Origin of the sequence: Paraburkholderia sp. (assembly GCF_049581445.1) — a bacterium.
In the GTDB taxonomy this organism is placed as follows: Bacteria; Pseudomonadota; Gammaproteobacteria; order Burkholderiales; family Burkholderiaceae; genus Paraburkholderia.
This window is the reverse complement of the sequence record NZ_JBAURZ010000199.1, coordinates 1-112,981: the sequence shown is the minus strand read 5'-3', so window position 1 is coordinate 112,981 and position 112,981 is coordinate 1. Positions and strand designations below refer to the sequence as shown.

The 112,981-nt window shown below is 59.6% G+C and carries 111 protein-coding genes, 1 rRNA gene and 1 pseudogene; 37 read left to right on the top strand and 76 right to left on the bottom strand.

Annotation, left to right across the window (positions count from 1 at the left end):
• Window positions 1-113: 113 nt before the first annotated feature.
• From WCA85_RS17885 to WCA85_RS17865, 5 genes are all read right to left on the bottom strand, one after another.
• Window positions 114-707, bottom strand: coding sequence for a lipocalin family protein (locus WCA85_RS17885; protein WP_424066090.1), 594 nt, complete (start codon window positions 705-707; stop codon window positions 114-116).
• Window positions 708-938: 231 nt separating this feature from the next.
• A complete protein-coding gene (locus WCA85_RS17880; RefSeq protein ID WP_424066089.1) occupies window positions 939-1,550 on the bottom strand; it encodes a MerR family transcriptional regulator in 612 nt (203 codons plus the stop codon).
• A gap of 406 nt (window positions 1,551-1,956) precedes the next feature.
• Window positions 1,957-2,145 (bottom strand): hypothetical protein, encoded by a 189-nt coding sequence (locus WCA85_RS17875; protein WP_424066087.1) that lies wholly within the window; start codon window positions 2,143-2,145, stop codon window positions 1,957-1,959.
• 170 nt (window positions 2,146-2,315) lie between these two features.
• On the bottom strand, window positions 2,316-2,699 hold the full coding sequence (locus WCA85_RS17870; RefSeq protein ID WP_424066085.1) for a DUF4148 domain-containing protein: 384 nt from the start codon (window positions 2,697-2,699) through the stop codon (window positions 2,316-2,318).
• Between the two features lie 63 nt (window positions 2,700-2,762).
• On the bottom strand, window positions 2,763-3,104 hold the full coding sequence (locus tag WCA85_RS17865; RefSeq protein ID WP_424066083.1) for a DUF4148 domain-containing protein: 342 nt from the start codon (window positions 3,102-3,104) through the stop codon (window positions 2,763-2,765).
• A gap of 581 nt (window positions 3,105-3,685) precedes the next feature.
• Here WCA85_RS17865 and WCA85_RS17860 point away from each other — a divergent pair.
• Window positions 3,686-5,287, top strand: coding sequence for an MFS transporter (locus WCA85_RS17860; RefSeq protein ID WP_424066081.1), 1,602 nt, complete (start codon window positions 3,686-3,688; stop codon window positions 5,285-5,287).
• 86 nt (window positions 5,288-5,373) lie between these two features.
• Here WCA85_RS17860 and WCA85_RS17855 read toward each other — a convergent pair whose 3' ends face one another.
• The gene (locus tag WCA85_RS17855) at window positions 5,374-6,336 is read right to left on the bottom strand and encodes a hypothetical protein (protein WP_424066080.1); all 963 of its coding nucleotides are present in this window, start codon (window positions 6,334-6,336) and stop codon (window positions 5,374-5,376) included.
• A gap of 351 nt (window positions 6,337-6,687) precedes the next feature.
• The gene (locus tag WCA85_RS17850) at window positions 6,688-7,053 is read right to left on the bottom strand and encodes a glyoxalase (RefSeq protein ID WP_424066078.1); all 366 of its coding nucleotides are present in this window, start codon (window positions 7,051-7,053) and stop codon (window positions 6,688-6,690) included.
• Between the two features lie 229 nt (window positions 7,054-7,282).
• Between WCA85_RS17850 and WCA85_RS17845 the strand changes: the two genes are divergently transcribed.
• The gene (locus WCA85_RS17845; protein WP_424066077.1) at window positions 7,283-8,161 is read left to right on the top strand and encodes an NAD(P)-dependent oxidoreductase; all 879 of its coding nucleotides are present in this window, start codon (window positions 7,283-7,285) and stop codon (window positions 8,159-8,161) included.
• A 4-nt stretch (window positions 8,162-8,165) separates the two neighbouring features.
• Here the strand turns inward: WCA85_RS17845 and WCA85_RS17840 are convergent, their stop codons facing one another.
• A complete protein-coding gene (locus WCA85_RS17840; RefSeq protein WP_424066130.1) occupies window positions 8,166-8,969 on the bottom strand; it encodes an alpha/beta fold hydrolase in 804 nt (267 codons plus the stop codon).
• 421 nt (window positions 8,970-9,390) lie between these two features.
• On the opposite strand from WCA85_RS17840, the gene WCA85_RS17835 reads away from it, so the two are divergent.
• Window positions 9,391-9,624, top strand: a complete 234-nt coding sequence (locus WCA85_RS17835; protein WP_424066075.1) for a hypothetical protein — start codon at window positions 9,391-9,393, stop codon at window positions 9,622-9,624.
• 181 nt (window positions 9,625-9,805) lie between these two features.
• Here the strand turns inward: WCA85_RS17835 and WCA85_RS17830 are convergent, their stop codons facing one another.
• From WCA85_RS17830 to WCA85_RS17810, 5 genes are all read right to left on the bottom strand, one after another.
• Window positions 9,806-10,354, bottom strand: a complete 549-nt coding sequence (locus WCA85_RS17830) for a glutathione peroxidase (protein WP_424066073.1) — start codon at window positions 10,352-10,354, stop codon at window positions 9,806-9,808.
• A gap of 128 nt (window positions 10,355-10,482) precedes the next feature.
• Window positions 10,483-11,946 carry a glucose-6-phosphate dehydrogenase gene (zwf, locus tag WCA85_RS17825; protein WP_424066071.1) on the bottom strand — a complete coding sequence of 488 codons (1,464 nt, stop codon included), beginning with the start codon at window positions 11,944-11,946 and terminating at the stop codon, window positions 10,483-10,485.
• A gap of 557 nt (window positions 11,947-12,503) precedes the next feature.
• Complete coding sequence (locus WCA85_RS17820; RefSeq protein ID WP_424066070.1) at window positions 12,504-12,854, bottom strand: DUF4148 domain-containing protein; 351 nt, start codon at window positions 12,852-12,854, stop codon at window positions 12,504-12,506.
• Window positions 12,855-12,906: 52 nt separating this feature from the next.
• Window positions 12,907-13,194, bottom strand: coding sequence for a hypothetical protein (locus WCA85_RS17815; protein ID WP_424066068.1), 288 nt, complete (start codon window positions 13,192-13,194; stop codon window positions 12,907-12,909).
• A gap of 511 nt (window positions 13,195-13,705) precedes the next feature.
• Entirely contained in the window at window positions 13,706-14,017 is a 312-nt protein-coding gene (locus WCA85_RS17810) for a hypothetical protein (protein WP_424066066.1), read from the bottom strand.
• Window positions 14,018-14,403: 386 nt separating this feature from the next.
• Between WCA85_RS17810 and WCA85_RS17805 the strand changes: the two genes are divergently transcribed.
• Window positions 14,404-14,994, top strand: a complete 591-nt coding sequence (locus WCA85_RS17805) for an IMPACT family protein (RefSeq protein ID WP_424066064.1) — start codon at window positions 14,404-14,406, stop codon at window positions 14,992-14,994.
• Between the two features lie 46 nt (window positions 14,995-15,040).
• On the opposite strand, the gene WCA85_RS17800 is transcribed toward WCA85_RS17805, so the two are convergent.
• The 5 genes from WCA85_RS17800 to WCA85_RS17780 form a co-directional block, all read right to left on the bottom strand.
• A complete protein-coding gene (locus tag WCA85_RS17800) occupies window positions 15,041-16,702 on the bottom strand; it encodes a GMC family oxidoreductase (protein WP_424066062.1) in 1,662 nt (553 codons plus the stop codon).
• A 65-nt stretch (window positions 16,703-16,767) separates the two neighbouring features.
• On the bottom strand, window positions 16,768-17,985 hold the full coding sequence (locus WCA85_RS17795) for a mandelate racemase/muconate lactonizing enzyme family protein (RefSeq protein ID WP_424066060.1): 1,218 nt from the start codon (window positions 17,983-17,985) through the stop codon (window positions 16,768-16,770).
• Window positions 17,986-19,305, bottom strand: a complete 1,320-nt coding sequence (locus tag WCA85_RS17790) for an MFS transporter (RefSeq protein WP_424066058.1) — start codon at window positions 19,303-19,305, stop codon at window positions 17,986-17,988. It lies immediately after the preceding gene.
• A gap of 161 nt (window positions 19,306-19,466) precedes the next feature.
• Window positions 19,467-20,891: an aldehyde dehydrogenase gene (aldA, locus tag WCA85_RS17785; protein ID WP_424066056.1), complete on the bottom strand. Its 1,425-nt coding sequence runs from the start codon at window positions 20,889-20,891 to the stop codon at window positions 19,467-19,469.
• Window positions 20,892-21,101: 210 nt separating this feature from the next.
• Window positions 21,102-21,350, bottom strand: a complete 249-nt coding sequence (locus WCA85_RS17780; RefSeq protein ID WP_424066055.1) for a hypothetical protein — start codon at window positions 21,348-21,350, stop codon at window positions 21,102-21,104.
• Window positions 21,351-21,699: 349 nt separating this feature from the next.
• Here WCA85_RS17780 and WCA85_RS17775 point away from each other — a divergent pair, with 349 nt between their 5' ends.
• On the top strand, window positions 21,700-21,978 hold the full coding sequence (locus tag WCA85_RS17775) for a hypothetical protein (protein WP_424066053.1): 279 nt from the start codon (window positions 21,700-21,702) through the stop codon (window positions 21,976-21,978).
• Window positions 21,979-22,136: 158 nt separating this feature from the next.
• On the opposite strand, the gene WCA85_RS17770 is transcribed toward WCA85_RS17775, so the two are convergent.
• The 3 genes from WCA85_RS17770 to WCA85_RS17760 all read right to left on the bottom strand — a co-directional run bounded on the left by WCA85_RS17770 (window position 22,137) and on the right by WCA85_RS17760 (window position 25,521).
• On the bottom strand, window positions 22,137-24,527 hold the full coding sequence (locus tag WCA85_RS17770; RefSeq protein WP_424066051.1) for a putative bifunctional diguanylate cyclase/phosphodiesterase: 2,391 nt from the start codon (window positions 24,525-24,527) through the stop codon (window positions 22,137-22,139).
• A 340-nt stretch (window positions 24,528-24,867) separates the two neighbouring features.
• Window positions 24,868-25,128: a DUF6723 family protein gene (locus WCA85_RS17765; RefSeq protein WP_424066049.1), complete on the bottom strand. Its 261-nt coding sequence runs from the start codon at window positions 25,126-25,128 to the stop codon at window positions 24,868-24,870.
• A gap of 87 nt (window positions 25,129-25,215) precedes the next feature.
• On the bottom strand, window positions 25,216-25,521 hold the full coding sequence (locus WCA85_RS17760; RefSeq protein WP_424066047.1) for a hypothetical protein: 306 nt from the start codon (window positions 25,519-25,521) through the stop codon (window positions 25,216-25,218).
• A gap of 214 nt (window positions 25,522-25,735) precedes the next feature.
• Here WCA85_RS17760 and WCA85_RS17755 point away from each other — a divergent pair, with 214 nt between their 5' ends.
• On the top strand, window positions 25,736-25,939 hold the full coding sequence (locus tag WCA85_RS17755) for a cold-shock protein (RefSeq protein ID WP_074266313.1): 204 nt from the start codon (window positions 25,736-25,738) through the stop codon (window positions 25,937-25,939).
• Between the two features lie 183 nt (window positions 25,940-26,122).
• On the opposite strand, the gene WCA85_RS17750 is transcribed toward WCA85_RS17755, so the two are convergent.
• Both WCA85_RS17750 and WCA85_RS17745 read right to left on the bottom strand, forming a co-directional pair.
• Window positions 26,123-26,833 carry a lysophospholipid acyltransferase family protein gene (locus WCA85_RS17750; protein WP_424066045.1) on the bottom strand — a complete coding sequence of 237 codons (711 nt, stop codon included), beginning with the start codon at window positions 26,831-26,833 and terminating at the stop codon, window positions 26,123-26,125.
• A 255-nt stretch (window positions 26,834-27,088) separates the two neighbouring features.
• A complete protein-coding gene (locus WCA85_RS17745; RefSeq protein ID WP_424066043.1) occupies window positions 27,089-28,360 on the bottom strand; it encodes a porin in 1,272 nt (423 codons plus the stop codon).
• A gap of 641 nt (window positions 28,361-29,001) precedes the next feature.
• On the opposite strand from WCA85_RS17745, the gene WCA85_RS17740 reads away from it, so the two are divergent.
• Window positions 29,002-29,271, top strand: coding sequence for a DUF4148 domain-containing protein (locus tag WCA85_RS17740; protein ID WP_424066042.1), 270 nt, complete (start codon window positions 29,002-29,004; stop codon window positions 29,269-29,271).
• Window positions 29,272-29,347: 76 nt separating this feature from the next.
• Window positions 29,348-29,611, top strand: a complete 264-nt coding sequence (locus WCA85_RS17735; protein WP_424066040.1) for a DUF4148 domain-containing protein — start codon at window positions 29,348-29,350, stop codon at window positions 29,609-29,611.
• Here the strand turns inward: WCA85_RS17735 and WCA85_RS17730 are convergent.
• From WCA85_RS17730 to WCA85_RS17710, 5 genes are all read right to left on the bottom strand, one after another.
• On the bottom strand, window positions 29,605-29,829 hold the full coding sequence (locus WCA85_RS17730) for a hypothetical protein (RefSeq protein ID WP_424066039.1): 225 nt from the start codon (window positions 29,827-29,829) through the stop codon (window positions 29,605-29,607). The genes WCA85_RS17735 and WCA85_RS17730 overlap by 7 nt on opposite strands.
• 265 nt (window positions 29,830-30,094) lie before the next feature.
• Window positions 30,095-30,775 (bottom strand): response regulator transcription factor, encoded by a 681-nt coding sequence (locus tag WCA85_RS17725; protein ID WP_424066037.1) that lies wholly within the window; start codon window positions 30,773-30,775, stop codon window positions 30,095-30,097.
• 13 nt (window positions 30,776-30,788) lie between these two features.
• Window positions 30,789-32,237: a sensor histidine kinase gene (locus tag WCA85_RS17720; protein WP_424066128.1), complete on the bottom strand. Its 1,449-nt coding sequence runs from the start codon at window positions 32,235-32,237 to the stop codon at window positions 30,789-30,791.
• 574 nt (window positions 32,238-32,811) lie between these two features.
• Window positions 32,812-33,954 (bottom strand): porin, encoded by a 1,143-nt coding sequence (locus WCA85_RS17715; RefSeq protein ID WP_424066035.1) that lies wholly within the window; start codon window positions 33,952-33,954, stop codon window positions 32,812-32,814.
• A gap of 481 nt (window positions 33,955-34,435) precedes the next feature.
• Window positions 34,436-34,747, bottom strand: a complete 312-nt coding sequence (locus WCA85_RS17710; RefSeq protein WP_424066033.1) for a hypothetical protein — start codon at window positions 34,745-34,747, stop codon at window positions 34,436-34,438.
• 560 nt (window positions 34,748-35,307) lie between these two features.
• Between WCA85_RS17710 and WCA85_RS17705 the strand changes: the two genes are divergently transcribed.
• The 3 genes from WCA85_RS17705 to WCA85_RS17695 all read left to right on the top strand — a co-directional run bounded on the left by WCA85_RS17705 (window position 35,308) and on the right by WCA85_RS17695 (window position 38,884).
• The gene (locus WCA85_RS17705; RefSeq protein ID WP_424066031.1) at window positions 35,308-37,323 is read left to right on the top strand and encodes a VTT domain-containing protein; all 2,016 of its coding nucleotides are present in this window, start codon (window positions 35,308-35,310) and stop codon (window positions 37,321-37,323) included.
• An 81-nt stretch (window positions 37,324-37,404) separates the two neighbouring features.
• Window positions 37,405-38,511, top strand: a complete 1,107-nt coding sequence (locus tag WCA85_RS17700) for a VTT domain-containing protein (protein ID WP_424066029.1) — start codon at window positions 37,405-37,407, stop codon at window positions 38,509-38,511.
• 169 nt (window positions 38,512-38,680) lie between these two features.
• On the top strand, window positions 38,681-38,884 hold the full coding sequence (locus WCA85_RS17695; protein WP_074266324.1) for a cold-shock protein: 204 nt from the start codon (window positions 38,681-38,683) through the stop codon (window positions 38,882-38,884).
• Window positions 38,885-39,105: 221 nt separating this feature from the next.
• On the opposite strand, the gene WCA85_RS17690 is transcribed toward WCA85_RS17695, so the two are convergent.
• A complete protein-coding gene (locus WCA85_RS17690) occupies window positions 39,106-39,765 on the bottom strand; it encodes an H-NS histone family protein (protein WP_424066026.1) in 660 nt (219 codons plus the stop codon).
• 591 nt (window positions 39,766-40,356) lie between these two features.
• Between WCA85_RS17690 and WCA85_RS17685 the strand changes: the two genes are divergently transcribed.
• The gene (locus tag WCA85_RS17685; RefSeq protein WP_424066025.1) at window positions 40,357-41,646 is read left to right on the top strand and encodes an Nramp family divalent metal transporter; all 1,290 of its coding nucleotides are present in this window, start codon (window positions 40,357-40,359) and stop codon (window positions 41,644-41,646) included.
• A gap of 20 nt (window positions 41,647-41,666) precedes the next feature.
• Here WCA85_RS17685 and WCA85_RS17680 read toward each other — a convergent pair whose 3' ends face one another.
• Window positions 41,667-42,608: a LysR substrate-binding domain-containing protein gene (locus WCA85_RS17680; RefSeq protein ID WP_424066127.1), complete on the bottom strand. Its 942-nt coding sequence runs from the start codon at window positions 42,606-42,608 to the stop codon at window positions 41,667-41,669.
• A gap of 377 nt (window positions 42,609-42,985) precedes the next feature.
• Between WCA85_RS17680 and WCA85_RS17675 the strand changes: the two genes are divergently transcribed.
• Window positions 42,986-44,572: an inorganic phosphate transporter gene (locus tag WCA85_RS17675; protein ID WP_424066023.1), complete on the top strand. Its 1,587-nt coding sequence runs from the start codon at window positions 42,986-42,988 to the stop codon at window positions 44,570-44,572.
• A 117-nt stretch (window positions 44,573-44,689) separates the two neighbouring features.
• Here the strand turns inward: WCA85_RS17675 and ppk2 are convergent, their stop codons facing one another.
• A complete protein-coding gene (ppk2, locus tag WCA85_RS17670; protein WP_424066021.1) occupies window positions 44,690-45,616 on the bottom strand; it encodes a polyphosphate kinase 2 in 927 nt (308 codons plus the stop codon).
• Between the two features lie 184 nt (window positions 45,617-45,800).
• Window positions 45,801-46,181: a VOC family protein gene (locus tag WCA85_RS17665; RefSeq protein ID WP_424066020.1), complete on the bottom strand. Its 381-nt coding sequence runs from the start codon at window positions 46,179-46,181 to the stop codon at window positions 45,801-45,803.
• 346 nt (window positions 46,182-46,527) lie between these two features.
• On the opposite strand from WCA85_RS17665, the gene WCA85_RS17660 reads away from it, so the two are divergent.
• Window positions 46,528-47,214 carry a gamma-glutamylcyclotransferase gene (locus tag WCA85_RS17660; protein ID WP_424066018.1) on the top strand — a complete coding sequence of 229 codons (687 nt, stop codon included), beginning with the start codon at window positions 46,528-46,530 and terminating at the stop codon, window positions 47,212-47,214.
• Window positions 47,215-47,462: 248 nt separating this feature from the next.
• On the opposite strand, the gene WCA85_RS17655 is transcribed toward WCA85_RS17660, so the two are convergent.
• A complete protein-coding gene (locus WCA85_RS17655) occupies window positions 47,463-47,921 on the bottom strand; it encodes a hypothetical protein (RefSeq protein ID WP_424066017.1) in 459 nt (152 codons plus the stop codon).
• A 3-nt stretch (window positions 47,922-47,924) separates the two neighbouring features.
• Here WCA85_RS17655 and WCA85_RS17650 point away from each other — a divergent pair, with 3 nt between their 5' ends.
• The 3 genes from WCA85_RS17650 to WCA85_RS17640 all read left to right on the top strand — a co-directional run bounded on the left by WCA85_RS17650 (window position 47,925) and on the right by WCA85_RS17640 (window position 50,692).
• Complete coding sequence (locus WCA85_RS17650; protein WP_424066015.1) at window positions 47,925-48,356, top strand: hypothetical protein; 432 nt, start codon at window positions 47,925-47,927, stop codon at window positions 48,354-48,356.
• A gap of 184 nt (window positions 48,357-48,540) precedes the next feature.
• Window positions 48,541-49,554, top strand: a complete 1,014-nt coding sequence (locus tag WCA85_RS17645) for a D-cysteine desulfhydrase family protein (RefSeq protein WP_424066013.1) — start codon at window positions 48,541-48,543, stop codon at window positions 49,552-49,554.
• Between the two features lie 94 nt (window positions 49,555-49,648).
• On the top strand, window positions 49,649-50,692 hold the full coding sequence (locus WCA85_RS17640) for a S1C family serine protease (protein ID WP_424066011.1): 1,044 nt from the start codon (window positions 49,649-49,651) through the stop codon (window positions 50,690-50,692).
• Window positions 50,693-50,786: 94 nt separating this feature from the next.
• Here WCA85_RS17640 and ggt read toward each other — a convergent pair whose 3' ends face one another.
• From ggt to WCA85_RS17610, 6 genes are all read right to left on the bottom strand, one after another.
• Window positions 50,787-52,514: a gamma-glutamyltransferase gene (ggt, locus tag WCA85_RS17635; protein ID WP_424066009.1), complete on the bottom strand. Its 1,728-nt coding sequence runs from the start codon at window positions 52,512-52,514 to the stop codon at window positions 50,787-50,789.
• Between the two features lie 116 nt (window positions 52,515-52,630).
• Window positions 52,631-54,034 carry an MFS transporter gene (locus WCA85_RS17630; RefSeq protein WP_424066007.1) on the bottom strand — a complete coding sequence of 468 codons (1,404 nt, stop codon included), beginning with the start codon at window positions 54,032-54,034 and terminating at the stop codon, window positions 52,631-52,633.
• Window positions 54,035-54,236: 202 nt separating this feature from the next.
• Window positions 54,237-55,001: an NTP transferase domain-containing protein gene (locus tag WCA85_RS17625; protein ID WP_424066005.1), complete on the bottom strand. Its 765-nt coding sequence runs from the start codon at window positions 54,999-55,001 to the stop codon at window positions 54,237-54,239.
• Between the two features lie 24 nt (window positions 55,002-55,025).
• A complete protein-coding gene (locus tag WCA85_RS17620) occupies window positions 55,026-56,030 on the bottom strand; it encodes a flippase-like domain-containing protein (RefSeq protein WP_424066003.1) in 1,005 nt (334 codons plus the stop codon).
• Window positions 56,027-56,860 carry a HalD/BesD family halogenase gene (locus WCA85_RS17615; protein WP_424066001.1) on the bottom strand — a complete coding sequence of 278 codons (834 nt, stop codon included), beginning with the start codon at window positions 56,858-56,860 and terminating at the stop codon, window positions 56,027-56,029. Before WCA85_RS17615 ends, WCA85_RS17620 begins: the two co-directional genes overlap by 4 nt.
• A 3-nt stretch (window positions 56,861-56,863) precedes the next feature.
• Window positions 56,864-57,541 (bottom strand): CDP-alcohol phosphatidyltransferase family protein, encoded by a 678-nt coding sequence (locus WCA85_RS17610; RefSeq protein WP_424065999.1) that lies wholly within the window; start codon window positions 57,539-57,541, stop codon window positions 56,864-56,866.
• A gap of 250 nt (window positions 57,542-57,791) precedes the next feature.
• Between WCA85_RS17610 and WCA85_RS17605 the strand changes: the two genes are divergently transcribed.
• Window positions 57,792-58,226: a hypothetical protein gene (locus tag WCA85_RS17605; RefSeq protein WP_424065997.1), complete on the top strand. Its 435-nt coding sequence runs from the start codon at window positions 57,792-57,794 to the stop codon at window positions 58,224-58,226.
• A gap of 28 nt (window positions 58,227-58,254) precedes the next feature.
• On the opposite strand, the gene WCA85_RS17600 is transcribed toward WCA85_RS17605, so the two are convergent.
• Window positions 58,255-58,812, bottom strand: a complete 558-nt coding sequence (locus WCA85_RS17600; protein ID WP_424065996.1) for a hypothetical protein — start codon at window positions 58,810-58,812, stop codon at window positions 58,255-58,257.
• A gap of 612 nt (window positions 58,813-59,424) precedes the next feature.
• Here WCA85_RS17600 and WCA85_RS17595 point away from each other — a divergent pair.
• The 3 genes from WCA85_RS17595 to WCA85_RS17585 all read left to right on the top strand — a co-directional run bounded on the left by WCA85_RS17595 (window position 59,425) and on the right by WCA85_RS17585 (window position 61,784).
• A complete protein-coding gene (locus tag WCA85_RS17595) occupies window positions 59,425-60,582 on the top strand; it encodes a porin (RefSeq protein ID WP_424065994.1) in 1,158 nt (385 codons plus the stop codon).
• A 258-nt stretch (window positions 60,583-60,840) separates the two neighbouring features.
• Window positions 60,841-61,182 (top strand): sugar ABC transporter ATPase, encoded by a 342-nt coding sequence (locus WCA85_RS17590; RefSeq protein ID WP_424065992.1) that lies wholly within the window; start codon window positions 60,841-60,843, stop codon window positions 61,180-61,182.
• Between the two features lie 83 nt (window positions 61,183-61,265).
• A complete protein-coding gene (locus WCA85_RS17585) occupies window positions 61,266-61,784 on the top strand; it encodes a metal-dependent hydrolase (RefSeq protein ID WP_424065990.1) in 519 nt (172 codons plus the stop codon).
• 27 nt (window positions 61,785-61,811) lie between these two features.
• Here the strand turns inward: WCA85_RS17585 and WCA85_RS17580 are convergent, their stop codons facing one another.
• The 4 genes from WCA85_RS17580 to WCA85_RS17565 all read right to left on the bottom strand — a co-directional run bounded on the left by WCA85_RS17580 (window position 61,812) and on the right by WCA85_RS17565 (window position 64,329).
• Window positions 61,812-62,099: a YciI family protein gene (locus tag WCA85_RS17580; protein WP_424065988.1), complete on the bottom strand. Its 288-nt coding sequence runs from the start codon at window positions 62,097-62,099 to the stop codon at window positions 61,812-61,814.
• A gap of 16 nt (window positions 62,100-62,115) precedes the next feature.
• Entirely contained in the window at window positions 62,116-62,955 is an 840-nt protein-coding gene (locus WCA85_RS17575) for an alpha/beta fold hydrolase (protein WP_424065987.1), read from the bottom strand.
• A gap of 81 nt (window positions 62,956-63,036) precedes the next feature.
• Window positions 63,037-63,489, bottom strand: a complete 453-nt coding sequence (locus tag WCA85_RS17570) for an ester cyclase (RefSeq protein ID WP_424065985.1) — start codon at window positions 63,487-63,489, stop codon at window positions 63,037-63,039.
• A 123-nt stretch (window positions 63,490-63,612) separates the two neighbouring features.
• Entirely contained in the window at window positions 63,613-64,329 is a 717-nt protein-coding gene (locus tag WCA85_RS17565) for a peroxiredoxin-like family protein (RefSeq protein WP_424065983.1), read from the bottom strand.
• Between the two features lie 391 nt (window positions 64,330-64,720).
• On the opposite strand from WCA85_RS17565, the pseudogene WCA85_RS17560 reads away from it, so the two are divergent.
• Window positions 64,721-65,262 (top strand): annotated as a pseudogene (locus tag WCA85_RS17560) (cytochrome P460 family protein).
• Window positions 65,263-65,416: 154 nt separating this feature from the next.
• On the opposite strand, the gene WCA85_RS17555 reads toward WCA85_RS17560, so the two are convergent.
• The 5 genes from WCA85_RS17555 to WCA85_RS17535 form a co-directional block, all read right to left on the bottom strand.
• Entirely contained in the window at window positions 65,417-65,761 is a 345-nt protein-coding gene (locus WCA85_RS17555) for a hypothetical protein (protein ID WP_424065981.1), read from the bottom strand.
• Between the two features lie 91 nt (window positions 65,762-65,852).
• Complete coding sequence (locus WCA85_RS17550) at window positions 65,853-66,191, bottom strand: hypothetical protein (RefSeq protein ID WP_424065979.1); 339 nt, start codon at window positions 66,189-66,191, stop codon at window positions 65,853-65,855.
• Between the two features lie 390 nt (window positions 66,192-66,581).
• A complete protein-coding gene (locus tag WCA85_RS17545) occupies window positions 66,582-67,739 on the bottom strand; it encodes an NAD(P)/FAD-dependent oxidoreductase (RefSeq protein ID WP_424066125.1) in 1,158 nt (385 codons plus the stop codon).
• 291 nt (window positions 67,740-68,030) lie between these two features.
• Window positions 68,031-69,530 carry an aldehyde dehydrogenase family protein gene (locus WCA85_RS17540; RefSeq protein ID WP_424065978.1) on the bottom strand — a complete coding sequence of 500 codons (1,500 nt, stop codon included), beginning with the start codon at window positions 69,528-69,530 and terminating at the stop codon, window positions 68,031-68,033.
• Window positions 69,531-69,912: 382 nt separating this feature from the next.
• Window positions 69,913-70,755: an FAS1-like dehydratase domain-containing protein gene (locus WCA85_RS17535; RefSeq protein WP_424065976.1), complete on the bottom strand. Its 843-nt coding sequence runs from the start codon at window positions 70,753-70,755 to the stop codon at window positions 69,913-69,915.
• A gap of 278 nt (window positions 70,756-71,033) precedes the next feature.
• Here WCA85_RS17535 and WCA85_RS17530 point away from each other — a divergent pair, with 278 nt between their 5' ends.
• A complete protein-coding gene (locus tag WCA85_RS17530) occupies window positions 71,034-71,771 on the top strand; it encodes a 2OG-Fe(II) oxygenase (RefSeq protein ID WP_424066124.1) in 738 nt (245 codons plus the stop codon).
• A gap of 140 nt (window positions 71,772-71,911) precedes the next feature.
• Here WCA85_RS17530 and WCA85_RS17525 read toward each other — a convergent pair whose 3' ends face one another.
• Complete coding sequence (locus WCA85_RS17525) at window positions 71,912-73,060, bottom strand: porin (protein ID WP_424065974.1); 1,149 nt, start codon at window positions 73,058-73,060, stop codon at window positions 71,912-71,914.
• Between the two features lie 30 nt (window positions 73,061-73,090).
• Window positions 73,091-73,513: a hypothetical protein gene (locus tag WCA85_RS17520; RefSeq protein ID WP_424065972.1), complete on the bottom strand. Its 423-nt coding sequence runs from the start codon at window positions 73,511-73,513 to the stop codon at window positions 73,091-73,093.
• Between the two features lie 308 nt (window positions 73,514-73,821).
• Here WCA85_RS17520 and WCA85_RS17515 point away from each other — a divergent pair, with 308 nt between their 5' ends.
• The 3 genes from WCA85_RS17515 (at window position 73,822) to WCA85_RS17505 (ending at window position 77,947) form a co-directional block, all read left to right on the top strand.
• Complete coding sequence (locus WCA85_RS17515; protein WP_424065970.1) at window positions 73,822-75,783, top strand: FUSC family protein; 1,962 nt, start codon at window positions 73,822-73,824, stop codon at window positions 75,781-75,783.
• Between the two features lie 294 nt (window positions 75,784-76,077).
• Window positions 76,078-77,154: a Dyp-type peroxidase gene (locus WCA85_RS17510; protein WP_424065969.1), complete on the top strand. Its 1,077-nt coding sequence runs from the start codon at window positions 76,078-76,080 to the stop codon at window positions 77,152-77,154.
• A complete protein-coding gene (locus WCA85_RS17505) occupies window positions 77,147-77,947 on the top strand; it encodes a family 1 encapsulin nanocompartment shell protein (RefSeq protein ID WP_424065967.1) in 801 nt (266 codons plus the stop codon). The genes WCA85_RS17510 and WCA85_RS17505 overlap by 8 nt, the downstream gene beginning before the upstream one ends.
• 179 nt (window positions 77,948-78,126) lie before the next feature.
• Here WCA85_RS17505 and WCA85_RS17500 read toward each other — a convergent pair whose 3' ends face one another.
• The 5 genes from WCA85_RS17500 to WCA85_RS17480 all read right to left on the bottom strand — a co-directional run bounded on the left by WCA85_RS17500 (window position 78,127) and on the right by WCA85_RS17480 (window position 82,136).
• Window positions 78,127-78,582 carry a hypothetical protein gene (locus WCA85_RS17500; protein WP_424065965.1) on the bottom strand — a complete coding sequence of 152 codons (456 nt, stop codon included), beginning with the start codon at window positions 78,580-78,582 and terminating at the stop codon, window positions 78,127-78,129.
• A gap of 187 nt (window positions 78,583-78,769) precedes the next feature.
• Entirely contained in the window at window positions 78,770-79,180 is a 411-nt protein-coding gene (locus WCA85_RS17495; RefSeq protein ID WP_424065963.1) for a hypothetical protein, read from the bottom strand.
• Window positions 79,177-79,989, bottom strand: a complete 813-nt coding sequence (locus WCA85_RS17490; RefSeq protein WP_424065961.1) for a GNAT family N-acetyltransferase — start codon at window positions 79,987-79,989, stop codon at window positions 79,177-79,179. Before WCA85_RS17490 ends, WCA85_RS17495 begins: the two co-directional genes overlap by 4 nt.
• A 45-nt stretch (window positions 79,990-80,034) precedes the next feature.
• A complete protein-coding gene (locus tag WCA85_RS17485) occupies window positions 80,035-80,724 on the bottom strand; it encodes a response regulator transcription factor (protein WP_424065959.1) in 690 nt (229 codons plus the stop codon).
• Entirely contained in the window at window positions 80,721-82,136 is a 1,416-nt protein-coding gene (locus WCA85_RS17480) for a sensor histidine kinase (protein WP_424065957.1), read from the bottom strand. The genes WCA85_RS17485 and WCA85_RS17480 overlap by 4 nt, the downstream gene beginning before the upstream one ends.
• Window positions 82,137-82,326: 190 nt before the next feature.
• Here WCA85_RS17480 and WCA85_RS17475 point away from each other — a divergent pair, with 190 nt between their 5' ends.
• A complete protein-coding gene (locus WCA85_RS17475; protein ID WP_424065955.1) occupies window positions 82,327-82,515 on the top strand; it encodes a hypothetical protein in 189 nt (62 codons plus the stop codon).
• A 99-nt stretch (window positions 82,516-82,614) separates the two neighbouring features.
• A complete protein-coding gene (locus WCA85_RS17470; RefSeq protein WP_424065953.1) occupies window positions 82,615-83,094 on the top strand; it encodes a universal stress protein in 480 nt (159 codons plus the stop codon).
• A gap of 70 nt (window positions 83,095-83,164) precedes the next feature.
• On the opposite strand, the gene WCA85_RS17465 is transcribed toward WCA85_RS17470, so the two are convergent.
• The 3 genes from WCA85_RS17465 to WCA85_RS17455 all read right to left on the bottom strand — a co-directional run bounded on the left by WCA85_RS17465 (window position 83,165) and on the right by WCA85_RS17455 (window position 85,279).
• Window positions 83,165-83,827 carry a MarC family protein gene (locus tag WCA85_RS17465; protein WP_424065952.1) on the bottom strand — a complete coding sequence of 221 codons (663 nt, stop codon included), beginning with the start codon at window positions 83,825-83,827 and terminating at the stop codon, window positions 83,165-83,167.
• A gap of 21 nt (window positions 83,828-83,848) precedes the next feature.
• Entirely contained in the window at window positions 83,849-84,889 is a 1,041-nt protein-coding gene (locus tag WCA85_RS17460; RefSeq protein ID WP_424065950.1) for an alpha/beta hydrolase, read from the bottom strand.
• A gap of 111 nt (window positions 84,890-85,000) precedes the next feature.
• Window positions 85,001-85,279 (bottom strand): hypothetical protein, encoded by a 279-nt coding sequence (locus WCA85_RS17455; RefSeq protein WP_424065948.1) that lies wholly within the window; start codon window positions 85,277-85,279, stop codon window positions 85,001-85,003.
• Between the two features lie 294 nt (window positions 85,280-85,573).
• Here WCA85_RS17455 and WCA85_RS17450 point away from each other — a divergent pair, with 294 nt between their 5' ends.
• The 7 genes from WCA85_RS17450 to WCA85_RS17420 all read left to right on the top strand — a co-directional run bounded on the left by WCA85_RS17450 (window position 85,574) and on the right by WCA85_RS17420 (window position 91,088).
• Window positions 85,574-85,759, top strand: a complete 186-nt coding sequence (locus tag WCA85_RS17450) for a DUF3563 family protein (protein WP_424065946.1) — start codon at window positions 85,574-85,576, stop codon at window positions 85,757-85,759.
• Window positions 85,760-86,035: 276 nt separating this feature from the next.
• Window positions 86,036-86,272 (top strand): hypothetical protein, encoded by a 237-nt coding sequence (locus tag WCA85_RS17445; protein WP_424065945.1) that lies wholly within the window; start codon window positions 86,036-86,038, stop codon window positions 86,270-86,272.
• 87 nt (window positions 86,273-86,359) lie between these two features.
• Window positions 86,360-87,496 carry an FUSC family protein gene (locus tag WCA85_RS17440; RefSeq protein WP_424065944.1) on the top strand — a complete coding sequence of 379 codons (1,137 nt, stop codon included), beginning with the start codon at window positions 86,360-86,362 and terminating at the stop codon, window positions 87,494-87,496.
• Window positions 87,497-87,598: 102 nt separating this feature from the next.
• Window positions 87,599-88,006, top strand: coding sequence for a PPC domain-containing DNA-binding protein (locus WCA85_RS17435; protein WP_424065943.1), 408 nt, complete (start codon window positions 87,599-87,601; stop codon window positions 88,004-88,006).
• Between the two features lie 188 nt (window positions 88,007-88,194).
• On the top strand, window positions 88,195-88,638 hold the full coding sequence (locus WCA85_RS17430; RefSeq protein ID WP_424065941.1) for an NUDIX hydrolase: 444 nt from the start codon (window positions 88,195-88,197) through the stop codon (window positions 88,636-88,638).
• Between the two features lie 527 nt (window positions 88,639-89,165).
• A complete protein-coding gene (locus WCA85_RS17425) occupies window positions 89,166-89,390 on the top strand; it encodes a hypothetical protein (protein WP_424065939.1) in 225 nt (74 codons plus the stop codon).
• 261 nt (window positions 89,391-89,651) lie between these two features.
• The gene (locus WCA85_RS17420; RefSeq protein WP_424065937.1) at window positions 89,652-91,088 is read left to right on the top strand and encodes an alkaline phosphatase family protein; all 1,437 of its coding nucleotides are present in this window, start codon (window positions 89,652-89,654) and stop codon (window positions 91,086-91,088) included.
• Between the two features lie 58 nt (window positions 91,089-91,146).
• Here WCA85_RS17420 and WCA85_RS17415 read toward each other — a convergent pair whose 3' ends face one another.
• Entirely contained in the window at window positions 91,147-91,545 is a 399-nt protein-coding gene (locus WCA85_RS17415; protein ID WP_424065935.1) for a PaaI family thioesterase, read from the bottom strand.
• 463 nt (window positions 91,546-92,008) lie between these two features.
• On the opposite strand from WCA85_RS17415, the gene WCA85_RS17410 reads away from it, so the two are divergent.
• Window positions 92,009-93,451: a purine-cytosine permease family protein gene (locus WCA85_RS17410; RefSeq protein ID WP_424065934.1), complete on the top strand. Its 1,443-nt coding sequence runs from the start codon at window positions 92,009-92,011 to the stop codon at window positions 93,449-93,451.
• 125 nt (window positions 93,452-93,576) lie between these two features.
• Here WCA85_RS17410 and WCA85_RS17405 read toward each other — a convergent pair whose 3' ends face one another.
• From WCA85_RS17405 to WCA85_RS17360, 10 genes are all read right to left on the bottom strand, one after another.
• Complete coding sequence (locus WCA85_RS17405) at window positions 93,577-95,028, bottom strand: MFS transporter (protein WP_424065932.1); 1,452 nt, start codon at window positions 95,026-95,028, stop codon at window positions 93,577-93,579.
• Window positions 95,029-95,076: 48 nt separating this feature from the next.
• Window positions 95,077-95,685: a TetR/AcrR family transcriptional regulator gene (locus tag WCA85_RS17400; RefSeq protein WP_424065931.1), complete on the bottom strand. Its 609-nt coding sequence runs from the start codon at window positions 95,683-95,685 to the stop codon at window positions 95,077-95,079.
• Between the two features lie 85 nt (window positions 95,686-95,770).
• Window positions 95,771-96,181, bottom strand: coding sequence for a DUF2000 family protein (locus tag WCA85_RS17395; RefSeq protein WP_424065929.1), 411 nt, complete (start codon window positions 96,179-96,181; stop codon window positions 95,771-95,773).
• 139 nt (window positions 96,182-96,320) lie between these two features.
• Window positions 96,321-97,175, bottom strand: a complete 855-nt coding sequence (locus WCA85_RS17390) for an AraC family transcriptional regulator (RefSeq protein ID WP_424065927.1) — start codon at window positions 97,173-97,175, stop codon at window positions 96,321-96,323.
• A gap of 18 nt (window positions 97,176-97,193) precedes the next feature.
• A complete protein-coding gene (locus WCA85_RS17385; RefSeq protein ID WP_424065926.1) occupies window positions 97,194-98,486 on the bottom strand; it encodes a sugar efflux transporter in 1,293 nt (430 codons plus the stop codon).
• Window positions 98,487-98,664: 178 nt separating this feature from the next.
• Window positions 98,665-100,638, bottom strand: coding sequence for a beta-galactosidase (locus WCA85_RS17380; RefSeq protein ID WP_424065924.1), 1,974 nt, complete (start codon window positions 100,636-100,638; stop codon window positions 98,665-98,667).
• Window positions 100,639-100,810: 172 nt separating this feature from the next.
• The gene (locus WCA85_RS17375; RefSeq protein ID WP_424065922.1) at window positions 100,811-101,662 is read right to left on the bottom strand and encodes a carbohydrate ABC transporter permease; all 852 of its coding nucleotides are present in this window, start codon (window positions 101,660-101,662) and stop codon (window positions 100,811-100,813) included.
• Window positions 101,663-101,671: 9 nt separating this feature from the next.
• Entirely contained in the window at window positions 101,672-102,574 is a 903-nt protein-coding gene (locus tag WCA85_RS17370; protein ID WP_424066121.1) for a carbohydrate ABC transporter permease, read from the bottom strand.
• A gap of 97 nt (window positions 102,575-102,671) precedes the next feature.
• Window positions 102,672-103,913, bottom strand: a complete 1,242-nt coding sequence (locus WCA85_RS17365; RefSeq protein WP_424065920.1) for an ABC transporter substrate-binding protein — start codon at window positions 103,911-103,913, stop codon at window positions 102,672-102,674.
• A gap of 68 nt (window positions 103,914-103,981) precedes the next feature.
• Entirely contained in the window at window positions 103,982-105,139 is a 1,158-nt protein-coding gene (locus tag WCA85_RS17360) for an ABC transporter ATP-binding protein (protein ID WP_424065918.1), read from the bottom strand.
• A gap of 250 nt (window positions 105,140-105,389) precedes the next feature.
• Between WCA85_RS17360 and WCA85_RS17355 the strand changes: the two genes are divergently transcribed.
• Complete coding sequence (locus WCA85_RS17355) at window positions 105,390-106,418, top strand: LacI family DNA-binding transcriptional regulator (RefSeq protein ID WP_424065916.1); 1,029 nt, start codon at window positions 105,390-105,392, stop codon at window positions 106,416-106,418.
• A gap of 135 nt (window positions 106,419-106,553) precedes the next feature.
• Here the strand turns inward: WCA85_RS17355 and cyoD are convergent, their stop codons facing one another.
• The 6 genes from cyoD to rrf form a co-directional block, all read right to left on the bottom strand.
• Window positions 106,554-106,886, bottom strand: coding sequence for a cytochrome o ubiquinol oxidase subunit IV (gene cyoD, locus WCA85_RS17350; protein WP_424065914.1), 333 nt, complete (start codon window positions 106,884-106,886; stop codon window positions 106,554-106,556).
• On the bottom strand, window positions 106,887-107,492 hold the full coding sequence (cyoC, locus tag WCA85_RS17345; protein WP_424065913.1) for a cytochrome o ubiquinol oxidase subunit III: 606 nt from the start codon (window positions 107,490-107,492) through the stop codon (window positions 106,887-106,889).
• Window positions 107,492-109,492: a cytochrome o ubiquinol oxidase subunit I gene (cyoB, locus tag WCA85_RS17340; RefSeq protein WP_424065911.1), complete on the bottom strand. Its 2,001-nt coding sequence runs from the start codon at window positions 109,490-109,492 to the stop codon at window positions 107,492-107,494. The genes cyoC and cyoB overlap by 1 nt, the downstream gene beginning before the upstream one ends.
• Before the next feature lie 3 nt (window positions 109,493-109,495).
• Complete coding sequence (gene cyoA, locus WCA85_RS17335) at window positions 109,496-110,386, bottom strand: ubiquinol oxidase subunit II (protein ID WP_424065910.1); 891 nt, start codon at window positions 110,384-110,386, stop codon at window positions 109,496-109,498.
• Window positions 110,387-110,735: 349 nt separating this feature from the next.
• Complete coding sequence (locus WCA85_RS17330) at window positions 110,736-112,292, bottom strand: complex I subunit 4 family protein (RefSeq protein ID WP_424065908.1); 1,557 nt, start codon at window positions 112,290-112,292, stop codon at window positions 110,736-110,738.
• A gap of 588 nt (window positions 112,293-112,880) precedes the next feature.
• Window positions 112,881-112,981, bottom strand: a 5S ribosomal RNA gene (gene rrf / locus WCA85_RS17325); the annotation flags it as partial.

The following is a 112,981-nucleotide window of genomic DNA, read 5'->3' as shown; positions in this document are numbered from 1 at the left end:
CACGCGAGAAACAAGTGCGCAGCGAGCGATGCGCACGACAGGGAAAAACGACATCCGGACGGTACGTCTTACTCGTCGTTTGCATGTGTCCCACAGATCGGGTCCCGCGTCGTCTATTGCCGCGTCTGCCGCAACATTGACGTGTCGTATCCCAGCGCGGCAACCCGGCTCACGAGTTCAGCACGAAGCGTCGCATCGGGCAGCGCAGTCCGCGTCAGAATCCAGAGGTACCGTCCGCTCGGTTCGCCGACAATCGACCAACTGTAGTCGGCGGCGTGATCAAGCACCCAGTAGCTGCCCACATAGAATGGTCCGAAGAAGGACACCTTGAGTTTGGCATTATTCGAATCCGCCACAACCTTGGCGCGTCCTTCCGACACACGCACCGCTCCATCCGGGCCGCCCTCGTGGCAGCTGTTCGTCACGGCAATGAGGCCGTCGGGACGCTTTACATAGTCTGCGGTGACGCCTTCGCAACCTCTCTCGAAGCGATTCTCATAGCGCGCGAATTCGTACCAGCGGCCCGCATAGCGGTCCAGATCCACCGGCTTGGCTGGCTCGGGAACTTGCGAGTTTCCACGCTTGCTTCCGCTTAGAGCAGCGCACGCGGCCAGTAATCCAAACGCGGAAATAGCAAGCACCGCTGTTGCAAGGCCTACCGGGCGACGCGAGCGGGGTGTCTTGATTGGAGTCTGCAAATCTGTCATGGGCTTGTCTCGGGTCGAATGATGGAAACATGGAAAAGCTGACAGTTATGCACACCGTGATCGGCGTTGCAATCCAGCAGCCGTTGCCTGTCTCATGTGTAGCCAGTTCCGGACCTGAGCCATTTAAAGCGGCATGCGTTCCGCTTTAAAGCCTTCCAGCCAGAGCCTACATTGCGAACATTCCAAAATCCGCGGCTCTTCATAAATTGATCAGGTATCCATAGTTATTATCTACGCCACCCTTGATACTCCACCATTGACACCAGCTGCTTCATACCTCGCGGCGCGAATCGGCGATGCCTTCCTCGCGCACGATACGGGGCAACGTGCGCTCGTCGTAACGGCGCGCAGCTCGCGACCACATGCCCTCCAGCACCACCGCGCCGAGACCTTGGCATGCGCTGTTGCATCATCCAGACTGGCAAACTCCGCCATGCTCGCGATGCCAGCTTCGAGCAAGCCGCAGTCTTCCGCCTCCAGACGTTGGACGAGCGCCGTCCCTGCCACCGCCAGTGCAATGTCCGTCATCTGAGTTGCCGCGCCTGCTGCCAACTGCGCCAACTCCTTGTCAGTACGGTTCAGGGCAAGGCGTTCAAGTTGTGCACTATCGATCTTCGCAATCGTGGCAATGGGGTGGCCGCGCTTGACCAACCCTTTCAGCAAGGTCAGCCTGCGCACGTCATCTTCCGAGTAAAGCCGCTGGACGGATTCACTCTTTGGAGGTGCGACGACGCCGTAGCGACGCTCCCAGATCCGCAGCGTGGTGACCGGCATCTTTGCCAGACGCGCCGCGTCGCCGCTCCTGTAGCGCTGCTGCGTCTTGTCATCTTTTGCGGAAGTCACGGCCCCTCCTCATTGCGGTTTCACTGGCGATCATAATTCGAACGCGGGGCACGATGAAACGCTCTTTCGATTCCATCGAACACTTTGAAACACTATATTCACCAGATTATCGTCTGCGCCTGGATTTATCCAACTCCATTCCGAGTCGATCGATCACACGAGCGCCGACTGGAGCGAAACGCATCCGAGGAACCGCCTAGGGTGACGAACATCGTATGGGATCGTGCCGCGGCTGGCTGAGCGGCTGGCTACACGGCGGGCAGATGGCAGGCACCTGGCAGAGCGGCAAGGCGCTGGAAGAGGAAATCTCGCGGTCGCGGGGGACGCGCTAGCGACTCATTGCGTAGTCGTTGGTCGCGCACCAGGGAAATAGGCCCTCGTCGGCCAAGCGCCCGCAGCCTGGACGCTAACGGGACGAACGGGCCGCTGCGCGACGGTTCTTCCAGGCTTGCACCATTAGCGCGAGCAGGCCGCCCAGCGCAATCGTCGCCACGTAGCCTGCCAGGCGCACCACCCCTTCCCCGTAAGAACCTGCATACAGGATGACCACGATCGAGGCGATCAGGAGCACGAGCAATCCGAACATCAGTTTCATCCGAGGTTCCTCTGTCCGTCATGTTGAGAACCGGTTCCCGGCGGCTATGCGTAGTCATACGCCACCCGCGCGCTCAATGCCGCCGGAGCAACCCAGCATCACACCCCACATGAGATGCGCGATGAATATAACGCGCAAGTGCGGCAAACCCGACAACATGCTGACACGATTTAACCACCGAAGAAAGGCGTACAGAAGCTGACCGGGCCGACACACGCAGCATCCTTCGTCTTGCCTGTCATCGGCTGACGCGTGCCGCTTGCGCTGGAGCCCGACGTCATCGCGCCCACCGCAGTCGTTTCGACACCAGGAGTAGCGGAAGCGTTAGGCATCTGCGCGCCCTCTTGCTCGGCCACTTTGGCTTCAGCGGCTTGAATCTGCGCAGGGTACGTGGCGTCCTCGCCGTTGGACGGGCTATAACCGGCCTGCTCGACGCGTACGAGGTCGGCGCGTACTTCGGCACGCGTGACCGGCTGGTTGCTTGCTTGAGCAAAGGAAAGCGCCGGGGTAACGAGCGCACTGACAACCAGGCCAAGACCAATAAGCGTTTTCATGATGCCAATCTCCTTCATGGATGAACAACGGTAGCGAACGAAAGCGAACACCAGGTTGCAGACTTAGCTGCCGAAATATGGCGTGCAAAAGCTGACCGGACCCACGCACGACTCGCCACCGGTCTTGCCAGGCATGGCGATACGTTCACCACTGCCGCTGGTTCCGGACATCGCTGCGCCGACACCTGCGTCGGTTTGCTGCTTGAGCTGAGCGGCCTGCTGCGCGAAGATCGGATTGATTTCCGGGTACGACGTATCGGTCACGAAACGCTGTCCGTTGTTCTCTGCCTGCACCAGTTCCTGCTGAACTTCCGCACGGGTCTTTTGCTGGGCGAAGGCATTCGAGAAAACACTGGTCGATGCGAATACAGCGACTGACATGGTGAGCAACGAAAGCTTGTTCATTTCCAACTCCTAACTGATTGTATTTTAGGTGACGCATTCATCAAGGTGAACATCCGGACTACGCCTTCTATTCCGCGATCCTTGCAAAAATATTGATTCGCCAGGGTCGATGTTTCTTAACGTTATTTCGGTGTACTACTTTAATTATCTAAACCCATACACTTTTCGCGATCGCCCGGCTGACCCGTCACAGCCACTGACAACCTCACGCCGGCGACCTTGTTTCTCACGCACTGCTCAAATCTGGATCAGCCTACGTAAAGGAGAACCCAGGTACGCCATGGTTTATTCCCGCGGAATGGAAAAAAGACCGGTCGGACGCCCAACGGGAGATGCCAACCAAAATGATTTCGTCGAATGGGAATAAATGAGCGAGACGGTGTGTTTGCGGTAGGTACAGCCATCTCTCTGCGCGCAACGGATCAACAGCGCAATGACGAAATGGCTTGCTACCTCGGCCCGGCAGTGCAACAGTCCGAAGACGGCGCGGACGCTTGCCCCGCGTGACGGCCGGGCAGAAACGCCGCCGACCCAGCCGCACCACGACGGTCCACCCGCTTTGATACCTCGCAGGGCGCCCCATGACTCCCGACATCACGGCATATGACCCAGGCAGGCAATTGCTGCCGTTTCGCGCATCCCTGATGGCGATGGTCGGTGTCGCCTTCGTTGCCATGCTGGTCGCGCTTGATCAGACGATTGTTGGAACCGCCCTGCCGCGCATCGTGATGGAGTTGAAAGGGTTCGATCTTTACGCCTGGGTTGCCACGGCGTACATGCTGGCCTCGGTCATTACGATTCCCATCTTCGGCCGTCTGGGGGATCTGTACGGCCGCAAACCGTTCCTGTTCGCCGCGATTATCGTGTTCACGCTCGCTTCAGTCTTGTGCGGCATTGCCACCAGCATGCTGTTCCTTGTGGTCGCGCGAGGCCTGCAGGGCGTGGGTGGCGGCATCCTGATCGGCACGATGTTCGCGACCGTCGCCGACCTGTTCCCCGATCCCAAACTGCGCCTGCGCTGGCTGGTTTTCGTCACGTCGGCGTTCGGTATTGCGAACGTCGTTGGACCGACACTCGGTGGCATCCTGACCCAATACGGCGGCTGGCGGCTCGTGTTCTTCGTGAATGTCCCAGTGGGAATCGTCTCGCTGCTGTTCGTGCACTACTACCTGCCACATCTGCGGCAGCCGCGGCAAAGCGGTCCAGTGAGGCTCGACTGGGTCGGCGCCGCCGTGCTCGCTATCACCTTTGGCGCGCTGCAGCTATTGATCGAATTTTTCCCTAAACAAGGGCTGAGCAATGTGACGATCGTGCTTGGCGCCATCACCTCCGTTTGCGCACTGACGCTCTGGTTCTGGGAAAAAAGGATGTATTACCCCATTGTGCCGGTCGACATGCTGCTGGACCGCAAACTCGCCGCGCTCTTTGCAATGTCCGCGCTGGGCGGATTTGCCTTGTTTTCGCTGGTGTTTTACGTGCCGCTGCTGTTCCAGGGCGGCTATGCGATGTCGCCTCATGCTTCAGGGATGCTGATCACCCCGCTACTTCTGGGGACCACCGTCGGCAGCGTGTTGAACAACCGCATCGTCACCCGCCTACGGCGAGCCAATGCGCTGATGTATGTCGGATTTGCGCTATCCGCTCTGGCTTCGCTGAGTGTCGTCGCGCTCAAGGGCAACGAACCACATCTGGTGTGGATGTCGTGCATGGGGATCAGCGGACTCGGTCTTGGCCTGGTAGGCACCAGCCTCACGATTTGCTCGCAGCAAATCGTCTCACGCGATCATCTCGGTGCAGCAACGGCGCTTCTGCAGTCGCTTCGAACCTTTGGCGGAATGCTGGGGACAGTCATGACCGGTGCCCTGCTTGGCCATTTATATTCCCGCGGCGTGCATCGGTCACTAGACACGTATCAGGCCACGCAGTGGTTCAAGTCGTTTTCGAGTCCTGAATTGCTGGTCGACCGCGCGGAGCAGGCTGCGCTGATCAGTCGCCTCGTCAACGCGGGGCAAGCTGGCGACGCCATGGCCATGATGAACTCGGCGCGCGGCGCGCTAGTGGAGTCGATGCACGTAGGCCTCGTCGTCACCGCGGTGGCTGCGCTCGCCGGGCTGGCGCTTGCATGGTTCGTGCCGCCGGTGCGCGTGAGCCATCATGCGGAAGCAGAAGCGCATAGCGGATAGCGGATACAACTGGTTTTGCCGGTACACGCTGCAGTCGGCGGCTCTCATCGCCCATCGGCGCGGTTTGCATGGCTGCGAACCGCGCCCTAGTGGGACATTGCGCCCGGATTCACCGTCATGCTCATCGCGCCACCCGGGCCTGCTGGGTCAGGGTTGCCAAAGCGCGGCAGATCGCCGTCGGAGCGCGCCCGTTCCAGTTCCATCCGCACCTCGGCACGCGTCTTGGGTACCTGATTCGATTGCGTGAGTGTCGTCTCTGGCTGTACCGCTGGCGGCGCGGGTTCGACTGGCGGTGCGGATTGGGCAACCGGTGCGGCTTGCGGGGCAACGGGAGTTTGATGAACCGGTAGCGACTCCACCGGCGGCGCAACCGCGGCCATCATAGGTACTGCCGCGGGAGAAGCCGGTGCCACCGACGATGTCGTCGTTTCCGCACTCGGCGGATGCGGGCGGTCTGCTTCGACTCTCTGGGCAGGTCGCAGCTCCACGGTCGTCTGCGCCGCATACCGCGTGCGCGCGTTGCGCGCTGGGTTCGCCGCGTGTTCTTTCTGCGGCAACTCCGCATAACGCGAATGTTCAGGCCGGCTTGCAGGGCTCTCCGCGACCCAAGGAGGCAGCGGCACGGTTGTTGGCGGGTTGCCCGCGAGCGCAACCGGCGGCGCGTGCCCTACACGGGCCTCACGCATCTGAACCTCGTGTTGAAGGGCCATCACACGCGGATCGTCTTTGTGAAGCACCACCTCGGCTTGCAACAAGACCTTGGCGGAATCGAGATCATTGCGGTCAAGACAGAACCGAACCGCGTCGAGCACCTGTGATATGGCGGCGTCACCACCGGTGACGACGCCGCCCGATGCCACCGCGCCGGGCGGCGGCGCCCTATCCTGACTCACTGACGCAGGCGCTGGGCGACTCTCGACACCAGGCTGGTCGTTGGAAAGTTCGCTGCCGTCTGGCCGCAACTCTAGCGCGGCAATTGTCAGCACCCCTCCCATTAGCAAGCTGGCGACGATTGCGATCTTGGGATTGCTAATCGGCTTGGCACTCATGACATCCGTTTCCTAAAGGTGTGCATCTGCCGCACGGGCATACGGCAGATAACGCAGGCGTAATCGTATGCTTACGTTTCGTACGCAGTGATGCGTCGATTGGATGCGCCAACCTTTAGAAATTTTTCTGTCGTGGCCTTTTGCTGGCTTCGTGGCTTGAACGCAGCACTCTGCGAACTTCGATGAGCCGAAACAAACTCCGCACCAGTTCCGACAATAGCACTAACAAAACACGGAGATTGTTCAGATGAAAAGGCTCCGCCCACGCGTGTGAACGTCGTGACGGCCTGTCGAATTGCCTTGGTGTCGCGAGCCGCGCGCATTGATAAAGCACAGCCAGCAACGTTGCTGCTAGAACGGCACCTCGGCCACGTGCCAAAGCACGCCAGAGGGATCGAAGAGAAACCCGACTTTCATGCCCCAGGTTTGCATAACAGGTGTACGCGGCGGTTTAACAGAAAACTCGCTAACCAGTGCTTCCGGCTTTGACTCTTTCCACCAGGCGTCGACATTGCGAACGAGTAATTGCAGCATGCAGTTCTCTGCGAATTCTTTTACGTAGAACTGCTGCAGGATGAAACTGAAGCTCTCCAGCTTGAGGATGGCGATGCTCTCCTCCTCGAGAGTCATCCTGAATCCCAACGCCTGGTAATAGCGCTTTGAGAGTTCGAAGTCTTTGGCAGGTACAAAAGGGCGAAGCGCCAGAATCTCACTCATATTCTTCGTCTCCATTCGGATGTGAGTTTGCCCAGCTACGGTTGAATATCGACGAAAGGGCCGGTGTGCTCCCGTAGGCAATGTGTCCGCACAATCGTACAAGACGACGTATGACAATTTGGCCCAAGCTTTCAAGCGGATGCCGCCGGTATGGCTTGCCGCGCTCATTGGCGGCTCACCGCCGGAGCAGCTTATCAAAAGCAGTGACCGCCTTGGGACAGGAGTGGATATGGACATCGGATTCATCGGCCTCGGCGTCATGGGACAGCCCATGGCGCTCAATCTGGCTCGTGCTGGCACGCGGCTCGTAGTCTGGAATCGCTCGGCCGAACGCAGCGAGGCTTTACGTGCGGCAGGCGCCGTTGTCGCGGCAAGCCCGTCTGATGTCTTCAGACAAACCCGCGTTGTGATCGTCATGCTGGCCGACGGCGATGCGATCGACACGATCCTCGCGCGCGGCACGCCGCAATTCAGTGAAAACGTCGCAGAACACACGATTGTCCATATGGGCACGACATCGCCGGATTATTCGCGCGGCCTCGACGCTGACATTCGGCGTATGGGCGGTCATTATGTGGAGTGTCCCGTCTCCGGCTCTCGCAAACCTGCGGAAGCGGGCGAACTCGTGGCCATGCTCGCGGGCGAAGAGGCGGCCATCGCGCAGATGCGCCCTTTGCTCGAACCCATGTGCCTTCAGACGGTAGTGTGCGGCCCGGTTCCGAGCGGCTTGCTGATGAAGCTCGCTATCAACATCTTTCTGATCACCACGGTCACTGGCCTGGCAGAGGCCACGCATTTTGCCGAGCGCCTGGGCCTCGACATGCAACAGTTTCGCGCCATCGTCGATGCCGGCCAGATGGCAAGCAGCATTTCCCGCGTCAAACTTCTCAAACTGGTCACGCGCGACTTTGATGTCCAGGCGTCGATCACCGATGTGCTGAAAAACAATCGCCTGATCGCAGAGGCGGCTCGTGAAGCCGGTGTTGCGTCGCCGCTCCTCGACGTCTGTTATGCGCTGTTCGGCGAAACGTTGGCGTTGGGGCACGGCAAGCTCGATATGGCGGCCGTGGTCCGTGCATTCGAAGCGAGAACCGACGCCACGTCCTGAGCGATCAGACGGCCAGATCCTGCAGAAACTCCAGCATCACGTCGTTGAATAGCGGCGGCCTTTGCAGCGGCGCGAAATGACTGACCCCTGGTATCACAACCAGTTTTGCGTGACGAATACTGCGGGCGAGATATTGCGCGTGTTCCGGCTTGATGAACTCGTCGTGTTCGCTCTGCACGATCACAACCGGCACACGCACCTGATCGAGATCGTCCGCCGAGTAATTGGGCTGCGTTTTCATCATCTCGCTGACCGCGTCGACAAACGCTTCGAACGCATCCGGCGTGGCGGACAACTGCGCATAGTCCTTCGCGTGCCGGCTAAAGCACCGGTTGATAACAGGCGTAGGCACGAACTCCTTCGTACCGCTCGGATCCATATTGCAGCCGAAGAAAAACACACCTGTCACGCGTTGCGGCGCTTGCATGCCGAGAATCACCGCGGTGCACGCGCCATCGCTCCAGCCGATGATAGCTGCCCGCTCAAGTTGCAGCGCATCCATGACGGCGAGAACGTCGGCCGCCATCAACTCATACCTGTAAGGACGCGAATCGCGCGTGCTGCGTCCATGGCCACGGCTGTCAATGAGCACAACCCTATGGCCCGCGTCGATCAATGCCGGTACCTGGTAGGCCCAGTTGCCACTGTGACCCAAGCCGCCGTGCAGCAAAATAACGGGGGAGCCGCTGCCATGTGTTGCGTACCAGATGCGCGCGCCGTCATGGTCCACGTAACCCTGATTCTCCAGCTCCGGCAGCGAGGCGCCGTGTGCTTCGAAAAGTTTCAGTTCGTCGTCGTACGGTTCCATATCGACCCCATCAAGACGAGCCACCCCGTTGCCGACCGGGACCGCCTGATCGTGACGTGACGGCAGGTTTCCGGAAAACGTAGCCTTATAAGTTAACACTGAAACGCTCAAGTTAACAGCCCCGGGTGAAATTTCACAACATTCCCCTGGCGCGTCTGCCGAGTTCCTGGCAAGCTATGGAAATCAGTCGTTATTGCACGGTTTTCGTCGAGCAGGGCGTTAGCGGAGATTCGCGCAACGTGTACGTGAGGTGAGTTACCTGGGACTGCCACGCGCTTCATTGCGTTGCAACGACATGTCAGTCAAACAGAGGCATGTTGTTCTTCCCTGGCAATCCTGTCTTTTAAGCTCATTCGAAGCCAATCGTAACGTAACGACGCCGCTATCAACTAACTTTTCATTTGAAGACTGGAGGTACACCATGTCGACTCATGCTCACTCGCGTGAAGCAAGTGCCGCCGAACGCTTCGTCCGGGCGACCCGGCAGGTAGACATCGCGTTTCGGGTTGTCCGTGGCGAGATCGTGCCGCAGAGCTGCCCAATCGAACACTCTCTTGCCGTCCGTCAACTCGAACAGGCGCTGGACGAACTTGCTGAGGCACAGGATTTCTTTGACTCCGCTGTCGGCAAGATTTCGCCGAAGCAGACCAACTGAGCACAGACGTCGGGGACCTGCCCGAGTGGCTGCAGCGCGCAGTGGCGGCTGGTCAAAGCATTGAGCATTTTCGCAGCGGTGACGGCGCATAGCCCGCGCGCCGCGCCCTCGCCTCATACGTTTGACAACCGCTGTCTCCGACGCGCGGCGGCTAGTCAAACGCCATTTGCGTATAGGTGAATCAGGCTTTTGTTAATTCGGTTTCAATGGCCTCGATGAGACGCGGATCATCCGCGGTCACATCGGGCGCAAAACGCCCCACCACTTCGCCATCACGGCTAATCAGGAATTTTTCGAAATTCCATAGCACGTCCGCCTGATTCTCGGCGTGCACGCCATAGCCCTTCAGGCGCTCGCGGAACGGCCCGTCACCCGTTGCGACCGGCTGCTTTTCTGTCAGTGCCGCGTAGAGCGGATGCTGGTCTTCACCCAAAACGGAAATCTTCGAAAAAAGCGGAAAGTGCACGTTGTACTCGGTCGAGCAAAACGAGGCGATCTCGCTGTCGCTGCCCGGCTCCTGACCTTTGAAGTTGTTAGCGGGGAAGCCGAGCACTTCAAGACCCTCGGCGCGCTTTGCCTGGTACAGGTTTTCCAGCGCGCTGTACTGAGGCGTCAAGCCACACTTGGACGCGACGTTGACCACCAGCAGCACCTTGCCACGATAGTTTGCAAGGCTGCTGTCCTGACCGTCGATCTCTTTGAGGGGAATGTCGTGCAATGCAAGCGTCATAAAAACTCCATGAGAGGTAGATGCGAGGCAACGTGGCCACAGCGAAGACTACCGGAGTTCCGCACAGGCTGCAGAACGATGCCAAGCCCCCTACACGGTGCGCCATGCACGACGCAGCATTCGCCAGGTCAGCTGCCCAGGTTGTTTGGATCGCGCCAGGCCCGCTCAAACGGCAGCCGCCAGGCGCGAGGCGCAACGAGTTGATGAATCGCGTTTGGCCCCCACGAACCAGGCGCATAGAAGCGCACGGGCGGCGGCGATTCGAGCAAGGCCGTCGAGACGTCCCAGAGCCGCTCGATACCCTCTGCCGTCGTGAATAACGTGCGGTCTCCGCGCATGGCGTCGAGGATCAGCCGCTCGTACGCTTCGAGCACGTCACCGATCAATCCCGTGTCCCGCATCGCGAACTGCAGGCTCAACTTGTCGAGACGCATACCAGGGCCCGGACGTTTGCCATAAAACGAGAGCGACATTTTCGAAGCGTCCGCAAGATCGAAGGTCAGATGGTCCGGACCCTGCGAGCCGACACCCGATCCGGCTGGAAACATGCTCTTGGGTGGCTCGCGAAATGCGATGGAAATGATCCGCTGACCTTCGGCCAGCCGCTTGCCGGTGCGCAGATAGAACGGCACGCCGGCCCAGCGCCAGTTGTCGATGGTGCACTTCAAGGCGATAAATGTTTCAGTTTCCGACTCCGGGCTCACCCCTTCTTCAGTCCGATAACCGGTGTACTGCCCACGCACGACGTCGCCTGGCTGGATCGGCAACATGCTTCGAAATACCTTGTTCTTTTCTTCGCTGATTGGCGATGGTTCGAGCGAGGTGGGCGGCTCCATCGCCATGAACGCGAGAATCTGGAAAAGATGCGTCACCACCATGTCGCGAAACGCGCCGGTCTGCTCGTAAAAGCCGGCCCGTTTGCCCAAGCCCAACGTCTCCGGAACGTCGATCTGCACATGGTCGATAAAGTTGCGGTTCCAGATTGGTTCGAACAGACCGTTCGCAAACCGGAAAGCCAGAATGTTCTGCGCCGGCTCTTTGCCGAGGAAGTGATCGATGCGGAAAATCTGCTCTTCTTCGAACACCTCGTGAAGCTTGGCATTCAACGATACCGAGCTCGCCAGGTCGGTGCCGAAGGGTTTTTCCATGATGATGCGGGAGCGCTCAACGAGTTCCGCTTCGCTCAACATGCGTACTGCGGACAATGCGGCGTTCGGCGGGACGCTCAGATAATGCAACCGCCTGCACTCGCCCTCGAAAGCCTGTTCGGCCCGTTCGACCGCAACCCTGAGCGCATTGGCGCCGGCCGAAAGCGGCACGTAGTCGAGGTTGGCAGCGAAGATGTCCCACTCCGCCGCTACGATCTTGCGGCTAGAAAACTCGTCAAGCGCTTCGCGCGCGGTGCGGCGGAAGTCGTCGAGCTGAATGTCGTCAAGCGCCACCGCGATGATGCGGCAACCGGGGATAAAGCCCGCATTCGACAGATGGAACAAGCCGGGCAACAGCTTGCGACGCGCGAGATCGCCGGTAGCGCCGAACAGCACGACGACCTGTGGAAACCGCGGACCTACGCCTGGAGAAATCTTCGCCATCGTACCAATCCTCTTGGGGAGCCAACGTCAAACCAGCTAGTGTTCAACGGAAGGGATGCGGACTGAGCGTATTTCCATGAGCAACCGCGGGCCGCAACCACCAGGGCGGAGCCCGTGCGGCTCCGCAAGCGTACAGGTCTGAAGACAACGCGCACTTTCCGGCGAAACGGATAGCGCGCGGTCTAGTGTAGCCTTAAGTGAGCATCCGGACCTGCGCATGCTGCTGATCGCAAGCGCGGACTACCCTGGGCTCACGAATCCTGCGAGAGTTGGTCTGGTGCTGGACTGGCGGGAGAAGAAGCGAAGAACACGTTGAATCGCACGCGTCAGTACCCGGTCAGAACGACGTGGTCTCGCGTGCGAAAAACAAAAAACGCCCAGACACACGTCTGGGCGAAGCTACCAGGCACCTGGCAGCGGAGGAGTCTTTAGCAAACTGACCTCGACGATTACAACGAAGGTCAGTTCTACAAAAGAGGGCGCGCAGAAGTGCCGCGCGCTCAGGTAGCGATGCTCAGCGACCGGATAGGACGCCGGCGGTTCGCCAGACTGACTGGTTAGTGATGTCCCGCAAAAACCGTAACCTTGCCGCCTCTGTCAGCCGGATGAATCGCTGACAGATGGAATGCTGTAAGGTGCAGACCTGCTCGTGCGCCAGATGCTGACGACCCGCTCTCTACCCCACCAAAGCCGCTTGCGGAGTCATCCCCATGCACGCGCGCTTCCGCAGCCTGAATATCTACCGGGTAGTCATTATGGTCGCCACCAGGGTTGTAACCTGCTTTCTCCAGTTGCACTAGTTCAGAGCGCACTTGAGCGCGGGTGACCGGCTGGCTCGACTGCGCGAATGATGCAACCGGAGCGGCGAGAAGAGCGGCGATGGCAACAGCTTGAACGAACGATTTCATGATCCTTTACCTCCAGATATTGTTTTGTGGATTGCTACAGGCAGCCTGATTCTCAGCTAGCGTTCGTGGATTCATGACCGCGGAACAGTGACTTGAAGCCAGCGACCAGTTTGTGCGCGCCCGTTTCCGACGAGCCGTTGCTCACGCCACCGTAAGCCGTATCGCCGTTTGCCTGGGCGCGCTCAGCAGCAACCGTCTGTACGCTCTGGCCTTGTTGCGAAGCAGGTGCACCTACAGTCGGACGATAGAACGGTGCAGGGCCATAACCGCTGGCGAAAGCCGGAGCGGCGAGAGTGGCGGAAGCGGCAACCAGCAAAGCGGCGATAATCTTGGTCTTCATGATGGACTCCAATAACGTTTCGACTTCAGTTCGGGAAGGCAACGTGACAGGGGCTGGGGGGCTTGTGTCTGCAACGTCGATGGAGGCAGTGTATATCCTGGCTATCGAATATTTGTATCGATAGCCGAGCATGACTTTTCGGGATTTTCTGCCAATTCCCGCGACGCAGAAATGGACCCTTGGGATTTGCGGTGGCCTGCCCCAACCCACATTTATCGCGCGCGTTGATCGCTACGCCCATGGCGGGACGGTTGCTTAACGTGTGGGAATTCACGGCGCTACTTCAACGAATGCAGCATTCGAGAGGACGGCGCTGGCAGCAGAAAAGGAGATTCGCGGAAGAGGCGATGCGCTGAATGCGTGCTGTCGGAACGGTCCGAGACGTAGCAGCAGCAGCCGGCAGTTTTGGGCAACCGCGAGATTCGCTGACGCCGCGCCATGCGCGGTGCATCAGCTTCAGGTTCAACCTGATTCAAACCTCGCGCACCTGTCAAACGCACCTGAATACAAATCAATGACCGCTGTCTACCGACTTCATTCGCGTCGTCAGCGGTTCACCTGCGTCAGAGTGCATGGCTGTAGGATTTGCAGCACTGTATGAGCCCGATTGCGATGCGGCGCCGCTTACGCCGCCATACGAGCTGTTATCACCTTCGTTCATGCGATCGGCTGCGAGGGTTTGCTCATTCTGACCTTGTTGTGAAGCAGGCGCGCCAACGGTGGGATTAAGAAACGGCGCTGGCCCGTAACCGCTCGCGAAAGCAGGAACAACTACCGCAGTGGACGCGACAGCCAGTAAAACGCGAAGAATTCTGGTTTTCATGATAGCTCCAGCAACGTTAATACTTCGGTTCGGAAAGGTCTCGCCAAATGGATTCAATCACATTTGAAGCGCCTACTGAACTAGTGTATGTCGTGGGCACCAATCAAACAGACGATATTATGAAATTGCTTGTTGCCGATTTTGCATGGATTAGTCGGTATTCCAGATTCTTCGAATCAGTCATTGCCGCAACGAGCATGCCCGAGTTAACGTCAATTGATTACTCTTCTGACACATGCCGCTATGAGCCTTTGCTTTCCCCTCGCGCCCATGCAGGCATCGTAGGCATAATACGTCGTAGCCGAAGCGTTGGGGGTCAACACAAATTCGGCAACAAAATTCTCTCAAGCAATCAAATTTAATTGCTCTAATCAGCGCACATTAACGTGAGTTACACCCTTTCAACCGCCGTATCTTCAGAACTCGAAATCCGCAAAAGCCGCTTTATCGCCCACGCGATTCCCGTCGCGGACCGTGATGCGGCGATGGTCGAGTTGCGGCGCCTGCGCGAAGCGCATCCCACCGCCACCCATGTGTGCTGGGCGTTGCTGGCGGGCGGGCAGTCGGGCATGTCCGATGACGGCGAACCGTCCGGCACTGCTGGGCGGCCCATTCTCGAAATGCTGCGGCATCACGATCTGGACGGCGTGCTGGCCGCAGTGGTCCGCTATTACGGCGGCGTGAAACTCGGCGCAGGTGGCCTCGTGCGCGCCTACACCGACGCGATTGCTCGCGTGCTACAGGATGCGCCACGGGTCGAACGGATTGCGCAGACGCTGCTGACGGTGGAGATTGGATATCCGGACGAAGCGCGCGTGCGCCGCTGGATTGAGCAGGAAGTGTACGAGTTGGCAGGGAGCGCGTATCAGATGGCCGTGAGGCTCACCATTCGCATGCCGGTCACCGCGCTGGACGGTGCGAGAGCGGCCTTGCGTGATATGACGCAAGGCCGTGCGGTTTTTCCTGAAGAAGAATGAATGCGGCGCGTGGGCCGCATCCTATGACTTCGTAACTACTAAAACGTCAGTGCGTTGCCGCCAACTCCGACTTGGCACGGGCAGCACCACGATCCATTTGCGCATCTTCCAGAATCATCTCCGCGCCCTTCTCCGCTACCATCATCGTCGGCGCATTGATGTTGCCCGAGGTGATGTTCGGGAAGATCGACGCATCGACCACGCGCAAGCCGGCGATACCATGCACGCGCAAACGCTCGTCGACGACGGTGGTCTGCACATCTGAACCCATCGCGCATGATCCGCACAGGTGGTAGATCGAACCCGATTGCTCGCGGAAATACTGCAGGAAGCCCTCACGGCTATTCACCTGCGGTCCCGGCGAGATTTCTTCGACGGTGATACCGCTCAATGCCGGCGTTGCCATCACCTTGCGCACCAGCTCGCAACCCTGGATCACCTCGTCGATATCTTTCTCGGTGGTCAGTGCGTTGATGCGAATCTTCGCGGCATCTTCAGCACGGTTCGAGGCAATCTCAATCGAGCCACGGCTGGTGGGTCGGCAAGGATTGAAGGCCAGCAGGAAACCCGAATACGGTTCCGGCTCGAGGTTCGCCTTGTTGCTCTTTGGAATGCGGTACGACAAGGGGTTGAAATACAACTGCAGATTCGGTTGGGTCTGCTGATCGTTGCCCTTGAAAAAGCCACCCGACTGGTTGACACTCATCGCCAGCGGCCCCTTGCGCGTCAACAGATACTGCAAACCGAGCTTGAGCTTACCCAGCAGTGGCCGCATTTCATCGTTCAACGTCTTCACGTTCGCACGATAGTAGAAGCTCACGCACAGATGGTCCTGCAAGTTCTGTCCGACTGCGGGCAGTGCATTCACAAGCGGAATGCCATGCTTCGCGAGCAACGCCGCGTCGCCGACGCCGGACAGTTGCAACAGCTTCGGTGTATCCACCGCACCCGCCGACAGGATCACTTCGCGACTTGCCGTGAAAGTCCGCGCGCTGCCGTTCTGTTGAATGACCACGCCCGTCGCGCGCTTGTCCTTGTCGAACAGCACCCGGCTCACTAGCACTTCGCGTTCGACCTTCAGGTTCTTGCGCGTCAGAACGGGATGCAGATACTCGAAGCTGCTCGACGAACGTTGGCCGTTACGCGTATTCACGTCGTAGATGCCCGAGCCTTCGAACTGCGCACCGTTGAAGTCGTCGCTGCGCCTGTAGCCCGCCTGGTCGCAACCCTTCAGGAACACATGACAGATCGGATGCACGGCATTACCCATCGGCGAGATGCCGATGGGGCCATCCGCACCGTGGTACTGCGTGTTGCCAAGCGGATGCGATTCCAGCTTGCGGAAGTACGGCAGGACATCGCGAAACGCCCAACCCTTGCCGCCCGCTGCCGCCCAGTCGTCGAAATCATGTGGCTGGCCGCGCACGTAGATCATCGCGTTGATCGAGCCCGAGCCGCCCTGCACCTTGCCGCGCGGGCAATAGATCAAGCGATTGTCGAGTTCCTTTTCGGGCTCGCTGTAGTACATCCAGTTATAGGTTTCGTTGTAGTACGTCTTGGTGAAACCCACTGGAATCTTGAACCAGAACGAGCTGTCCTTGCCGCCCGCTTCAAGCAGCAACACGGAATGCTGGCCCGACGCCGTCAGCCGGTTGGCAAGAATGCAACCCGCCGAGCCTGCGCCGACGATGATGTAATCGTAATTCATGGTGTATCGCGCCCGACGGCGTCCGCCTCAATGAATGCGAAAGAATGCGAAAGTGAATCTCAAGTTCAACCCTTGGCCGGCGCCAGATCCTTGACGTCGGCAGGCCGATCGGCCATCTGCAGATGCAAACGCTTGCCGGTGTACGGCGAATGCTGCCGCACCACGTCCATGTTCAGCTCCACGCCGAGGCCCGGTTCCTGCGAAGGAATGATGTAGCCGTCTTCCCAGCGGATCGGCGTCTTCAGCACTTCTGCATGGAAACCGTCCCACGTGCCGATGCTTTCCTGAATCAGGAAGTTCGGCGTACATGCTGCCAACTGGATGCTTGCCGCAGCGCCCACCGGGCCGTTGTAGAGGTGCGGCGCGATTTGCGCGTAGTACACCTCAGCAATGCTGGCTATCTTCTTCGCTTCCAGCAGACCACCCACTCGTGCCACGTTCAGTTGCAGAATCGACGCTGCGCCCGCTTCGAGCAGCTTGAAGAATTCGAATTTGGTGGTCAGACGCTCGCCCGCTGCGATCGGAATGCTGGTGTGCTTCGACACCTGCGCCATCGCGCCTTCCTGTCCCGGCGGCACCGGCTCTTCAAACCACAGCGGATCGTATTTCTCGAGACGCTTCGCGAGCCGGATTGCCGAAGACGGCACCATCTGCCCGTGTGTGCCGAACAGCAGGTCGGCCTTGCTGCCCACCGCTTCACGCACCCGGCGGCAAAACAGCTCGCAGCGGTCCAGCACTTCCATCGAAAGCTGATGGCCCGAATACGCCGTGTACGGTCCCGCCGGATCGAACTTGACCGCGGTAAAGCCGCGCTTCACGTTCTCTACCGCGCACTCGGCGGCGAGATCAGGATCGTCGTAGTCATACTCGCCACGGCTGTTCTTCGGATACAGGTACGTGTACGAGCGCAGCCGCTCATTGACCATGCCGCCCAGCAACTCGTAGACCGGTTTGCCAGCGGCCTTGCCGATAATGTCCCAGCAGGCCATTTCCAGACCACTGACGACGCCCATCATGGTCAGGTCAGGACGTTGCGTGAAGCCGCTCGAATAGGCTTCGCGCCACAGCCGCTCGACGTGGTGCGGGTCTTTGTCGAGCAGGTAACGGCCGAACACATCATCGATGATGTGGACCATCGCGTCCGGATGGAACGTCGCCGAATAGATTTCGCCCACACCTTCGATACCGCACGCTGTTTTCAGCTTGACGAAGATCCAGTACATGCCACCCACGTGCGGCGGCGGGACAGCGACAATATGCGTTTCGAGCGAGACAACTTTCATTTACGCGCCTTCTTTCTTGTTAAGCATGTTTCTGAGCGCCAGAGCAGCACAGCCGCCCAGCGCCGCCACTGCGGCCACATAGCCGAAGTAGAGTTGATAACCGAATACGCCAGGGAACGTCTGCGTCAGATAGCCGTTGATGAGCGGCAGGAAGACGTCCGGCGAATAACCGAGCACCGAGATCAAACCAATGGCGAGGCCCACGGTTTCGGCCGGTACATTGCAGCGATCGAGCAAGGACCAGTAGAGTCCGCGGATCGCATAGGTCAGGATGCCGATGAACAACACGAGGAACACCAGCGCTACGTGACTACCGATGCCAGGTGCCGCGACCAGGCCAACCAGCGACAGCGCCGCCAGAAACAGCGCAATCACCAGCACCGAAACCTTCGAGAAGCGATCGCCGAGGAAGCCGCCGCCAATGCCGCCAATCGGGCGCATCCACAGCTTGAGCGTGGTGACTGTGCCGGCCATCACGACCGACAAACCAATCGCGCCTTCGTGCAGGTAAGCGGAGAAGCTATACGTGGCCCAGAACACCTGGTAGCCACAGAACACGATGGCCGCGACGAGCCACAACTCGGGAATGCTGGCGAGCGTGCGCAGATCGACTAGCACGTTGCCGCGTTTGCTCTTGCCAGCCTTAGCGGCCGCGCTAGCCGACTGCGGATCCTTCACCAGTCCAAGCACGAGGCCCAGCGCAATACACAGGAACGCGTACATGTACACCACCAGCTTGAAACCCATGGCCGTCGTTTCGCCGCGCGTCTGCGTGACCCATGCGAACAGGCTAATTGCGATGGTTGCCAGCAGCGCTTCAACCAGACCCCGGCCACCGTCGAGGAAACCGAAGAAGCGGCCCTGTTCATGCGTGCCGGCGATCATCGTCACGCGTTTGATCACGGCGGCCCAGAAGGTCAGGCCCGTCGACAAGCCCCAGCCCCCGAAGATCACCATCAGGAGATCGAACGAAGGCGCTGTCGAGTACCACAACCCAAGGACGCCGGTTGCGATCAGCGAGAAGCAGATCAGCAGGCGCGGCGCGATGCGGTCGGCGAGCCAGCCGCTTGGCAGATAGCTAACGAGGAAGATCGTGCCCAGCGATGAATACAGGTAACCGAGTTGGCTATCCGTGATGTGGAACACTTCCAGCATCGTCGGCTGATACACCTGCCGCAGATAGAGAATCGGATAGATGGCGCCTGCTGCGATCACCAGCAGCAGAAGCTGCACATAACGTTGTGCTTTGGTGTCTTGCAGGGAGGCTGAGTCCTTGGATAAGGGCAGCTTGGCTTTGGATTGAACGGCTTGAGATGACACGGGGTGCTCCTGGACGACGCGCAAAGCCGCGGCGCAAAAGAGCGCCCGCTTTGCTGCATCTCCGATATCTTTTGTTATGGTTGCAGCATGCTCGCGCAATGCTGCAGGTTGGGAAATGGCGCGCCTGTTGCGAGGCGCGCCGGTTTAAGCGGACGGCGTCTTTAGTACTTCATGACCACGAGACGCGTTTGCGTGAATTCAAGCATGCCGTGCTTGCCATCGTCGCCACCCAGGCCTGAGCGTTTCCAGCCTGCGTGGAAGCCTTGATACGGATCGGCCGGCGTGCGATTCACATACAGTTCGCCCGCTTCGATGTTGTTGGCAATCTTCATCGTAGTGCGATAGGTCTCCGTGTAGAGCACGGAGGACAAACCGAACTGGTGATCGTTGGCCATCTCGAGCGCTTCGTCGAGCGTGCGGTATTTGACGACCGGCATGATCGGACCGAAGGTTTCTTCCTGGATGATTTCCATGTCCTGACGGCAATCCGACAGCAGCGTGGCCGGATAGAAGAAGCCCTTGCCTTCAGGCAACGTGCCGCCCGTTTCGAGCTTCGCGCCTGCCTTCACGGCACGCTCAACCATGGCGTGGATCGACTGACGCGACGCTTCATTGACAAGCGGGCCCATCGCGGCCGGCTGTTCAGCGCGGTCGCCCGATTTCACGGCGCTCATGTGCTGTTTGAGCAACGCGACAAAACGGTCATGCACGCTTTCATGTACATAGACGCGTTCAATCGCGGTACACAATTGACCGCAATGCGTGGTCTTGGATGCAACCAGGTCGCGCGCAGCCTTCTCGAGGTCGGCATCCGGCTCGATGATGGCCGGCGTTTTGCCGCCCAGTTCGAGCGAAGGCTTGGCGATATTTGCCTTGCAGTATTCGAGCACTTTGCGGCCTGCGCCGACGCTACCCGTCAGCGTAATCATGCCGACCGCCGGATGCGTGCAGACCGCTTCAGCGGTGGCATGGCTCATGGCCAGAACATTGACCACGCCTGCCGGGAAACCGGCGCGTTCGACCGCCTTGGCAATTTCGAATGCGGAAGTCGGCGTGTTATTGCTCGGGCGCACCACCACCGTGTTACCGGAAATCAGCGCAGGTGCTACTTTGCGCATGAAGGTGTAGACGGGGTAGTTGAACGGGATCAGACAGGCGACTACGCCGATCGGCTCGCGATGCAGCACGAGATTTTCATCCGGCGTATCGCTGGGGATGACTTCGCCCTCGATACGGCGCGCCCATTCGGCGTGATAGCGCGTGATCTGGCCAGCGTAAATAGCTTCGTTGGTGGCGTCCGCCACGCTTTTGCCCGACTCCAGCGCGAGCGCCGCACCGATGGCGGGCGCGCATTCGGTCAGCGCATCGGCCAGCTTGTGCATATAGACGGCGCGCTCGGCGGCGGGCAGCTTACGCCAGCTTTTCTGTGCCAGCGCAGCGGCGTCGACAGCGGCAATGGCCTCGTCTTTTGAAGCGCCAGCAACGTGGCCAATCAGGGCCTCGGTGGCGGGGTTATAGACGGGAATGAGTTCGTCGGTGGCGGGTTCGACAAACTTGCCGCTCACAAAATTCCGGTCGAGTCGCATAGTCCTTACCTGGTGGCATCGTGCGAAAAACGCATTGCCGGCAGCTATGGGCTCCATGCCACCGGTGCATGGAGCAGGATTCTTCTCCGGGTCACCAAGCCCGGCAAGCGACTATTTTTTGAATGGAACGTGCGAAAAACTCATGTTTGCCGTGCCAACTCAAGACGACACATCTGGCACCAAAGGCCCGCTCAGGTCCAACGCGCGCCGCTAGGCGCCGCGCAGCAAGGGCGCGTGGCTTTCCAGCAAGGCTTGCAGTTCTTGTGAATCCGGACGGGTGCCCCAGTTGCGCGCGCCCGCAACGGATGCGATTGCGATCCATGAATTGGGCGGGAACCACTCACGCACGGTCGTGCTGCCCTGCAGAATGCGCAGGCGACCGGTTTGCTCGCAATAGTCAGCGCATAACTGGGTGCCATTGAACTGCGCAGTGACAAGCAGGTTCCGCGTTCGCTGCATGGGTTTCTCCTGCAAGTTTGGGCTCGCCACGCGCAACGCAGCAGAGAGCCTGGCGGCGTGACCGCGCCGCACGCGCCTTGGCCATGCCAGGACGTAGGCACGACGGCGCATGGCCGAAGCGATGGCGCCGTGACAATGAGTTGTCAGGAAAGCGACCAGTGAGGGCAGTCTATGGACGGTTCTCATTTACAGGTGATACGGGCATGCGAGATTGGTAACCTGGCGTTACGGTGCCGCTCGCTGTACAAGCGCGCGGGCCGTCGCGCCGCGAAGTGCATCCACTGCCACGAAGGTCTCGTATATGACGGTGACGCGGCGCAATCGCGCGGCGCACCAAGGGAGAACCGATATGAACAAGGCAATTCTGACCGTCGTTACGACAAGCATCGCGGCGGCTTCGCTCTGTATGTCGAGCGTAACGTTTGCGCAAGCGGGCGGCGCAGGACAAGGCGGCGACGCTCACGGAGCCGCCACGGCAGGTATGACCTACCACGGCGACCCGATCTCGAGCCCATGGACCACCAAACCCGCCGGCTGGAACGGGGATCAGACGAGCAGTACGAACCCGCCCCCTCCCGCTGCCATGTCCTCCGATGACGGCAGCCACAAGCAACCGGATGCGCAATAGAACACGACGGGGTGCGCCTCGTCCCCACCAAGGGAGAGTCAGCGCAGAGGACGAGCGACAGTTAATGGCCGCCCGCGCAGAGCGTGTCTGCGCGTGGTGGCAGGTTTGCACACGCAATCCGCAGTTATGCCGCATGACACGTTGCATGGGATAGCGCATTACTCGACCGCTGTAGCAGAAGCGCGGTAGAACGCGGGAGCCGGTTCGAGGTTTTGCGGCGGCTGTGGCCTGCACAGGAAGAAACCCTGCACGAAGTCGCATTTCACGCCGCGCAGGATATCCAGTTGCTGTTGCTCCTCGACGCCTTCCGCAACAACCTTGATACCCAGCTTGCGGGACAGGTCGATGATGCCTTCGACGATCGTCTGTGTCGCGGAATCGCTAACCAGCTTCGACGTAAAGGACCGGTCGATCTTGAGCGTATCCGGTGCGAAGTCCGCCAGATACTTGAGCGTGGAATAGCCGGTGCCGAAGTCGTCGATGGCGATTCTCACGCCTAACGCCTTGAGCGCCGCGATGACTTTTTGCGCGTGATAAGGGTTCTCCATCAACGCCGTTTCCGTCAACTCGATTTCGAGTCTGGCTGCCGGCACGCCATACTTCTTGAGCGCGCGATCCACCTCCCACACGATTGCATCCCCACGTAACTGGCGTGCCGAAACGTTCACTGACATGCCCAGTTCACTCGCCCCATGGCGGCGCCACTCGGCCAGTTGCCCGAGTGCTGTGTTCAACACCCACGCGCCGACATCCGCGATAAAACCGGTCTCCTCCAGAATGGGAACGAAAACGCCAGGCGGGATCAAGCCGCGCCGTGGATGGTTCCATCGGATCAGTGCCTCCGTGCTATGCACCGATAGCGTACGGGGCTCGTGAATGGTCTGGTAATGCAGCAGGAACTGCTCGGAAGCGAGTGCGTCCGGCACATCGCGTTCCAGTTCGAAATCGCCGATGGTGTCCGCCGCCTCTTTTCCCGCGAACATAAAGCAGTTACGTCCGGCTTTCTTGGCGGCGTACATGGCCACATCCGCACTCGTTAGGAGTGCCTCATGACATGCACCATGCTCCGGATAAAGCGATATGCCAATTGACGCCGTCACAAAGGTGCCCGCACCATCATCGCGGCCGCTGCGCGACAGTTCGTCGAGCAGCGCATGCGCGAGAGCTTCGAGCCCCGCCTTCTCCGCGATGCTGCCGATCAGCACCGCAAACTCATCGCCACCGAGACGGGCCACATAGGCATCGGGCGGCAGCGTGCCTTTGATGACATCGCCGATGCCCTTTAACAAACGGTCGGCTGCGACGTGTCCCAAGGTGTCGTTCAATACCTTGAAACGGTCCAGGTCGACGAACATCAGGCCGAACTCGGCGCCCGCCGTACAGCGTGACTCGATCTCGCGGAACAACGCGGCGCGGTTGGCGAGGCCGGTCAGCGAATCGGTGAACGCGAGTTTGTCGAGCGCGGCGATACGCTCATGCTCTGCCGTAATATCTTCCGTTGTGCCAATGATGCGCACGACCGTACCGTCCTTGCCGCGCACCGGGTAGCCCGTGCTGCGCAACCAGCGGACCGCCCCATCCGGGCGACGGACGCGATACTGCGCGCGGCCATCGGTCGTCTCGGTCACAATGCGCTGCATCTCTGCGCGCAACGCCTCGAGATCCTCTTCGAGCACCAGTTCGATCCACGCAGACGGATTGCGCCGCATTGCCTCCGGTTCGATGCCGAACACGCGCGACGACCCCGCACTGATGTAATGGAAGTTCTCGAAGTTTGCGCTGTAGGAGTAGAAGACGAGCGGCATGTGGGCCTCCATCTCCGACATTAACTCGTTTTTGGCCTGCAATTGGGCCAGCAGATCGGTTTGACCCGTCACGTCGAGCGAGGCACCCACGACCGCGACCACCCGTCCGGTGTGGTCCTTCATCGGCGTCAACCGGGTGTCCCACCATTTTTCGCGACCCGTCGTGGTCGCTGCAAGTCCATGAAACGAAGTACGCTGCCCCGCGACGGCTTCGGCGAACGCGGCCGACGCCGCCACACTATGTTCGTCTTTCCAGAAGCCGAGCCAGTTCGCGCCGGTGAGCACGTTCGGCGAGTCCGCATCCATCAGGTGCGCGCCGTACTCCGAGATGCGCAACATGCGTCCGTCAAGGCCGATCAGCTTCATGCATTCACGGTTGGAGTCGAGGAGCGCAGCGGCGAGCGCTTCGGCCGCCGACGGTTTGGCGCGCTCCGCTGCGAGAAAACGATAGACGAACCCGGCGCACCCTGCCGCCACGATAACGGCAGTGACCGCCAACACGCTGGGCGGCAGGCCGTCTAACAGGTGCAACCATGACGCCATGCTCAGACACATCGCGGCCGCGCCTGCGCCCGCCATCATCGCGATCAATATGTTGGCCGCGCCGAGATGCTGATAGCGCTGATACCACGCGAAGAAATACGATAGAAACTGTTGGTTCTGCGCGACGCCGCTGGCGTCGCTCGCGGCGCTCGAGTACTCGACGCGCTCAATCGTAGAAGTGGGAACGCACGACGATTTCAATTTGATGCCTGGTCGGTTACGGGTCTTTTGCTGTGCGCTTCGAATGACCGTGCCTTGCGACACTATCTGAGCCAGTTAACGGCAGGATGGAGGGGAAATTGAGTTTCGATCGTACTGTGATTTACGCGCAACCAGAACGGAAAAACCTGCCGTAAGGCAGGTAGTGTTTACACGTATAAGCCAGTATGCGGATTGGATGCCGAGGTTGCCTGCGAATTTGCATCGCGCTTGGAGCGCGCGCATTCGCTTCCGGATGAATTCGAAGTTCAGCACCCGAGTTTTTATTCGTTCGTATTGCTATGTTTTATTTTCAGCGCGCCGCTGCATAAAACGCGGGAGCCTACAACTCAGGATTGGCAAGGTCAGCAGCGACGATATGCTCGCCATACACCTGCGCTGCCGCAATTGCCTCTATCTTGGTGGGAAATGGTCCGAGTTCCGGCGCCCCATCGAATGGGAACAGTTTCCGGCCATCAGTCTTGCGAACGACGCTCAACAAGCCGAAAAAGCGTCGGTAGCCGGCTAGCTTCGAGGCCGCTTTGACCTCGAAATCGCTTTCGGACCTAGCCGGGACGCTGGGAATAAAGGCGGTCTTGCTCATGCTTGCAACGGTCAAATGAGGGAACGGGCTGCCGGATTGCCGCGAGCACGGAGAAATCCCGCGCTCGCCGGGCCACCCGCAGTCAGCTTAGTACGCTTCCCGCGACCACGGGCCCCATGCGGCGCCGTCGGCCCTAACCCGAGTATAGGTAGCGCTGTGCCCAGTGGGGATGTCCGACGTGTCATCCTGCGGTTTGACGTCAGTGGTATGAAGCGCGAAGGCCTGGCGCTCGTCCGTATCAACAGTCACACGCCCGATCGGGTCCAACGCCAGGACCGGCGCCGGATGCGAGGCAGGCTCCGGGGTGCCGCGCTGCGGCGATTCCAGCAGCGCGAGGTAAGGGGTCAGACGGCCCCAAAACGAAGTCAACTCTTCCTGCAAGTAGTGTGTCATGTCATTCCTGGGAGAGTGTGAGCGACAGTTTACCCTACCGGGACATTACATTTGTTTGACAAATTTGACCGGCTACGTGGGTTCGCGTACCGTGAATGAACAGGATGATTGGCGGTTTTCATATCAGCGTGGTACAAAGTCATTCTTCGCGTTCGGTCGCGGGGCGAAGACGCGGCAAACGTGAACGCGACATTTAATTTGAATGGATTAAAAAATGGCAACCGGTATTGTGAAGTGGTTCAATGATGCAAAGGGTTTTGGTTTCATCACGCCGGATGGCGGCGGCGAAGACCTGTTTGCGCATTTCTCCGAAGTGCAAGGTAGCGGCTTCAAGTCGCTGCAGGAAAACCAGAAGGTCAGCTTCGAAGTGAAGCAGGGTCCGAAGGGTAAGCAAGCGGCTAACATCACGCCGCTGTAATAGCGCTGGAACATCCGTTCCCCTGCTACAAAAGGCCCGCCTGCGCGGGCCTTTTGTTTTTGCGAGGGTCGCTGATCAGTGTAAACCCTATAACCCACGTATTTTTACAGTGCCCTGCAGGTCCGTGTGCGGCCACGAGGTCCAATCGGCCGCCAGCACGCCTCGCAAGCCCGTATTGCCCGCTCACAGCTCGTGCAACGTCGTTTGCATCCAGTCGTGAACAGTGCGGCTCAATTCCTGTTGCGACGCCCCTCGGGATGCAAACGCCGGTCCAACGACCACCCGAATCTGTCCCCGGTTGACAGGCCACCCTTTCGCCGGCCAAACCTTGCCCGCGTTGTGGACTACCGGCACCACCGGCGCACCGGTCGCGCATGCCAGGCGAATCCCGCCCGAAGTCAGACGCAACGGCGCGTCATGAGGTACGCGGGTGCCTTCCGGAAAGATCACGACCACGTCCCCCTTGGCGAGCCGCTCGGCACACTCCTGCGTCACCGCCTGATGCGCCTGGCGAGGCGAGCCCCGATTCAGGCTGACCATGTCAAGGCCGCGCAGAACCCAGCCGAAAAACGGAATCCGCAGCAGATCCTCTTTGAACACGAAGCTGATGCGACGGGGAAACAACGCGAGAAACGCCAGCGTCTCCCACGTTGACTCATGACGACAGAGAATGATTGACGGACCCGGTGGAAGATGTTCCAGCCCCTCCACCGAACAGTCCACGCCAGGCAGCCAGCGCATCCATGCAACCATTGCACGGCACCATTGCGCCGCCAGCCAATAGCGGCCGGCGCGCCCCACGAACGGGAACAGGACCAGTATCCCCGCGGAGTAAAACGTGCCGCTGCCGAGCAGGCAGACAATGAACAGCCATTTGATGAACTTGGAACGCATGGTAAGCCGGGCAGATGAAGGATAGGAGCGCAAAGCGTGGAGACGGATGTGTCCGCGTCGCGGTGAACTACGCAACCGGAGATCGCTGAGGGTTCGAGTCTGACACAAATAAAACAATGAAGCCGGTAAGTGCGCCTCACGCGCGCTTACCGGCTTCCAGATACGTTTACCTATCCTTGGCTATCTTTGGCCATGTTTGAGGATCGATAGACCGGCGTAACCCGTGTCCACTCACACCAGGCCACTCCCATACGCCTAGAACAAGATGCGCATGCCCGCCGCAACGATATAGTTGGTAGGCTCGTACCCGACGAACGCCGCGCCGTTGTACTTGGAAAACATGTAGCCCAGGTACACATCAGTGCGATGGCTGAAATGATAGTCAGCCAGCAGCGAGTATTGCAGCTGATTGCCACCCGCTACGCCGGTCGATTGCATGGTCTGGGTATCGTAGAACCCCGCAGCCACATCGAAGGTCGGCGTGAACGTGTAATCGCCGCCCACGAAGTAGAGATTCGTCTTTGTCGGGTTGACCGTGTTGGTTAGTTTTCCCGAGTAGCCGAAGTAGTCTGTCGTTGCGTCCGTTGCAGCCGGGTCTGTCGGCGCCTTCAGTTCGTAATGCTCGAAGCCGCCGCGGATGGTTGCGCCGCCGAACGAATACTTCGCGGCAACCATAAAGTCCTGGTCGTTATCCAGCGTCAGCGTGCCGACGTTGGTGCCGATCAATGTACTGCCCACGGCATTGGCGCCGACCAATGCGCCGGAATGCACCTCATCGCGGGCTTGATAGTAGGTCGCCTGAATGCCGAAGTTGTTCGCCTCGTAACCCACGTTGGCACCGAAGGTTGAACCCTCGCCGAAGTTCCCGGCAACGCCGCCCAGGCTATAAGAGAGGCCCACATTGACCGGACCGAGGTGATTCACGTACTTGATGTTGTTGTCCTGGCGTGAACCTTCCGTAATGCCCCCTGCTGAGTACGATCCGGAGAAGCCGATTGGCGAGAACAACTGGGCGGAGAACAGCGGGTCATAGGCGGCGATTGCATCGAATCCAAGCGTCGTTGAACGTCCAAACGACACCGAGCCGAACCCGTCCTGCTTCAAGCCAACATAAGCACCACGGTTGAACAATTGTCCACTGAGCGCCGAGGCGCCTGCGACGGTATTGTTCGCACCGGCAACCGCGCCTGCGGCATTGTTGAGCGCGCCCGATTGAACATCGATGCCCGATTCCAGATCGAAGAACGCATGCATCCCTCCACCGAGATTCTCGGTGCCTCTGATCCCCCAGCGCGAGTCCGAAATGCCGCCGTTGAACATCCCATAGACCGGCTGATTGAACTTGGTGCTGACCTTCGTGACCGGATTGACCGTGGGCGGAAACAGCGGGCTCGCGTTGGCGCTGTGCTCCACCACGCCCACGGCGACATCCAGGATGCCGTAGAGCGTCACGCTATCCCCTTCGTCCGCGTGCGCGACACCAAACAGCGAGCCCAATATGGCCGCCGCAATAAGTCTCTTCTTCATTTTTTTTAATTCCCGATTCTTGATTGTCCCCGCACGCCTGCCGATGCACGGGGCGTCCGAGATGGCTTTGAACCTATTAATTTTTAATGGTCTATTTCTTAGTATCTCTAACTTTTACTTATACGTAGCGAGCTCTCCATCATTCGATGCATCGACTTCGTGAACCGCGTGGGCGCCCCCCAGCCAGCGCCACGTGCCCTATGTTTCCATGATCGGACCAAGGCTGCGGACCCTATCCGTAGCAAACGTTTTCCTCGGCCCATTCATGCAGCGCGGGTAAATATATCGGGATTGGTTCACGCGGCACGTGCAATTCAGTCTTTCAGATTTCGCGTTTTCTATTTCCGACAAAAACGTCGAAACGGCCGGTGTTTCGCTTGACGCGAACTTCAGAGAATGCATGGCGCACATGGTTCAGATAGCCCCGCTTCGCCCAAACACCGTGGATTGGCTCCGTCGAGATCCCACGTATTGGCCAAGTCAGTAAGAACACTCCAGACCGACATCCGATTAAATATCTCTTCACTTTCTTGCTCGCGTTGCGATAGGCCCACCTCTCTATTCTGTTCCTTACCGAGACGCGCACCGCACTCAGCGGTACAGCCCGGACCCTACTCACTCGTCGCAACCAGGAGCCATCAATGAAAGTAACCCACATCGCCGCCTTGCTCGGGATTCTCGCCACCAGCAGTGCATTCGCTCAAAGCAACCCGGCCGCTGCCGCCACGGCGAATACCTCGACCAGCACGGTGGCTATGTCGACCGCGACGCCGCAGAACGGTGGATGGGTTCCCCCGTACGGCCAGGCAGTCGCACCCAAGACCCGCGCACAGGTCTATGGCGAACTGGTACAGGCCGAGAAGGACGGTCAACTCGCATACCTGAACAGCACCATCTACGCCCACTCGTAAGCATGGTTCGGGGATGCGCGCCGTCGCACCACCGAACAAACCCACCCGTTTTTTATTCTTTACCGAGGAAACTGCCATGAAGACCATGATGATCGCAGCGCTCATCAGCCTTGCCGCGACCGCCGGCACTGCATTCGCACAATCCACGCCAGGTTCGAACGGCGCACAGTCAGCGCAAAGCACGAATAGTGCGACGCTCGCCCAGAGCGGCCAGTGGGTGCCGCCCGAGGGTCAGCCGATCGCCGAAAAGACGCGCGCGCAGGTGTATCACTCGTTGGTCCACGCTGAGCAGGATGGTCAACTGGCGCACCTGAACAGCACGCTGTATGCGCATCACTGAGCGCGATGAGTCGCGCCGCAGGCTGTCGAAGTAACCGTCAGGAAACGGGGCGGGGCGTTCCCGCGCAGTTGCGCAGAGATGCCGCCGCGCCCGGTTGACTGCGCGAAGTCTGGCACTTCGATCACGCCATGATTGCGACGAACCCGTCTCGCGCCAACCACCAGGCTATTCGACACCATGAAAAAGAAGTCTTCAACCTCGCCGTGGGTACGGCTCATACTCGGCGCCATTGCGTGCGTCGCGCTGTCCAGTTGTGCATCGATACACGGCGGTCCGGACGGCCCCGGCGATTGTGTGGGGCCGCCCGATTACTGCACCCCGTTCTTCGGCTCGTAAGCGGTCAGTTGCTGCATGCGTTTGGATTTGCATTTGCCAACCAGTGCATGCACCAACCGGCCCATGCGAGCGTCGTACCCCGCTTCGCTTTCGCTGTGCCTCGCGTTTCCTTCCTACGGCTTCATGCCCACACCGCTTCCCGGTATTTCAACGCGTAGCCAGTTGATAACCGTAGCGGCTGATCGTTTCCACCCTCGCCCTGAAGCCATTCGTGTCCAGTTTTCTGCGCAAGCGCGAGACCACGAGGTTGACGCTTGAAGGATCGACGTCCTCCTTGTCCGGCCACGCGTAGCGAATCAATTGATCGCGCGCGACCGGCGCATTGGCCTGGCGTAACAGGCATTCGATCAGCAGATACTCACGCTTGGTCATGAGCACACGCCTGCTGCCTTCGACGAGATCACGCGTGAGCGGATCAAGCCTGATCGAAACGCTGCTGACGCTTGCCGTAGCTGAACGCGCCACCGACGCGCGGTGCAACGCCAACATGCGCTCCTGCATCTCGAGAAAAGAATACGGCTGTACAAAGCAGGCATCCGCACCGGCGCGAAGCACTCGTGCACGGTCTTGCGACGTACCGCTCGCCAACGCGACGATGAGTGCCGGCGCGCGCGGAAGGCTTGCCATTTCGGGGAGCGTATCGAAGAGCTCCGTCATCTGGGCAATGCCCACGGCAGACACGACAATCGCGTCAAACTCCTCATGTGAGGCTAGATACAACGCATAGCGCAGGTTATCCGCTGCATGGACGCTGTGGGCGCTTTCCCGAAACGCCTTATGCAGGTAGACCGTCTCCGCCTCGGAGGAAGAAACCAGCAGGATTCTCATCTAGTTATATGACCTACTGCAAGTTGTGCGGCCAGCAATTGACTGTGATGATGGTGCCACGATCCTCACCGCCAATGCGAAGCTCAAAGTCATGCAGCCGGATGATCGCGGACACAATGCCAAGCCCCAGTCCCGTTCCCGGCATATGACGGGTCTGCTCCACCCGATAGAAGCGGTTGAGTACTGCATTGCGCTCGCCCACCGGAATGCCCGGCCCGTTATCAGCGATCACCAGTTGCGGGCCATTCCGAACCGCGCAGAGGTCCACGCTGACGTCACCGCCCACCGGCGCAAATTTGATGGCATTGTCCAGCAGGTTGCTGAACGCTTCGAACAACAGGGCACGATCGGCGAAGATGTGCTCGACGTGCTCTGTGCTCGAGCGCAAGTTAATGGACTTCTCTTCGGCGAGCGGCTGATACAGATCGCACAGTTCTTCGACGAGGGTCGGCAAGGACACGGAATCAAAGCCACTTCGTCGCTGCAATGCGCCGATTTCCGAAATGCGCAGCATGGCGCCGAAGCGTTCAATAATGGAATCGGCCTCGCTACGTGCACCCGCAATCAAACTATTGCTCACATCGTCGCCGCCTGCGCGTACCCGCTCCGCGAGGTTGGCCAACTGCAACCGCAGGCGTACGAGAGGTGTGCGCAGATCGTGCGCAATGCCATCGCAAGCACCCTTGACCTCGTTCATCAACCGCTCTACTTCATCGAGCATGTGATTGACAAGATGGCAGAGCATGTCCAGTTCATCGCGTCCGCCCATTGGCAAGCGTTGCGCCAGGTCGCCGTTTGCGATGCGGGTGGTGACGCGGCGCATGTCCGCAACGCGGCGCATCTGACGCAAGCTCAGCAGCAGGCCCGTGCCGAGACTGATCACGAGACACAGGACGCCGCCCGCGATCAGCGCTTTGGTCAGTTCGTCGCGGACGTGCCGGACATCGGCGAGACTGCGTCCAATCACGAGTTGGACTCCATTGTCGCGAGTCTCGCCCATGACGCGCACCGTGGGCGTGGTGTCATTCTGTTCCAGCACCAGCGTGCGGCCCGTAGACGCGCTATGTGATTCGTCCGCCCGCTCGAACTTCAGACCAGCCGGGATCGATACGATGTCGCCCGCAAGGCGGTGGCCGTCGGGGGCGAAGAGACCGTAGTAATTGGTGTGGCGATTCTCGCGCTCGAGCCTGCGGTCGATGATGGGTGCGATCTGATCGTCGCTCTTCGAATCGAAGTAGCGCATCTGCCAGCGAATCCCGCTGTCCGCTTCGCGCTCCATCGCGGTGCCCACGGAATACTCGAGAAAGCCCAATAGGGCCATGAAACACAGGGTGAAAATCGCAGCGTACGCCGACAGCCACCGAAATGTCGTGGTATGCCACCGCTGAACTGAGCGGCGGGCTGAAGTCGCACTCTGTGTATCCGGGGAGATCACAGTTCCGCGTACTTTGCCAAAATCCATAGCGGACACGGTCATCGGCTCCTCGCCTGTTGATTCATTGAGAACGTGAACCCGATTGGCATTCTTCGCCACACGACCCGCTAAAAGAGTCGCAACGCGAGGGATTGCCCAAATAATGAAACATCGAATGCCTTGCCAATCGCACTCGGGGTATTGGACGCGCTTCGGCTGCCTGAAATCAGGTCTCGCAAGACCACGCGAAACATTACAATAAGGATTCCATATCTTACATAATCTGCTATATTGGCTTTACGGAACATTCACAACGCGGTGCTTAAAATGAATTTTGTAAACATCTAGCCCGTGCCTCTGGCAACACCGGTCAAATCGCTTGCCTTGGGCCTTACGTCAGGCGCAACGGTAAGGGCGAGGTCGTGTCGCAATCATCACAGTTTCGGCATCATATCCCCGCGTGAATAAATACGAAGCCGCATAAAGATGAAAAACCCGTCACATTTTTGTACCCAACATGAAACAGAGTGTCAAATCTCGCGGATATAAAAAAGCACAGGCCGGATGTCCGGCCTGTGCTTTTTGCTGCTTTTGCTTTAGATGCCTGTAACGCTGCGTCGTCTTAGAAGCGGTGCGTCATGGCTACGCGATAAACCATCTGGTTGCCTGTCGACGATTGGCTCGGCGAGCCGATAATGTTTGCGTAATCGAAATCCTGCCCGGTGCTGCCGTCCACATGCTGATAGGCGCCTTGCACATACACCGAAGTGCGTGCGCTCAGGTCATAGTCGAGCATGAGCGAGAGCTGGTTATAGTTCGAATCCGAACTGCCCGTGACCGTCGAAATGTGGGCGTGCGTAAACGTATAGGCAGCGCCCAGCCAGAAATCGTGGCGGAAGAAATACTGGCCGTTGATTTCGATGTTGTCGAACTTCCACGAATCCTGCGTCCCGGCAATCGGCTGAGTCGAGAAGTACGCATTGCTGGTCGGGTCGTAGACGTCGACATGCGAATAGGCAAGCGACACGACTGCCTTGTCGCCGAGCCTATACGACAGGCCACCGTCGATGTTCTGTTGCTTCGACGCGGCAAACACGACAGTAGCGCTCGGCACAGCGCCGCCGGCTGTCGTGCCGCCGTTATTGCTCAACATATACGCCGCGACAGCGGAGAACGGTCCCATCTGGTACTGGACCGCCGCGCTATACATCCGGTTGTTGGCAAAACCGGTGTCGTTGCTAAAACCATACATCGCTTCGCCGGTGAAGCCGCTGACGGTAGGCGACACATACTTGACGGAGTTCTGGATGCGGTAATCCCAATCCGCGTTGTCGTTGTCATACGGATGCGATCCGAGGTCGCCTTCCCAATTGCCCGCCGCGGTATAGCCGCTCCACAGGTCGATGGTCGGATCGTATTGACGTCCCAACGTGACCGTACCGAACTGCGCCGACGACAGGCCCACATAAGCCTGGCGGCCAAACAGCAGACCGCCTTGGCCCATCGCGCCGTTATTGGTGTTAAAGCCGTTTTCCAACTGGAACACCGCCTTCAGGCCACCACCCAGGTCTTCATTGCCTTTCAAACCAAACCGGCTGCCAACCGTGTCGCCGCTCACCATCTGATAGCCACGATGGCCGCCCGCGTTGGTGGTGAAGTCTAAGCCTTCATCGATAAGACCGTACAACGTGACGCTGTTTTGCGCGTGCGCAACGTTGCACAGTACCAAGGTGGACAACAGTCCGGCCAGACACGTCTTCTTCATTTGCCTTCTACCTAATCAGTGGAGTGGAGGAATCTGCCGCTTCCTGCCGCGCTCTGCGGTGCGGTGCCACCATGCGGGCGGCCTCGTGGAATTGAAGGCGCAGTTTACGTAGCCACTTTGCAAATTGAGGGGGACGCACCGAAACTCAGACTTTCAACAACCGCAAGTACGAAATGCGACGCCCGGCCGCCTTGAGTGAAGGGGCTTCGCGGGCCTGCTCTGGAAAATAAATCGGCTTTTGCGGCCTAAGTGTGTCGTAAGGGAGAGACAAACTCGGCGCCAGATTTAGGGTTGCTGGTGCGACTTCGCGCTGATCGCGAATCTGTTTCGCTGTACTAATGCTTTGCGCGACCTGAAAAATGCAGAGCGCGGCGATCAGAGGAAGATGGAGGTGCGCCCCAAGCGATGGGTCGCACCGTTGCGAGAAAAACCTGGCGGTGTGCTCTGATAGAAACTGCGCCGATCGTTGCAATCCGCGCCGTCACCGGCCCCGGAAAATGTTGCACTGCGATCCGGAAACACACGGCGGCATGCCCGGTGCCCCTGCCTCGCCTCGCACATCCGGCGTCCCGCCATAGGATATGTTGGTGAGGGAGTGGGACGACGTTTTCGCAGATTGCCCCATATCGCCGAACGACATATCCGTGATGTCCTGCACGGATTCGTTGGCATTTTGCTCGAGCGCTGCCCGCCCCGCGGGTTGCGCGCCCATACTTGCGCCCTGCCCGCTGGCGACGCCGGCTGCCAGGAGCAGCCCTGCCGCGGCCAACGGCACCACGAAAAGTGATTTCATTTGATACTCCTTGCATCGGGAACCCATCGCCTGAGTCCGTTGCCCGGCACCGCACCGGTCTAATGCCGACTTGCCCATCCTCTTTCCGGTCGACTGAACCGCGTCTCGCGGAAACCGACCGCTCCCTGCTGTCCATAACGGACGTGCTGCCGGGCTCCTTTGCTAACGACTCACAGCGGCCATCCTTACAAAAAGATGGCGCAGGGCGCTGCACGAAATGCGCGGCCCAGACCGGTTTCATCCATTCCCGGCCCAAATAGTGATCGCTCTGCACCTTCGTTATAGGTCAAGTTCGCCAGAGATCAACGCGACCGCACCCCGCGCAGGGCCGGATGCGCGGGCAACCCGTGCCGGCGTTTGCAGCCAGGCTGCGCCGCCCGCTTCCGCACGGAATGGGGCCAGGTGAGGTTATATTTCAGCATGGCACGAATTGCGCTGTTCCAAAGCCGAAGGTCCGCCGGAAGCGCCTCGTCCGAAACCCGTAAGAAACCCTCAATTCACGCCATCCGATGCCGCAAACGTGTTCATTGGCCGATACCGCAAGACTGCCGGAGAGGTAGATGGAGCACGCGTACCTACATCTGTTGCATCTGCTAGGCGGAAACGCGGGATGGACGCTGGCAGTCGTGTTTCTCGCTGCGTTTCTCGAAGCGGTTGCGGTCATTGGCACGTTTGTGCCGGGCAGCACCGCGATGTTTCTGGCGGGCGCACTCGCCGGCACCGGCACGCTCAATCTGGGCTGGCTGTTCGTTTGTGCAATCGCCGGCGCGATCACCGGCGACGGCACAAGTTACTGGTTGGGCCGCCGCTACCGCGGCATGATTGTGAAGATGTGGCCGTTTTCCACCCATCCGAAGATTCTCGAAGCGGGCAAGACCTACTTCAAGAAACACGGTGCGCGCAGTGTGGTGTTCGCCCGCTTCATTGCGCCGGTGCGGGCAATTGTGCCGGTCGTAGCAGGCATGCTGGGCATGACGCCGACCCGCTTTTACCTCATGAATCTCCTCTCGGCGCTGCTGTGGGCGCCGGCGCATATTCTTCCTGGCGTGGTGTTCGGCGCGTCGCTGCAACTCGCTGGCGCGGTGTCGTTTCGACTTGTCGCCGTGATTGCCATTCTGGTGGCGATTGGCTGGCTCAGCTTTCACCTCACGCGCATCGTATTGTGGCGCGCGCACGCATGGACAATCGCATCGCGACAACGGCTCGTGTCATGGGCACGCTGCCACGACGGCCGCGTCGCCCGTTTCGTCGCCGACGCTTTGGACCCCGAACGTCCCGCCATGGGTGTGGTGGCCGGCATCTCCATACTGGTGCTGTTGTTCGCTGCCGTCTTCTTTAGCGTATTCAAAGGCGTCGCGAGTGGCGACCCGCTCGTTCAGGTCGACGTATCCGTATACCGGTTTCTGCAATCCATCCATTCAACGTGGGCGGACGGCGTGATGTCGGGCCTCGCAACCTTCGGCAGCGTGCCCACGCTCGCCGCGGTGGTGATCACCATCACCGCGTTCATGATCTATGAACGCCGCTGGCTATCTGTGGCTTACTGGCTCGCCGCCGCAGCGTTCTCGCAACTGCTGATCTTCGCGATCCAGTTGACCGTGCGGCACGCACCGCCAAGTTACGCGGGTGCCGACGTGTATATGTTTCCAAGCAATCACGTCGCCGCAAGTGCAATCGTCTATGGCTTTCTGGCGTTTGTCCTGGCTCGTCGTGTGGGCAAGATTCAAAGCGTGCTGGTGGCAACGCTAAGCACGACCATCGTCGTTGCGGTTGCATTCGCCGGGCTGTATTTCGGGCGCTTTTCGTTCTCCGATGCAGTGGGGGGCGCCGCATTCGCCGCTATCTGGGTCGCGGTAGTTGCCTTGACGGCTGTCTGGCGAAATCCAGAGCGGCCAACTTCGCATCCTCTAATGCCCGCCGTTTTGCTGCTCGTGTTAGGCGCCAGCGTGTTGGCGCAGATCACCTTTAATCCGGTGACCAGCATGCCCCCCGACCAGCAAAGCCACCCGTTGAACGTCGTGACCGAAGCGCAATGGACCGATTCGCTCTGGAAAACCTTTGCATGCTATCGATCCGACATGTCAGGCGACCGGCGTGAACCCATCACCGTTCAGTGGGCGGCGAGCCTCGATCAGATCAGGGCGCAGTTAAGTGAGCGAGGGTGGATCGAAGGCACGCAGTTCTCTGCGCGCTCGCTGCTCATGCTGGTGGCGCCCGACCCTATCGCCACCACGCTACCCGTGCTACCTAAGCTCGACAACGGCCAGCCCTCCGTGCTCGTTTTCACGCGGGCGCGTGAGGGGCGCGACGAACGCGATGTATTGCGTTTCTGGCCAACGGGCTACGCATTGGAGCGTGCCCACGATACGCCGGCCACTCCCATCTGGCTCGGTTCGCTAGTACACGAACGCCTGCGTCGGCCATCATGGCCGTTTAACGTATTGCGCCCGGATAAGCAGATTGACCCGCTCATCTCCGTAGAAGGAAAAGCGGGCCCGTGGCGCGAACTTGAAGTATCGAGCAGCGTCGCATGCGAAGGCACGCGCGTCACGCTGATCGATTCGAACGTAAAATGAAAAACGTGCTGATGTCTGCTCAAATGTCCTAAACGCAGGGACAAACGTCGGCGAGCGGACCCACTCGCTACGACGGCAATCGTGGCCTCAGGAGTACTGCAATTGATAGAGTTTCCGCAATCGGAAATTTCGACCTGGGGCGGCGGGGTCGTCTTTCTAAACGTCCTTCTTACTCGCCTCGGCGTACCTATCCCAGCAGTGCCCGTGCTTCTGTTTGCGGGAACCGCTATTGCAAACGGCACGCTGTCCTTCTGGTACGTGCTCCCCGCCGCGTTAGTGGGTGCGCTGATCGGCGACGGTATCTGGTTCGCCGCGGGGCGTCTTTACGGTCAACGGCTCATCAACTCGCTTTCACGGATGTCGATGGCCGTCGGCAACCATGTACGGACTGCGCGCTCGATGTTCGAGCGGTACGGGGCGCCGATTGTATCGGTATCCAAATTCATTCCTGGCCTCGCCATCGCAACGCCTCCCTTGATGGGTACCACGTGTGTCGACCCGAGAATCTTCCTCGCCTGGGATCTGGTAGGTGCCGCCCTGTGGGCAACATTCTGGCTGCTGGGCGGTGCTCTTTTTGAAAAGCAGCTTGCGCTGTTTGTGCTTGAAGTGCGCGCGCACGGCGCGACCGTCATTGATCTCGTGCTCGGCGCATCGCTCATTTACTTCGTGTTTCGCTGTATCCAGCGGTGGCGCTTTAGACGATGGCTGGCTCGGGTTCGCCTGACGCCGCAGCAACTCGAGGCGGCCATGCACTCCGAATCGCCACCCATCATCCTCGATGCCCGCCCGGACGAGGCAGTCGAAGAAGCGCAGCGCATCCCTGGCGCACTGCCTCTGGACCCAAGTTCGCAAGCGAATATCGATGCAGCGTTGCCTGCAAATAATCGGGTTGTCTATTGCGTATGTCCAGATGACGCAACGGCCATGCGAATCACTCAGCATATGCGTCGAAAAGGGTTTACGCGTATACGGGCGCTCAAGGGCGACATTGACGTGTGGGCACGCCGCGGCTATTCTCTCGACGCCTTATCTTCAGGGCCAAATGGCCCAGCCCGCAGCGTGCGGGTCCGGGCCGTGCGGGCCGTAACCGGTGGCGCCGTCACGCTGCGCGGGGTTGCACCCAGAAAGAGCAACCGCGATCCTGCTCCACTTGACGAGCCGCCCGCAGCTGATGCGCCCTTCCATTAGACAAGCGGATCAGTCACCGCACGATCGCGCTTTTTTAGTGCCGATGACGTCAGGCGGTAACCGCCCTGGTTGTAGATTGTCATTTTCCTGTGGTAAAAGGATATTCCGCGCCTAGCCGGGTTTCGGCGACGCGGTACCAACACAACGTCTATTTGGAAAATTCAGGAAAATGGCAACAGGTACAGTGAAGTGGTTCAACGATGCAAAGGGCTTTGGTTTCATTACGCCGGACGGCGGCGGTGAAGACCTGTTCGCGCATTTTTCTGAAGTCCAGGGAAGTGGCTTCAAATCGCTGCAAGAAAACCAGAAGGTCAGCTTCGAAGTGAAGCAGGGCCCGAAGGGTAAGCAAGCGGCTAACATCACGCCGCTGTAAGCAGCCGGAACGCGCGTTCCCGCTTGAACATTGGCCCGCCTTGGCGGGCCAATGTCGTTTTTAGACGCGGTTTAGGTGCGCATGCTTTGGTGGCTGGTGGTCACGGTTAGTAGACCACCGTTGTTGGCCACCGTTATTGGCCACGTTTATTGGCCAAACTAGCGGCCAGGTTCGCAGCCACATCAACGGCCGCGATAGCCATCCGCCCTCCGCTGGCTACACTACGCCGCAACGCTCGCAGCGGCCGACTTGCCAGCCGCCTTTCTACCCGGCGATTTCCTGGCTGTTGCCATTTTCGGGCGCCCCGCCTTCTTCGCGACAACCGGTTTGGCAGCGCTTGCCTTCTTCGCAGCCGGTTTTTTCACTGCCGACTTCGTGGCGGCAATCTTCTTTGCCACCGTCTTCTTTACCGCAGTCTTCTTGACAGCAGCCTTCTTCACCACCCCCTTCACGGCGGACGCTTTCTTTGCAGCTGCCTTCCTGGTTTTAGCTGCCGGTTTGGTTGCGCTTGCAACTTCGTGCGCAGTTGAAGCGGCGGCATCGATCAAATAGCGAGTGCGGTCCTTCACATTCTTGATCCATGCCGGCGGACGCGCATGGCCGCTCCAGGTCGCGCCGGTTTTTGGATCCCGATACTTCGGCGGCATCTTGCCCTTTGCGCCAGCGGCGAGCTTCGACACACCATTGGTTAAGTGACGCCCCGCCGCTTTAGCTTCTCGCCTCGCCTTTGCACGCGCTTCGATATCAGCCGTGGTGAGTCCATGCTTGAGCATGAGTTCGCGAATCTGATTGACCGCTGCCTGCGCCCGCTTTGCAAGCAACACTTCCGCCTGCGCCTGGAGTTTCTTCATACGCGATTGAATTTGTTCGAGAGTGGCCATTACTGCCTCCTAACGTGTGTGTGGTGATGCACTATGCCATGAGCACAGGAATTAACGCTACGATTTGTCGTGTAAACGCGCGCGGCATCTCGTCGTTAAGCAAGCGAGCAATGCTTTTTCATCCATCCGTTGACTATCAATTGAATTGCTTTAGGTGTTTCCAATTGTAAAACGCGGCAAAGGCTAAGCCGCCACCGTCTCCCGCACTCACGGTGTTTCATTAATACAACTGAGCATGCTTTAGTACCACTCCTGATTTCAGAGATTCCGGGATTCAGGCGCTTAAGCATCTTCGAGGCCGTCGCCAAAGTGGACTTGTTCAACGTTGCTTCAGTGGTTCTAAAGAGCGGATCTTCCATCCAAAGACCCGATTTAAGCTTCATGGTTGACGCCAGACTTCGTCCTTAGGCCTCGGCGCGCCTGACCTCACTTCCACGATCGACCATCTGGAATGCGCTGCGCGCAATGGCCGGTTCGCATCAAAAGAACACCCAGGGAGCCAGTGGCATGAATAATGCTGCACCGTATTGACTCGCAGCCCCACACAATCCGCGACACCCTTTCGCGGACTCAACCACTAGAGGTGCGATCGTGGCAAAAGAAGCGCTCGAAGCCGAACTTGTGGTCGAGGACGAGGCGGAGCGGTCATGGACCAAGCGACTAGGGCCCGGTCTGATAACCGGCGCGGCCGACGACGATCCAAGCGGCATTGCAACTTACTCGCAAGCGGGTGCGCAGTTTGGGTACGGCCTGCTCTGGACCATGCTGCTCACTTATCCGTTGATGGTCGCCATTCAGATGATCAGCGCACGCATGGGACGCGTAACTGGCCGTGGACTCGCCACGAACCTGCGACGGCATTACCCGGCTCAGGTTCTGTACGGCGCGGTGATGGTGCTGCTCGTTGCGAATACGATCAACATCGCGGCCGATCTCGCGGCAATGGGCGCAGCCGCGAAGCTCGTGCTAGGCGGACCGGTGCAGATGTATGTCGCGTTGTTCGGCACCGTTACCCTGTTGCTTCAGGTTTTCGTCCCCTACGAGCGCTATGCGCGTTTCCTCAAGTGGATGACGCTCGTGCTCCTCGCCTACGTCGCGATTGCCTTTGTCGTGCCAGTGGACTGGAAAGCCGTGGGCTTAAGCGTGGTAAAGCCGCACATCGAATTGTCCGGCCATTACCTGACCACCGTCGTCGCGGTGCTTGGCACGACGATCAGCCCATATCTGTTTTTCTGGCAAGCGTCGCAGGAAGTCGAAGAGATTCGCTCGGAGCCGGCACAGGAGGCATTGCTCAAAGCGCCAAGACAAGCACGCGGTCAGTTCAGGCGAATCCATCTGGACACCTGGGTCGGCATGGCCATGTCGAATGGCGTCGCGTTCTTTATCATCCTCGCGGCGGCCGCGACCCTGCACGTCCATCACATTTCGGTAACGACATCCGCCGATGCCGCCAACGCCCTTAAGCCCATTGCCGGTCCATTTGCTTTCCTTTTGTTCAGCCTTGGCATTGTGGGTACGGGTTTGCTCGCGCTACCGGTGTTGGCCGGCTCTGCTGCTTACGCTGCGGCTGGCACAATGAAGTGGCCCAATAGCCTCGCGCTTCAGGTCAATCTCGCCAAGCAGTTTTACGCTGTGATCGCGATTGCCATTCTGGGCGGGATTGTGCTGACCTTCGCGCACTTCGATCCGATCGAAGCGTTGTACTGGAGCGCCGTCGTCAACGGCCTGGCCGCTGTGCCGATCATGGTACTCGTGATGCTTATGGCGGCACGGCACGACATCATGGGCGATTTCGTGGTGACAGGGCTATTGCGTTGGGTGGGATGGATAGCCACCGGGGTTATGGCATTGGCCGCCGTGGGGATGTTCTGGCCGGCTTGAGGATGCCTGCCGTGGGTCCCTTAGTGACCGCTAATCAACCGTTCCCGTGACGACGCCGACGGCTCAAGGTTGCGCTCGGCCAACCACACTTCCTGCTGAAGCCAGTCACGAAACAAGGCCAGTTGCGGTAAATCGCCCTGCTCCGGACGCGTCACCAGCCAATACGACTGGTGACCGTCGACGTGCACGTTCAGCACCTGCACAAGTTCGCCTGTGGCAAGTTCGCGGGCAATCATATGACGGTCGGCAATCGTGATCCCGAGGCCATCGATGGCAGCACGAATCGCCATATCGAGCAGATCGAATTCATAGCCACCGCTAGTGTCGATACCCTCGATGCCGGCCGCCTTGAGCCAATGCTGCCACGTCAGGTAACGCTGATCGTCGCTCGCCAGCACATGCAACAGTGTGAACTGATTCAGGTCAATGCCTGGTTGTCCAGACTGCCGCGCAAGGACGGCCGGGGCGCAGACCGCGACGTGCCGTTCGCTCATCAGGAGACGGTTGTCGAAGCCCTCCCATTCGCCGTCGCCAAAACGGATCGCGCAATCGAGCACGCCCGATTCGGCCAGTTTGTCCTCGATGCGTGTCGACAGACTTAGTTCAAGCTCAGGATGCTCGTCGCGCAACCGGCCGAGGCGCGGCATGAGCCAGCGGCTCGCAAAGGTGGGCGGCGCGTTCAGGCGCAGCCGGTTCAGATGGGTTTTTTCCTGAATGCTGCGCACGGTCAGTTCGATCTTGTCGAACGACTGTTGCAATGCCTGCAGCAACAACCGCCCCGCGGCAGATAACTCCAGATGATGATGGCGCCTTTGCAGCAACGGCTCGCCGAGTTGCTCCTCCAACTGGCGTACCTGGCGGCTCACCGCGCTCTGCGTGACGTTCAGAAGCTCTGCGGCACGGGTGAAACTGCCGGTGCGGCCGGCCACTTCAAAAGCTTTGAGCGCGTTGAGCGCGGGCATTTTTCGTTTCAAGGGCGTCTCTAACTGGATGCGACAAACTGGAGCGACATTTTACTCGCTCGCCAAAAGTGGCCGTTCTGGCGACGTATGCGCGTGTGCTTTGCCCATATTCGTCAGAGTGCGCCGACATTATTCAGATCAATGCCAGCTTAATTGATTAGCAGTTCGAAGCTAACCGCACACCCCACCAAGGCGAATAATAGTCCCGGCCTTTATACGCCTTCCCGATGATATAGGCCCGCCTGGTAAGGAAGCGAACTGCTTTGGCGCGACGTGGATTCACGCAGTCGGCAGGCGACACAAATTGTTCACCAAAAAGACACATTAATGAACCAGCATGGGAAGTTCGTGTGTCAACTTTACCTTGGGACAAGGCCATGCCGGAACTTTCGTACCCGCAACCGACCAATTCAACCGCCCGAGGCCGCAGTATTGGTCTGATAATTTTTCTCGCCGTCATTGGCGTCGGCGTGCTGTATTGCATTGTTCACCTCACCTCCGATCTGGAATCCGTCCAGCAGACCAGTTTTCTGCCGTACTTCCTGTTAGGTGTCGCGCTGCTGATCGCACTCGGTTTTGAGTTCGTCAACGGCTTTCACGATACCGCTAACGCCGTGGCGACCGTCATTTACACGCACTCGCTGACGCCTAATATCGCGGTCATCTGGTCGGGCACGTGGAATTTCCTTGGCGTGCTCACCTCGACCGGCGCCGTTGCCTTCGGCGTGCTGCAATTGCTGCCAGTCGAACTGATCCTGCAGGTGGGCAGCAGCGCCGGTTTCGCGATGGTGTTCGCACTGCTGATCGCCGCCATCATCTGGAATCTGGGAACGTGGTATTTCGGCCTGCCCTCTTCGAGTTCACACACCCTGGTCGGCTCGATCATCGGCGTAGGCCTGATGAACCAGATGATGCACGGCGCAAACGGCACGAGCGGCGTGGACTGGAATCAGGCGCTGGGCGTGGGCAAATCACTGGTATTCTCGCCCATTGTCGGCTTCATTCTTTCGGGCCTGCTGCTGCTGGTACTTAAAGCCGTGGTCCGGGTGCCGGCACTGTATGCCGAACCCAAGGGCAGCGAGCCGCCGCCCTTCTGGATTCGCGGCTTGCTGATCCTCACGTGCACGGGCGTCTCGTTTGCGCACGGCTCGAATGACGGCCAGAAGGGCATGGGACTCATCATGCTGATCCTGATCGGTACGGTGCCGACTGCCTATGCGCTGAACAAGGCCGTAACCCCGGCGGAAACTCAAACTTTCGTCGCCGTGTCGCAGCAGGTATCGACCACGCTCGCTAAATATACGCAAGGCGCGGCACCCGCAACCCATCCGCGCGCCGAAGTCGAAGCCTACGTGCGCACCCATCAACTGACACCGGCCACGCTGCCCGCGCTGCAACAACTCACCGATATCATCGGCCGCCAGGTCGGCACATCCGGTTCGATGGCGGGCGTGCCGCAGGACATCGTCGACAACGTGCGTAACAACATGTATGTCGCCTCGGAAGCGATTCGCCTGATGGAGAAAAGCAAGCAACCCGCCTTTGCCGACGACGACCTCAAGGTCATCGACAACTTCAAGAAGCAGGTCGATCACGCCACCAAATTCATCCCCACCTGGGTCAAGGTGGCTGTGGCAATCGCCCTCGGGCTCGGAACGATGGTGGGCTGGAAACGCATCGTCGTGACGGTCGGCGAGAAGATCGGCAAACAGCATCTGACCTATGGGCAGGGCGCCTCCGCCGAAGTGGTGGCGATGTTGACGATCGGCGCAGCCGATGTCTACGGCTTGCCCGTATCGACGACTCACGTGTTGTCTTCAGGGGTCGCCGGCACGATGGCAGCCAACGGCTCAGGCCTGCAATGGAGCACCGTGCGCAGCCTGTTGATGGCCTGGGTGCTGACGCTTCCTGTTTCGATCGTGCTGGCCGCGGGCTTGTACTGGGTGTTTAGACACCTGTTCTGACTGTCATAGCGCGTCACGAAACGTCCAAACGCAAAAGGGGCGCAGTTCGCAAACTGCGCCCCTGTCACAACAGCTGTCACAACCGCTGTCACGCACAACCTGACAGCGTCATCCGCCTCAATACACGTCCGGCACGATCATATTGCTGGGCACCGGCTGCCGGATATATTCATTGTTGTACACACGGGCCGGCAACGTGATCAGCGGGTGCTCAATCTCGTGGTACGGCACCTGGCTCAGCAAGTGTTGAATGCAGTTCAGGCGCGCGCGTTTCTTGTCGACGGCCTGAACCACCCACCACGGCGCTTCTGGAATATGCGAGCGTTGCAGCATCACTTCCTTCGCATGCGTATACGCCTCCCAGCGACGGCGGCTTTCCAGATCCATCGGGCTTAGCTTCCATTGCTTGAGCGGATCGTGAATGCGATTCTGGAAGCGGATTTCCTGCTCTTCGTCCGTGATCGAAAACCAGTACTTGAGGATCTGCACGCCGCTGCGCGCCAGCATCTTTTCGAATTCAGGCACGGAACGGAAGAACTCTTCGTACTCCTCGTCGGTGCAGAAGTTCATCACGCGCTCAACGCCCGCGCGGTTATACCAGCTGCGGTCGAACAGCACCATCTCGCCGCCCGCCGGCAGATGCGAGACATAACGCTGGAAATACCACTGGGTGCGCTCGCGGTTATTCGGCGCCGGTAGTGCAGCCACTCGGCACACGCGCGGATTCAGACGTTGTGTGATGCGCTTGATCGCACCGCCCTTGCCCGCCGCGTCGCGTCCCTCGAAAATCACCACCAGCCGGTGGCCCGTGTGAACGATCCAGTCCTGCAACTTGACCAGTTCGCCCTGGAGCCGGAACAGCTCGCGAAAGTACATCTTGCGCGCCTCACGACTCTCGGTCGAAAAAGCGGCCTCGCCGTCGAGGATGCGGTCGTCCACTTCCATTTCGAGCTCTTCGTCGTAAGCGTCGATGAGATCCTCCTCAAAACGGCGCTGCCGCTCGGCCATTGCAGCGGTATCGGCTCTCGGATCCTGCTCTTTCATCGCTACTCTCCTGGAAACGGGAATGGGTAAGCACGCTGCGCGGACCGCAGCGGCGACCGCACGATTATCGAAGCACGAGGTGTCACTGATGTTACCGGGCAGGGTCTGGCGCACCGTCCATGCTCGCGGAGACCCTAAACGCCTGGCCCATATGATAGCGAGTTTCGAGCACCGCCAATTTGCGTTAGCGAAGCGGCTTCGCGAAGCTCAATTCGTGGCCGTCCGGGTCCGTGATGTGGAAATAACGCTCGCCCCAAGGCGCATCCGATGGCGCGAACTCGGGCTGCAGCCCCGCGGCCAGCGCCTTCTGATAAAGCGCATCCACATCCGACACGTAAATGATGACACGTCCCCACCAGTTGATGGAGCCACGTGCGTCCGCGATCAGGTTCAGATACGACGGTCCAAAAGCAAAGGATGAAAACGTTTCCTGTGGACCGCCAAACTGCAGCGGAAAGCCTAAGGCCTCGTAAAACGGCACGGCGCGAGCCATATCGTGGGTCGCCAGCGTGATCGCGCTGAGCGATTCGATGCGTGGCTCGTCGGGCGGGACGGTCGGATTCATGGCGGAACTCCCTCGCTGGTTGTGAATTACCCCACCACAATACACAGAGACGGGTGAATGGCTACGAAGGCGGCTCGCCAGATGCGATATTTGCGGAACGACCTGTATGGACATACAGTGATCACCCGGATTCTCCACGGTGATGAACGGACACTTTTTCGGCGCGACCTAATGGATAGGCGCGCACGGAGATTGTCGCGTCCGAAGCACCAAAGCGTTTCGCACCTCGGCGTTTATCGCCACGCTCACCTCGGCCATACTGTTGTCGAGTCGGCCCATGTGTATCGCCTTGCCTGAGATGTGTTTTGCTGGGCTGGCGGACAACAATCTTAACGAGGCAGGAACCATGTTGACGCGACAGGCCATAAAGTCGGGCGCATATCTGGAAAACTTCGAAAGCCTTTCAAGCCTTTGGCCATTGGAGCGCATCGAGGCTTCGCTCTCGGAAACCATGCAAGCCCGCCCAGCCGACACCGAGGGCGTCTGGATATTCGCTTACGGTTCGCTGATGTGGAACCCGATGGTGGAGGTTGAAAGACGATCTGTCGCCACGTTGCATGAATGGCACCGCAGTTTCTGTTTGCGAATGCTCGTCGGTCGGGGGGCGCCCGACATGCCGGGGAGAATGCTCGCGCTGGAGCCCGGCGGTCACACCCAGGGCGTGGCGCTCAAACTACCCCAGTCGGCGGTCGACGAGGAGTTGCGCGTCGTGTGGATACGAGAGATGGTACTCGGCTCCTACAAGCCTACCTGGGCGCCGCTAACCTTGGCCGACGGAACCGAAACCCACGCAATTGCATTCGTGGCAGACAACGAACACGAGCAGTTCGAGGCTGACTCGTCTGTCGCTACTGTTGCCCCTCTCATTGGCTCGGCGTCCGGCAAGTTCGGAACAAACGCAGAGTATCTGTTCAGGCTGCGCGATTCGCTTAGCGAATGTGGGTTGCAAGACGCTTATGTCGCGGCCCTCGTCGACGCAATCCTGCTCGCATCGACTCGCGCCGAAGGCGGGCCGTCAGGCAATAACGACTGACCTGGGTTTCGCCCCAAGGTCGGGTCGGCCGTGCTCACCACGTGCGAAGCGGCAGCGGTTCCGAACTGAATTGAAACGTGCAATGAATTCTACGGATTACCTCTATTTAATATGGATCACTATTTATTTTTCAGGAAAAAATAGATCACCCCCTCGCTCGGCGCCCTCACCATCGCAGGTGCAACTGCGAACGCCAATTTCTTTAGCGGGCATGATTCTGTGGCGGTGAGCGTCGGTCGCTGGCTCGCCTACCCGGCACTCACTTTTACCACCTCGACCGTGCGGAAACATTCGGCCAGTTTGCAGTCTATTGTTTGCGGCAGGTGCGCAGCGGCGCAGTTTTTGCTACAGCAAGGCGACAGGCAAGTCGCAAGCCTTGCATGTAAAGTGGCTTGTTCCGCTGCAATCTTGGCCTCATCAACTTGACCTGCACTCCAAAGGAGGGTGAATTGCCGTTGCACGCCAGAAAGATCAAATGCGCCATCCTGACTTCCTGCTTGCTCTTCAGCACAAGCTCGTGGGCAACTGACATTCACTGCGCAAGCACGCAGCAGCCTGCCCAGCGGATCATCTGCGACCATGCGATTTTGAATAACGAGTACGACGACATCTATGAGCAGCAACAAAAGCTGAATCAGCAAGGAAAACTGACGACGAGGAACCTCACCGCCTGGAAGCAGAAGCGAGATGCGTGTACCGATGTGCACTGCATGGATGGTGTGTTCGCTGAATGGAACACGATCAGCAAGAGTCTTGAGAGTGCTGCGGCAGTGCCTCTCGTGACGGCATCTGAAGCGCTGGGGACACTTCCCGCTTCCGCTGCTGCGGCGCCCGTCATGACCGCATCGGAAGCGCTAGGGACACCTCCCGCTTCGCCAGCATCGCCGGTCGCAGCAGAGCCGAGCCAGCTAGCCTCAGGTGTCCCTGTTTCGCGCCAGGGAAGCGCATACGGCGTCGCGCTTCCGCAGGCAGTAGCATCAGACGCGTCCGCGCCGGCTCCCGCTATAGCAGCATCGGCGACCACACGTAGCCAGGACGGAATCCTGTCGGATCCGTTGCTCATCGTGCTTGGCATTCTGCTCGTTATTGCGGCGCTAAGCGTCGGCGGGATGATGATCTATCAAAGAAGGCGCGAAAGATAAATCACGGCGGATTGAGCACGTTGGCGCACGCGTGCTGGAGACGGACGGCTTTGCACTTGCCCGGTACACTTGCCGGACCACCGCTTTCCGAAAGCCGGCATCACGAGAGGCCGCAGTGGGCTAGCATCCCGCTCGTTACAGTGATGAACCGTCTTCTCACATACCCAATCCCACGGAGACTTAAATGGCAGTTGCAGCAAACATTGAGTTTCACCGCTTTCCGCATGTCGAACTGCTGGAAGGCCCAACGCCCATACAAAAACTCGACCGGCTTAGTGCAAGTCTTGGCGGCGTCAACATTTTCGTGAAGCGCGACGATGTCATGGGCCTCGGCGGCGGAGGCAACAAGCTGCGCAAGCTTGAGTTTCTCGTTGGCCAGGCCATCGCACAGGGAGCAGACACGATTGTCACGGTCGGTGCGCGCCAGTCCAACCACGCAAGGTTGACCGCAGCCGCAGCCGCCCGTGCGGGCCTGAAATGCGAGCTGGTCCTGACGCGCGCTGTGCCGCGGACAGACCCTGCCTACACCGATAACGGCAACATTCTCCTGAACGACCTGCTCGGCGCCGTTGTACACGACTTGCCGGGCTCGGCAAACGCATTGGAGTTTGCTGAAGCGCGCGCTAATGAACTGCGCGCCCTGGGCCGCAACGTTTACGTGTGTCCGCTGGGTGGTTCGAGCCCTGTGGGCTGCCTGGGATATGCCCGTTGCGCCATTGAAATTGACCAGCAGGCACAGCAGCAAGGAATTTCCTTCGATGAAGTCGTTGTGCCGAACGGCAGCGGCGGTACACATGCGGGACTTGCCGCGGGCTTTACGCTACTCGGCCGAGGCACCACCTTCGTGAGGGGACATGCCGTCCTCAGTTCTGCGGAACGGTCTACACAAATCACGCTTGAAAAAACCAGTCAAACGCTCGAACTAATGGGCGCTTCGAACCGCATGTCTGAGGCGGACATCAACATTTCCGGCGAACATCTGGGCGACGGGTATGGAATCCCTACCGATAGCATGCGTGCGGCGGTCCGTGCAATGGCATCAACAGAAGGGCTTCTTCTCGACCCGGTGTATGGCGGCAAGGCGTTCGCAGGAATGATTCAAGACATTGAACAGGGCCGGTATAAGCCCGGACAAAACGTTCTTTTTGTAATGACCGGCGGTATTCCGGGCTTGTACGCCTATCGAAGCGCATTTTGAGGCCACTTCGCGACCGGCCAAAGCAAGCGCTGCCGCACCTTGAAAAGCGCTCGGCCGCCCCGCAAGTGGGTTCCCGTTTATCCGGAGCTTCACCATGGGAAGCCGCCCTCGCTTTATCGATGATCTGTCGCGCGCCTCGTCAGAGAGCGCCGGGCCCAGTTCGCCCGCGCCGTCCGTGCTGGGCGACGAGGTTTTGCTCGACGCTTACTCGCGCACCGTGATCGGCGCGCTCGAACGCGTCCAGCAAGCCGTCGTCTTTATCTCCGTCGAACATCGCACGCCCGCCAATCCGCAGGGGCGCGGCACGCGCGGCGGCACCGGTTCCGGCTTCCTGTTTACGCCGGACGGCTATCTGCTGACCAATAGCCACGTCGTGCATGGCGCTACGCAGATTCGTGTGACGCTCGCTGACGGCAGCAAATTCGACGCCGATCTGGTCGGCGACGATCCCGGCAGCGACCTCGCAGTGCTGCGCGTTGGTTCGGCTGAACCCCTGCCCCACGTCGAACTCGGCGACTCCGGCAAGCTGCGGGTCGGACAGATTGCGATTGCTGTCGGCAATCCGCTGGGGCTTGCGCAAACCGTCACCACGGGCGTGGTATCCGCGCTGGGCCGCTCGCTGCGCTCGAACTCTGGACGCATGATTTACGACGTAATCCAGACCGATGCCGCGCTGAATCCGGGCAATTCAGGCGGGCCGTTGATCAATTCGGCGGGTCAGGTGATCGGCGTGAATACTGCCATCATTCCAGGCGCGCAGGCCATCTGCTTCGCCACTGCCATCGACACCGCGAAGTGGGTGATCATGCAGATATTTGCGCATGGCCGCGTGCGGCGCGCCTATATCGGCGTGGCAGGCACCACGACGCCACTTTCGCGGCGCGTACAACGATATTTCGGATTCGATTCGGAAAGCGGGGTACAGGTCGTCGAAATCGTCAAAGGCAGCCCGGCGGCCCTAGGCGGTCTGCGCACCGACGATACGGTCGTCGCCATCGATACGCTGCCCGTCGATGGCGTCGACAGCCTGCAACGGGTACTCGACGCATCGCGCATTGATCGTCCGGTGAGTGTGACCGTGCTGCGTGGCGCGCAACGGCTTGAACTCACGCTGATGCCTGTCGAACAGGCGACCTGACGGGTCAGCTAAGGCGCTGCTTTGCCGTGGCACAGGGAGGGGGGGACGGCGAGCCCGATACTGATCGACGCGCGCACCGCCCTCATTCACATCCTCACTGAATCACGCGCGTCACACCACGGCCACGCGGATCGGCGGCCGGTTCCGGCGTGTCGCCGTTCACCTTGATAGCCTGGATATCCCCACTGAAGTCCTGGCCCTTCAACACGTAGCCCTTCGCTTCGATCTGCTGAGCGAGTTCACCTTCGATTGGCTTATACGGCTCCCAGAAGATGGTATTCGGTGGCAGCAACTGATGATGGAAGCGCATCGCGGCGACCGCATCCTGCAACGGCATATTGAAGTCGTAGATGTTGTTGATCACCTGGAAGATCGAGGTGAAGATGCGCGAACCGCCCGGTGTGCCGATCACGAGTGCCACCTTGCCGTCCTTGGTGAGAATGGTCGGGGTCATCGACGACAGCGGACGCTTCTTCGGCGCGATCGAATTCGCGTCGCTGCCCACCACGCCGAACATGTTAGCCACGCCTGGCTTCGCGGAGAAGTCGTCCATCTCGTCGTTTAGCAGGATACCCGTGCCATCGACCACGACACCCGAGCCGAAATAACCGTTCAGCGTGTAGGTGTTCGACACCGCGTTACCCCATTTGTCGATCACCGAGAAATGCGTGGTCTCGGCCTTTTCCGGCATCGACGTGCCGAGCCCCGGTTGCACGCTCTTGGTATCCGACGGCGCATTGGGGTCGACCTCGGCGGCGCGCTTGGCGAGGTACGAATCGTTGATCAAACGCGCAACCGGCACCTTGTAGAAATCCGGGTCGCCAAGGTATTGCGCGCGATCGGCGAACACGCGCTTTTCAATCTCCGCAATCAGATGCACGTATTGCACGGAATTGAGCGGCACATCCTTGAACTCGGGCGCGATGTCCTCTTTCATCTTCAGCAATTGCACGAGGCCGATACCACCCGAGCTCGGCGGCGGCGCGGTAATCACACGATAGCCGTTCCAGTTGGCCTGCACCGGCTGACGCCACACCGCCTTGTACTGCTGCAAATCCTGCCTGGTGATCAGACCATGACCACGCATCGACGCAGCGATCAGGTCAGCGGTCTTGCCTTCGTAGAAGCCGTCAGCACCTTGATCGGAGATGCGCGTGAGCACCGCAGCCAGCTCGGGCTGTTTGAAATTGACGCCCTGCTTAAGATTGCCGAAGTAGGTATCGAAATTGGTTTTGCCCGCGAAGTCTTTAGCCGCGTCGTCACGGCGCTGCTGCAACTGTTCGCTTACTTCGAAGCCATCGGTGGCGTACTTGATGGCGGGTGCCAGGTCCTGCTTCCACTTTAGCTTGCCGAAGCGGCGCTGCGCTTCCCACATGCCTTCGACTGTGCCCGGCACGCCGACCGCACGATAACCGAACAGGCTCATGCCCTTGATGACCTCGCCCTTATCGTCGAGATACATGTTTTTTGTCGCGGCCAACGGTGCTTTCTCACGATAGTCGAGAAAGTACGGTTTGCCGCCCACGTACAGCGTCATGAAACCGCCCCCGCCGATGTTGCCGGCTTCCGGATAAGTCACGGCAAGCGTGAAGGCAATGGCGACCGCGGCATCAACGGCGTTGCCGCCTTCCTTGAAGATCTGCTCGGCCGCGTCGGCGCTAAACTTGTCTGCGACAGCGACCGCCGAAGCGTCGAGCACTGCCGCCTGTTTCGCCGGTGCCTTAGCGTAGGCTGGGGCGGCTTCGAGGAAAGCGCTTGAAACGGTAACGAGTGCCGACGCCGCGAGCAGGGTTGCGGACAACTTTACTTGGCCCAATGACATTGACTGCCCTCCATGACAATTCCTAAGTTGTGAGGAAAACGTCTGTCTTGCGCTTATAGCATGCAGCACACGGTTTTGCGAAGCGAAGCGCAACGCGCCGACCACAACCCGTCGACTCATGCGCGCCCGCGTCCACCCTTCGCAACTTCGTCGCCCACGCCTTGCGGCAAACGCGCCGTCACCGGAATCGAGCAGACCGAGAACAGCCCCACCACCAGAAACGCTGGCCAAAAGTCCGACCACACGATGGTGGGATGCCCCTGCAGCCGATGCGAAATCTGCAGCACGATACCGCCAATCGTCACGCCGAGCCCCAGCGAGATCTGCTGGATCACGCTCGCCACGCTGGTTGCACGCCCGATATCCTCGCTCGGAATGTCCGCATAGGCCAACGTGTTCAAGGAAGTGAATTGCAGCGACGGGAAGAAGCCGCCAAACAGCACAACGAACCAGATCAACCAGTGCGGTGTGCCTGGAAAAAACAGTCCATAAATCGCGATCGCGAGACCTGCAAAACACGCGTTGAACATCAGCACCGTGCGAAATCCGAAGCGTCCAAGCACCCGCGACGCGACCGCCTTCATGAAGAGCGAACCAAACGCGGATGCACAGGTAATCGAGCCGGAGACGAACGCGGTCATCCCCAAGCCTTCCTGTAATGCGAGCGGCAGCAGAAACGGCACAGCACCAAGTCCAATCCGGAACAGCGACCCGCCGAGCACGCTCGCATGAAAGCTAGGAATCCTCAGCAGGCGCAGGTCGAGCACGGGCCGTTCCACCCGCCCCGCATAGTGCCAGTAGATCAGCAGTAGCGCAGCGCCCACCAGACACATGCTAAACGACAGCGTGTTGGACACCAGCTCGCCGCCGACCAGCGAGAGCCCAAGCATGAAAGACGACGCACCGCCTGCCGACAACACGAAACCGGTCCAGTCGAGCCGCCCTGGATGCGCCTCTCGCACGTTGACGATATGTTTGTTGGCGAGCCAGATACCCAACACGCCGATCGGAATGTTGATGAAGAAGATCAGACGCCAATGCAGATAGGTCGTAATGAAGCCGCCCAGCGGCGGTCCCACAACCGGTCCGAGCAGTGCCGGCACGGTCAGATAATTGACCGCGCGAATGAATTGCGCCTTCGGAATGGAGCGAAAAATGATGATGCGTCCGACGGGCACCATCATCGCGCCGCCGAGACCTTGCACGAAGCGCGCAAAGACAAAGGTGGTGAGCGAACTGGAAGCGGCGCACATCAGCGAGCCCGCCATAAAGATGCCAATGGCCGTGCGAAACACCGTGCGTGAGCCGAAACGATCGGCTACCCACCCGCAGATGGGAATGAAGACGCCCAGACCGATCACATAACTCGTGACCGCCAGCTTCAGGGTGATGGGGCTCTGACCGAGGTCGCGCGCCAGAACCGGTAGCGACGTCACGATCACCGTGCCGTCTACATTTTCCATGAACATCGCACAGGCGACGATCAGCGGAACGATGAATGCACCCAGAGCTAGAGGCATTGGCAGGACAACGGGTGGAAAAGCCGTTGGTGTAAAGCCGTGATTATCGCATCGCCCTTGCGTTAAATGTTACGCGTAAGAGGGATTTGCACCGCACGATATGCTGTGACGGATGGTTGAAAACGCAACGAAGTGCGCGAGGTGGGGAGTAGTACGGCTTCCGCCATGCAGGGCGCATGGCGGACTCAGCAATCAGCAGCGCTTAGCGCGGCGCCGTGACCAGCGGTTGCAGTTGCGGCAGGATTTCGGTGCGGGCGCGCTCGACATCGTTCGGGAAGTCGATCTCGATCCACGGTGCGCCGGTGACGTCGGCCGTATCGAATACCTGACTGCGTTCCAGCAACAGATCGCGCACCGCTTCTTCGTGCGGCATGTTCGCGCGATCGCTGTCAATGTACCCGGCGACGATCTGCGCAAAGCGCTGCGCGGTTTGCTCGCGGAAGCGGAAGAACCCCACCGATTCGCCAATCGTGTCGTAGTCGATGTTGACGGCGAGCTGCTTGCGCAGTTCCACCGGCACGCCGTCTTTCAGACACAGCTTGACGGGCTCGTCACCCGCTTCGAACTCGCGGTCGATCAACAGGCGGTTGACCGTCTCGCCCGCTACCAGTGCGTTCAGGATGCGCTCGTCGTACAGCACGTCGGCATCCATCAGCAGGACATCGCCGCCGCGCGTCAGCGCCTCGGCCACCGTGTGCACCGTCAGCACGCTACCCAGGTCGTAACGCGGGTTGATCACAATCTCGACCGGGTGCGGCCAGTTGATGCGCTTCAGCTCGGCCTCGACCAGCCCCGGCTGAAACCCGAGTGCCAGTACGACGTCCGTCACGCCAGCCGTTTCGAGCATCTGCAGATGCCGTTCAAGCAGGCTCACGCCGTCGAACTGCAGCAGACATTTCGGAAACTGCTCACCCGGCGGAAGCTGAAGGCGCAGGCCTAGGCCCGCAGCGAGAATGATGGCACGCATGCGTGGTCCCTTTTAGAAGATGGTTTAGTCGACAGCCGGCACACGCGTAGCGTGGCGCCGTTGCCAGTTTCGTTCACTGAAATGCAGATACAACAGGCCTGGGAGACCAAGCAGGAGTTCGCGCGCCCGCTTGGCGAGCGACAACGCCAGCGCTGCTTCCGGCGGCAGGCCGACGAGCGGCGCGAGCAGCAGATAACCGCCCTCCTGCACGCCAAGCGAACCGGGAATCGCGAAAGCCGCGCCGCGAATTGCCTGGCCGATACTCTCAAGCAACAGGGCGTCGATCCATCCCACCGGATGGCCGAGGAAACGCAGCGCGAGCCACACTTCCGCCGTGCCGACAATCCAGCCAACAAGACTCAGTGCGAAACTCGCCAGCACGCGTCGACGATCGCGGTAGAGCGCCTGCACGGCGCCATCGACGGCATCGGCGCGAGTGGTGAGCACTGACCAGTCGCGCTTGCCGAACACCTTGGCAAGCACCCGCAGCAGCCGCCCGAAGAGCCCGCGCCGCTGGGCGAAGAAGAACAGTGCGATCAGCGCGGCCAACACGCCCGTGGCGATAAACGTCGCAGTACGCAGATCGTGCAGCGCGCCCTGCGCGGCGTACGCGCCGAACAGCAAGAGCCCGAGTACGGCAAAGACGATTTGTGCCAGTGCCTGCAGCGTTGTGCTCACCGTGATGGTCGCTGCCGCGTCGCGCATGCGCATGCCACGTTGCGTCAGTTGCCGCACGATCACCACAGGACCACCGATCTGACCGGCGGGTAGCAGACTGTTGACCGATTCGCCGGTCCAGCGCGCCAGCAGTGTGTCCAACGGGCGAATACTGTCACGCCGACGGTCGATCAACATGGTGATTGCGCCAGCGTCCAGCACCAGCGGTACGACGTGAAACGCGGCTACCAGCGCAAGCCCCCAACCGGCCGCCAGCAGCGTGGACGTCACCGAGCCGAGGCCCTGCCACGCCAGCAGCGCGACGAACAGCGCCACGCCGATCGACAGCAGGATCATGGCCGCGCGATTCATACGCCGGCTCCCTTCTTCTTGCCCAACTGGCTGAACACCTGGCGAAAGCCGAAGTAGGCCACCGCGTCCTTCATGTTGGAGATGAAACGGCGCCACGGACGCATGTTGGGGTCGGTGACATACTCGAACGTCAGCGACACGCGCATTTCGTTCGGACCGGCCGGCGTGATGCGATGGCGCAGCTTGTCGCCGTCGAAAAACACCAGTCCGCCCGGCGGAATCTGCACTGAACCTGGCACGTCGGGCACATCGGGGTTGCGCGTGTGCAACTCGTAATCAAGGCGGCACGACGATTCGTCGATCACGCCCAGCAGCAGCGTGTAACGGCGGCCGTCGTAATACGACGTGTCGTAGTGCCAGCCAATGTGGTCGCCCGGGCGCGTGTAGTAATACAGCGCGTAGGCGTGCGGATCGTCGACGGGCGACACCATCAGCTTGTCGCCGCTCAACTGTTCAAGCCAGGCAATCAGTTCTTTCGAGCGATACAACTCGGCGATAAACGGCGCGAGCTGGTCGATCATGTGGCGGCTGACGCTGCCGCCCTGCTTGTGGCCCGGCAGATAGTTGCGGTTCACCTCGTCGAGCAGCGCACGGGCGTGGTGCACCAGTTGCGCGGTCACTTCGGGCGCCAAAAAATCTTCGAGGTACAGGAAAGCGCCCTGATCGGCGAAATCCTCGCGCAAACGAGCATTGTCGAACTGGCGCGTGCGGCTCACGACCGCGCGGTCGGGATCCGGCGCAGCCGTCGATGCCGGCGCTGCGGCTGACCCGGCAGCTGTGCGCTCGAATGCGGCTTGATCCGCCACGTTTTCTTCGGCTTGCATACTCATCAACTAACCTGCCATTTGACTGGTTGTGGCAGCCGGCGTAGCGGTGCGCCGCAGCGCACGACGATAGTCCACCACGACCCAGACGGCAAAGAGCGGCGCGCCAATCGAGGCGGCCACGATAAAGGGCGTCACGCCGCTCAGCAAGGTTACAAGCGGCAGCAGGTACAGCACGTCCTCGGTCTCGAAACCGGCCACTGATGCCTGTTTTGTGCCCGACTTGCCTTCCAGGTCCTCAATCCGCATGCGCAGGAAGAAAATGATGGCCACCGCCACGCCCGCCAGCCCACCGAGCGCAACGCCCGGCGCACTATGGCCGGCTACGTGGACCACGCCGATCCCCGTCCCCATGCCGACGAACAGCATCACCGTCACGAGCGCGTCGCAGGCAAGGTCGTAAAAATGACCGATTTTGCTCGACTTGCCGCTGATGCGCGCGAGTTCGCCGTCAGTGTGGTCGACGAAATTCGACAGCACGATCAGCAACGCGCCAGCGTTGGCCCACGCAAACCCGCCACGACCAAGGCACAGTGCGCCTGCGACGCCAATCAGCAAACGCAGTGTAGTCAGGTGATTCGGTGTGACAAACGTGTGAATTAGAGGCGTGACAAGGCGTCGTGCGAGCCGCGCGTCCCAGGTTCGCGGGAGCGGGACATTTTTGGGGAGAGAAGGTTGCGAAGTCATAACCCGGAAATATATACGGGAATCGCCAGCCTTGCATTTCTCCGACGCTTTTACCACGCCGCCCAGGGCAATATCGTGGCAATTGTTAGCCGTCCAGCAAGAATGGCTGAAGGTTGGTAAAGTGCGTGTCCAGTTGCGCCTGTAAACCTTTGTAATTTCGATGCGCAACCTTGTGTGGCAGCCGTCGCCCTGTTCCTTTACCGCCTGCCCGCTTGCGAATCCGCCATCATGTACACGCAACCCGAACCTCATGAAGCAAGTTTTATCCGCCGTTATCCTCATCCTGAGCGCCGTTGCACTGCCGCTTACCTGTCATGCCACCGCGCTCGATGCTCCGCTCGCCTGTAATGAAACCGGCCATCAGTTCATCGCCGACCTTGCCCAGCAGCAGCTGATCGATCCGACACCCACGCATGTGGAGCGCAATTCGATCAATGCGTTCCGGCCCGCCAAAGGGGCGGAGCTGACCGCCTTTGGTTTTCACGTGTTCGCGTTGGTCGGCTTCGAGAAAGACGATCCGATGTTCCGCACCGGCGACGGCGAACCGTTAGCGAATTCCGCTTACGGCGCTGTGGTATTTGGCAACGATAGCAGCGTGCAGGACGCCGTCACCCGAGCCGGCAGCACGGCGATCGTCCATCACGTAGCCCCGCACGTGACGGCGATTTTCTGCAAGCGCGACTAACGCGCCTCGCGTAGCAAACGTCAAGTCCTCAGTTCGGCCGGCCGAAACCCTTCTCGACCCACGCAGCGGCGTTCGCCTTACCGAGCTTGAAGTTCGGCGCCACCTTCACCTGCGCGAGCTGCTCACCGTATGCATCAAACGCTGACAACAGCGCGTAGGGATCGTCCTCGCTCGGCACGATATCCAGCGTGACCACCAGTTCACCATCGCCAGATGCTGAGTCGACGGTCACGCGTTTGTGCAGCATCGCGTGCAATTGCTGCTCGTGACGGCGCAGCACTTCCGAAGCGGTCTTCACAAGCGTATTGAAAGCATTGGTGTCCAGCGGCTTCGGATTCTTCTTGTCGCGTCCCATCGTCCACGGACCCACCAGCGCCGGTTCTGGCTCGCCGTCCTTGATCATTTCCACGGCCCAGCCGTCGTCGTCCTCATTCTTGATAACGCGCGCCGTCCAGCCGTCGTCGCGCCACAAACGCGGGTCGTGCTGGACCTCAGCAGTTTCGGCGGTCTCGGCCAGATCTTCCGACGCACAGGCGGCTGCGGAGTTTGTCGTGGTTAGAGGCGAGGGAAGAGAGGGATCGGTCATGACAGGTTCGCTCAGGGCTATATACATATGAGGCCTGAATTCTACCTGCCCAGCGGCACCAAAGGGCGCGGCCTATACCAATCAGCGGAGCCCCCGGATTATTGCCATTCAGAGAATGATATTTTTCTCAATTCGCTGGAACTTATAATCGAATTTAATACAGAATAAAAAAACGCGGCCCGGAGGCCGCGTATAAATAGATGAAAAAGACGCCCCTGGTCAGGGGGCTGGAACGAATTCTAGCGCGATTATATGCGCGCATGGTTTCATTTATCGGAAGAATCCCTTCCAGAAATGATAAGAATCAATCATGCATTGGATGCATACGGTTTGCTTGCCGCTTAGCCTTTCTGGACGGGCGTCGCGCATGTGCAACAGTAACGAATTGACACACTTATAAAATCCATTTAATAAATCAAAAAATCACTTTATTTACGCACACTTACGCAACTCAAATCGACCTTTTCTAATTGGGAAAAGCACTGTTGTGTCGAATGGGGTTAATCAATTCATCAGGGGGAATACACTTCGCTGCGAATCACCGGGGGCCGCCGGCATCAGCGGCACACCCTGGATAGCGATTCTCTACAGACTGTCTCGGAGTTAAAAAGCATGAAAAAAACCCTCATCATTGCTGGCGTCATGGGCGCGTTTGCCATCAACGCTCACGCACAAAGCAGCGTCACGCTGTACGGCACGCTGGACGCAGGTCTGGTCTACACGAACAACCAGGGCGGCCATAACAACTGGCAGCAAGGCAGCGGCACGGTGTCGGACACGTACTTCGGTCTGCGCGGCAGTGAAGACCTCGGCGGCGGTCTGCACGCCATCTTCACGTTGGAAGACGGCTTCAACCTGAACAGCGGCAAGTTCACGGAAAGCAACACAATGTTCAACCGTCAAGCGTTCGTCGGTCTGCAAAGCGACCAGTACGGCACGCTGACGCTGGGTCGTCAGTATGACTCCGTGGTCGACTATCTCGGCCCGCTGTCGGAAGCAGGTTCGGGCTATGGCAACAATCTCGCCGCCCACCCGTTCGACAACGACAACCTCGACAACTCCTTCTCGATCAAGAACGCGGTCAAGTACCAAAGCGCGAACTACGCTGGCCTGCGCTTCGGCGGCCTGTACGGCTTCAGCAACGACGCTGGCCAGTTCTCGAACAACCGCGCATGGAGCGCCGGCGCGTCGTATACCAACGGCCCGTTGAATGTCGCTGCTGCTTACCTGCAACTGAACAACTCGTTGACCAACGCCAACACGGGCGGCGCAGTTTCCGCAGGCGAAGGCAACAACGCGAACCTGACGGCAGCCCTGCAACGCACGTACGGTGTCGGCGCGAACTACGCTTACGGCCCGGCAACGGTCGGCCTGCTGTACACGCACACGCAGGACAATAACGTCATTGCAGGCGCACAGAGCGGCACCGCTTTCACGATTCCGACGGGCATGAACCTGCACCTCGACAATTATGAAATCAACGGCAAGTACGCGCTGACGCCGGCCCTGAGCCTGCAAGGCGCTTACACGTTCACGGACGGCCGTGTGACGGGGGCGAACGGCACGGGCGATCCGAAGTGGCACACCGTTTCGCTGCAAGCTGACTACTCGCTGAGCAAGCGGACCGACGTGTACCTGGAAGGCGTGTACCAGCACGCTTCGGGTAGCCTCGGCGATGGCACGGCAAACGTCGCAATGATCAACACGCTGTCGCCGTCGTCGACCGGAAATCAGGTCGCGGCGACTGTCGGTCTGCGTCACCGCTTCTAAGGAAACTGCAAGGCGGATCTGCCGATCCGCTTTGTCGAAAAACGCGCACGTGAGGCCTCACGTGCGCGTTTTTTTATGCGCGTGACGCACCGGCCGTGGTCGAATTGCCGTGCGCTCGCAGGTATACTCGATGCAGTTGCTTGCCACGCTGCGGGCTGGTTTTTGCCTCAACGCGTTTCAAGCAACTTCGTCGCGGAGCACCCCGTTCCGCCCGTGCCCCGGTTCCCGCGCGTGACGGGAAACAACGACGATCGGACCATGAAAAAACTCTGCTTGCTCACCCCTCTCGCTTTCTTTCTCGCAGCTTGCGGCTCGTCTGGACCCGCTCGCGATGCTTCGCAACCCATCGTGTTTGTGGCATCGCAGCGCGCCGCCTCGTATGTTGCTGAGTGCCTTGAAAGCCGCCTGTCGCGCGTGCGTAGTTCGTCCGTGGGCGGTACGACCGAACTCGCCGTTGGTTCGGATTCGGATACGGCTTACTTCGTGACGCTGACGCCGACCAGCGCCGGTTCGGAGATCAAGGTCATGCGGCCCGCGAATGCACCGGACGATCCGCCTGAACCGGAAATGCGCTTTGATATTGCGCGGTGTGCCACTTGAGCGGTGTCTTTTTGCGCGGGCTTCTGCGAAGATAGCCGCCCCGTGCTTTCAGTGCGGCGCCACTGTGCGCCGCGCATTCTCAAATGGCCTCCAACAAAGCCCATCACGCAACCGGTTTCGCAGCCGGTGTCATCGCGGCCGCGGTCGTCGCACGCAGCCATGCGAACGGTCCATTTCATCTGTGGGTGCTACTGAGTTTTATCGCGGCTGTAGCCGGCGGCACCGCGCCCGACTGGATGGAAGTTGCGTGGTGGACACGCAAGCGACGACTATGGATTACCCATCGCACCATCACGCATTGGGGCATTGGCTGGATCGTGCTGCTCGTGTTCTCGTATAGATGGCTTGGCAATCAGCATCCGCTTGCTGCGCTCGGATTCGGCTTTGCCTGCGGCGGGCTGATGCACCTGCTGGCCGATTGGCCCAACCCGCTTGGCGTGCCGTGGATCGCCGGGCGCCATTCGCTCAACTGGTGGAATAGCGGCCACTGCGATCTGCTGATCGTCGGGGCGTCATGGGTGGCCGCGTGGTTCGTGGCCGGGCATGTCTGGCTGCATGGCGTGCATGGGTTTGCATTGCTGCAGCACTGGCGGATCGGGTAGGGAGGTATGCCGCCCTTCAGAGCATCACTAAAGAATTCCTGCTAAGGCAGCGTGGTGTTTCACCGGCGCGAACTCGATGACACTGTACTTTGCCAGGCCAGCCTGAAAGAAGGGATCGTACGTTAGCAATTCGTCTAGTTCGGTACGCGTAATCGTTCCTCTCACCAGGAACACACCGCCATCTCGGGGATTCTTGGGTCCAGACGCAAGGAAAACGCCGCGCTCATACTGGTCGTCAAGGAATCGAAGATGGGCGTCCAGTTGCAACTGGATGTGATCCAGCGACTTCAGATAGCTCAGGTTGACGATATACACAGCTATGTTTCCTTTATTACCCTGCGGCGACACGATGTGCCTGAAGAAACGCCAGAAGATCAGCGTTCACTTTATGCTTGTCGGTAATTCCGATCGCATGTCCGCTACCCGGATATTCAATGTATTGGGCGTTCTCGATCATGCGCGCGGCAACATGCGCTGTTTTCTCTGGAGGGACATTCACGTCGGCTCCCCCGTGCAATATCAAGGTCGGGACGGTGAACGCCTTCATATCCGGGCGAAAATCAGTCTCGGACCATGCACGCACACACGCGATGATTGCATGAAGCGACGCCTGATTCGCGAGGAACATATACCAGTCAAGAACGCCGTCAGACACTGTGCAATGAGTGGCGCTCCCACTAAAGAAACCTTCGCGGAAGTTGGTGAGAAAGCCATGCCGATCATCATCCAGCGCCTGAACCAAACCATCGAACACCGACTGATCTATCCCGCCGGGATTATCGTCGGTCTTGATCAGCAAAGGCGTCACAGCCGACATCAGCACCGCCTGCGCGACCCGGTCCGTGCCGTGCCGTGAGAGATACCGCGCTACTTCACCGCCGCCCATGGAAAAGCCCACAAGCGTTACGTCGCGAAGCGCCAGGTGTTTTATCAGCGCCGCCAGGTCATCTGCCAGGCTATCGTAGTCGTAACCCGTCCACGGTTGTTCCGAACGACCGAACCCCCGACGATCATACGCAATGACGCGGTATCCGTTGGCCGCCAGATACGTGGACTGAGGCTCCCAAAAGTCGGAATTCAGTGGCCAGCCGTGAATCAGGACGACCGGTCGCCCCGTGCCCCAGTCGTTATAGAAAAGTGAAGCACCATCACCAGTTTTAAAGAACGGCACGACTTGTCTCTCCCTACTGAACCGAAATCGTCTGATAAGTAAAAGGCGGGGGAATTGCCCCGCAGCACATCTTCTAGCGCCCTAGTTGCGAGAAATTGCAAGCGGGTCGTTCACATTCGAGACCCCTTGCAGGTCGCGGAAGAGTTCGAAAGCCGAGCGCTCTACCCAGTTTCGAACGAAGAGGCCGTCGGGTCCTACATGCCAGATCGCGTTGCCGGTAAAGTCGATCGGTCGCTGGTCTGCGGGGAATCCCATCAATCCATTGTTCAAACCTCGAATGCGGAAGCGTGCTGAAACCAGTTTTCCATCGGCAGACTGAAATGTATTAACAATCTCGAACTGCAGTTCAGATATTTGCGCCTGAAAGTCGCGCAACCACTGCTTGAACGATTCACGTCCCGTTATAACGCCACCACCTGTCGTCAGGACGAAATCTTCCGCGATAAATTTGTTCGCGGCGTCGATATTGTTCGGGGTTTGCCAAACTTCTTTCCAGAAACGTTCCACCAGATCTACTGACTCTTGCGTATTCATCCTTCTTTCCTTTATAAGGACCACGTAGCAACGTGGAAGCCAAATGCGAGTCGCGGTATATTCCGCGAGAAGCGCCCGATGAGTCCGAGCTAGTCACATGTCCTTGTACGTCGAGTAAGCAATTCAGACACGGTCCATGCCGTGGCGGCGCAGATTGATCGTTGGAGGTAAAACGAGTTTCACCTCGTCCAGTACAGGAATCAAAAGCTCCGGATCTGGCCGCCGGGTGTAGTCTGGATTGACTTCTGCATAGACGATCGTCCCATCCTGCGCGATCACAAAGCGCGAGGGCATGGGCAAGGTCCAGCTAGCGTCCCCATTCGTTACCGCCAGGTCGTTCCTGAACGCGTTCTTGTACAGATCCTGCAAGTAGTCGGGTAACGTAAAGCGCAATCCGAATTTCGCGGCTACGTCGTTCCCTAAGTCCGACAGAATCGGAAATGTGATGTTGTTTTGCCGCCGCGCCCGTCGGCTGTTTGGCGCGGTTTGCGGCGAAATCGCGACAAGCCGCGCGCCGCGCTTCTGAAGTTCCGGCAGTGTTGCTTCGAGGGCCTGCAGATCCAGGTTGCAATAGGGGCACCAGACTCCGCGATAGAAGCTCACGACGAGCGGCCCTTGAGCGAGAAGGTCAGCCGACGATACAGCGATTCCGTCTGAGTCGTCGAGGGTGAATTCCGGCGCTGTTGCGCCAACCTTGAGCGCGTTTTCGGCAGCCCCGGATGCAATCAGTTCGTGGGTTGCGCGATGCATGGGCTCGTGAACGTGATCGGGCGCATTGTATGGCGGGCCACCGGCCTCAAAGTTCGCGCGCAGCGTGTCCAGTTTGTCTTGAAGTGACATCAGCTATTCCTGTTGGTTGCGGTGGCGTGAGGAAAATCAGGCTTTCTGCGCATCGGGATGGAATATGTAGTCGCAATAACGGAAGGTCCTAAAGGACTCGATGCGTCAGCAAGTTTCCTGGCGTTCCAAACGCCTCGAATCCTGAAGAGCCTGATGATTACACGTGACGCACGGCGCTTTGACAGCAATTTGGTCAACTGTTCTTTGCCTCAATCCACGTATCTGAATAGGTACGCGTGGAAATACAATTCCTTCGTCCAGTCCATGTCGAGGCGGGCTGCGGATATCGATGGCGGATATCTTCCGGCAAGTGCTGCTGGAAGCATAAACAGACTTTAATTCGATGGCGTGTGCATCGGGCGATTAACTTGAATAAGAAAAGTACCCAATCATGAAACGGGCCGTATACAGCGGATTATTTTTGGCCTTCACGGCGGCGGCAATCATGGCCGCAACACCGCCAGTTTTCGCGGACTCGAGTAGCGCAGACGCTTCTCCAATCTACGGCGTCACGATTTCCCCCGGCTATCGACAATGGGAACTCATCGCCCCAGCCGAGGAAACTGCTCCCGCAACCGAGCTTCGCGCGATCCTTGGCAACCCGCCGCGATGAAGGCAATTCGGTCGGCCACGCTCCCCTTTCCCGATGGAACCATTCTTGTCAAATTGCACTGGAAGCGCGTGCCATCATCCGATTTACCGCCCGCTTCTGCGCCTGATGAAACGCCCACAGTCTTATTTGATCCGGGCGCGCCGACTGTATTGCAATTCATGGTCAGAGACTCCAAAAAATACGCCGCCACCGGTGGCTGGGGATTTGGAGTGTTCAGGAACGGCAAACCTGGCAGTGTGGCAGAGCATGAGACATGCTTCGCATGTCATCAGGCGTACGTTAAAGACCAGGATCTGGTTTTCACACGCTTTGCGCCTTGAGTCGCGCAACGCGAATGATGGGGTGAGGACCTTTCTAATTCACATGTTCATGTGATCGCAATTGCAGCACCACGCAGCGCTTCCATGTTGTTACATTGACACAACATGTGACAGATCGTGCACGCCGCTCGCATTCAGGTAAGCAGTTTACCGCCTAGAGCGCTTCCTGACACAACGACATCATCTTTTGCACCATCGTGCTGGCTTCGTTGAGTTCCATTTCATCAGTGAACAGCGCCTGCACGCTATGCAAACGGACCGCAATACCCGCGTCGAGCAGGTCCTCGCTCGCAATTTTCAACGCCAGCTGACCGATTAGGACGCGGTCGAGCCAGTACATGCTAGCATCGTTTTTGACTAACCAGTCCCGGCAGCATTTCACAACGTGGTCCACGCGCCATTCCTGTGTCAGTGCGTACGACGCCGCTGCCACCGCGACCAGCAAACACAACAATTCGGGACGCGCACTGGTCGCGTCGGAAAATTCGGGTTTTACCATGCCTTACGGTCCTCAATTCTCTCCACGTTCGACGTTGGTACGTGTGGGTGAAGGTCAGGTAAATCAACCCACTCCCTCACTTAGCCGCAACCTACGCCGGAGCGAACACCACTGCGCCCGCTTCACCCACTTGCGCGAAGCTGCGAAAAAACCGGTACGTCTGCTCGCCACTTGTGATCAGGTTCGCACCAGGCTGCGTGTATGCAAGTATTTCGTTGGCCACCGCGCCAGTCACGCTTCCCTGACGCGTCAAAGGATTCTCCTCATCCGCCGGGTTCCCCAGAGACACGGAAAAATCACCCGCCTCATGCCGCATCAGAACTACGGCCTTGCCCTTGTCAAGCGAGAGTTCGAGATATTTGATCAGCGTGCGCAGCGATTCCGGCGCCTCTTCCTGCGATTCGTGAATCCATCCAGAAGCGGTAGTCATCGTGCCCCCGTCAAAAGTTCCTGCCCTGAACGCCGGACCGCGTCCGTGGCAGCCACCGTTCCAATATAACCGCTCGCGTGGTGCGACATCATTTCCAGCAGATGTCGTCCTGAAGGCGTTACAGGCCGCGCGGCTCCAATACGGTTGGTGTGACAGTGCGGCGCGCCTGGAAGTGCCCAACCGGAAGTGCCAATAGTAACCAATTTGCGGCTGTCCATGACCGAACTTGGCCATCGCGGCAACCCATCAACTGCGAGGCGATCAGCCGCCCCTCACCCGCGCGGGAATAGCAGGCAGAAAAAAGCCCGGTACTGGACCGGGCTCAACTTACTGCATCCGTCTTTCAGGGACGTGAACGGATGAGGGGCGATGCAAGGGCGCTCGCGCCGCTTACACCACATTCTTTTCCACGATTGGCCGGTTCTCCAGCACGCGCTCAAAGCTGAGCGACGATAGATCCAGCGAGGTATATCGTCCATGCAGGATCAGTTCGCTCACACCACACCCGGTGGCCGGACCCTGTTGCAAGCCATGACCGCTAAAGCCATTGGCGAAGATGCAGTTATCGACATCGGGATGGTGGCCAATAATCGCGTTCTGATCGAGGACGTTGTATTCGTAGTATCCGGACCAGCAGTTCTGCACGCGCAGCGCCTCAAACTGCGGCACGCGATGCGCGAGCGTCGGCCAGATCACCTCGTCGAAGAGTGCGTGATCGACTTCGTCGAGCGGCAGGTCGTCCGGATCGTTGTTCGCATCCGGCGAGGTGCCGCAGATAAACGATTTGCCTTCCGGACGAAAATACACGCCGGTCGGATCAATCAACAGCGGGCAGCGCTCGAGTTGCGCCGGCGAGCTGACATTGAAAATACTGCGACGCCGAGCGAACACAGGAATGTCGATGCCCACCATCTCCGCCACCTTGCGCGACCACGCACCGGCCGCGTTGACCACCACGTCGCACGGGTAAGTTCCGCCACTCGCCGTCACGACCTCGGTAACGCGCGCGCCGTCGCGATGCAGCGCCGTCACGTCATCGGCGACGTAGCGTGCGCCGAGCGCCTGTGCCTTCTTGCGCAGCGCCTGTACAAGGCCATATCCGTCGAACCAGCCCTCGCCGCTTTCACCGTACGCGCCGGCAACGAGGTCTTCAGTATTGAGCCAGGGAAAGCGCGTCTGCAACGCTGCCCGGTCGAGCAAGCTGATGTCGGCGCCGAGGCGTGTTTGTAGCGCGTGATTCTCCCGCAACGTCGATTCACCCGCGGGGGTAGCGAGAAACAGATACCCACCTTCGTGCAGATCGATCGAAGGCTTCACGCCGTCAATCTGCAAGCGCTCGCCGATCGAACGCAGAAACTCGATACCGAAGAGCGACATCTGGATCGACAGCGGAGTGGAGAATTGCTGCCGAATGGATGCGGCCGACAACGCCGACGACGAGCGTGCGTAGGTCGGATCGCGTTCGATCACGGTGACGCTGACGGTTGGATCCGAAGCACGCAGGAAATACGCGATGGAACTGCCGATCACGCCGCCTCCGACGATCACGACTTTCGAACTCCCAGGAGAACGCCGGGAGATTGCCGGGCTGTCCTGATCCCCTCGGGGGGCCTGACGCGAAGCGACAGGGTTGAGGGCACTCATAATTCACTCCACGGAACGCAAGCGCCGGACGCTTCGAGGCTGCAACCGGACGAACAGAGAGGTTGAGGGGTACTGCCCAGACCATGTGCAAAGCGGCGCCGAGCGCGTGGATCGCACTGCATGACACCGCCGGTTCCTGCCTGGCAAACGCGCTTCACCGGTTGAAGAATCCGGGCGAAACGCGTTCCGCCTGCTTCAATCGATATTGAAGTCGATACCTTGCGCGAGCGGCAACGCCGACGAGTAGTTGACCGTATTGGTCGCGCGGCGCATGTAGGCCTTCCATGCATCCGAGCCTGACTCGCGGCCGCCGCCGGTTTCCTTCTCGCCGCCGAACGCGCCGCCAATCTCCGCGCCGCTCGGTCCGATGTTCACGTTGGCGATCCCGCAATCACTGCCGGCCGCCGAAAGGAAGCGCTCGGCTTCACGCAGATCATTCGTAAACACACAGGACGACAGGCCATGCACGGCGGCGTTGTTGGCGTCCACTGCGTCCGCAAAGTCCTTGTAGCGCAGCACGTAGAGAATCGGCGCGAAAGTTTCCTTCAGCACCACCGACGTTTGCGACGGCATTTCCACCAGCGCCGGGCGCACGTAGTGACCACCCTCGTAACCCTTCACTTCGATGCGCTCGCCGCCGAATACCTTGCCGCCTTCAGCCGCTGCCTGCTGCAGCGATTCCTGCATGCGTGCGTACGCTTGCTTGTCGATCAGCGGGCCCATCAGGGTGCCCTTTTCGAGCGGGTTGCCGATTGGCACCTTGCTGTAAAGCTGCTTCAGACGCTCGACGGTCTGTTCGTACACGCTATCGTGCACGAACAGACGCCGCAGCGACGTGCAGCGTTGACCCGCCGTGCCCACCGCGGAGAACAGGATGCCGCGCAGGGCGAGTTCCCGGTCGGCGCTTTGCGCGACGATGCCCGCGTTGTTGCCGCCGAGTTCGAGCAGCGAGCGGCCAAAGCGCTTCGCCACTTCGACGCCCACCGTACGGCCCATTTCCGTGCTGCCGGTCGCGCTGACGATCGACGCACGCGGATCGGCGACGAGTTTCGCGCCCACCTCACGGCCACCGTTGATCAGCGCAGTGAGGCCGGCCGGGGCGTCGCCGAATTCCTTGAGTACGTCATTGAGGATCTGATTGACTGCGAGTGCGGTAAGCGGCGTCTTTTCCGACGGCTTCCAGATCACCGCATTGCCGCACACCAGCGCCAGCGCCGCATTCCATGACCACACAGCCACCGGAAAGTTGAATGCAGAGATCACCACGCAGGTACCCATGGGATGCCACGATTCCGCCATCCGGTGCCCGGGGCGTTCCGAGGCAATCGTGAGACCGTACAACTGACGCGACAAGCCGACCGCGAAGTCGCAGATATCGATCATTTCCTGGACTTCGCCCAGGCCTTCCTGAAGGATCTTGCCGGTTTCGAGGGTGACGAGGCTGCCCAGCGCCTGTTTCTTCTCGCGCAGACGGTTGCCAAGCAGGCGCACCAGTTCGCCACGACGCGGCGCAGGCACATCGCGCCATACGCTGAAAGCCTGCTTCGCACTGGCGAGGGCCGCGTCGACATCCGCCGGCGTGTTGCTGGCCACACGGCCGATAAGTTCGCCGGTGATGGGCGAATGAACCGCGATGTCGCCGGCTTGCGCCGCCTGGGCGATGCCGAGATCGGCGAGGATGGTTGATGCGTTCATAAGAGAAATCCCTGTTTTTCCAATGCGAAACAAGAGTAAGTTCGGAAACTATACACGCGGGGTTTTGCGGCGGCAAGCGCAATCGCCGCGGCACGCCTGGCGGGGCTCGGCGGCCTATAAACAGAGGGCTTGGCGGGCATAGCATCAAGCAGGCATGGAGTCTTGAGCGGTTCGGGCGCGAGCGCCGATCAGGCTAAAGCTTGGGCATTCGAGTTTCTTATTGGAAAAAAACCGATAACTGCCGGCGCCGAAGCGCGCTTAAACGCCACAACCATCATAGATCGCCCACCCAGAAGCCGCTCCTCCGCTCGGGCTCCGGCGCGCGCTCTCAGGTGTTCAGCTTACGCTCGGAACGGGTGTGATTCCGGCGCCGCGCAGGCGCTCAGGCCATCGCGGCAGTGGCGCGCATCGTCAGATAGCCCTCGTGGTCTTTGGCCCACAGGTCGAGCGTCTTGCCGTCGTCCGCGGGTTTGCCGCAGACCATGAACGGCTGGTTTGCGAAGGTGGGCCGCAGCGCCTTGAACGCGAAGCTTTGCAGCGTGGCGTTGGGCAGTTCGCGCCGTACGAGGTCAACGAGCAGCGTCGCAATCAGCGGCCCGTGCACGATCAGCCCCGGATAGCCTTCGACTTCGGTCGCATACGGAAAGTCGTAATGGATGCGATGGCTGTTAAAAGTCAGCGCGGAGTAGCGGAACAGCATCACGGGGTCGGCATCGATGGTGCGCCGCCACGTTTCGCCTTCTGGCGCGAGCGCGGCTTTCGGCGCGGCAGCGCCGGGTTGCGCCGCATCGCGATAGACGATGTCTTGCTCCTCCTCGATCCTCAACTCCCCCGCCACTTCAATGTCGTACTGCACTGTGACGAACACCAGGCGCCCGGAGCGACCGGTCTTGTCCTCGATATTCGCAATCGTGGAAGTCCGCACGGCGCGCTCGCCGACTTTCAGCGGCTCGTGAAACGTAAGACGCCCGCCCGCCCACATGCGACGCGGCAACGGCACCGGCGGCAGAAAACCGCCGCGCTTCGGATGGCCATCGGGACCGGCTTCGGACAGTGGCGAGACCGGCAGAAAATACAGCCAGTGCCACAGCGGTGGAACGACGTTGCCTGCGTCGGTCTGGTCGAGCGTCGCGGTCATTGCCTTCAGCGGATACACCGTGATGTCGTCTTTGACCACCTCCTGCTTGTCGAGCCAGGTATCGAGGTTCTGGGAAACAGTGGACATGCGCGGATCTCCGGTAGGCTTGATAGGGCCTTACTATGAACCTTGAAGTGGGTTTCGCGAAGTTTGCATTTCTGCAGCGGGGGTTTGGCTTTGCCTAAGACGCCCGCCCCACAAGTTCGAGATTGGCCCCGAGAAGCAGAGTTCCGTCGAATTGGAGAGCAAGACCCGGAGTGCTCCAGACGGCCTCTCGTCTTACATTGGAACCATTGAAGCCTTCTTCGGAGTGGTCAATGAACACTGTAGTGACGCACGCCCCTCACAGCGCGCATGTAACAGACATGAAAGCCATTCCAGCCAGCGCGTCCGGGTCAACCGTGAACCAGCGGGTCGATACCGTCGACTGGCGCGCCGTTGAAGAGAGTCTGGATCAGTACGGCAATGCAATGCTTCCCGGTCTCTTGACCTCGCAGGAATGCGACGCGCTCGCCGCTGGCTATGCGCACGACGCGCTCTATCGCAGCCGCGTCGTCATGGCGCGCCACGGTTTTGGCCGTGGCGAATACCGATACTTCAACTATCCGCTGCCCGATCTGGTTGGCGCGTTGCGCACCTCGGTCTATCCGCATCTCGTGCCGCTCGCGAACCGCTGGAACGAAATCATGCGAATCGACGCGCGTTATCCTGCCGAGCACGCCGCTTTCATCCAGCGTTGTCACGACGCGGGTCAGTTGCGGCCCACGCCGCTGCTGCTCCAATACGGGCAAGACGACTACAACTGCCTGCATCAGGATCTGTATGGCGAGCACGTGTTTCCCCTGCAACTCGCGATCCTGCTATCCGAGCCAGGGTGCGACTTCACCGGCGGCGAGTTTGTCATGACTGAGCAACGGCCGCGCATGCAATCACGCGCTGAGGTGGTCCCGCTTGGTAAGGGAGACGCAGTGGTGTTCGCGGTCCATCACCGTCCAGTGCAAGGCACACGCGGCAGCTACCGTGTCAATCTGCGCCATGGCGTGAGCCGTTTACGTTCTGGAAAACGGCATACGCTTGGGGTGATCTTTCATGATGCGTTGTGATGCGTTGTGATGCGTTGTGATCCGCTGTATCGCGCGAAACACAAACAAAAAAAAGCCCATCGAGCATCTCGCGAGACACGATGGGCCTATAAAGACATCAACGTCACGCGTACACCACGTCACGTGATGCCGCGTGGTTCTTAAAACTGGTGACGCAGCGCGACGCGCACAACCACCTGACTGGAGGTCGTGGACGGTGCATCGGTACCCGGCGTGAACGCGTCGTCAAGGATCGAGTTGGTCTGGTCGCCGGCCACCTTCTGATAGGTGCCCTGAACGTAGACGTCGGTGCGCTTGGAGAGGTTGTAGTCCGCCATCAGGCCAACTGAATGAATCTTCGGCTTAACCCCACCCGTTGACGCGTCGTAGTTCTCCATCGTGTACACATACTGCGCGCCCACGTAGAACGCCGGCGTGAACTGATACTTGCCATTCACTTCGAAGTTCTGATACTTCAGCGTATTGAGCGTCGCACCCGCTGCGACGAGCGGCGTACTGCCGATGTAGCCATTGCCCGTCGGGTTCTTGTAGTTCGAGTTGGTATACGCGAAGCCAGCCGTAGCCGAACCGAACGTGTAATTGATGCCCGCGCCGAACACGCGCATGCGTTCCGCGATAAAGCTGGCGTCGTTGGCGGTGATCGCACCTGCCGAACCTGCGCCCGGATTGTCCGCCTGCAAGTAAGCTGCGGCGACCAGCAGCCCGCCATTCGCGTACTGCGCGCCGAAGCTGTATGCGCGGTTGTTCGCGAAGTTCGTGTCGTTGCTGAACGCATACGCGCCGCCGAACTGGAAGCCAGCGATCGACGGGCTCGCGTACTTGATAGCGTTGTCGAGACGGAACGAGTTGTCCGTGTTGTCGTTGTCGTACGGGTGCGCGAACAGATAGCCAGCCCAGTTACCGTTAGCCGTGGTCTGCGCAAGGTAGTCCACCACTGAGTCGTACTGACGACCGAATGTGATCGTGCCGTACTTGTCGTCGCTCAAGCCCACGTATGCCTGACGGCCGAACAGGCGACCACCTTCAGCCAGTGCGCCGTTGCTCGCGTTAAAGCCGTTTTCCAGCTGGAAGATCGCCTTCATGCCACCGCCCAGATCTTCCGATCCCTTCAGGCCCCAGCGGCTGCCCTGCGCATAGCCGCTCGCCATTTCGTACACGTGGCCACCACCAGCGTTGTTCGTGTAGTCGATGCCCTGGTCGATCACGCCGTAAAGCGTGACGCTGCTTTGTGCAAATACAGGTGCGGTAAATGCCGCCGAAACAGCGAGTGCAATAGCTTGCTTTTTCATGAGATCTCCAGAGTCACTGATAACCAGTAATCAAACGATTAGTTTTAAAAACTGCCGTTGCCGTCGAGTAATGGGCCATGGGCAGTTGCGGGTATCCACACGCAACGGACCGGATGCTTGCACGCCGACAGCGGGGCGTCCATCGACACGCATGACGCAATGCAAAAGCGTTGTGAAATGCCAACCTGGAGCAAGCCAATTTTCAGCATTGACCTCGTCAAAACGCGGCGACGTTGGGGTTTCTACGCTCTTGTATTGATACAGAAGGTTCTTTCGCGCGCAGGCGGCGAGATGCATTCCATGCGTACAAAAGCGAAGTTGAATTGATGTCTCTTTAATCACTTCTTCATGCCAATTCATCATTAGGATTGCATATTGTTTTAGAAAAATATCTAGAAGCCAAATGAGCCGCTGTCGTGTCTTTTCAAAACTTACGAAGAAACCGGCGAGCATTCGCCCGAAGGCGGACGCGGGGAAGTCCGCGGCCCTTCGCGGCGTGTAAATTTCCGCCGTCCAAGGTAGACACCGTTAATTTTGTCCATATATGATTCGGGAAAACCCGAATATGCCACCGCTCCGGCGACACCCGTCGCGCGGCCGATGTGGTCATGCTTGGGGTCGTTGTCCGTTGTCAAACGGGCTTTTGGCCGGTGATCCCGGCTAAAAGCCCGAATTGGCATGTATGGAAGGCGGGCCTCGCGCCCACCCTGTCGCAGTCGGCCAAAAGCCGGTTCGACTTTTTAGCCTGGATATCATCGATCATGATTGCTGCCGCGTTTTCGCGCGTCGCCGGCCGCCTGCTGGCTGCGGACCCGGGACTCGTACGCCTCCAGATCGCGTTGCGCGTCGCATTGGCCTGTCTCCTGAGCGGCATCGTCAGCATCACCTGGACGGTCACTCACCATCTGCCGGTCACCCTCGCCGCCCTCGGCGTCCTGTTCAGCATGATCGCCCCGCTGTTTGTGCGCGATGCACGCCGCGGCGCGTGGTTCTTCACCCTTTTCTGCCTGTATCTGTGCGCCTGCGCATGCTTTGCCGTGGCCGCCGCGTTGAGCCGCTACCCGCTCGCGGGCGACGCCGGCTTTCTGCTGGTCATGTTCGTGGGCGCGCTATGTCAGGCCTGCGGCCCGCGCGCGCTTGGCTGTGCCCTGTTTGGCGTGGTGACGTTTTACCTGGGCCTGTACCTGCATCCTTCATTCGTCGAAGTCGTACAGATGCTTGCGTTGTCAGCTATCGGGCCACTGTCGGTAGCGCTCGCTGGCCGCATCCTCGTGCCAATGCATCCGAAGCGAACCCTGCAGTTGGCAATCCACACCGTTACGCTGCGAGCCGAACGCATGCTGGACGCGACTCGCCGGGGCGCCGCGCCGGACATGACGCTGACCGCGCGCCTCTCCGAACTGAATGAGGCCGCGCTCGCGCTAGAGGAACAGCTTGCGTTGCTAAATCCACCTAACGCTGAGGCGCTTCGAGAACGACTCGTCGAACTGGAGGTCGCGGCAGGCCAAAGTACGTTCGGCGCGGCAACCGGAACGCCGCAACCAGAATTGTTGAAGGACGCCGTCGCGCGCCTGAGAAATGCGGGACGCCCGCGTTGCATCGCGCAAGCGCTGACGGTCAGCCCCAACCGCAAGACGCCAACCGTATGGCTTGACGAATTGCGGGCGAAACTCTGCTGGCTCCCAGCCGCCCGCGCGACGACCGCAGCCCTGCTCGCCATGCTGATCGGCCACTCGCTGTCACCCGAGCGCTGGTTCTGGGCGGTGATCACCACCTTCGTGGTGTTTCTCGGCACGCGGTCCCGCGCCGATACCGTCTATCGCGGCGCCCAGCGGCTCGTGGGCACGCTTGGCGGGGCGCTTGCCAGCATGGCCCTGGTGGCATCGCTGCACCAAACCGCGCTGCCGATGATCGTAGCCATGGTGGTATGCGTATTCGGCTGGGCTTACTACATTCTGAATTCGTATGCGCGCGGGGTGTTCTTCATCACCGTGCTGGTGGGGTTGGTGTACGGTCAACTCGGCTTCGCGATCGGGCCACTGGTCGAATTGCGCATCGAGGAAGTACTGGTGGGCTGCGTCGTCTCGTTCGCAGTGGCCTTCCTGATGATGCCGCTCGCGGCCACCCGGCACATCGAAGCACGCCTTGGCGCGGTGCTCGCGGCGCTCAGGCAAGCGGTCGTACTCAGCACCGCGACGGCGAGCGTTGATACGGCATCGACGACAGGCGGGGTGGACGCGGCGCAAACCACGACGGCAATGCGCGAGTTGGATCGGAGCTGGCATGAACTGCGCGTAGCGCTGCGTCCTCTGCAAACGCAACGCGTATTCGTGTGGAATCCGGACGTCGAACTCGCATCGGGGTCATTGCTCAGTTGTCTGCATTGGATACGCGTGCTGAGCCGCGAGACCCACCCAACCGGCGCCGAGCACCACGATCGTGACACGGCAATGACAGAAGTGAGCGAGCGTCATACCGCGTCAATTCTCTTGCGACTCGATACGTTGCTTGAGCGTTATCAAGGCGCTACTACCACGCCACTCGTGAAAAACGGACGAATCGAAGCGCGGTTTGGCCCGGCAAACGCCGCAGCGAAGGCGAGTCAAGCCCAAACCCTGGCGCAACTGGACGGCGCACTCGCCCAGCTTGCCGAGCGCCTGGCCCAGCCGAACGCCAGCATGCACAAGCGGTTGAACTGGACGCTCAGAGCGAAAAGCGCCTAGCCGGTTCGCTGCGTGCGATGCGCTCTGCATCGCACGCAAACGCTCGTGCTGTGAGCACCGCCCTGGGGCCAGCATAGCCCCCCCGGTGCGGCAATTCCGCGAGTTCGTAGAGCGCGATGCCTTGACCATGCCCTCGCGATAGCCCTACGGCCCCGACACCCGCCCTCAACAGGCTCTGCGGCACCCATCGTCCGCGGCTCGGCTCTCTCTCTCGCCTACGTGGCGTTCTCCGCCGCTTTGGGTTATATATGCATTTCCCAGTGACCCCGTGCCCAGCCCTCAGGCTCTCCAGCGATGTCCGACACCCCCATCCCCGCCGCAGTCACCCCCAATCCACAGGCCGTCTCCGTGCAAGTGAAACGTAGCGCGATCTTCATCGTCGCCACGCTCAACCCGGACCCCGCGAGCCACGACACGGTTCGCGCGTGGTGTGCGGATGTCGCCGCGCTGGTCAGGGCGGTCGGCAAGCGCCAACCGGCCGGCGGTCTGTCGTGCGTCTGCGGGTTCAGTTCGAACGCGTGGGATGCGTTATTCGGCGAGCCTCGCCCGGCCGGCTTGCACCCGTTCCGCGAATTCGGTTCCGGCGAACGGCACGCCATCGGAACGCCGGGCGATATCCTGCTGCACATCCGTGCCGACTTCATGGATCTGTGCTTTGAACTAGCCAGCCAGTTGATGAGCCGGATTAGCGCGGCTGTCACCACCGTTGACGAGGTACACGGCTTTCGCTATTTCGATCAACGCAGCATCGTCGGCTTTGTGGACGGCACCGAAAATCCGACTGGCAACGAAGCCGTCGCCTTCACCGTCATCGGCGAAGAAGACCCCGAGTTTGCCGGCGGCAGCTATGTCCTCGTGCAAAAGTATCTGCATGACATGAAGGGCTGGAATGCGCTGACCGTGGAAACGCAGGAACGTATCATCGGTCGTACCAAACTCGCCGATATCGAACTTGACGAAGCCGTCAAACCCACCTGCTCGCACAGTTCCCTCACCACGCTCGAGGAAAACGGCGAGGAAGTCAAAATCCTGCGCGACAACATGCCGTTCGGGCGGCCGGGGTCCGGGGAATTTGGTACCTACTTCATCGGCTATGCGCGCTCGCCTGCGCCCATCGAGCAGATGCTGGAAAACATGTTTGTGGGCCGCCCGCCTGGCAATTACGACCGCCTGCTCGACTTCAGCCGTGCGGTCACGGGCGGCCTGTTCTTCGTGCCGTCCGAGCCGTTGCTCGAAGCACTGGCGGATCGCGATCCGTCAGCCGGCGAACACGCCGACAGTCCCTCTACCGAAGCCCAACCCTCTGCCGCGCCGCTCAGCGAAGGCTCGCTGAATATCGGCTCTCTCAAAGGAGCATCTCAGTATGAATAACCTGCATCGCGAACTCGCCCCCATATCCGCGGCCGCATGGTCCGAGATCGAGGAAGAAGTCGCGCGGACTTTCAAGCGCTCGGTGGCCGGGCGGCGCGTGGTCGATCTGCAAGGTCCTGGCGGCGCCAGCCAGGCCGCAGTGGGAACCGGCCATCAGATCACCATCGCTGCGCCGCAGGCCGGCGTAGAGGCGCGTCAGCGTGAAGCGAAGATGCTCGTGGAACTGCGCGTGCCGTTCGAACTGACGCGCGAAGCAATCGACGACGTGGAACGCGGCGCGGAAGACTCGGACTGGCAACCGGCCAAAGAGGCTGCGCAGCAATTGGCCTACGCCGAAGACCGGGCGATTTTCGATGGTTACAAGGCGGCGGCCATTGTGGGTATCCGCGAAGGATCGTCGAACCCGACGCTGAGCTTGCCGGCCGATGTCGCCGATTATCCCGCGGTGATCGCCAAGGCACTCGAGCAACTGCGGCTTGCCGGCGTCGACGGGCCGTATTCGGTCCTGCTGGGCGCCGACGCTTATACGGCTCTCAGCGAGGCGACCGATAAGGGTTACCCGGTGCAGGAACACATCAAGCGGCTGGTGAATGGCGAGATCATCTGGGCTCCGGCCATTGACGGCGGCAGCGTGCTATCCACGCGCGGCGGCGATTTCGATCTGCACATTGGACAGGATCTGTCGATCGGGTACCTGAGCCATACCGACCAGGTGGTGCGTCTGTATCTGCAGGAGACGCTGACGTTCCTGATGCTGACGAGTGAGGCGTCGGTGGCGGTGTTGCCGGAGTGACGCTTGAGGTTCGCGTGAAAGTTACCCACAGAAATTGTTGGCAAGCCTGTGGATAACCGCAGGGCAAGCGCGCCAAGCCATTGATCCAAAGTCAATCTGGCGCGCTGCTTCAATTCGGCGACGCATGCTACTTCGTGCCACGCGCGGTGCCTCGCCCGCGTTCGAACCACCGCACGCGATCACTTCCCCGATACCACCAACTTCAGCTTGTTCGGCCCCGCCGTCGTCGCAGTGATCTGCGTGCGCTTATCGCGCGGGCCGAGATAGAAATGCTGCCGGGCTGGTGAATTCTGGTCGTGCGTGGCAGCGGGCAAACACGAAGCGATATCCGCTGCGACCGACTGCAATGCATCGGCGCTCGAACCCGCGTCGTGATGTGGCGTCCAGAGGCATTGATAGCTATCGTAGCTGGCGTTGCATTGCGCGTCGTCGCCGTAGGGTTGCGCGACGCCGTTCACGTCCGCGGGACTCAGCCCTGTAAAACCGTCCGGCGCGGCTGCAACGATGCGTTTGAGCGCCCCGCATGGCGAAGGCGCATCGTCGGCGCGTGCCAGGGTGGGTGCGAGCACAAAGACAGAGAGCGCCGGGAGTGCCGAGAGTGCAATGCGCAGAACCGTGTGCTTGATGATTTTCATGGCGGCGATTCCTTCCAGAAGTCTTCGTACGCAGCAACGAGGTCGTTCAGTCCGGGGTTGATTGCCCCGTACGGTCACTCAGCACAATTTGTGCCGAACGGTACCCGCTGCCCCACCGCAAACACGCCGCCCCTCTGAATTACTTCGCCATACGGTTCTCGTGACACTTTCGCCGGCGCGTCGCCATTTACTCCGCCCGCTTGATCACTCGCCCATCCATAAGATCAATCGTGTCGCCGATATTCAACGCCTGAATCTGCTGCACCTGTTCCGTCGAGAACCGGTGAGCCGGGTCGAAAAAAACGTGCATCGGATACGCAAACGTACCCGGCTTCCAATACCGGTGATCAAACGTCACCGTGAATTTCTTGGCGACCTGTTTAATCTGCTCGCGCGACTCGATCAACGCTACCTTCGCGCGAAACTTCTTGACGTCGCCGCGCACCAGATCGCGCTGCGACATCACCAGCCTCGCCACAAAGTTTTCCGGATCGTCGTCCACGGGACAATTTTCAGCAGCCTCGATAGCGGCCTCGCCTGCCTTGAGCAGATCCTTGAACCACCGCTTGGTTTCAGACAGTACGCTCTGTTCCATCATGTTTCGCATTCTCCATCACTGTCGATTGTGCATCTGCCCGTAGGCGGCTCCTGGCACAAGCTTGCGACGCGCCCTTGTTGCATGAACCCCAATGACTCGTAAATCTTGCCCGCATGGTAGGTCTCGTCGGCCACCATCACGAGCCGCTCCGCAAGACCCGCCGTGCGACTGATCACCTCGCTCAACAACGTCTTGCATACATTTCTGTTGCGATGCTTTTCCCCGGTGATAACCGACTGGAAACGCCCCATACCACCAGGAAAAAACAAGCCAAGGCTCCCTACCTGCTCGCCGTCGATAAACGCACCCCACCAGTTCCCCAGGCCCCTCGCAATCAGCGCCCGATAAGCGCGCTGCTGATGCGCAAGATACCGCTGCGACGTCGGGTCCGCCGGATCGGGCATGTCGGAGAGTTGCATCCAGGTCCAATCGTCCCAATCCTGCTGCGTCGCGAACGGGCTAACCTCGACCGATGCGTTGGTCGCAACCGGACGGATATCGCAGTAACGTGCAGCCAGTACCCGACACACCGTGGCGTCATAACCTCGCTCGACAAAACCGTCGAGATTCACCTCGCCGTCCGCGCTCTCGATCCATGCGAATGTGCGATGGGCAATCCGGGGCGGAATCCCGACCCATTGCGCGAAGTCGCTCTCCAGCCTTGGCAGGTCCTCCGTCGAGGGCCGCCCACGCAACATCAGCATGTTGCCGAAAAAATAGTCAGGCGAATCCGGCGTCCGGACCACCACACATTCATCCTTCCATTCCACCGTGCCGGTTTCGGCGTGCAACAGGAGATCGGTGGCCATACCAAGGTTATCGGCCAATTCGCGCATTTTCTTAGGGTGATGTGTTTATTCGTCCGTTGATGGTTCCTGGCGCGCGGCGCCCAGTATCACTGTCCAGCCCAAACCCCGCACGTTGCGGATCACGCCCTGGCCGAATTTCTTGCGCACGGAGTGGATCATCACGTCCACCGCGTTGCTTTCCACTTCCTTGCCCCAGCCGTATAGCTTGTCCTCGATCTGGGCACGCGAAAAGATCGTCCCGGGATGCTCCAGCAGCGCATGCATCAGTGCAAATTCACGGGCGGAGAGCACGCCAACCTTGTCGCCGAACTTGAGTGTGCGCTGGTCGAGGTCGAGACAGATGGTGTCGTCGCCGAGCCGCGACACCGCGTACCCCGCCTTGCGCCGCAGCACCGCGCGGATCCGGGCCAGCAGTTCGCCCACTTCGAACGGTTTGAGCAGATAGTCGTCCGCGCCAATGTCGAGGCCCTCGATGCGCGAATCGAGATCGTCGCGCGCAGTGAGGATCAGCACCGGCGCGACATTCCCACTAGCTCGCGCCGAGCGCAGCAAGTCGATTCCCGACATGCCCGGTAAGCCAATATCGAGCAGCACGACCGTATAGTCCACCGCGTCCATCGCTTCACGGCCGGCGACGCCGTCGCGTACCCAGTCCACGCTATAGCTCGCATCTTTGAGCGCGCGCATCAGACTTTGACCGATCTGAAGATCGTCTTCGACCAATAGGACTCTCATGCATCTCTCCCATGCAAGTGGTGGGGCGCCACCGCCCGTTCCGCTTCCGCGACACCGCCGTTCTGCTTCTGCGCAACCCGAGGCGATTTCGCGGCCGGCGCTTCAGCCAGTGGAAAACTCACCGCCGCCACGATCCCCGAGCGGCCATCGCTGCGATTGCGAATCACCGCTTCACCGCCGTATTTCCCGGTGATGGCCTTAACAATAGACAGGCCAAGGCCGGTGCCCTCCACATCGAGATTGGCCCGGAAAAAGCGGTCGAATACGCGCGGCAACAGTTCTGGCGCAATGCCGGGTCCGGTGTCCCTCACTTCAACCCATAGCATATTGCCTTGCGTGCGCGCGCAAAGATCGATCGTGCCACCATCTGGCGTATAGCGCACAGCGTTGCTGACGAGATTTTTCACCGCGACGGCGACATCGGCAGCCGGCGCGGCAACCTTGTCCGTGGACATCTCTTCGGCGCCAATATCAATTCCACGAGCCGCGGCAATCGGTAATACATCGGAGACCGCATCAACGACGATCTTCGATACATCCGTCGCTTCGACCGTATCGCTCACCAAAGGCGCATCGGCACGCGCGAGCCGCAGCAATTGAGTAATCAATGCGCCACTTCTTGCGATACCGCTGCGCAACTCCTTAAAGCGCTCCTGGTTGCCTGCCACGATATGCGGTTGGAGGTTGTCCGCCTGCAATTGCAACGCGGTGAGCGGCGTGCGCAGTTCATGCGCGGCGTCGGCAATGAACTTGCGTTCCGCTTCAATGGATTGCGCGAGACGCTCAATCATCCGGTTGATCGAACCGACGAACGGCAACAACTCGGTCGGCACACCCGCCACCGGCAAAGGCTTGAGGTGCGACGCATCGACCCCCTGCGCCTCCATGCCGAGCTGGTTCATCTTGCGCAGAGACCTATACACGATCAATAGCACCGCACCCAGCACCAGCGGCAGCAAAACTAGCATCGGCCACAAGGTGCTCAACGCCGTTTCCCGCTCCAGCTGGTCGCGCACCGAGGAACGTTGGGCCACCTGGATCAGGGTGCCTGGATCACGCAGCGTATAGATGCGCCATCTCTCACCGTTCACCTGTTCCGAACTCAAACCCGCATCCGCGTCCTCAGGCAATCGCAGCGACGGGTCCGTGGAACGCAACGGCACCTCGGATCCGGGCCTGTGGATCGTGATCACGATATCGCGCGAGGGCTGCGAGCCCCGTTCGGGAGTCGCCGGAATGGAATCCGCGAAGCCGTTGTGCATGCGCACGGCAACCTGTTCGAGCCGCAGATCGAGCAGCGCGCTCATCCCCGCGCGGCACAACTGGTACGAACTGATGCCTTGCGCGATCGCGGCGGCGATGACCAGGATGCTCAATGCAATAACGAGGTTGTTTCTCAGTGAATGTTTCATGTGACTTCGCAAAAAGACATACCTGGCATTCAACGGCCGAGGGAGGAGAAGGCTTTACGTCCACCGGAAACGTCCGACGCGCTCAAGCATCCGGTACGGCTTCACGCTCATTTTTAGCTCATTTTCATCGGCGAATATAGGTCATGCGATTTAGCAACTCGCCCAAACCGATCGAAAAGGATGCCCAATTATGTTCCCCTTTTTCAACCGTCACGCTCTCTCGAATGCCACCTCGGCGCAGCCTGCAGTGAACCAGATCGCTATTCAGTCCTTTTCCGCAGACACGACGCAGGAAAACGACGCATCGGGTGACGAGCGGCCTGCGACCTATGAAGAACTCATGCCCTATCTGATGCTCGCGATGGTTGCCGGCGTCTGAAGCAGCCGCCGCCGCGATCGTCAGATTCACACGCAACACATTCCTTGAGCGCGCGTTCACCGCAACGGGCGCTCAACAGCAGACTAATGGAGCTATATCATGTACAAGCATATTCTCGTCGCTGTCGGCAGCGACTCGGACTTCAACACTTTGAAATCCGCGATCAACCTGTCCCGTGACTGCGGCGCGCGGCTTACCGCTCTGCACGTGGTCGACACGGTGCCGCATCTGACGTTGATGGCCGATCTGGACATCAGCGCGGCCCTCAGCGCTTTCGAAACACACGGCCGTTCGATGATCGAACAGTGCAACCGTGCCTTCGAAGAAGCGGCTTGCGACGGCGAGGCGCAAATGTGGACCGCACCGCTTTGCAGCGCCACGATTGGGCGCGTCATCGCCAACGCTGCAAGTGAGCTTGGCGCCGATCTCATCATGCTCGGCAGCAGCAGCCCCAGCTGGTTGCGCTTTTACGCTCCAAACGTGCAAAAAGACGTCACGCGCTACAGCGCGGTTCCCGTGCTCGTAATGACACCTTCATGCACCATGCCGACAAAGCCCGCAGCGTTCGCCGCAGCATGAGCAAACGCGGAGCAATCACAGAGCAACGAGTCGAGCATAAAAAGCGGCGCAACCGGTGCCGCGCTTCCAATCAATGCGGATGCAACGAGTTGAGCAGTTCCGACAGCCCCAGCCACAAAATCTGTACGCCGATGCAAAAGATCGCGAAGGCGAACAGCCGCATCGCGACCTGCGTGCCCGACGCACCCAGCAACCTCGCGACGTGTCCGGCAAAACGTACGCAAACATAGATGCTGACGCACAACACCGCCAACGCCACGCCCACCCCGATGAAATGAACCGGCTGCAAGCCCTCACGCGGAGAACCTGTGCCGAGTGCAATGGCAACCGAGATCGCACCCGGCCCAACCGTCACGGGTAAGGTCAACGGATAAAAGATCTTGGTGCGCCACGAATCATTGCGATTGGCGATCGCGTCCGGGCCTGCCTCGGCACTGTCGTCCGCCGACGACTGCAGCAGATTCCAGCCAGCAACGGCAATCACGATTCCGCCTGCCACCCGCAGCACGGGAATCGAAATCCCGAGAAACGACAGCAAATACGCGCCCACGGAAAGCGACGCCAGCAAAATCACCAGGCTGTTGATCGCTATGCGACGCGCCATTTCCGCGCGCTCGGCGGGCGTGGCATGCGGCACGAGACTCAGAATGATAAAAGCCGTCGCCGGTGGATTGATGATCGGAAAGAGCGAAGCAACGATCAGCAAGACCGTTTTGGTCAATTCGTGAAGCATGAATGGCATCCCGTAGGCATGTCAAATATTGGTTTTGTGATCGGGCCGATCAGACCGGCCAAGGGTTAACCAACAACCCCGGATAAACGCCGAAGCCTGCCGCAAAGCCTCGCGCGCCTCCGGGATGAAGGGTGTGAAGCAATGCCAGGCATGCGGCATGGCATTCCATTCGGCGTATTCCACGGCATTGCCTGCACGCTGCAGTTTAGCGGCAAGTTCGCGCGCATCGACACACAATCCTTCCGTACTGCTGGTCTGGATATGAATGGGCGGCAGTCCATGCAACCTCGCACGCGCAGGAGAAGCCAGCGTTTCGAACGGCCGCACATTGCGCAGATACATGTTCGCGGCCACTTCCATAGCCGTGCGATTCATCGACACGACGTTATGCTTCGCACGCCAGATCGTCGTCAGATCCGCCCACGGCGACAGCAATACCGCGCCGGCAGGCAGCGCTTCGCCCGCATCGCGCAGCGCGACCAGCGCCGCCAGCGCAAGACCCGCTCCGGCAGAATCGCCTGCCAATACAATCGAGCCGGGCGCGATACGCCGAGCGCGCAACGTCCGATACGCATGCAGGGTCTCCTGCAGCGCCGTCGGAAACGGGTGCTCGGGTGCGAGGCTGTAGTCCAGTGCAAATACGGCAGACCCCGACGCGCGCGCCAGTTCGCATGTCACCGCGCGATGCGTCGCAGGCGAGCCGAAGTAGTACGCGCCGCCATGCAGATACAGCACTACCGTCTCGGTATGCGCGGCCGCTGCTTCCTCAGGACGAATCCACTCGCCCTTGAGTTCGCAGTCTGCGTGCCGGCGCAGTCGCGGATAACGCAGCCGTGCGGCGAACCGGCCAGGCCACGTGTATCGATGCGCGCGCACGCGCAGGGTATGCACATCAGGCGCCGCGCGGCGGCTCGATCCAAAGTGGAACGCCATGATCAACGGAATTGCGCGACGCAGCCACGTGGCCTGCCAGCTTTCTTTGCTGGACGAGGACGCGTGGCTTGAGGTCTGGCTCGACGTCAGTTGAGAAGGTGTACTCGACTGGATATGCGGGGCATTCATGATGATCTGATCCGAAAAAAGTCGCCGCTGCATGGCGCAGCGGCGACTGTGATGTTCTGTTTTGGGCAGTCCGCCTGCCCGCTACGTTCGATGTCGATTCTGTGCGGCGCATCAACGACGCCAGTAGCCATATCCGTAGTTCCAGCCACCGTAATAGGGCGGATACGCCGGCGGTGGCGCGTAGTAACCCACCGCGACAGGCGGGGGATATACGGGTGCTGGCGGCGGTGCGTAGTAGACAGGCGGTGGTGCGTAGACCGGCACCGCCTGCACAACCGGAAACACCGGCGCGATTCCCACGCTCACGCCGAAAGAAACATGTGCCTCGGCACAACTCACCAGTCCAACGCCGAGCGCCGCAGCCACCACAAGTTGGCGAATAACTTTCATGTCCTGCTCTCCTGATCGTTCGACGCCCGTCGGTTGATGTCGTCGCATGACTGCATGATGGCGCGACAAAGTGAGCGAAGAATTAGGAGCCCGTTCCAGGTATCAGGACCTACTGACGGACCTTTTTCTACCCTGCCTACCGCCTAATTTTCGCCTCATTCTTCCTGCCTACTATTCGCTCCATCGACGAGCGGCACCGTGATGTAAAGACTGGCTAAACCGCACGCCGCAACCATCGCGACGAGAGTCGGAGCCTTACTCCGTCAAGCGCCGCCACAACGACTGGAGTCCATCATGTTTGCCAACCTTGCGAAGAAATTTAGTGCGCTGTTCGTCGTCACCGAAGAACAGGAACGTGAAGCCTATCTGGCCTCGTCGATCGATTTCGCCGATCTTGAGCGCCGCATGAGCATCCTCGAAACGGACCATCACCCGTTCACCTTATATTCCGCTGGCGCCCCGCATGATTGGCGCGCCTAAGCAACGCACCCTCACCAACGTATCCACTCGCCGCACCTGAGCGCCTCGGCCAATGGGAACGGATATCTCATTAATTTTTACAATGGAAAGATATATTGACCCGCGCGCCGCGACGAATCAGAATCTTACCGCTGGAAAGATTGATTGGCTAGCGATATGAACCAGCTTGCCTGGTACGGCCGGTCGCTTTACCCGTCGGATATGGACGACAGCGTGATCCTGAAACTGAACCCGGCTCCCTGATGAATGGGTGCGATCAACTCTTTGGAGACAACCATGAATACGAAGATGTCACGTGATGAACGTTTGGTTACGTTAAGGGAGATCGCGCGCGAATGTTTCGGCGTCGAGACGTTTTCCCTCTCGGGCCAGGCACCAGATGCACCGGTTGTCGTTTGCGCGGAAAGTATTGTCCGCGCTTTGGAAAGTGCCTATGACATCGGTCTGATCGCCGGGTATCGGCTGAACCGGGCACATGCCGCACCGCCCATCCCATTGCATCACGCCCATTGATCAGGACTGCACGAGAATCACCTAGAATAGACCTGTCATGCCGGTCACTACCTGCACCGGCTTCCCGTCCAGCAAACAGTGCCAACCATGAACGACGACCCGCAAGCCGGTGCGCGCAGACAAGCCTCATCGGTTTACGCCGGCTCGATTCGCCGTTGTCTTGAGCGACCTGTCAGGGCAACGTTCGAGTGGCTGGAGCGGGTCGACCCCGGTACCCATCGCCGGGTCAAGGGCTTGCGGCTCGTCACTGCGTACGGCATCGCCGCTGCGCTCGGGACGCTGCAAGATATCGCGCACAGTGTGCCGAGCAGCGTCTCGCTCGGCACACTTGCCGCGAGCTTCGCACTTTGGGCCAGCGTCTCCGAGGCCAACACCACGCGTGCCGAGTCGAGCCGTGACCTCCTGCTTCTGTGTATTGCCGCCGCGCTAGGCGCAGCTTTCTTTGTCGTGGTTTCCGGTCCATTGCAGATTGCCGGCCACGCGGGGCCGGAACTGACGCTGGTAAGCGGCGCGTTTCTGGTCGGGTATCTGAAGCGCTTCGGCGTGCTGGGCGCCGGCATTGGCTCGCAAATCTATATCGGCGAGCTGCTCGCTTATGGAGCCCATCTCGGGCTTTCCGATTTGCGGGCCATTGCAATTGCCGCGGCCATCGCTGCGTTGTCTTCAATCGTGCCGCGCGTGCTGAGCGGACCCGCTGAACGCCCGGTATCGCTCGCCGCGCTCTCTGCCGGTCCCGCCCCTGGGCACCAGCGATGGTCCCCGGAATTTTGCATGGGGCTACAGGCCGCGACGGGAGCGCTAATCATCGTTGTATTGAACAATCGGGTTGGCCTGCTGGAATCAGCCTGGGCGATCACCGCTTGCACGTATGTCGTCGCAGGCTCGGCGAGCGGAACGATACAGCGAGTGCGTCGGCGGATTTTCGGCACCCTGGTCGGCGTTCCGCTTGGCCTGGCCTGTCTGCCGCTCGCCGCGCATATGCCTCTGCTGATCTGGGCCGCCGCCGCCCTCGCGATGATCGTCTATGCGATGGCGTTGCCAGAGCGCTATGACATCGCCTGCGGAGCCTTTGCCTTCACGTTGATCATCACGCTGGCAGTTAGCGGTGTGCATTCGATTCCGCTGCTCACCGCACGCGCATGGGAAACCCTGCTTGGTGGTGCGCTCGGCCTGCTGACGGCCATGTTCGTTTTCCCCATCCGGCGCGTCGAGCCGGGCCATTAAACGCCACGCCATGTGTTGGCGTGCCTGGGTGAATATCGATGCGATTGCGGCCATCGTCGATCCGTCCTAGTCTATCCGCACCACTCCATCCGGAATCCTGCGATGCAAGCCCATCCTCTGCGCCTGTCCCCTGGGGACGATCTGCGCATCACCCTTCAGGACACATTGCGTCAGCTCGGGTTACAGGCTGCGTTCGTGCTGCAAGGCATTGGCAGCCTGAGCGTCGCGCAGTTGCGCTTCGCCGGAGCGGACGATGCGACCGAGTTGCGGGACGATCTGGAGATACTGACGCTCGCGGGCTCGATATCTCCCGATGGTGCGCATTTGCATATGTCCGTTGCGGATTCGCGCGGCCACGTCTTCGGTGGACATGTGGCGGCCGGCTGCATCGTGCGCACGACAGCGGAGTTGCTGCTCGCGTTGCTTCCCGAGCATCGCTTCGCTCGCGAGTTCGATTCGGGGACGGGATTTCAGGAACTGGTGATACGCGGTCTATCTCAGCGGACGTAGGTTTCTGTCACATCGGCGCAATAGGCTGCATAAGAGGCGAAGAGAAGCATCTCGCAGCGGCCGGTAAAAACGCCCTCCAAGCAGATCCGTCGCGATGCGATGCGATCACCCGCAGTATTTTCGGCCACCTTACACTACGCCGATATTCGCTATCCGGCGTCCTATCGGCACCGGGCTGCATCACGCTTATGAGATCAGGCAGGCAGAGGATGAAAGACCGAGCAACCGTGCTATGCGTGCGCGACAACCGCATTCTGCTTGTCGCAAGAGAACGATCCCGATGGTCGCTTCCCGGCGGAAGGATTGCTCGTGGTGAAGCGCCTCATGAAGCCGCGCGTCGCGAACTGGAAGAAGAAACGACACTTGTCGCCGATAACCTCATGTACCTCTTCCAGTTCAACGGCTTCGATACGCAGCACCATGTGTTCTTTGCGGACACCGAGGAGCACGCCGTTGCGCTGCCCAGCAATGAAATCGCCAAGTGCAGATGGTTCGCTCCGGTCAAGATAGCGACGCTTTCAGCGAGCGTGCCCACGCGTGGGATCGTGGCGCTCTTCTTCAAGCATATAGAGGCTCTGGTCCCGGATGACGTTCAGGAAGCCGTCACGGAAGTGGACATCACTAACTTGTGACCGGAGGGCAGCCAAGGCAGCGCCAGACGCAATCGCAGCCCTCTCCAAGCAGTACACGGGAGAACGAGGTCCCGCAGGCGACGCACCGGTAGTGCTCGACGGCCGGTACCCCGCTGAGCTCGCCGATGCCCAACAGCGCCAGCCCCTGGCGCAATCCAGCATAGGAAGGAAGCCCATGCAGGTCCAGGCATGATTCGCACGGTGGCATAGGAACTCCTCCAGGTTTGTGTTCGTCGTTGAACATACCGCCAGCGGGTAATGGCCCGCGCGCCCTGGTGATGCACTGCGCCATTTCATCATAGGCGCTTTTATGACAGTTTTGCCAGCGCTCGCGTGATTGTTCGGCGCGTTTTTTAAATTTTATGGCTTCTGTAAGCGGCCAGGCTTTCAATCTTGTAGGCCTTTGTCCTAACAAAAACCCTGCTGCTAAAATAGGATGTTGCGATGCAGCATTGATTGCCCTATGCTGGTATTCTGCAGAGCCGTGGACTTTGTGCCACTCTAGCTCTCAACCTGCGGAGGCACCTATGACGAATCCGCGCGGTTTGCCTGATTTGACGCTTCATGTGTTCGAGCAAGACGGTGGCTGGCACTGGGGACTCACAATCGCACGACCGCATGGCACCGGTAAAAAAGTAGTCGCGTATAGCAAAGAGACGTTCAGTTCGGAAACGCAAGCCCGAGCCGATGGGCAGCGTACCGCCTATGCGTTTGAACATGACGACAACCTGCGTCAGGCCGCCCTCGCCTGACGGCGTCTGCACGCCTTCACACTTATACGTGTTGCAAGGCCGTTTCAAGGCCGTTGCAATGCGCCAGGCACTTTCAGTTCCCAACTCCGTCTGACCCGTCATTAAGCCGCCCTCAAACGCGCGTACAAATCGCCGCTGTGGGGCCGTGTTGGGCTTGCGCCTTCGTCGCATGCCACAGCCACGCGGATCCATGAGTGGTTTGCGCGGCGCATCGCCCCCGACTTCTATCAGCAACTGGAACCAGATCTACGAGGTACGTCTATGCCTAACCGGCTTGCTTCGATTCAGCACATCGTCGTGCTGATGCTTGAGAACCGCTCCTTCGACCACATGCTCGGCTTTCTGTACGCGGGCCAGCAAAATCAACCGCCGTCCGGTCAGACCTTTGACGGTCTGACCGGTGACGAGTCCAACCCCGACTCCAACGGCGAAGCCGTTAATGTTTACGCGATCCCCTCAACCGCCAGCAACCTTTATTTTCAGCCCGGCGCCGATCCCGGCGAGGGCTATAGCGCGACGAACTCCCAGTTGTTCGGCACGATCACCGCGCCCACACCGCCCACGGCGACCAACCAGGGCTTCGTCACCGATTACGCATACACGCTAGGCTGGGAATCGAAGAAGCCGAGTTGGTCGGTGCTTCCTGGCACCGTCGCCACGGACATCATGGGAATGTATACGCCGGCGCTATTGCCTGTGCTCTCGGGGCTCGCGCGCGGCTATGCCGTGTGTGATCAGTGGTTCAGTTCAGCGCCCACCGAAACGCTGCCGAATCGCGCGTTCGTTTGTGCAGCAACGAGTCAGGGGCATATGGATGACAACACCAAGTCATATACGTGTCCGAGTATTTTTGGCTTGCTGTCGCAACACAATCAAAGCTGGATGATCTACGGTTACGACCAGCAGCCTCTCACGCGCCTCAATTTCCCGGATACCACTCAGGCCTCCGACGATCACTTCGGTCTCTTTACGGACTTTCAGACGGCCGCCACAAACGGCACGCTGCCGGCCTACACGTTTCTGGAACCTAGCTGGGACTCTGCGGGCAACAGCCAGCATCCCAACTACGATGTGGCATTGGGCGAACAACTGATTCACGACGTGTATTACGCTTTGCGCAGCAATGAAGCGCAGTGGCAACAGACCCTCCTGATCATCACCTATGACGAGCATGGCGGCTGCTATGACCATGTGGCCCCGCCGCTGGGCGCAGTGCCGCCGGACAATTCGGTGGGCGAATACGGCTTCGACTTCAAGCGCTTTGGGTTGCGGGTGCCGACTGTGCTGGTTTCACCACTGATCGCTCCCGGCACCGTGTTTCGCGTTCCGGCAGGCACGATGCCGCTCGATCACACGTCGATTCTGAAAACGGTTGAGACGCGCTGGGGCTTGCCCGCGCTGACCGCTCGCGATGCGGCTGCGCCCGAGTTTGGCGATGTCTTGACACTCACCAAGCCTCGTACCGACGATCCCCTTGCAGGCGTGAATGTGCCGCAATCCAGCGACGCCAATCTCGTGGCCACGGCTCCATCCCATCTTCAGCAGGTCCATGCGGAACTGGTGTCGCATTTGCCCGTGCCCGACGCGCAAGGCGGCACGTATCATCAGATGCCCGCCTTGCAGACCAATGCCGAATACGCTGAATACATTGCATCGCGTACCGCGGCCTGGCTTGCGAGTCGCCGGCAAAACGGCTGAACGTAAAAGATAGCCGCTCTGGGCATGCAGCATCGATTCCACGCCATCATTGCGGATGTTAAGCCGCAGTCTTCGAATACTTGAACGTCCCTTGAGCACTCGCTATCAGGATGCGATCGTCTACCCAGGCCTCGCCGCGCGAAAAGAAAATGGAGCGCCCTTGGCGCTCCAGGAATCCCTTTGCAGTAACGCGTTCACCGAGGCCTTTATCGAGGTAGTTTGTCGTCAACGACAACGTGAAGGCGTGCAACGCCGCCTGCCCAGGCGGCGTGTATAAGCCAGCGTATCCGGCTGCGGCATCGAGCAGTGTCGCGATCGCCCCACCCTGTAACACGCCCTGCCGGTTCAGCTTGCTCCCGTCGATCAACATACTGAGTTCCGCATAGCCTTCGCGCCACTGCGTCAAACGCACGCCGAGCGATTCGAGAAATGGATTGTCGATCGGGTGGTCGGTCATGCGGGGGGCTCCTTAAGTCATGGCGCTATTGCGTGTTCGTTTTGACAGGATGCCCGAAAACCTGGCGCCGTGTCGGCAGCTTTGGGCAACAGCAGACGTTGGCGCCAGCAAGCCAATGCAGCAGGTTTTTCACGTCCTGCTCTGCCAGGAAACGCATCGTTGTCTAGACATATCCGGAACATGTCTATGAACAGCGATGGTAGTCACACAGGTCAATCAAACTCGAAAATCGTCGAAAAGCACCTGTTTTCTTACCTATCTCTCAGACTCAAAGAGAGTCGCGACTCGGGTTAACGATAAATCATCCCAACTTGTCTAGACATTTTTATTCACATAAAGTCTACTGGAAATCGGCGGACGTCTGCGAGCCGTATCCGATCGAGGAGACCCGCAAAACCACGCCGGGTCGATTGTTCACATAGGCGACACGCTAAGCTGGCGGCGCCACGGCACGAGGATTTTCATGTCTGCATCCACTGGCGGCGCACGGACTCGCGCCATCGCCGAACGCCGCACCATCGATTACATTCCCGACTCCGAGCGCCACGGCGGTCTGTTTAGCCAGTTCACGCTATGGCTCGCCGCCAATCTGCAAATCACGGCCATCGTGACAGGTGCGCTAGCGGTGGTCCTCGGCGGCGATGTGTTCTGGTCGCTAGTCGGCCTGTTGATCGGACAGCTTGTCGGCGCCGGCGTGATGGCACTGCACGGCGCGCAGGGTCCACAACTCGGTCTGCCGCAAATGATCTCGAGTCGCGTGCAGTTCGGCGTGTACGGTGCAGTGATTCCCATCGTGCTCGTGTGTCTGATGTACGTTGGCTTTTCTGCCAGCGGTTCGGTGCTCGCAGGTCAAGCGGTCGCGCAACTGCTGCACGTGAACGACGCGACAGGAATCGTCGCCTTTACCGCTGTGATTGTTGTGTTCACGGTGCTGGGTTATCGCGTGATTCATGGCATTGGGCGCATCGCCAGCGTGATCGGCGTGATTGCCTTCGTCTACATGTTCGCGCAACTTCTGATTGGCCATGACGTCTCCGCGTTGCTGGCTAACCGTCATTTCACGCTTGCCAACTTCCTGCTGGCGATGTCGTTGTCGGCGTCGTGGCAAATTGCATTCGGTCCGTATGTGGCCGACTATTCGCGCTATCTGCCTCGTTCGACCTCAGCGCGTAAAACGTTCTGGGCCATTGGCCTAGGCTCGGGAATTGGCGCGCAAACCTCGATGGTGTTCGGCGTGTTCGCTGCCGCGCTCGCCGGCAAGCAGTTTTCGGGGCACGAAGTGTCGTTCGTGGTCGGCCTGGGGGCAACCGGCAAGATCGCCGCGCTCCTGTTCTTCGCCATTGCCTTTGGCAAGATCACGATCACCACGCTCAATGCATACGGCAGCGTGATGTCGATCACGACCGTCGTCAGCGGCTTTCGCGGCGACAACCGGTTGTCCGCTCGCAGCCGTCTCGCCTACATCCTCGTGATGGTCAGTGTGGCGATGTGGCTCGCACTCGCCGGCCGTCACGCGTTCCTGAAAGAATTCTCGTCGTTCATCCTGTTCCTGCTTGCCTTCTTTACGCCCTGGAGCGCGATCAACCTCGTCGACTATTACTTCATCACGCGCGACCGCTATGACGTCCCGGCGCTTTATGATCCGAACGGCCGCTACGGGCGTTGGAATGCCACGGGCATCGCTGTCTATGCGATTGGCGTACTGGTTCAACTGCCGTTCATTTCAAGCGGGTTCTATACGGGCCCGCTCGTCGATTCGCTAGATGGCGCCGATATCTCGTGGATCATCGGGTTAATTGTGCCTGCTGCGCTGTATTTCTTCGCGGCACGCCGCACTGTGAGCCACATTCCCGCACATCTGATCTTGCCCAAGGATCCGGCGTTCGTCAGTGAGCGCGTCTCGTAACAACACTCGACGTGCGCTTCCTGCGCACCGCGCGTGTTAATGCGTTGAACCGTGCCGCGCTCGCCTCTTCCGGCGAGCCTGTCGAGCTTCTCATTCGCGCGCATCGACTATGCAGTTGGCCGCAGCTATACGACGCTCGCCCTCGGTCGTTTAGAAGCTCGCACAGACAACGCCGCCGACACGACAAGACACCCGGCAATACTCAGCATCGCAACGATCAACGCGTGCGCCATCGAGGCCGGCGATGAACGCACACCTGCTACGGCATAGAAGACGCCACCGATAACGGCCACGCCAAGCGCTGCGCTGATCTGCAGGGCTGAGTTCACCACGCCCGAAATCATGCCGGAACCACCCAACGGCCCCCGGTCAATCACACTGCGCACCAGCGTAGGGAGCGCCCACCCCTGCCCGAATCCGATCAACCATAGCGCGGCGTCCATTGGCAAGCGGGCCGGATAATGTGCCGCTGGCGCCGCCGCAACGATCAGACCCAGCAGCACGCATCCGAGCACTTCGCACAACATACCAATGGCAGGGACGAAGCGTCCGAAGACGCGGATGGCGAGTGGTGTCGTAAGCGGGCCAATGAAAAAGCCCACGCCGCACGGCACGAACACGAGGCCCGCCGACAATGCGCTGGCGCCAAGCGCGCCCTGCAGGTAAACCGAGAACGTCAGGAAAAACGCCGACAGCACATAGAAAAGCAGCACGCCCATCAAGCCCACCGCTAACCCCGGCGCCCTCACCAGGTCGGGGCTGATCAGCGGTGTCCCGCCGCGACGCGCGAGCGCCGCCTCATGGCGCCAGAAGAGCATGCCGGCCAAAGGCGAAGCAGCTAGCATCAGCCACGACCACCACGGCCAGCCGGCTTCGCGGCCCTCAACCAGCGGCGTGATCAGCAAACCCAGCCCCAGCGCAGAGAGCAGAACACCCATCCGGTCCAGTTTGGCCGGATGATCGCTGCGCGTATCGGGCAGCAGCGGCAAACCGCCAACGAACACGGCCGCGACGATAGGCAGGTTGATCAGGAAAATGACGCGCCAATGCAGGTGAAACAGATTCGCGGATATTAGCAGCCCGCCTAATGCCTGAGCGATCACGGCGGCAAGACCAATCGCAGCGCCATAAAAACCCAACGCGCGCGATTTCTCATGGTCAGGAAATAACGCATGAATGGATGCGAGACCTTGCGGCGCCATCACGGCCGCACTCAAACCTTGAAGGATACGCCCGACGATCAGCATCATCGGGGAGACCGAGAGTCCGCACAGCACCGACGACAGGCCAAACCCCGTCAGTCCTGCCAGAAACACCCGGCGCCGGCCAAACAGGTCGCCCAGCCGCCCGCCTGTAATCAGAAACACAGCGTAAGCGCCCGCATAGCCCGAGATTACCAGTTGAACCTCGGCCGGCGTCGCGCCCAACCCTTGACGAATCGAAGGCAGCGCGACGTTGACAATGAAGAAATCGAGCGGCGGGAGAAACGCGCCCACCAGCAACACGGCAAATGCCGCCCAGCGACGCGGATCATGGCTCATAGCGGCGGGATGGTTCACCGTGGTCACAGGATTCATGAGCCTCTCCTATAGGAACTGATTGGTTCCAAAATAAGCAAAAAAAATTTACTCCAGGATGCGCATCGCGGCGTCGATCACCGCAATCATGTCTTTTTTCGCCGCTCCGGTCTTGCCGACAGCACGCATGCCTTGAGTGAGACACAGCAGAAGTCGAGCCAGCGTCTGACTGTCCTGGCTCGGCGCTATTTCGCCTTGCGCCTGGGCACGCTCAATCGCGCCCGCAAATGCAGCTTGCAGCCACGCAAACATCGCGCGAACCCGTTCGGCGATCTCCGCGTCATGCGGCACCATCTCGGTGGCCGTGGCGACCAGCAGGCAGCCGCGCTGCCCGGCCGACGCGCTCGCAATCTGCGCATAGCGCAGCAGGGCTTGATGAATGGCCGCTTTAGCCGGTCCTGGCGTCTGCAGCGTCGACGACACGCGTTCGCGAGCGCGTGCGATATATAGATCCAGCGCTGCCAGAAACAGCCCTTTCTTGTCTCCGAAGGCCTTGTACAAACTGCCGCGCGACAGCCCTGTTCCGTCAATGAGATCAGGAAGCGACGTGCCGTTGTAACCCTGCGACCAGAACACCTGCATGGCAGCGTCGGCGGCCTCGTCGAGCTCAAACTCGCGAGGACGGCCCGGTGCAGCTTGTGTGTCGAATGAAGGCATATCTAGTATGGAACCGTTCAGTCTATAATTCAGTGTACACCCTCGTGTGAACGATTGCCAAACCAATATTTGCCGCCGAATCCCGTCACGGATGCAGCGCCAGTCCCTTCACCGCCTTATCCACCATTTTTTTCGGCCCGCGCAGGGCAATGCCCACCAGATCAGGCTGGGCCGCCGGCTCGGACAAAAACGCCGCGCGGTTGTCGTCGTCATTGCCCGTCGAGAACATGGCCTTCACGTAGACCGCCATGGTCAGTTTCCTGTCATGACCTTGCTGAAACGCACGCAACAACCCTGCCGTATCGCCGCTGTGCACCATCATGGGTTGTACGAGCAAGGCTGCGTACTGCCGGCCATTACTGTCCTCGTATGGCTTGCCCATCGCTTCTGGCGCGGCCGCCGCTATCCCGGTGGCAAGAAATGCCGTTACGTTGAGCTTTTGCCAAATCGCCAGATCCTCGAGCACCACGATCGCCACTTTCGTATCGAACTCCATCACGCTCTATCCTTTACCGTCTCAGGTTGACTGAGTGCCGAGGCGCTTCCGGCCCCGGATATCCCAGGTTTCCGGGCACGCGACCTGCGTGCTGCGCGGACACCCCACGCAGCACCGTAGACGGCCCTTGCCGGCAAGACTAGAGGTTGTTCGACGCGAAGTCTGGAACGTTTGTGCAGCGTTTGCCGTAGTGGGCAGGTGTGAGGCCATAGGCGCGGCGGAACCAGCGGCCAAGATGACTCTGGTCAGCAAAGCCCAGCTTATGCGCGACCTCGGCGGGCGGAGTTCCTTGCGCGAGCCATTGACGCGCTCGCGTCAGCCGCAACTGGATCAGATAGGCATGTGGGGCGAGTCCGAAACTGGCCTTGAACACCCGCGACAAGCGAAAACGATCGACCCCGCAAATGGTTGCAAGCTCATCGAGTCCGATGTCGTCGTACAGATGTGCGTGCAGGTAGTCGCGCGCCCGATGGGCAACCGACGGTATCCGCGGATCGTACGCAAGCCGCAAGCGCCAGCTTAGATGACCGCTCACGTGCTCGAGCAGACCGTCGATTGCTCCCTGTCGCACTACGCGTGGTTCTTCGTCACGCAAGGCGTGAACGACTCGTGCAATGGCCGTGGCGAGCCCGTTGTCTTCGGTCAGGGTAGTGGGGAAATGCGGCTCGCCCGTGGCAGGGACCTCATCGGACCATGCGCGCAATTCAAGCGCGAGCCAGTCCGGCTTGAGGTAAAGCATCGAGTAGGTAAAGCCGCGATCGGAGGGCGCATGGCCATCATGGATGTCACCGGGCTCGAGCATGAACACGTTGCCCGGAGTGCTGTGCTGACGCGCCCGGCGGCACTCGAACTGTTGCACGCCCTGCTCAGTAAAGCCGAGCAGATAGGCGTCGTGCCAATGCGGGTCGTACGCATGTCCTTCAAAATGCGCACGCAGCGTTTCTATTCCAGCGTGTTCGTGCTGACGTAAATCGACCCAGTTGTGTGCAGTCATGATGTGAACAACGCCCCCTCATCTCTCGCGGCCTGGCCAGCGCTCCTGAACGTAGCGCGCCATTTGCCGCCACGGCGGATCCGCAAACAGGATCAGCGCTCCCAGCGCGAGGCAACCGCAGAAGAGGAACGTCCCCTTGTAGCCCACGCCCGCAACCAGCAGGCCGGACAGCACACCCGAGAGAATCGAGCCTACCCGCGCCGAGTTGAAGAACAACGCCGTGGCCGCGCCAGGCGAGCGCGGCATCAGATCCTGCACATACGTCATGCCCAGGCACGACGTCACCGCGACCACGAACGCATTGAGCGCCTGCATCGGAATCAGAAACGATATGGAATTGACGGCGGCCACGCAGATGAAATACATCATGTGCACGCCGGCGCAAGCGGCCAGCCAGCGCATCTTGTTCAGCGTCGCGCCACGTGCGCCGAGCGCCAGCATCATCGGGATTTCGAGGAAAGCACCGAGCCCGAGCATGATGGACACATCGATACGCGTGCCGTGCAATCCATGCACGACGTAGAGCGGCAGCACGATCATGGTCGCGTTGGCAGCGAGTCCGATCAGCGTCAGTGCGAGCACGGAGCGCCAGATGACGCGCGATGGCGCCACGGGATGAACGAAATCCGGCTGAACCGGCGTTTCCGGCTCCACGGTGGTGACTTCGAGCGATGAAGCCGGATCGCCTGGGACGTGGTCAGGCGGAATGTGCGGGTCTGCGTCTGGCGCCTCGTGCATCCTCCAGATAATCGCGCCGCAAGCGGCGAAGCAGGCCGCGGCGAACAGAAACAGGCCATAAAAGCCCGTGCCGGCAAGCACGAGCGCCCCCACCGACGGCCCAAACACCCACGCGACTGACAACGCGGTACGCAGCGTTGCGATAGCAAAGGTCCGCTCGGCTTCGTTGGTCACGGGCAATGCAGCACGTCCGAACGAAAACACCAGCGACAACGCCGAACCGCCTGCCCCAAGGAAAGCGATGCCAATGATCAGAAGCGCCCGGTAGTCGCGCACGAAACACAACAGCAGGAAGCCGAGTGCGGCTGCGCCCAGTGCCGCCAGCAACAAGGTCCGATGATGCCCGTGGCGATCAGACCACTTACCGGCCCAGCCACTGGCCGCCACGCCGCTTGCAGCGATCAGCGTCATGAAAAGACCGAGCTTGAGCGGCGTCATTCCGGCGCGCTCGACGCCGAACAGCGAAAGATAGGGGGCGGTGAACGACATGGCTACCCCGAGCATCAGCGTCGCGCCTGCCAGCGACATGAAGGACGGGATGCGCGTGAGGCTGAGGAGCCGGGAGTAGTTCATCGATGACGCTAAGTAATGCTGGCTGCATACGCAGGCACACGGATGCTGCCCTGCGCACGCAGTTGGCTATCGGCAATAACGACCGCGCCGGGCTCCAGAATGGAGACCGGCGCGACGTCCGTTGAACCGGCAGTATGCCAAAGCTTACTGAAACGCGTTAGCTCGTCGGCACGCGACGTTACGGCTGCTCCACCCATGCCGCGACGTCCGCCGGCCCCACCTCGCGGCTGCCCAGCACGAATTGGGCACCTTCCGGCGCCGGCACGTGCCATGTGTTATCGCCATAGTTGAAGGCGAAGCACACGTTGCCGAGACGGCGCAGGCGCCCACCTTCCGGCAGCGTTAGCGTTTCAATGCCCGCGTCGCGCAAGGAGCGCGCGAGCACCGCTTTATGCAGCGCCTCGTCGAAACAGGCACTGACCATGCGTACCCTGCCCGCGCCGACAAGCGCCGGCACACCGTCCTCGAACGACGCTATCACGTCGACACCGTGACCCGGCTCGACATGGTCGCGCCAGCTTCTGCCCTGCCCCTGCACGCCGTCAAAGGACACCGCCGGCCGCAACGAGGGACGCAGCGACTCGCTTTGCGCCACCCGCACGTCCAGAACGGCCTGCAGCGGGCCAGGCGGGAGCGTGGCGGGGATCGTGAAGTCCGCGGTCCTTGAACCCGTGCGCGGGCCGAATAGCCACTGGGCGTCGCCAGACTGGATCTGTGCCACGAGCGCGTCAGGCACCACCGGCAGCGACGGCGCCACCACGAGCTTGTAACCGCTCAGATCGGCGCTGGCGGGCAGCATGTCCACGTCCACACCCATCTGGCGCAGGCACGAGTACCACTCGAACACGAGGCGCTGATAGTCGAAATCGGCGCCATGGCGTTGAATCTGCACGATCCAGTCGGCTGGATAGTCGAACAGCAGCGCCACGGGCGCCTGCTTTGACGCACCCGTAGCCGCCGCAGATTTCGTAGCGCCAAGCGCTGCCATCTCGCGCGCCACGCGAGCAATTTCGTGGCCGCCTGCGGTAAGTTTGTCGTCCGGTGCATTGATGCCCGAATGCATCTGCTCCTGCGCGAACGGCGCCTGGCGCCAGCGGAAATAGGACACCAGTTCCGCACCGTGCGCAAAGGCCTCCCACGTCCACAGACGAGCCATGCCAGCCTTCGGAACCGGGTTATACGGCGCCCAGTTGACCGGCCCGACCTGCTGCTCCATTACCCACATGCGTCCCTTGCCGACGCCGCGGTACAGGTCGTGATTGAAAGCAGGGATATCCGGATGTCCACTCCTCGCCCAACGATGCTTTTCCTCGTCGTCGAACCACAGCACTTCAGTACGCGGCAGCGGATAGCTGTCCCAGGCCGCGACATCGAGACCGCTTTTCGCGAACTCGTAGTGATCGAAGCTCGTGAAAAAGCCCATGAAGTTGTGCAGCAGATCGCGCCCGGGTGCGTGCTCGCGAATCAGTTCGCCCTGCAGACCATGGAAGCTCGCCACTTCGCTCGACATGAAGCGGCGGAAATCCAGCCAGTGGCTCGGATTCGCGTCGGTGGGCGTGAGATTGGGCAACCCGATCTCATCGAAGCTGCTGTACTCCATGCTCCAGAACACGTTGCCCCATGCCGCATTCAACTTCGCCACTTCGCCATAGCGCGCGGCGAGCCATTGGGTGAAGCGCTCGCGCGCGGCGTCCGTATAGGTCGGCGAGGTGTCGTGACACGCGAGTTCGTTATCGGTCTGCCACGCGATCACAGCGGGATGCTTGCCGTATCGCTGCACCATCTGCTTGACGATACGCGCGCAATACTCCCGATACACCTCGCTCGAAATGTCATAGTGACGGCGCGAACCAAACTGCATCGTCACGCCGTCTTTGGTGACCGGCAAAATCTCCGGGTGCAGGCCAACGAGCCAGCGTGGCGGTGTCGCTGTAGGCGTACCGAGAATGACTTTCAGGCCGTGTTTAGCAAGGGTTTCGATAGCGGTATCCAGCCACGCCCACTCGTAACGCCCCGGTTCCGGCTCCATCTTGCTCCACGCGAACTCGGCGATGCGCACCCGGCTGATGCCCAGTTCCGCCATCCGCCGTGCATCGCTTTCCCATTGATGCTGCGGCCACTGCTCGGGGTAATAGCAAACTCCTAAATGCATGGTGCTCTCGCTGTCCGTAGTGATTGCGTTTAATCGCGCGTGATTGACACCGCGATTGAAACCGCGATTGAAATCGATCTCGCAAGGGGACCCAACCTGCCCCGCGGCAGGCTGCCCAAAACCGGTCAATCGTCATGAACTCAAGGAATGCGGGCCGGCGAGGCCCGCACTGTCATCCCTTCGTTGCGCCGAACGTCAGCCCGGTGACGAAGTGTTTCTGCATCGCGAAGAACATCGCGACCGACGGCAGGGCGGCTAGCACCGAGCCTGCGGAAACGAGGTTCCACGATGTCGTCCACTGCCCTCTGAGGGCGGCCACGCCTACCGTGATCGGCGCGGCGTCATCGCCTTGCGTCAGGCACAGTGCCCAGAAGTAGTCATTCCATACGAACGTAAAGACGAGAATGCCGAGTGCGGCAAGCGCGGGCCGCACCAGCGGCAGCACGATGCGCGCATAGATGGCCCACTCGCTCGCGCCTTCCACGCGTGCCGCCTCGATCAGCTCATAAGGCAGCGCCCGGATGAAGTTACGCAGAAACAGCGTGCAGAAACCCGTCTGAAATGCGGTGTGAAACAGCACCAGCCCTAACACCGTGTTGTAGAGACCGAGCGCCAGCGTCAACTGCCGAACCGGAATCATCAGGATTTGCACCGGCACGAAGTTGCCGGCCACGAAGATGGCGAGCAACAGCAGATTGCCGCGAAAGCGGTAATTCGCAAGTGCGTGCCCCGCCATCGACGCGAGAAAGATCGACACAGCCACCGAGGGCAGCGTGATCAGGATGCTGTTCCAGAAGTAATGCAGCATCGGCGTTTGCGTGAGCGCCGTGCCGTAGTTCTCCACCAGCGCGAAGTGCTCGGGCCAACCCCAATAGTTGCCTGCCGAAAGTTCGTCACTGGAACGGATCGACGTCACCAGCACCGCGAGCAGCGGCAGCAGCCACAGCAATAAGGCGCACGGCAGCGAGATTTTGTAGAGCAGACGGCTGCATGGCCGCCAGCGGGAAACGGGCATTGGATACATGTCGGTTCCTCAGGATTCGCTGCGCACGAGGCGCCGCAATTGCCAAACGATAAAGATCAGCATGATCAGGAACAGCACTACTGCGATCGCGGCCGAATAGCCTTCGCGGTAGTACTTGATGGCCTGGTCGTACATGAAATAAGCGAGCACGGTCGAGCTGTCGAATGGACCGCCGCCGCTCATCACCGAAATCAGGTCGAAGCTGCGCAGCGCGCCGATCACTGTCAGCACCACCGCCATGAATGTGGCCGGTCTGAGCTGTGGCAGGATCACGTGCCACAACAGCGTGAAGCCTTTGGCGCCTTCCATGCGCGCCGCCTCGATGACCTCGGTGTTGATCCCTGTGAGTCCGGTCAGATAGAGAATCATGCAGAACGGAATCTGCGGCCATAGCGCGGCAAAGATGATGCCGTAGGTGACGTAGCGCGGATCGCCTAGCACCGGCACGCCGTGCCCCACGATCAGCTTGAGCAAACCGAAGGTGGGGTCGTAGAACCAGCCGAACACGAGACCCACCACGACGCCAGGCAGAACGAACGGCGCAAAGAAGAGCGATTTGACCAGCCGGATGCCACGCACGTTCTGATTCAGATACAACGCGAAGGCAAGCCCGCATGGCGGCGCAAGCAGAAACAGCACGAGCCAGATGACGTTGTTCTTCAGCGCCGTGTAGAACGTGTCGGAATGGATCAGTTCACTGTAATTGGCGAGCCCCACGAAGGTTTTCGCGGTCATGCCATCCCAGCTATAGAAGCTCAGCACGATGCTGCTGATCACCGGGTAGATCACGTAGATTGCAAACAGCAGGCCACCCGGCAACAGAAACAGCAAGGCTGTGCGATTGCGTCGCCGGCTAAGCGGCGCCGGCGCCTTGCGGCGCGCGCGGGTGGCAGGTACGGCTTTGTCTGACATAGTCGTGGACACGTTCAGGTTCCTCGTCCAGATGCAGGTTACCGGATTGCGGCGTAGAAGCGCTTTAGCATACGTCGCAATCCGGGTGCGCCTCGACTTACTTGTTGTAGATCCGCTTACGGAACTGTTCGAGTCGATTCAGGATTGAGTCGATCTGGCTCGGGTCGCTGTAGAACTGCTGCATACCCTTCATGCCCTCGTCGGCCATTTCCTTGGTCATGTCGCGATCGTAGAACTGCGCGACACCACCAGGCGTGCTGGACAGGATCTGGAAGCCGATCTTCGAAATCGGATCCTGCGGTTCAGGCGCCTTGTTGTTCGACGGCAACTGGCCCCAGCCCTTCGCGAGTTCGCCATTGATCTCCGGTTGCGCAATGAAAGCGAGCAGACGATGCGCATCCTTCTTGTTAGCCGCCTTGGCCGGGATCATCAGGATGTTCACCGGGCCGTCTTCAGCCATCGGCACCGACGCGTCGATCACCGGGAAGCGGAAATAACCCATCTTGTCGCGCGTCGCTTCCGGCAAACCTGCCGAGAAGAACGTGCCCATCAGCATCATCGCGGCCTGACCGTTGACGAGCAGCGGGCTCACCGAATCCACGTCGTAGGAGAGCGCGTTGTCGACGAAGTACTTGTCGTCGATCAGCGTCTTCCAGGTCGCGTAGACCTTGCGAACGCGCGGGTCCGTATAGGCGATGTCGCCCGCCATCAGTTGCTCATGAAACGCGTAGCCGTTGATACGCAAGTCGAGATAGTCGAACCATGCAGCCAGCGTCCACGAGTCCTTGGCCGGTACAGCAATCGGTGCAATGCCAGCGTCCTTCAACTTCTTGCAATCGGCGAGAAAGTCGTCCCACGTCTTGGGCTCGCTCGTAATGCCTGCTTTTTCAAACAGATCCTTGCGATAGAAGAAGCCGTACGAATCGTAGCCCAACGGCGCGGCATATTGCTTGCCCGCGTAGGTGGAAGGCGGTTTGACCGCTGCATACGTCTGGTTCCAGCCGTCTTTTTGCCAGTCGGCGCTCAGGTCGTCGAGCAGGCCGCGCTTGGCGAAATACGCCATACGTTCACCGTTGTGCCAGCTCAGCACATCAGGCGGATCGGTTGCGAGCCAACCGGACATCTGCACCTTGTAGGCCTCCTCGCCCACGTAGGTCACTTTCAGGTCCACGTCAGGATTCGCTTTTTCGAATTGATCGAACGCGTTTTGCCAGACCGCGCGCTGATTGCCGCGCGCCGACACAGTGACGCGCAACGTCGCGGCGTCAGCATAAGTCGCGGCCGTCAACGCCAGACACGCGATGCCTGCCAGTAACACCTTTCCTGCTCTGAATTTCATGGTTGTCTCCACTCTTCACTTTATGGTGACGGCCGCCTCACGCCTGCCGCCTGTTCACTGCCAACCCGTTAATGAATCGAAACCTGACGCGCCAGCGCGCCGGCGTCACCGTTTTCGTCGAACAGATGCGCAGAAGCCGGTGTGATGTAAAACACCTGCCTCTCGCCTGCGCGCACCGCGCTGCTACCCGGCGCTTTTGCAATCAATGGACGTTCGCCACGGGTATCAAGGTGCACATACGTGACCTCGCCCAATTGCTCCGTGAACGCCACCTCGCGTGACAGCCCCAAACGCTCGTGGGTTGCTGCTTGTGGTTCAGTCATGGTCAGGTGCTCCGGACGCACGCCCAGCGTGATCCGTGCGCCCGCCGTTAAGGAGGCTTCGACTTGACGCTCAGTCAATGCGAGCACCTCGTCGCTATCGTCGAGCTTGATATCGACCCGCGATGCACTGGTTGTCACCACTTGCCCGGGCAGAAAATTCATGCGCGGCGAACCGATGAAGCCAGCGGCGAACAGGTTGGCCGGGCGGTGATACAGATCTAGCGGCGAGCCAATCTGCGCGATGCTGCCCAAGCGCGTCATGTCTTCACCGGCGCGCAGCAGGACGATCTTGTCGGCGAGCGTCATGGCTTCGACCTGATCATGCGTGACGTAGACCGAACTCGCCTGTTCAAAACGGTTATGCAGACGACCAATCTCGATACGCGTTTGTGCGCGCAGCGTCGCGTCCAGATTTGAAAGCGGTTCGTCAAACAGAAATGCTTTGGGTTCCCGAACAATGGCGCGTCCGATCGCTACCCGCTGACGTTGCCCGCCCGAGAGTGCCCGCGGCTTACGTTCAAGCAGCGACTCGATCTGCAATACGCGTGCCGCCTCATTGACGCGGCGGCGAATCTCTTCATTCGAGACCTTCGCGATCCGCAGGCCGAAGGCAATGTTCTCGAACACGGACATATGCGGGAACAGCGCGTAACTCTGGAACACCATCGCGACGCCGCGCTCGGCGGGTTGCACCTCGTTCACACGCTGGCCGCCGATTTTCAGTTCGCCGTCGCTGACATCTTCAAGGCCTGCGATCAGACGCAGCAGCGTCGATTTTCCACAGCCCGATGGCCCGAGGAACACGCAAAATTCGTGCTCAGCGATGTCTAGATTGACATCGCGCAGCACCGGCGGATGCTCGCCGTAAGCCTTCGAAATGTTTCTAAGGGAGATGGCCGTCATGATTTTTCCGGGTCGAAGTCCACAAAATTTAAGCGCTTAAATTTTTCGACGGAAAAATCGCTGTTTGAATTAACATGTCTTCCTCCTGTGTCTGAACGTGAAGTTATCCGAGCCGTTCGCGACACGCAACACTTACAACGACGTCTCAATATATGGGCGAAACGCAAAAAAAGCGAGCATATTCAAATAGCTTCCGCTCGTTTACCCTCGGTTTTCCTAGGGCCGCATCGTTGCTGGCGGCGTACGGCTTATGGTGACCCTCGCGGAAGTCGCGCAGCGCGCACAGGTGACCGCGGCCACCGTATCCAACGTGCTGCGCAATCCCCAGAAGGTGAAGCCCACGACGGTTGAGCGCGTCATGGCCGCGGTTCGTGAACTCGGGTATCGCCCTAATCTCACGGCGCGCGCGCTCGCCGAAGGACGCACCTCCACGCTCGCGTTGATGCTGTCAAATATCTCAAACCCGTTCTATCCCGAGTTCGTGCTGGAGGCTGAGACCGCGGCGCGACGACGTGGCTATTTCCTGCTGGTCTGCAACACCGACGACGATCCCGCCATCGCGCGCGCCTACCTCGACAAGATCGCGGGCACGCTGGCCGCTGGGGTGATCGTGATGAACACCGACGTCAGTTCGGAAGAACTCGCGGAGATCGCGCAACGCGGCTCGCCGCTCGTGCTCTGCATGTGGGAAGGTGAGCAGTCCACGCGTGCATTACCTTGCGTCACGGTGGACTATGCGCATGCAGGGGAACTGGCCGCCGGGCATCTGTACGACCTCGGCCACCGGCGTGTTGGTGTGCTGCTCGGCGAAGGCTCCGGTGGACCGCAATCAGAGCGGCTGCAGGGATTCGCCGATGCACTCGCCGCGCGTGGCGTCGCCTCCGACTCCATCAAGGTGCATGCGTGCCGCGACTCAATTGAAGCGGGCTACGAAGCCGCACGCGCGCTGCTTGGCGAGCAGCCTAAACTTACCGCGTTATTTGCCACCAATGACCTGATGGCCATCGGTGCGATCCAGGCGGCGAATGATATCGGCAAGCGCGTGCCGCAGGATCTATCGGTGATCGGACTCACCAATATCCATCTCGCGCACCAGTTCCGTCCTGCGCTGACCACCGTCGCTTTTCCAACAGCAGCCATTGCATCGATTGCGGTGGGATTGACCCTCGATCGGATCGAAGGCATCAAACCCAAACGCGACGCGTATAAGGTGCCGTTGTCGGAGTTGGTGATCCGGGATACGACGGCCCCGGCGCCTAAGAGTCCGCGTCGCAAATGAATCGCGCGGCCGCCGCGCTTTGCCTAGTCTGAATACACCTTCTGCGCATTCCTAAACGCTGCCCTCAAAACAGAACGGCCCCTGCAAGAGGGGCCGTTCTGTTTGCATCTGCCAGCGATGGCGATGGCGATGTAATTAGCGCGACATCATGTTCATCGCGACGTTATGCATGATCCACAACGACCCGACAATCAGAATAACAGCAGTCAGCACGGTAAAGCCGAACGCCATGACGTTCCACTTCTGTTCCGACGACGTGTTCATGTGCAGGAAGCACACCAGGTGAACGATGATCTGCACGAACGCGAGCCCGGCGATCAGCAACACTGCATTGTGCCCGGACACCGCGCCGGATAGGACAACGCCGAATGCGGCAGCAGTCAGCAGAACGGAGAGGATGAAGCCGGCCGTATAGCTGCCAAGGCTGCCATGGCTCTCACCCGAGTGAGCGGTATGGCTATGGTCCATTTAGATCACACTCGTAAGATAGACGAAGGTAAAAACACCGATCCAGACGATGTCCAGAAAGTGCCAGAAAAGGCTCAGGCACGTCAGGCGCGTCAATTCGCGCTCGGTCAGCTTGGGAGCGCGGATCACCTGCACGCCCAGCACAATCATCCACAGCAGGCCGCAGGTCACGTGCAAGCCGTGCGTGCCGACCAGCGTGAAGAACGACGACCAGAATGCGCTACGGTCCGGACCAGCGCCCACCGCGATGAGGTGCGCGAATTCGCGCATTTCGAGCACGAGGAACGAAGCACCGAGCAGGAACGTCACGGCGAGCCAGAACAGCAATACGCCCTTCTTGCCTTTGTACGCGCCGAGCATTGCGAAGCCGTAGGTGATCGAACTCAGCAGCAGCGCCGCCGTTTCGAGCGCGACACCCGGGATTTCGAACAGATCCTTACCGCTCGGACCACCTGCAAACTGATGGCTCATCACCGCAAACACTGCAAACAGCGACGCGAAGATGATGCAGTCCGTCATCAGGTACAGCCAGAAGCCGAATACCGATTGCGACGGTACGTGATCCGCCTCGTGGATCGGATGCGCTAGATTAGTCTTCTGTAACATTAGTCCACCTCTGCCAGTTCAAGCGCTGCGCCAGCGCCGCTGCCACTACGTCGCTCTTCGATCAGCTGAACCGTATCAGCAGGAATGTAGTAGCCCGTATCGTTGCTAAAGCTGCGCACGATAAGCGTACCGATTGCGCCAACCAGACCAACGATTGCCAGCCACCAGATATGCCAGATTGCAGCAAAGCCGAGCACGAGGCTGAACATGGCGATAAAGAAGCCCGCGCTGGTGTTAGACGGCATGTGAATGTCGCGGTACAGCGGTTCGCTCTTCTCCACCTTCGCGCGCTTCTTCATGTCGGTGAACGCATCCAGTTCGCGGATGGTCGGAACGATAGCGAAGTTGTAGACCGGCGGCGGCGAAGTCGTCGACCATTCGAGCGTACGGCCATCCCACGGATCGCCGCTGACGTCGCGGTTACCCGGCAGGTCGCGGTCGCGAATGCTGACGTACAGTTGCAGCAGTTGGCATCCGATACCAATAGCCACCAGCACAGCGCCGACTTCAGCCAGCAACAGCCACGGATGCCATGCGGGATTGTCGTAGTGATTCAGACGGCGCGTCATGCCCATGAAGCCGAGCACGTAAAGCGGCGTGAACGCGACCCAGAAGCCGACTTGCCAGAACCAGAACGCGGCCTTGCCGAGTTTTTCGTTCAGCTTGAAACCGAACGCTTTCGGGAACCAGTAGTTGAAACCAGCCAGATAACCAAACAGCACGCCACCGATGATCACGTTGTGGAAGTGAGCAATCAGGAACAGGCTGTTGTGCAGCACGAAGTCCGCGCCCGGGATCGCCATCATCACGCCGGTCATGCCGCCGATGGTGAAGGTGACCATGAAGCCGAGCGTCCACAGCACCGGCGTCGTGAACTCGAGACGGCCCTTGTAGATCGTGAAGAGCCAGTTGAACACCTTCACGCCTGTCGGAATCGCAATGATCATAGTCGCAATGCCGAAGAAGGCATTCACGTCCGCGCCCGAACCCATCGTGAAGAAGTGATGCAGCCACACGAGGAACGACAGCACCATGATCGCGCAGGTCGCATAGACCATGGTCTTGTAACCGAACAGCGGCTTCTTCGCATACGTCGCAATGACTTCCGAGAAGATGCCGAACGCCGGCAGGATCAGGATGTACACCTCGGGGTGACCCCATGCCCAGATCAGGTTCAGATACAGCATGGCGTTGCCGCCACCGTCATTCGTGAAGAAGTGCATGCCCAGGTAACGGTCGAGGCCAAGCAGCGCCAACGTGACCGTCAGGATCGGGAATGCAGCCATGATCAGCACGTTCGTACACAGCGCCGTCCATGTGAACACCGGCATCTTCATGAACGTCATGCCGGGCGCGCGCATCTTGACGATCGTGACGAAGAAGTTGACACCAGTCAGCAAGGTGCCAATACCCGAGAGCTGCAAGCTCCAGATGTAATAGTCGACGCCCACGCCCGGACTGAATTTCAACTCCGACAGCGGCGGATAAGCGAGCCAGCCGGTCTGAGCGAATTCACCGATCACCAGCGAAACATTGATCAGGATCACGCTGACTGCCGTCATCCAGAAGGACAATGAGTTCAGGAACGGGTATGCCACGTCGCGTGCGCCGATCTGCAGCGGCACGATCAGGTTCATCAGGCCCACCATGAACACCATCGCCATGAAGAAAATCATGATGACGCCGTGCGCGGAGAAAATCTGATCGTAGTGATGCGGTGGCAGATAGCCAGGGTTGTGATACGCGATCGCCAGTTGCGTGCGCATCATGATGGCGTCGGCAAAGCCGCGCAGCAGCATGATCATCGCAACGATGATGTACATGACGCCCAGCTTCTTGTGATCGACTGACGTCAGCCACTCGCTCCACAGATAGCGCCACTTGCCGAGATACGTCACGGTGCCCAGCACCGCAATCGCGCCGACCGCCATCAAGGCGGCGGCGAACATGATGATCGGCTCGTGATAAGGAATCGAGTCGAGGGTTAATTTACCGAACATGCGTTACCCCTTGGCCTTACAGTTACTGTCGTCTTTCAGATCCATGACGTTACCGTTGTTGTATCGGGCAATGATGTTGTGAAAGAGCTTGGGATCAACCGATGAGAAGTAGCTGATTGGCGCCTTTTCGCCCGGTTGCGACACGACGTTGTAGCGGTTCATGTCAAGGCGGTCCGACGATGCGCGCACTTTCGCGACCCACGCGTTGAACTCTTCAGGCGACGAAGCGATAGCGCGGAACTTCATGTCCGAGAAGCCCTTGCCGCTGAAGTTCGCGGACTCGCCGGCGTAGTCGCCGGCTTCATCGGCAATCAGATGCAGACGCGTTTGCATGCCCGCCATTGCGTAGATCTGGCCGCCAAGTTGCGGGATGAAAAACGAGTTCATCACCGAGTCTGACGTGATATTGAAGTTGACCGGCGTACCGACAGGGAACGCGAGCTGGTTGACCGTCGCGATGCCGAGATCCGGATAGATGAAGAGCCACTTCCAGTCGAGCGCGACGACTTCGACGTTGATCGGCTTCACGTTCGATTCAAGCGGACGGTACGGATCCAGCTCATGCGTGCTCTTCCAGGTGAGTACACCCAGGAACAGAATGATGAGTGTAGGAATGAGCCACACGGCGATTTCGATGCCGGTAGAGTGCGCCCAGTTGGGACGGTACTCGGCGCTCTTGTTCGATGCGCGATAGCGCCATGCAAACACCAGTGTGAGCACGATCACCGGTATCACGACGATGAGCATTGCCCATGTCGACGTGGTGATCAGATCACGTTCCGCCAGGCCCACGCTGCCCTTCGGATCTAACACGTCCATGTTGCAACCCGAGAGCAACGACATCAGACCGAAGGACATCAAGCCCATCGATCCTCGCAGAGTCTTATCTTTCATATTGATTGCCCGCTCTTTACGACTTTAACGACCATCATTCGACCGCTCTCCCATAGTAAGCGGTCGCATAGTAAGGCCCCGTTATCCCCATATAAACACCTAATTTCGCAACAATCTTTTGCGAGTCCGAAGCATGTGACACGTTGCCGCATTACTCTGCGCACATGCTCGTTGGCTGACTTGTATCAAGGTATAAAACGATTGCCGGCTAACGACCGCAACCAACACATGACGACGCACCCATCGGCTGCGCGCATGAAGTGAAACTGAAGTGAACCTGTGGTGCCCCGATAGTGCGTGTGCCGCACCTGTGTAGAACAGTCGCGGCACCGAAAGACTTTTTGTTTGCTTAGCCCGGCGTGTGAATCTGATTCACGGCGACCGTTTCGCGTGCCTGCAAAGGCTCGCTAGTCTTGCTATCAACCGACGCCGATTGAACCGGCTGCGCCGAGCGATTGGTCTGCGCCAACACTGCTTGCGAGGTCGGGCTGATCGCGTCAGTGAACGGCTTCGGATAGACGCCGATTGCGAGTACCAGCACGGCCATCACACCCAGCAGCGCGAATTCGCGCGTGCCCACGTCACTGAGCTTCGCGACTCGTGCGTTCTTGATCGCACCGAAGATAACGCGCTTGTACATCCACAGCGTGTAGGCAGCGCTCAACACCACGGTCAGTGCAGCCATTGCGCCGATCCAGAAGTTAAAGCCGATCGCGCCCATCAACACCATGAACTCGCCAACAAAGCCCGCCGTACCCGGCAATCCCACATTGGCCATGGAGAACAGCATCACGAACACCGCAAACTTCGGCATGGTGTTGGCGACGCCGCCGTAGGCGTCAATCGAGCCGCTTTGCGTGCGGTCGTACAACATGCCCGTGCACAGCAGCATGGCGCCGGACACGATGCCGTACGAGATCATTTGCATGATCGCGCCTTCCTGACCCAGCGGATTGAAGATGAACAGGCCGAGCGTGACGAGGCCCATGTGTGCGATGGACGAATACGCGAGCAGCTTGCGGATATCGGTCTGCACCAGCGCAAGCAGGCTCGAGTAGATCACAGCAACCAGCGACAGCGTGATCATGGCGGGCGCGAAGAAGTGGGCGGCTTGCGGCGTGATAGGCAGCGCGAAGCGCAATAGTCCGTAGCCACCAATCTTCAGCATGCCGAGCATCACTGCGGCGCCAGTTGGTCCGTCCAGGTGGACGTCGGGCAACCACGAGTGCACGGGCCACATCGGAACCTTCACGGAGAAGGCTGCGAGGAAGCCGAGGAAGATCAACGTTTGCGGCACGAAGCCCAACTGCGCGTTGCGCCAGATTTCGAGGTCGAAGCTGTGGGTCTGCGCGAACAGATACAGCATCGAGATCAGCATCATCAGCGAGCCGAGCAGCGAGAAGAAGAAGAATTTGACCGCGGCGTAGGTGCGATTCGTATTGCCCCACGTGCCGATCAGCAGGTAGAGCGGAATCAGTGTCGCTTCAAAGAAGATGAAGAACAGCATGCCGTCAAGCGACGAGAACACGCCTTGCATGAAGCCCGACAGCATCAGGAACGAGCCGAAATACTGTGCGCGGCGCACCGTGATGGACTCCCAACCCGCCACTACGATCACGACCGTCGTCAGCGCGGTCAGAACGATCATCCACAATGAGATGCCGTCGACGCCGAGGTGCCACGTGATGCCGAATGCCGGCAACCATTTGACGTTCTCGACGAACTGCATTCCTGCGCCATTCTGGAACCCGGCGACAAGGGGAATCACGGGCAAGGCGCCGGCAACTGAGCCGATCAGCGCAAGCCAGCGAGCACGGCCGGGCGAACCCGAACCCGCACGAAGAACGATGATGCCCGCAACGATGGGGACCCAGATCAGAAGGCTTAGAAGCGGTGGGTATTGCATTTGTTCTTTAAAGGGCTGAAGCAGAAAAACCGTCCGAATCAAGCCGTCAAATTGAAAGCTTTGAAATACACATTACAGTCTGATTGCACTATTCGGTGCAAAACTCGATTCCGGGGCCAGGTCAACGCGTCCTGATGTCGCACACGCGTCAAGGGTTAACGAGGATAACCCGAAAATAACTTTTTTGCAGCGCCGCAAACACCTGTTAAGTAATTAATGCAGTAGTCGATAGACTCTATTGCAGGCTTAGGTATTGCGCTTTTGCGGGAAATTGTGCAAACGCACAAATATTGAGATTTTTTAGCGGCGAAATGTTCTTTTTTGGTGCACGGGGATGTCGAGCGGGATCAATTTTAAGGATTGAATCTATGCGAATCGCGTGCGCTCATTTTCTTACAAAATGAAAATATTCCGCGAATTACCATTCATTTAGATTACAAAATGTTGCTGATTGATATTGCGTTGTGCGCGCGGTTCAGCACCGCTGCCTCCTGCTCGAACCACAATGTGGGTAGAGCCGGTTATGGCGTTTCCGTAAACGCACAAACCCCACCTTTGCGGGGTGGGGTTTGAGCTTGCTGCAGGGGAGCCTGACGATTACCTACTTTCACACGGGTAATCCGCACTATCATCGGCGTGGAGTCGTTTCACGGTCCTGTTCGGGATGGGAAGGGGTGGTACCGACTCGC

Excerpts from the sequence above, each read along its gene's own strand:
- cyoA (WP_424065910.1), bottom strand. The coding sequence starts at position 110,386 with ATGAAAGATAAGACTCTGCGAGGATCGATGGGCTTGATGTCCTTCGGT.
- WCA85_RS17820 (WP_424066070.1), bottom strand. The coding sequence starts at position 12,854 with ATGAAATCGTTCGTTCAAGCTGTTGCCATCGCCGCTCTTCTCGCCGCT.
- WCA85_RS17365 (WP_424065920.1), bottom strand. The coding sequence starts at position 103,913 with ATGAAATTCAGAGCAGGAAAGGTGTTACTGGCAGGCATCGCGTGTCTG.
- WCA85_RS17885 (WP_424066090.1), bottom strand. The coding sequence starts at position 707 with ATGACAGATTTGCAGACTCCAATCAAGACACCCCGCTCGCGTCGCCCG.
- cyoB (WP_424065911.1), bottom strand. The coding sequence starts at position 109,492 with ATGTTCGGTAAATTAACCCTCGACTCGATTCCTTATCACGAGCCGATC.
- WCA85_RS17650 (WP_424066015.1), top strand. The coding sequence starts at position 47,925 with ATGGATGGTGTGTTCGCTGAATGGAACACGATCAGCAAGAGTCTTGAG.
- WCA85_RS17755 (WP_074266313.1), top strand. The coding sequence starts at position 25,736 with ATGGCAACCGGTATTGTGAAGTGGTTCAATGATGCAAAGGGTTTTGGT.
- WCA85_RS17595 (WP_424065994.1), top strand. The coding sequence starts at position 59,425 with ATGAAAAAAACCCTCATCATTGCTGGCGTCATGGGCGCGTTTGCCATC.
- WCA85_RS17660 (WP_424066018.1), top strand. The coding sequence starts at position 46,528 with ATGTTGACGCGACAGGCCATAAAGTCGGGCGCATATCTGGAAAACTTC.
- WCA85_RS17690 (WP_424066026.1), bottom strand. The coding sequence starts at position 39,765 with ATGGCCACTCTCGAACAAATTCAATCGCGTATGAAGAAACTCCAGGCG.
- WCA85_RS17840 (WP_424066130.1), bottom strand. The coding sequence starts at position 8,969 with ATGGAACCGTACGACGACGAACTGAAACTTTTCGAAGCACACGGCGCC.
- WCA85_RS17715 (WP_424066035.1), bottom strand. The coding sequence starts at position 33,954 with ATGAAGAAGACGTGTCTGGCCGGACTGTTGTCCACCTTGGTACTGTGC.
- WCA85_RS17475 (WP_424065955.1), top strand. The coding sequence starts at position 82,327 with ATGTTCCCCTTTTTCAACCGTCACGCTCTCTCGAATGCCACCTCGGCG.
- WCA85_RS17745 (WP_424066043.1), bottom strand. The coding sequence starts at position 28,360 with ATGAAGAAGAGACTTATTGCGGCGGCCATATTGGGCTCGCTGTTTGGT.
- WCA85_RS17695 (WP_074266324.1), top strand. The coding sequence starts at position 38,681 with ATGGCAACAGGTACAGTGAAGTGGTTCAACGATGCAAAGGGCTTTGGT.
- WCA85_RS17795 (WP_424066060.1), bottom strand. The coding sequence starts at position 17,985 with ATGAAAGTTGTCTCGCTCGAAACGCATATTGTCGCTGTCCCGCCGCCG.
- WCA85_RS17405 (WP_424065932.1), bottom strand. The coding sequence starts at position 95,028 with ATGAATCCTGTGACCACGGTGAACCATCCCGCCGCTATGAGCCATGAT.
- WCA85_RS17490 (WP_424065961.1), bottom strand. The coding sequence starts at position 79,989 with ATGGCCACCGATCTCCTGTTGCACGCCGAAACCGGCACGGTGGAATGG.
- WCA85_RS17525 (WP_424065974.1), bottom strand. The coding sequence starts at position 73,060 with ATGAAAAAGCAAGCTATTGCACTCGCTGTTTCGGCGGCATTTACCGCA.
- WCA85_RS17870 (WP_424066085.1), bottom strand. The coding sequence starts at position 2,699 with ATGAAAACGCTTATTGGTCTTGGCCTGGTTGTCAGTGCGCTCGTTACC.
- aldA (WP_424066056.1), bottom strand. The coding sequence starts at position 20,891 with ATGCGACTCGACCGGAATTTTGTGAGCGGCAAGTTTGTCGAACCCGCC.
- WCA85_RS17505 (WP_424065967.1), top strand. The coding sequence starts at position 77,147 with ATGAATAACCTGCATCGCGAACTCGCCCCCATATCCGCGGCCGCATGG.
- WCA85_RS17680 (WP_424066127.1), bottom strand. The coding sequence starts at position 42,608 with ATGCCCGCGCTCAACGCGCTCAAAGCTTTTGAAGTGGCCGGCCGCACC.
- WCA85_RS17610 (WP_424065999.1), bottom strand. The coding sequence starts at position 57,541 with ATGACTTCGCAACCTTCTCTCCCCAAAAATGTCCCGCTCCCGCGAACC.
- WCA85_RS17640 (WP_424066011.1), top strand. The coding sequence starts at position 49,649 with ATGGGAAGCCGCCCTCGCTTTATCGATGATCTGTCGCGCGCCTCGTCA.
- WCA85_RS17540 (WP_424065978.1), bottom strand. The coding sequence starts at position 69,530 with ATGAACGCATCAACCATCCTCGCCGATCTCGGCATCGCCCAGGCGGCG.
- WCA85_RS17400 (WP_424065931.1), bottom strand. The coding sequence starts at position 95,685 with ATGCCTTCATTCGACACACAAGCTGCACCGGGCCGTCCTCGCGAGTTT.
- WCA85_RS17760 (WP_424066047.1), bottom strand. The coding sequence starts at position 25,521 with ATGACACACTACTTGCAGGAAGAGTTGACTTCGTTTTGGGGCCGTCTG.
- WCA85_RS17455 (WP_424065948.1), bottom strand. The coding sequence starts at position 85,279 with ATGAAAGTTATTCGCCAACTTGTGGTGGCTGCGGCGCTCGGCGTTGGA.
- WCA85_RS17855 (WP_424066080.1), bottom strand. The coding sequence starts at position 6,336 with ATGAGTGCCAAGCCGATTAGCAATCCCAAGATCGCAATCGTCGCCAGC.
- WCA85_RS17730 (WP_424066039.1), bottom strand. The coding sequence starts at position 29,829 with ATGAGCCGTACCCACGGCGAGGTTGAAGACTTCTTTTTCATGGTGTCG.
- WCA85_RS17430 (WP_424065941.1), top strand. The coding sequence starts at position 88,195 with ATGAGATCAGGCAGGCAGAGGATGAAAGACCGAGCAACCGTGCTATGC.
- cyoC (WP_424065913.1), bottom strand. The coding sequence starts at position 107,492 with ATGTTACAGAAGACTAATCTAGCGCATCCGATCCACGAGGCGGATCAC.
- WCA85_RS17510 (WP_424065969.1), top strand. The coding sequence starts at position 76,078 with ATGTCCGACACCCCCATCCCCGCCGCAGTCACCCCCAATCCACAGGCC.
- WCA85_RS17435 (WP_424065943.1), top strand. The coding sequence starts at position 87,599 with ATGCAAGCCCATCCTCTGCGCCTGTCCCCTGGGGACGATCTGCGCATC.
- WCA85_RS17420 (WP_424065937.1), top strand. The coding sequence starts at position 89,652 with ATGCCTAACCGGCTTGCTTCGATTCAGCACATCGTCGTGCTGATGCTT.
- WCA85_RS17860 (WP_424066081.1), top strand. The coding sequence starts at position 3,686 with ATGACTCCCGACATCACGGCATATGACCCAGGCAGGCAATTGCTGCCG.
- WCA85_RS17815 (WP_424066068.1), bottom strand. The coding sequence starts at position 13,194 with ATGAAGACCAAGATTATCGCCGCTTTGCTGGTTGCCGCTTCCGCCACT.
- WCA85_RS17495 (WP_424065963.1), bottom strand. The coding sequence starts at position 79,180 with ATGATGGAACAGAGCGTACTGTCTGAAACCAAGCGGTGGTTCAAGGAT.
- ggt (WP_424066009.1), bottom strand. The coding sequence starts at position 52,514 with ATGTCATTGGGCCAAGTAAAGTTGTCCGCAACCCTGCTCGCGGCGTCG.
- WCA85_RS17720 (WP_424066128.1), bottom strand. The coding sequence starts at position 32,237 with ATGGATTTTGGCAAAGTACGCGGAACTGTGATCTCCCCGGATACACAG.
- WCA85_RS17735 (WP_424066040.1), top strand. The coding sequence starts at position 29,348 with ATGAAGACCATGATGATCGCAGCGCTCATCAGCCTTGCCGCGACCGCC.
- WCA85_RS17835 (WP_424066075.1), top strand. The coding sequence starts at position 9,391 with ATGTCGACTCATGCTCACTCGCGTGAAGCAAGTGCCGCCGAACGCTTC.
- WCA85_RS17570 (WP_424065985.1), bottom strand. The coding sequence starts at position 63,489 with ATGAATACGCAAGAGTCAGTAGATCTGGTGGAACGTTTCTGGAAAGAA.
- WCA85_RS17845 (WP_424066077.1), top strand. The coding sequence starts at position 7,283 with ATGGACATCGGATTCATCGGCCTCGGCGTCATGGGACAGCCCATGGCG.
- WCA85_RS17555 (WP_424065981.1), bottom strand. The coding sequence starts at position 65,761 with ATGGTAAAACCCGAATTTTCCGACGCGACCAGTGCGCGTCCCGAATTG.
- WCA85_RS17740 (WP_424066042.1), top strand. The coding sequence starts at position 29,002 with ATGAAAGTAACCCACATCGCCGCCTTGCTCGGGATTCTCGCCACCAGC.
- WCA85_RS17440 (WP_424065944.1), top strand. The coding sequence starts at position 86,360 with ATGAACGACGACCCGCAAGCCGGTGCGCGCAGACAAGCCTCATCGGTT.
- WCA85_RS17810 (WP_424066066.1), bottom strand. The coding sequence starts at position 14,017 with ATGAAAACCAGAATTCTTCGCGTTTTACTGGCTGTCGCGTCCACTGCG.
- WCA85_RS17535 (WP_424065976.1), bottom strand. The coding sequence starts at position 70,755 with ATGTCCACTGTTTCCCAGAACCTCGATACCTGGCTCGACAAGCAGGAG.
- WCA85_RS17590 (WP_424065992.1), top strand. The coding sequence starts at position 60,841 with ATGAAAAAACTCTGCTTGCTCACCCCTCTCGCTTTCTTTCTCGCAGCT.
- WCA85_RS17390 (WP_424065927.1), bottom strand. The coding sequence starts at position 97,175 with ATGACTGCACACAACTGGGTCGATTTACGTCAGCACGAACACGCTGGA.
- WCA85_RS17445 (WP_424065945.1), top strand. The coding sequence starts at position 86,036 with ATGAATACGAAGATGTCACGTGATGAACGTTTGGTTACGTTAAGGGAG.
- WCA85_RS17355 (WP_424065916.1), top strand. The coding sequence starts at position 105,390 with ATGGTGACCCTCGCGGAAGTCGCGCAGCGCGCACAGGTGACCGCGGCC.
- WCA85_RS17645 (WP_424066013.1), top strand. The coding sequence starts at position 48,541 with ATGGCAGTTGCAGCAAACATTGAGTTTCACCGCTTTCCGCATGTCGAA.
- WCA85_RS17410 (WP_424065934.1), top strand. The coding sequence starts at position 92,009 with ATGTCTGCATCCACTGGCGGCGCACGGACTCGCGCCATCGCCGAACGC.
- WCA85_RS17520 (WP_424065972.1), bottom strand. The coding sequence starts at position 73,513 with ATGCTCGCCGGTTTCTTCGTAAGTTTTGAAAAGACACGACAGCGGCTC.
- WCA85_RS17775 (WP_424066053.1), top strand. The coding sequence starts at position 21,700 with ATGAACAAGGCAATTCTGACCGTCGTTACGACAAGCATCGCGGCGGCT.
- WCA85_RS17750 (WP_424066045.1), bottom strand. The coding sequence starts at position 26,833 with ATGCGTTCCAAGTTCATCAAATGGCTGTTCATTGTCTGCCTGCTCGGC.
- WCA85_RS17380 (WP_424065924.1), bottom strand. The coding sequence starts at position 100,638 with ATGCATTTAGGAGTTTGCTATTACCCCGAGCAGTGGCCGCAGCATCAA.
- WCA85_RS17780 (WP_424066055.1), bottom strand. The coding sequence starts at position 21,350 with ATGCAGCGAACGCGGAACCTGCTTGTCACTGCGCAGTTCAATGGCACC.
- WCA85_RS17530 (WP_424066124.1), top strand. The coding sequence starts at position 71,034 with ATGAAAGCCATTCCAGCCAGCGCGTCCGGGTCAACCGTGAACCAGCGG.
- WCA85_RS17460 (WP_424065950.1), bottom strand. The coding sequence starts at position 84,889 with ATGAATGCCCCGCATATCCAGTCGAGTACACCTTCTCAACTGACGTCG.
- WCA85_RS17615 (WP_424066001.1), bottom strand. The coding sequence starts at position 56,860 with ATGAGTATGCAAGCCGAAGAAAACGTGGCGGATCAAGCCGCATTCGAG.
- WCA85_RS17375 (WP_424065922.1), bottom strand. The coding sequence starts at position 101,662 with ATGTATCCAATGCCCGTTTCCCGCTGGCGGCCATGCAGCCGTCTGCTC.
- WCA85_RS17565 (WP_424065983.1), bottom strand. The coding sequence starts at position 64,329 with ATGTCACTTCAAGACAAACTGGACACGCTGCGCGCGAACTTTGAGGCC.
- zwf (WP_424066071.1), bottom strand. The coding sequence starts at position 11,946 with ATGGCGAAGATTTCTCCAGGCGTAGGTCCGCGGTTTCCACAGGTCGTC.
- WCA85_RS17620 (WP_424066003.1), bottom strand. The coding sequence starts at position 56,030 with ATGAATCGCGCGGCCATGATCCTGCTGTCGATCGGCGTGGCGCTGTTC.
- WCA85_RS17395 (WP_424065929.1), bottom strand. The coding sequence starts at position 96,181 with ATGGAGTTCGATACGAAAGTGGCGATCGTGGTGCTCGAGGATCTGGCG.
- WCA85_RS17415 (WP_424065935.1), bottom strand. The coding sequence starts at position 91,545 with ATGACCGACCACCCGATCGACAATCCATTTCTCGAATCGCTCGGCGTG.
- WCA85_RS17465 (WP_424065952.1), bottom strand. The coding sequence starts at position 83,827 with ATGCTTCACGAATTGACCAAAACGGTCTTGCTGATCGTTGCTTCGCTC.
- WCA85_RS17630 (WP_424066007.1), bottom strand. The coding sequence starts at position 54,034 with ATGCCTCTAGCTCTGGGTGCATTCATCGTTCCGCTGATCGTCGCCTGT.
- WCA85_RS17725 (WP_424066037.1), bottom strand. The coding sequence starts at position 30,775 with ATGAGAATCCTGCTGGTTTCTTCCTCCGAGGCGGAGACGGTCTACCTG.
- WCA85_RS17485 (WP_424065959.1), bottom strand. The coding sequence starts at position 80,724 with ATGAGAGTCCTATTGGTCGAAGACGATCTTCAGATCGGTCAAAGTCTG.
- WCA85_RS17450 (WP_424065946.1), top strand. The coding sequence starts at position 85,574 with ATGTTTGCCAACCTTGCGAAGAAATTTAGTGCGCTGTTCGTCGTCACC.
- WCA85_RS17865 (WP_424066083.1), bottom strand. The coding sequence starts at position 3,104 with ATGAACAAGCTTTCGTTGCTCACCATGTCAGTCGCTGTATTCGCATCG.
- WCA85_RS17330 (WP_424065908.1), bottom strand. The coding sequence starts at position 112,292 with ATGCAATACCCACCGCTTCTAAGCCTTCTGATCTGGGTCCCCATCGTT.
- WCA85_RS17875 (WP_424066087.1), bottom strand. The coding sequence starts at position 2,145 with ATGAAACTGATGTTCGGATTGCTCGTGCTCCTGATCGCCTCGATCGTG.
- WCA85_RS17585 (WP_424065990.1), top strand. The coding sequence starts at position 61,266 with ATGGCCTCCAACAAAGCCCATCACGCAACCGGTTTCGCAGCCGGTGTC.
- WCA85_RS17605 (WP_424065997.1), top strand. The coding sequence starts at position 57,792 with ATGAAGCAAGTTTTATCCGCCGTTATCCTCATCCTGAGCGCCGTTGCA.
- WCA85_RS17710 (WP_424066033.1), bottom strand. The coding sequence starts at position 34,747 with ATGAAATCACTTTTCGTGGTGCCGTTGGCCGCGGCAGGGCTGCTCCTG.
- WCA85_RS17625 (WP_424066005.1), bottom strand. The coding sequence starts at position 55,001 with ATGCGTGCCATCATTCTCGCTGCGGGCCTAGGCCTGCGCCTTCAGCTT.
- WCA85_RS17830 (WP_424066073.1), bottom strand. The coding sequence starts at position 10,354 with ATGACGCTTGCATTGCACGACATTCCCCTCAAAGAGATCGACGGTCAG.
- WCA85_RS17425 (WP_424065939.1), top strand. The coding sequence starts at position 89,166 with ATGACGAATCCGCGCGGTTTGCCTGATTTGACGCTTCATGTGTTCGAG.
- cyoD (WP_424065914.1), bottom strand. The coding sequence starts at position 106,886 with ATGGACCATAGCCATACCGCTCACTCGGGTGAGAGCCATGGCAGCCTT.
- WCA85_RS17665 (WP_424066020.1), bottom strand. The coding sequence starts at position 46,181 with ATGAATCCGACCGTCCCGCCCGACGAGCCACGCATCGAATCGCTCAGC.
- WCA85_RS17500 (WP_424065965.1), bottom strand. The coding sequence starts at position 78,582 with ATGAAAATCATCAAGCACACGGTTCTGCGCATTGCACTCTCGGCACTC.
- WCA85_RS17515 (WP_424065970.1), top strand. The coding sequence starts at position 73,822 with ATGATTGCTGCCGCGTTTTCGCGCGTCGCCGGCCGCCTGCTGGCTGCG.
- WCA85_RS17850 (WP_424066078.1), bottom strand. The coding sequence starts at position 7,053 with ATGAGTGAGATTCTGGCGCTTCGCCCTTTTGTACCTGCCAAAGACTTC.
- ppk2 (WP_424066021.1), bottom strand. The coding sequence starts at position 45,616 with ATGAAAGAGCAGGATCCGAGAGCCGATACCGCTGCAATGGCCGAGCGG.
- WCA85_RS17550 (WP_424065979.1), bottom strand. The coding sequence starts at position 66,191 with ATGACTACCGCTTCTGGATGGATTCACGAATCGCAGGAAGAGGCGCCG.
- WCA85_RS17385 (WP_424065926.1), bottom strand. The coding sequence starts at position 98,486 with ATGAACTACTCCCGGCTCCTCAGCCTCACGCGCATCCCGTCCTTCATG.
- WCA85_RS17800 (WP_424066062.1), bottom strand. The coding sequence starts at position 16,702 with ATGAATTACGATTACATCATCGTCGGCGCAGGCTCGGCGGGTTGCATT.
- WCA85_RS17600 (WP_424065996.1), bottom strand. The coding sequence starts at position 58,812 with ATGACCGATCCCTCTCTTCCCTCGCCTCTAACCACGACAAACTCCGCA.
- WCA85_RS17360 (WP_424065918.1), bottom strand. The coding sequence starts at position 105,139 with ATGACGGCCATCTCCCTTAGAAACATTTCGAAGGCTTACGGCGAGCAT.
- WCA85_RS17765 (WP_424066049.1), bottom strand. The coding sequence starts at position 25,128 with ATGAGCAAGACCGCCTTTATTCCCAGCGTCCCGGCTAGGTCCGAAAGC.
- WCA85_RS17370 (WP_424066121.1), bottom strand. The coding sequence starts at position 102,574 with ATGTCAGACAAAGCCGTACCTGCCACCCGCGCGCGCCGCAAGGCGCCG.
- WCA85_RS17480 (WP_424065957.1), bottom strand. The coding sequence starts at position 82,136 with ATGAAACATTCACTGAGAAACAACCTCGTTATTGCATTGAGCATCCTG.
- WCA85_RS17470 (WP_424065953.1), top strand. The coding sequence starts at position 82,615 with ATGTACAAGCATATTCTCGTCGCTGTCGGCAGCGACTCGGACTTCAAC.
- WCA85_RS17675 (WP_424066023.1), top strand. The coding sequence starts at position 42,986 with ATGCCGGAACTTTCGTACCCGCAACCGACCAATTCAACCGCCCGAGGC.
- WCA85_RS17705 (WP_424066031.1), top strand. The coding sequence starts at position 35,308 with ATGGAGCACGCGTACCTACATCTGTTGCATCTGCTAGGCGGAAACGCG.